Here is a 114139-nt window from a genome sequence, read left to right on the forward strand (position 1 = left end):
AGGTCGCGATGGTCCTGCGCCAGGGGCGGACCCACCGCGCGCCCCAGCTCGAGCCCCCGGAGGTGACCGGCCCGGCGCGCCGGGTCGAGGCCGTCGACGCCGCGGCCGGGGCCGCCGCCTCGGAGGTGCTGGCACTGCTCGACGAGCTCCTCGACACCTGGTCGCAGGCTCCCCCGCGCGTCCTGCGCACCGGTGGCCTCGCCGTCCGTGACCTCAAGTCCGCGGCGACGCGCCTCGACACGGGAGCGGAGCACACGGCATACCTCGTGGAGCTGGCGCTCGTCGCGGACCTCGTCGCCGACGACGGCGAGGTGGACCCGCACTGGGTGCCGACGGCGGAGTACGACGTGTGGCAGACCGAGCCCGGTGGCGAGCGGTGGGCTCGGCTCGCGCAGTCGTGGCTCACGACGACCCGCGCGCCACACCGCGTCGGGTCGCGCACGGACGCGTCCTCGGTCGTCAACGCCCTCGGGGCCGACGCCCAGTGGCCGCCGATCCGGGCGCTGCGCCGCGAGGTGCTCGAGCTCCTCGCCGCCGCGCCCTCCGGCGTCGCTCCCACGGCGCACGACCTCGCTGCGGCCGTCCGCTGGCGCCGTCCGCGACGCGTCCCCCGGACGCTGGAGGCGGTCGTCGAGGCCGTCCTGCGCGAGGCCGCGTGGCTCGGGGTCACCGGACACGGCGCCCTCAGCGTCGCCGGTCGCGCCCTGCTCGCCGCGGACGGGGACATCGCGCCGGTCGCCGAGTCGATCCACCCCCACCTGCCCGCGCCCGTCGAGGCCGTGCTGCTCCAGGCGGACCTCACCGCCATCGCGCCCGGACCGGTCACCGGGTCGCTCGCCGCCTTCCTGCGGCTCGTCGCCGACGTCGAGTCCCGCGGTGGCGCGACGGTCCACCGCTTCAGCGAGGACTCGATCCGGCGCTGCCTCGACACCGGGTGGACCGGCGACGACATCCTCGCCGGCCTCCGCGACGCCAGCCGCACACCGGTGCCGCAGCCCCTCGACTACCTCGTCCGCGACGTCGCCCGACGCCACGGGACCGTGCGCGTGCGTGGAGTGAGCGCGGTCATCCGCAGCGAGGACGAGGCCGGGCTCGACGTCATGCTCGCCCACCGCGGCCTCTCCTCGCTCCAGCTGCGCCGCATCGCCCCGACCGTCCTCACCTCCCCGGTGCGACCCGACGTCGTCCTCGAGGTGCTGCGCGAGGAGGGTTTCACCCCCGTCGCCGAGTCTGCCGCGGGCATGGTCACCGTGCCGACCCGGCCCGTGCGCCGCGTCGTCCGCCGCACAGCCGTCGACCCCGCCCTCGTCCAGGCCATGGACGAGGCGCAGGTGGCCTCGCTCGTCGCCGGCCTTCGTGCCGCCGAGTCCGAGGCTCGCGCCCGGGCCGCCGCAGCCCCCGCCGGTCGCACCGGCCCACCGATCCCGGCCAACGACCCGACAACCTCCGTGGCCGTCCTCCGCGAAGCCATCGCCGACGGTCGCCCGGTCTGGCTCGGCTACTCCGACGGCGTCGGGCGCACCCAGCGCATGCTCTTCTATCCCGAGCGCCTCGACGGCGGCCGCGTCACCGGCGTCAGCGAGGGCGTGACCCGCACCCTCTCCGTCCACCGCATCACCGGCGTCGTCGCCGACTGACCGGCGGTCTGGGACCGGTACGCGGCGCACCCTGGTGGGTCGCACCGGACCACTACCGATTCGCCGCAGTCCATCCGCACTCGCGCGCAGAGCGCGCTTCGCGCTCCCGCCAGGCCCAGCCAGCGGCGAATCGGCAGTGGCCCGGCGCTCCCGGTGCCGCGCAGCGCCCCCGGGCGGTGCCGGGTCAGTCCGCGGCGGGGGTGAGGGCGCGGACCACGGCGGAGGGCGAGGGACGCCCGAGCTGCCGCGCCATCCACGCGCTGGTCGCGAGCAGTGCCTCGAGATCGACACCGGTGCGCACGCCCGCGCCCTCCATCGCCCAGACGAGGTCCTCGGTGGCGAGGTTGCCGGTGGCGCTCTCGGCGTAGGGGCAGCCACCGAGCCCGCCGGCGGAGGAGTCGACGACGGTGACGCCGTGGCGCAGGGCGACGAGGGTGTTGCTCAGCGCCTGGCCGTAGGTGTCGTGGAAGTGCACGCCGATGCGGTCGACTCCGATTCCCCTGTCCTGCAACGCATCGAGCAGGCGCGCAACGTGGCCGGAGGTGGCGACGCCGATGGTGTCGCCGAGCGACAGCTGGTCGCAGCCGAGGTCCATGAGGCGCTGGGCGACGTCGACGACCTGCGGCACGGGCACGGGCCCCTCCCACGGGTCGCCGAAGCACATCGACACGTAGCCGCGCACCCAGAGTCCGGCCTCGTGCGAGCGGGCGACGACGGGCCGGAACATCTCGATGGACTCGTCGACGGTGCGGTTGAGGTTCTTGCGCGCGAAGGTCTCGGTGGCGCTGCCGAAGATCGCGACGGCGCCGACACCGGCATCGAGAGCGCGGTCGAGCCCGCGCTCGTTGGGGACGAGCACAGGGCGGCGAGGGCCGCGACCCTCGTCGCCGAGCATGTCGAGCACCTCCGTGGCGTCGGCGAGCTGGGGCACCCACTGCGGGTTGACGAAGGACGTCGTCTCGATGGTGCCGAGGCCGGCGGACGCGAGGCGGCGGACGAACTCGGCCTTGACCTCGGCCGGCACGACCGCCTTCTCGTTCTGCAGCCCGTCGCGAGCGCCGACCTCGTAGATCGTGATCTCCGCGGGGAGGGTCGGGTCCGGCTCGACCTGCGGGGTGCGCATGCTCATGCCTCATCCTGACACGCAGCGTGGGCGAGTCCTGCGGACCGTGGGAGCGGTGGCGGCCACGGCAGGTACGTTGTCGCCCATGAGCGAGAACGACAAGGACCCGCAGCAGGGGGAGTACTCGGATCCGACGGCCAGTCCCGACTGGACGGTGCCCTCGTCCTCGCCGGACACCGGGTCCCAGGACACCCCTTCGTCCGCACCCACCGAGCAGATCCCGCAGGGCTCCGACGCCGACAGGGGCACGTCGTCGAGCGAGCCCTTCGTGCCGCCGGTGCCGCCCGCACCTGCGACGCCGGGCCACGACGCGCCCTACACGCAGCCGGCCGGCGAGACCGACCCGTATGCCGGTGGCCAGCCCGCGAACCCCTATGCCGCCACGCCTCCCCCGCCGCCGCAGTCCCCCTACGGCTCCCCGCCGCCGTCGCCCTACGGCGCACCGCCACCGCCCCCCGCCTACGGGGCACCCCAGGCGCAGGACCCCTACGCCGGTCAGCAGCCGGCATACGACCCGTATGCCGCGAGCGGCGCCCAGGCGCAGCCGGGCGGCTACCCGCCCTACCAGCCGCCCGGGCAGTGGCAGGCCCCGCCGGTCGCCTACGGCGCTCCCCCGGCGCAGAACACGAGCGCCATCGTCCTGACGATTCTCTCGGGCATCGTCACGGTGAGCTGCTGCATCCCCGGCATCGTGCCGCTCATCCTCGGCATCATGGCCCTGACGAAGAACTCGACCGACCCCGAGGGCTCCCGCCGCCTCACGAAGTGGGGCTGGATCGCGTTCGCCATCGGCATCGCGCTCGCGGTCATCGGCGTCATCGTCTTCTTCGCGATCGGCGCCTCGGGTGGGTTCGACGGCGGGACCTACGACTCCGACTACTCCTACTGAGGCCCCTTGACTGACGGCGCACTCATCGTCCAGAGCGACAAGACGCTCCTCCTCGAGGTCGACCATCCTCGGTCGGCGGAGGCGCGGCGGGCGATCGCACCGTTCGCCGAGCTCGAGCGAGCGCCCGAGCACATCCACACCTACCGGATCACCCCGCTGGGTCTGTGGAACGCCCGGGCGGCCGGCCACGATGCCGAGCAGGTCGTCGACGCGCTGGTGACGCACAGCCGATACCCCGTGCCGCACGCGCTGCTCGTCGACGTCGCCGACACGATGGCACGCTACGGCCGGCTCACCCTCCTCAAGGACGACGACGGGCGGCTCGTCCTGCGCACCACCGACCGCGCCGTGCTCACGGAAGTGCTGCGGCACAGGCGGATCAAGCCGCTCATCGGCGAGCGCATCGACGACGACATCGTCGTCGTCCACCCGAGCGAGCGCGGTCACCTCAAGCAGGAGCTGCTCAAGGTCGGCTGGCCCGCGGAGGACGAGGCCGGCTACGTCGACGGCGAGGCGCACCCGATCGACCTCGACCGCACCGGCGGCTGGTCCATGCGGCCCTACCAGGAGCAGGCCGTGGACGGCTTCTGGGACGGCGGCTCCGGTGTCGTCGTGCTGCCGTGCGGCGCGGGCAAGACCCTCGTCGGCGCGGGTGCGATGGCCAAGGCCTCGGCGACGACGCTCATCCTCGTCACCAACACCGTGTCGGCGCGGCAGTGGAAGGACGAGCTCCTCCGCCGCACGAGCCTCACCGAGGACGAGATCGGCGAGTACTCGGGTGCGCGCAAGGAGATCCGCCCGGTCACGATCGCGACCTACCAGGTGCTCACGACGCGCCGGAAGGGCGCCTACACCCACCTCGACCTGCTCGACGCCCGCGACTGGGGCCTCATCGTCTACGACGAGGTCCACCTGCTGCCCGCACCGATCTTCCGGATGACCGCCGACCTCCAGGCCCGCCGGCGGCTCGGGCTCACCGCGACCCTCGTGCGCGAGGACGGCCTCGAGTCCGACGTCTTCTCGCTCATCGGCCCGAAGCGCTTCGACGCGCCGTGGAAGGACATCGAGGCGCAGGGCTACATCGCTCCCGCGGACTGCGTCGAGGTGCGGGTCACGCTCCCCGACGGACAACGGATGGCGTATGCCGTCGCGGAGCCGGACGACCGCTACCGCCTCGCCTCCTGCTCGGACGCCAAGCTGCCCGTCGTCGAGAGGCTCGTCGAACGTCACCGCGGCGAGCCGACCCTCGTCATCGGCCAGTACCTCGACCAGCTCGATGAGCTCGCGCACCGCCTCGGGGCCGACGTCATCACGGGCGAGACGTCGGTGGCCGAGCGCCAGCGGCTCTACGGCGCCTTCCGCGACGGCGACATCAGCCTGCTCGTCGTCTCCAAGGTCGCGAACTTCTCGATCGACCTGCCGGAGGCGAGCGTCGCCATCCAGGTGTCCGGGACGTTCGGCTCGCGCCAGGAGGAGGCTCAGCGGCTCGGTCGGGTGCTCCGGCCCAAGGGCGACGGCCGCACGGCGCACTTCTACACCGTCGTCGCCCGCGACACCGTCGACGCCGACTTCGCTGCGCACCGCCAGCGCTTCCTCGCCGAGCAGGGCTACGCCTACCGCATCATCGACGCCACCGACCTCTGACCAGAACGGCCCTACGCGCAGCCCGAGATCCGAACGGAACGGTCAGCCCACCGCGCGGGAGCGCACGACGTCCGGTGCGGCGCTGGCTGGGTCTGGCGGGAGACCGGAGCGCGCCCAGCGCGCGGAGGTCGGATGGATGGCGGCGCACCGGACGTCGTGCGCGACCAACACGCCGCCGAGAAGGTGAGCGGACGGCATACGAGGTGGAGCGCGCAGCGTGTGTGAGAGTGGCGCGCATGACGCAGCCGCCGCAGGGCACCCCGATCGAGCCCACCGCCTCCCCGACCCGTTTCCGGGTCCGCCAGAAGCTCACGATGATGGTCAACCGCTACGAGATCCACGGCGTGGGTCCCGACGGCAACGAGGTCGGCCTCTGGGCGTTCGCCGAGCAGAAGCGGCTCGCCTTCAAGGAGCAGGTGACGTTCTTCGCCGACGCGGGCAAGAGCCAGCCGGTCTTCGGGTTCAAGGCGCGCTCGCGGATGGACCTCGGCGCGACCTACGACGTCACCGACGCGTCGGGCGCGCCGATCGGCCAGTTCCGCAAGGACTTCGGCAAGTCGCTGCTCCGCTCGACGTGGCACCTCACCGACGGAGCCGGCCGCACCTCGCTGGGCCAGGAGCGCAACCACGGCATCGCCATCCTGCGCCGCGTCTGGGACCTCGTCCCGGTGATCGGTGACATCCCGGTCCCCTTCCTCTTCCACTTCGACTTCACGCTGCCCGACGGACAGGTCGTCCTCAGCAGCACGAAGAAGGCGGCGCTGCGCGACGTCTACGAGGTCGAGCTGCCGCCCGTCGACGGCCATGCGCTCGACTGGCGCGTCGGTGCGGCCATGGCCGTCGCCCTCGACGCCCTCCAGTCCCGCTGACCGAGGACCCCTCGACGGTTCGCGAACCGTCGGGTCGCTCGCGAACCCGTTCGGACGGGCTCACGAGCGACGATGCGGTTCGCGAACCGGATCGTGCAGCGCGGGCCAACACACGGCATACGTCCAGACAACTCCCAGACTCGGCCGCCAGACTGGGCCCGTGAGCGCGAACCCAGCAACCCCCGAGGCCACGCTCCTCGTCGTCGAGGACGAGCCCAACATCCGTGAGCTCCTCGCGACCTCCCTGAGGTTCGCGGGGTTCGAGGTCGTCACCGCGGCCACCGGCGCCGACGCCGTGCGGCTCGCCGACGACCGGCACCCCGACCTCTGCGTCCTCGACGTCATGCTGCCCGACATGGACGGCTTCGACGTGACGCGCAGGCTGCGCGAGTCCGGCCGGCACGTGCCGATCGTCTTCGTCACCGCGCGCGACTCGGTCGACGACAAGATCAAGGGCCTCACCGTCGGCGGCGACGACTACGTCACCAAGCCGTTCAGCCTCGAGGAGGTCGTCGCCCGCATCCGTGCGGTCCTGCGACGCACTCGCGGCGAGCTCGACGACGGCGCCTCGCTGCGCTTCGAGGACCTCGAGCTCGACGAGGACAGCCACGAGGTCCGCCGCGCCGGCAGGGTCATCGAGACGAGCCCGACCGAGTTCAAGCTGCTCCGCTACCTCATGCTCAACCCCAACCGCGTGCTGTCGAAGGCCCAGATCCTCGACCACGTGTGGGAGTACGACTTCCGCGGCGAGAGCGGCATCGTCGAGTCCTACATCTCCTACCTGCGCCGCAAGATCGACACCGAGGGCCTGCCGCCGCTCATCCACACCAAGCGCGGTGTCGGCTACGTCCTGCGCCTGCCGCCGCAGACCTGATGGCCTCGGCTCCGGCATCCCAGGCCGTCGTCCGGCGGCTCGAGGCAATGCCGCTGAGGGTGCGCCTCGTCGCGATCGTCCTCGTCGTCCTCGCTGCCGCGCTGCTCTTCTCGAACCTCGCCACCGCCTACCTCATCCAGCGCGACCTCCTTGGTCGCGTCGACACCGAGCTCCGCGGCGTCGCCAAACCCGTTGCGACACAGGCGCTCGAGGACCTTCGCCGAGGCAACAACGCCAAGCCGACGAACTACGCGTTCGTCCTCTTCCCCGTCGACGGCGACACGATGAGCGTCAACCCCACGACAGAGCAGCGCCACCCCGACGTCCCCCGGCTCGAGCTCGACGACCCGTTGGTGACGAAGGGCCGACCCTTCACCGTGGGGTCCGTCGACGGCGACCTGGAGTGGCGGTTCATCGCCGGCACCGTCAACAGGAGGGAGGGCACCTTCGCGGTCGGCGTCCCGCTCCGGTCGGTGAAGCAGACCGTGACGCGGCTCCTCGTCACCACCGGTGTCCTCAGCGCTGTCGTCCTCGCCGGCTCGGCCCTGCTCGGTTGGTATGCCGTGCGCCGCGCCTTCCGCCCGCTCACCCAGATCGAGGACACCGCCGCCGCGATCGCCGGCGGGGACCTCACCCGGCGGATCCCCGTGCGGGCGGCCGACGACGAGGTGACCTCGCTGTCCCGCAGCCTCAATGCGATGCTCGCGCAGATCGAGTCGTCCTTCGCCGTGCGCGAGGCGTCCGAGGACCGCATGCGCCAGTTCGTCGCCGACGCGAGCCACGAGCTGCGCACGCCGCTGGCCACGGTGCGCGGCTACGCCGAGCTGCACCGCCAGGGAGCGATCTCGAAGCCGGAGGACACCCGTGCCGCCATGGAGCGCATCGAGTCCGAGTCCGGTCGGATGAGCGGTCTCGTCGAGGATCTCCTCACCCTCGCCCGGCTCGACGAGGAGCCGACCGCGTCGATGGGCGAGGTCGACCTCACGGTCCTCGCGGCCGACGCGACGGCGGATGCCCGTGCCCGTGAACCCGCACGCCGCATCTCGCTCGCCGGCCTCGGCGGCCCCCTCGACGCGACCGTCGTCTGGGGGTCCGAGTCACGGCTCCGGCAGGTCGTCACCAACCTCGTCGCCAACGCGCTCCGCCACACGCCGCCCGGCACACCGGTCGAGCTCGCGGTGGGCGTGGACGGACCCGACGGGGTCCTCGAGGTGCGCGACCATGGTGACGGAATCCCTTCTGGCACAGCGCATCGCGTCTTCGAGCGGTTCTACCGTGCCGACCCCTCACGTGGCCGCACGACCGGTGGCGGCAACGGCCTCGGGCTCGCCATCGTGGCCGCCATCGTCAGTGCCCACCGGGGGCGGGTGGGGGTTCAGGAGACGCCGGGTGGAGGCGCGACGTTCGTCGTCCGGATTCCCACAGCGCCCTCACAGGGACGGCCCAGCGGCTCTTGAGGTCGACGCACTTGAGTGGGACGTGCCACACCGACGAAGGAGAGACGATGAGCGACCAGCAGCCCGGACCGACCGGACACCCGACCGGACCGACCCCCGAGGCTTCCCAGGGTCGAGAGGCCTCCGCCCCGACCCAGACGCTCCCGCAGCAGGCGACCCGCGAGCACGCGCCGGTCACCCCGCACGACCAGCGCCCGCAGGACCACGGCACGCCCTCGCACGACGCCTCCTCGTCGCAGCACTCTCAGCCCGCGCCGACCACGTGGTACGGCGCCCACGAGCCCGCCGGCCCGGTGTTCCCCCCACCGCCGGCCCCGGGAGCAGCGCCGCAGAGCCAACCCCCCACGCCGCAGCGACGGCGGCGGATGGGTGAGCTCGTCGCGGTGGCTGCGCTGACCGCCGCACTCGCGTCGGGCGGCACCTACGCCGCGACCCAGCTGGGGTCGCAGGATGCGCAGTCCCCCTCCACTGCGTCCTCCTCCTCCAGCCTGGGTCGCGGCACCCAGACCGCGCCGGTCTCGCAGAGCAACCCGCAGTCGCCGAACTGGACGGCCACCGCCTCGGCCGTGTCGCCGAGCGTCGTCGCGATCAAGACCGACAGCGGCGAGGGGTCCGGCGTCATCATCGACGACAACGCGCACGTCCTCACCAACAACCACGTCGTGGCCGGTGCCGAGGAGCTCACCGTGACGCTCGCCGACGGGCGCACGTTCAAGGGCAGGATCCAGGGGACCGACCCCTCGACCGACCTCGCGGTCGTGACGATCGAGGGCGCCCCCGACGACCTGCAGCCCATCGCGATCGGCGACTCCGACGCCCTCAAGGTCGGCGACCCCGTCATGGCCGTCGGCAACCCGCTCGGGCTCGCCGGCACGGTGACGACGGGCATCGTGAGCGCACTCAACCGCCCCGTGACCACCGAGGCCGCCGAGCAGCAGCCGCAGCAGCAGAACCCGTTCGGCCAGCAGCAACAGCAGCAGTCGAGCAGCGAACCGGTGGTCACCAACGCCATCCAGACCTCCGCCGCGATCAACCCGGGCAACAGCGGTGGCGCGCTCGTCAACGCCAACGGCCAGCTCGTCGGCATCAACTCGTCGATCGCCTCGCTCGGCTCGTCCGGCTCCTCGCAGGGCGGCAACATCGGCATCGGCTTCGCCATCCCGGTCAAGGAGGCAGCCAACATCGCCGAGCAGCTCATCGCCGACGGCACCGCCGAGCACGCCTACCTCGGCATCGGTCCGGCCGACGGCACCGCCTCCGACGGCAGTGCCACCCGCGCCGGCGCCCAGGTCCGCACCGTCCAGCCCGGCACCCCGGCGCAGAAGGCCGGGCTCGAGACGGGCGACGTCATCACCGAGGTCAACGGCGAGCGCGTCGACTCCGCCGAGTCGCTCGTCGCCCACATCCGCGAGTACTCCGTCGGCGACACGGTCAAGCTCACGGTTCTCCGCGACGGCAAGAGCCAGGAGATCTCGGCGACCCTCGTCGCCGCACCGACCAGCTGACGCACGCACCACCCACCCGGGTGCCCACGGTGAGTACCCCGACTCATGGAGTCGGGGTACTCGTCGTTCCAGACTCGACCCATGAACGATCAGCTGCAGGACGTGCGGCGCCTCGAGAACGAGTTCGCCGACGCGATGAACCGCATGTATGCCGTCGGCAACGGGCTCGCCCGCCTGCGCGCCTCCCTCGAGGTCCAGACGTCCGCCGCTCCCGAGACGTGGGTGTCGCCGCACGCCCAGCCCGTCCCGGCTCCCGGCCCCACCACGACGGCGCCGGCGCCGGCGCCAGAGACGGCAGCACCTCGTCCGGCGCCTGCCGCACCCACCGCTGCGCAGGCCGTCCCGGCCACGGTCTTTGCCCCGCAACCGTCCTGGTGGCAGCGCGAGGGTGCCGTGACGCGCGTCCTCGCCCTCGCCGGTGCCGTCGTCACCCTCATCGGTGTCGCCCTCCTCCTCGCCCTGGCGATGCAGCAGGGCTGGTTCGTCCCCGAGCTGCGCGTCGCCCTCGGGGTGGCGCTCGCCCTCGGGCTCGTCGGGGCCGCTCACGTCGTACGGGCCCGCGAGATCGCACGAGGACGCTCCAGCGCCGCTCCCGTCGCCATCGCCGCGACCGGGTATGCCGCCGGCTACCTCGACGTCGTCGCCGTCACCGCGGTCTACGGCTGGGTCCCCCGCACCGCCGGTCTCGCCATCGCCGCCGTCGTCGCCGTCTCCGGGCTCCTGCTCGCGCGCCGCTGGGACCGCCAGCTGCTCGCCGTCATCACTGTCCTCGGCGCCACCCTGCTCGCTCCTGTCGTCACCGACGGTGTGGGCGACGAGGTGTCGCTCTTCGTCGTCGTCCTGTCCGGCGCTGCCCTCCTCGCCCGCGGTGACCGTGGGTGGCCGGCGCTCGCCCTGGCCCGGACCGTCCCCGCGACCGGCCTCGTGCTCCTCGGCATGGTGGCGGAGGACACCGACTTCACCTCGCCCGGCCGCCTGCCGATCCTCGCCGCCGGCGCACTCGCCCTCTTCGCCGTCGTGGGTGCCGTCTCGGAGGCCCGCCATGACCGCACCGACCTCATCGGCTGCGCCACCGTCGCCGTGTCGGCCGTCACGCTGCTCGGGACCTTCGGTGTCCACGGCGAGACCTTGCGGACCACCGGGTTCGCGCTCGTCGCCCTGGCCTTCGCGGTCCTCCTCGCCGTGACGTCGCGGCGCCCCGTCGGCCCGGTCCCCACGGCGCTCGCGACCACCTTCGGCGCAGTCAGCGGTGTCGCCGCACTGCTCGCGGTGACGAGCGGCGCCCCCGACCGCTTCGTCGTCTCCGGCATCGTCGCGACCGCCCTCGGGTATGCCGCGGCGGCCGTCACGACCCGCTCCCGCGTCACGCTGTGGGTCGCCGCCGGAACCACCGCGGTCGCCTCGGTCGCCTACCTCGTCCACCCGGCGGCATACGTCGACGTCTGGAGCGCGGGCAACCACGACGCGGCCGTCGCACTGCTCGACAGCGTGCTGGCCGGAGGAGTCGCCGCGCTCGGCGCGTGGGGTGTCGACGTGGTCCGCGGCGTCCCCGCACGGGTCCGGCGGCTCACCCGGGTCGCCGCGCTCATCGCGGGGCTCGCCATCTCGGCCGTCGCCGTCGTCTCCGTCGGGCTGCTGCTCGGCGACGCGGTCGGCGCCACGACCGCGGGCTACCTCGCCGGGCACGCCCTCGCGACGGTGCTCTGGATGGTCACGTCGGCCTGGCTGCTGCTCCACGGGCTGCGGGCCGAGTCGCGGCGGGCGCTGTCGGTCCGCCTCGGGCTCGGGCTGGCGGCGGTGAGCGTCGCGAAGCTCTTCCTCTTCGACCTCGCGACCCTCGACGGGCTGTGGCGGGTCGTGGCGTTCATCGTCACGGGACTGCTCCTGCTGGCGAGCGGGACGGCATACGCGAAGGCACTGGAGCGCACGCGCGTCCCGGAGGCGACCGCCTGAGAGGCTTCCTGCATGCTGCGGGACGAGATGTGGGAGGAGGCCGCGCGAGTCGTCAGGGGTGACGTGCGCGGCCTCCTCTTCCTGCGTGACGACCTCGTGCGCAGGTGGGCCGAGCCACACCGGGGCTACCACGACCTGCGCCACCTCGACGAGGTCATGGCTGCGCTCGTCGTGCTGCGACCGGCGGCCATCGACACCGACACCGAGTGGGCGTCGGTGGTCCTCGCGGCGTGGTTCCACGACGCGGTCTACGACGTGGAGAGCCCGGGCGACAACGAACGGCTCAGCGCCGACCTCGCCCGAACCACCCTGTCGCGCAGCGGGATCCAGAGCGAGATCCTCGACGCGACCTGCGCGCTCGTCGAGGCGTCGGCCGCCCACGACGTCACGGAACGGCGTGGTCCGCAGGCGGCCTTCCACGACGCGGACCTCTGGATCCTCAGCGCCCCGCAGGACCGGTTCGACGGCTACTGCGCCGACGTGCGGCGGGAGTATTCCGCTGTGCCCGACGCCGACTACGTGACCGGCCGGACGGCGATCCTGCGACCGTTCGTCGAGCGGGCGTCGGTCTACCGGACCGACCACGCGCGGCTGCACTGGGAGGCGGCAGCGCGGCGGAACCTGCGCAGGGAGCTCGACCGGCTCGCCGACGTCGGCTGACCTCAGGAACGCAGGACGCGCGCCGGGCGCTGGAGCACTCGGTCGACGACGAGCCCGAGGGCGCCGGCGAGGGCGATCCCACCGATGGCCCCGAGCAGCGGGTTCTGCTCGACCCAGTGCCCGGCCAGGGCGCCGATACCGACGGACCAGGCCGCCCAGCTGACCGCAGCCATCGCCGACAGGAGGACGAATCGCCTCGGGGAGAACGTGCCCGCGCCGGCCGTGACGTTGACACCGACCCGGCCGACGGGGATGTAGCGCGCAACGACGATGGCGAGACCGCCGCGACGGTCGAGCTCGGCCTCGGCGCGAAGGAAGGTGTTGCGCACCCTCGGTCGTGGACTCGTGCGCAGGCGAGTCAGGCCGGAGCGACGGGCCACTGCGAACGTGAGGTTGTCACCGACGAAGGCACCCGCTGCTGCCACCGCACCGAGGGCGAGCAGGTGCGGCGACCCCGAGGCCGCGCCGAACGCCGCGAGGGTGATGACGACCGACTCGCTCGGCACCGGCGGCAGAAGCGCGTCGAAGGTCGCCAGGAGGAAGAGCGCCGGGAGGACCCACAGTGCCGCGGCGTTCTGCTCGATGAGGGTGTTGACGGCCTCCAACACGCGAATCTCCCCTTGGCACAGGCGTTCCGGGCCCGACGACGGTCGGCGAGCGCTCCTGCACCTCCATCGTGGACGGCAGCTGCGCGGCCGACCATGGGGTGCGCCACCCGCTGCACCCTGAGAGCGGCGAGGCGGGCTCAGGGGCGGAGCTGACGAGGGCCGCGGAGCGTCCCGCGGTGGCCGTGGGGTCAGTGGCCGTGGCCGACGAGACCGTCGGCGCCGGGGGCGACGAGCGGCCACCAGTGCCGCTCCCCCAGCTCGACCTCCTGCTGCGCGGTGGGCAGCCACCGGCCGCCGGTGAGACCACCGGCGGGGAGTGCGAAGAGCGCGAAGCAGGCGGTCGGGACGGGCCACGGGTAGCCGGCGTCGGGCTCGCGGACGACGTTGCGCACGTAGCCGATGAGCGGCGCCCGGTCCGACCCCAGCCCGAGCTCGTCACCCAGTGCGCGCAGGGCGTCGGACGGGCTCTCGCCGACGGCGACGTGGCGCATGGGCAGGTCGAGCCCGCGCCCGTCCGCCCGCGCGACGACGTGGATCCCCCGTGCGTCGCGCAGCACCGCGCGCACGACGACCGTGCGCGGCGGCGCGTCGTCCTGGCGCGAGGCGATGACGTCGGCGCGGCCACCCGGCGGCAGCCAAGGGGCGTCGGGAGTGCTGAGGACGACGCGCTCGTGCTTGCGCTTGGGGATGCGAAGTCCGCTGTGCTGCAGGCGCCTCAACAGCTCACGACCGTCGATCGGCACCGCCCCTGCCGTGACGACGTCGTCGTAGCGCTCCTGCGGCACGTCGTAGTGGTCGCCCTCGAACCCACGACGCGGGATGCCGGCGCGCTGCGCGAACTCGTGCAGCTCCTCGAACGACGTGTCGCTCACGAGGTGCGACCACAGCCGTCCGTGGGCCGGCCAGGCAGGCGGGTCGATGAGCAGCACCCCGCGATCGTATGCCGGGCCGCTCACGTGGGGCTGTGGACAACTCCGCGGCGGTCGCGGCCGATGTCCTTACCGTCGTCGGGAGAGGTCGCGCCACCGGGTGCGGCAGGAACAGAGGGGACCACCATGGCAACGCAGTTCCAGGTCGACACCGACCGCATTTCCGCGGCCTCGGGCGACATCAGCCGCATCTCGGGCGAGATCGAGGCCCAGGTCGGGCAGATGCTCGCCCGGCTCACGGCGCTCCAGGACGCGTGGAAGGGCGGCGCGGCGACGCAGTTCCACGGTGTCGTCACGCAGTGGCAGGGCACCCAGCGCCAGGTGCAGGCCTCGCTCGACTCGATCGGTCGGGTGCTCGCTGCCGCCGGTGCGCAGTACGCCGAGACCGAGGCGCAGAACATGCGGATGTTCACCTGACACTGCTGAGAGCCCCCGAGACACCGGTGGCGGGAGCGACACCCCTGAGGCCGCTCCCGCCATCGGCCGTCTCGTCCGCCGCACACCTCGACTTCTTGCCCGGTTGCGACATCTCGCTGGCGCTCGATGTCGCAACCGGGCAAGAAGTCGGGGTCACTCGGTCGTGACCGCCCGGAGGATGTCGAGCCGCGAGGCCCGCCACCCCGGCCACCACGCGGCGAGGATGCCGACGAGCCCGGCGAGGCCGACGAAGAAGGCGAGCTGAGGCCACGGCACGGCGAGGACGTCGATGCCGTCGTCGGCGAGCGAACGCTGCAACGCCATGCCGAACGCCACTCCGAGGCCGACACCGAGGGTCGCGCCGAGCAGGGCGATGACGATCGACTCGAGCCTCAACATGCGCTTGAGCTGGCGGCGGCTCAGCCCCACGGCACGCAGCAGCCCGATCTCACGGGTTCGCTCGATGACCGACAGCGCCAGGGTGTTGATGATGCCGAGGATCGCGATGATGACCGCCAGACCGAGCAGCGCATAGATGAGGTAGAGCATCTGGTTGATCTGGCTCCGCTGCTCCTCGGCGAACTCGCCCTGGTCCTTCACCGTGACGACGGGCAGGTCCGCGAGCGCCGTGTCGAGGTCCCGGCCCACCTGCGCCGCCGACGTGCCGGCCTCACGGGTGATGAAGACGTAGGCGTCGGTGCGCGGGCTCCCGAGCGACTCGAGCCCGGGCAGGCTGAGCAGGTAGTCCGAGGACAGCAGTGTCGACTCCTTGTGGATCGCCGACACGGTGAACGGCTTCGTGACACCGCCACGGGTGAGCTCGAGGGTGCGGCCGACCGTGATGCCCCGGGCCGTGGCCACCTCCTCCGACACCGACACCGACGTCGGCGTGAGCGCGTCGAGCCGCCCGGATGCCATGGGCGCGTCGCCGATGACGTCGACGTGCTGCGGGTCGATGCCTGTGGCCGAGCCACGCTCGCCGTCGACATCGACCGCGTCCCAGCGGAAGGCGGCGACCTCGGCAACGCCCCTGACCGACTCCAGCTCCCTGGTGACCTGGGCCGAGAACGGGATGCCCACCGCGCTCGACACGACGTAGTCGGCGACGAACTCCTTCTCGATGGCGGCGTCGATGCTCGCCTTCGCGCTCGCCCCGAAGACGGCCATCATCGACACGAGGGTCACGCCGATCATGAGCGCCGAGGCGGTGGCCCCGGTGCGGCGGGGGTTGCGCTGGGCGTTCTGCTGGGCCATGAGGCCGACGGCGCCGAAGGTCCGGCGATAGATCCAGCCGATGCCGGCGATGACCGGTCGCCCCACGAGCGGGCTGATGAGGGCCATGCCGAGGACGACGCCGAGGATGCCGCCGCCGACCCAGTAGGTCGGCTTCGGCACGTCCGCGAAGAGCCCTGTGCCGAGCAGCACCGCACCGACGACGGTGAGGGTGGTGCCGACGATGACCCGCCCCCGCATCCCGCTCTCGGCGAGGACGGCGTCGTCACGCATCGCCGCGACGGGCGGGACCTTGCCGGCCTTGCGCGCCGGCAGGTAGGCCGCGACGAGCGTGACGACGAGCCCGACGACGAGCGAGACGAGGACGGTGCGCGGCGAGATGATGAGCGACTGCCCGCTGAGGTCGAGCCCGAAGGTCCCGAAGAGCGTCCGGATGCCCATGGCGATGACGACGCCGAGCCCGAGGCCGACGAGCGAGCCGATGGCCCCGACGACGGTCGCCTCGAAGAGGACGGAGCGCGCCACCTGTCGTCGCGTCGAGCCGAGGGCACGGAAGAGGGCGAGCTCACGCGACCGCTGCGCGACGAGGATGCTGAAGGTGTTGATGATGAGGAACGACCCGACGACGAGTGCGACGCCGGCGAAGATGAGCAGGAAGGTCGTGATGAAGCCGAGCGCCTCCTGGATGTCGGACGCCGCGGCCTTGGCGGCCGAGTCGCCGGTGACGGCCTCGACCCCGGCGGGCAGCTTCGCGGCGACCGCGTCGCGCAGCTCCTCCTGCGAGGTGCCGGGCGCTGCGGTCACCCAGATGTCGTTGTAGGTGTCCTTGCCCTCCATGAAGAGGTCGCGCGCCTGGGCGGTGTCGAAGATCGACAGGCTCGCGCCGGCGGTCCCGCCCTCCATCACCGCGATGCCGACGAGCTTGGCCGAGATGCGCGGCTGGCTGCCCGAGCTGACGATGTTGACCTTCTCGCCGATGAGGTAGCCCGCCTTGTCGGCCGTCCGCTCGTCGAGCACGACCTCGCCGGTCGCCTTCGGCCAGCGTCCGGCGTCGAGAGACAGCGGCTGGAGGCCCTTGGCGGCGGGACCGTCGGTGTAGTTGGCGCCGATGCCGGGCGGGCCGAACCCACCGATGAGCTTGCCGTCCTTGCCGACGACGAACGTGCCGAAGTTCGTGATGTTGCCGTCGGCGCGGGCGGCGCCGGGCGTGGAGGCGAGGTCCTTGACGAGCGAGCCCGGCAGCGTCTCGGACGACGGCTGCGACTCGATGTCGACGTCACCCGCGACGGGCCGCACGACGACGTCGCCGACCGTGCTGTTCATGATCGAGTCGAAGCTGCGGCCGAGGGTGTCGGTGAAGACGAAGGAGCCGGCGACGAACGCGACTCCCAGGATGATCGCGAAGGCGCTCATGAACAGCCGCAGCTTGCGGGCCATGAGGCTCTTCCAGCTGGCGCGGAGCATCGGTCAGCCCTGCACCTTCGCGTCGAGGCTCTTCATCGTCTCGAGGATCCGCTCGGGGGTGGGCTCGCGCAGCTCGGTGACGATGCGACCGTCGGCGAGGAAGACGACGCGGTCGGTCCAGCTCGCGGCGCCGGGGTCGTGGGTCACCATGACGATGGTCTGGCCGAAGTCGTCGACCGAGCGGCGCAGGAAGCCGAGCACCTCGGCGCCCGAGGTCGAGTCGAGGTTGCCGGTCGGCTCGTCGGCGAAGATGATCTCGGGCCGGCTCACGAGGGCGCGGGCGCAGGCGACGCGCTGCTGCTGGCCGCCGGAGAGCTCGCCCGGCCGGTGACCCAGGCGGTCCCGGAGCCCGACCGTCGAGATGACGAGGTCGTACCACTCGCGGTCCGGCTTGCGACCGGCGATCGAGAGCGGCAGGAGGATGTTCTCCTCGGCGTTGAGCGTCGGGATGAGGTTGAAGGACTGGAAGACGAACCCGATGTGGTCGCGGCGGACACGGGTGAGGTCCTTCTCCTTGAGCGAGGTGAGCTCGATGTCGCCGAGGCGCACCGAGCCGCGCGTCACCGAGTCGAGCCCCGCCGCGCAGTGCATGAGGGTGGACTTGCCCGAGCCGGACGGGCCCATGATCGCGGTGAACTCACCGGCGACGATGTCGAGACTGACGCCCTTGAGGGCGGTGACGGCGGTGTCGCCGGAGCCGTAGGTCTTGACGAGGTCGGCGACGCGGGCGGCCACCTCGGGGGGCGCCATGGTGCCACGGCGGTCGGGGGCGAGGTCAGTGGTCATGCCGACAACGGTAGGAGGGCGGACGGCATACGGGCAGGGGGTTTCTCCCCGAGGGAACCCTGAGGAAACCCTGAACGCCCCACCCACGCCGAAGGGCGGCCTCCCCGTGGGGAGACCGCCCTCCTGCGGCGCGAACGGCCGAGGCCGCTCAGCGGGACGGGATCAGAAGCCCATGCCGCCCATGTCGTCGCCGCCACCCGGCATGGCCGGAGCGGCCTTCTCGGGCTTGTCGGCGATGACGGCCTCGGTCGTGAGGAAGAGCGCGGCGATCGACGCGGCGTTCTGGAGCGCGGAGCGCGTCACCTTGGCCGGGTCGATGATGCCGGCCTTGATGAGGTCGACGTACTCGCCGGTCGCGGCGTTGAGGCCGTGACCCGAGTCGAGGTTGGCGACCTTCTCCGCGACGACGCCACCCTCGAGACCACCGTTGATGGCGATCTGCTTGAGCGGGGCCTCGATCGCGACACGCACGATGTTGGCGCCGGTGGCCTCGTCACCCTCGAGCTGAAGCTTCTCGAAGGCAGCCTTGCCCGCCTGGAGCAGGGCCACGCCACCACCGGCGACGATCCCCTCCTCGACGGCAGCCTTGGCGTTGCGCACGGCGTCCTCGATGCGGTGCTTGCGCTCCTTGAGCTCGACCTCGGTGGCCGCGCCCGCCTTGATGACGGCGACGCCGCCGGCGAGCTTGGCGAGGCGCTCCTGGAGCTTCTCGCGGTCGTAGTCGGAGTCCGACTTCTCGATCTCGGCGCGGATCTGGTTGACGCGACCCTGGATCTGGTCGGCGTCGCCCGAGCCCTCGACGATGGTCGTCTCGTCCTTGGTGACGACGACCTTGCGGGCCTTGCCGAGCAGGTCGAGCTCCGCGGTGTCGAGCTTGAGGCCGACCTCCTCGGAGATGACCTGGCCACCGGTGAGGATGGCGATGTCGGCGAGCATGGCCTTGCGACGGTCACCGAAGCCCGGGGCCTTGACGGCGACGGACTTGAAGGTGCCGCGGATCTTGTTGACGACGAGCGTCGACAGGGCCTCGCCCTCGACGTCCTCGGCGATGATGAGGAGCGGCTTGCCGGACTGCATGACCTTCTCGAGGAGGGGCAGCAGGTCCTTGATCGAGCCGATCTTGGAGTTGACGACGAGCACGTAGGGGTCGTCGAGGACGGTCTCCATGCGCTCGGCGTCGGTGACGAAGTAGTGGCTGATGTAGCCCTTGTCGAAGCGCATGCCCTCGGTGAGCTCGAGCTCGAGGCCGAAGGTGTTGCTCTCCTCGACGGTGATGACGCCCTCCTTGCCGACCTTGTCCATGGCCTCGGCGATCATCTCGCCGATCTGGGGGTCAGCAGCGGAGATCGAGGCCGTGGCAGCGATCTGCTCCTTGGTCTCGACGTCCTTGGCGTTGGCGAGCAGCTCGTCGGAGACGGCCGCGACGGCCTTCTCGATGCCGCGCTTGAGCGCCATCGGGTTGGCGCCGGCGGCAACGTTGCGCAGGCCCTCCTTGACGAGTGCCTGGGCGAGGACGGTCGCCGTCGTCGTGCCGTCACCGGCGACGTCGTCGGTCTTCTTGGCGACCTCCTTGACCAGCTCGGCGCCGATCTTCTCGTAGGGGTCGTCGAGCTCGATCTCCTTGGCGATGGACACACCGTCGTTGGTGATCGTGGGGGCGCCCCACTTCTTCTCCAGCACGACGTTGCGGCCCTTCGGACCCAGGGTGACCTTGACGGCGTCGGCGAGGGTGTTCATGCCCCGCTCGAGACCGCGGCGAGCCTCTTCATCGAAAGCGATGATCTTGGCCATTCGGGTGGTTCCTCCCACGCGAATCGAAGGTGTCGGCCAGGTGGTGCCCGCGACGGACGAGCCGAACCCGCGTGCCTCATGTCATGCGCGCGTGCCGACCCTCACCGGTCTGGCCAGGATTGTCACTCTCATGCCGAGAGTGCTAACGCCATTATTGGCACTCTCACGTGGAGAGTGCAAACGACTGTCGTATGCCGTCCGCCCACCTTCGTCCGACCCGTCGCCCCCGCGCCCCTCCCGCAACGTCAGCGGGAACGGTCGCAAGAGCAACCCTTGTCGCTGACGTTGCGGACGGCTGCATTGCAACGTCAGCGGGAACGGTCGCCAGAGCAACCCTTGTCGCTGACGTTGCGACGGGGCGGGTCAAAGGGTCGGGGCGTGGCCCTCGAAGGTCGCGCGCATCGCACCGTCGGCCTCGCTCGACACCGGGTCGTCGAGGTCGGCGACGAAGACCGCGACGAGTGTGCGTGCCGGGTTCGACGCGGCCTCGGCGAGCGCCTGCCGCCACGCGGCGAGGTTGGGGTGGTCGAGCGACGTGCACGCCTCGGCCGGCTCGAGCGACTCGACGGCGGCCCGGAGCTGGGCGGTCGTGAGGTCGAGCGTCGCGGTCGACCCGTCGTGACGCAGGACGGTGGCGAGCACGACGGCGGGCAGGCCGTGCCGACCGCCGGGGACATTGACGTGGGCGAACTCCCACTCGACCGAGCTCGACGCGGGACTCAGCCCGACGGCATACGCGACCGGAGGGCGCCAGCCCTCGATCTGCGAGGCGAGGTGGTCCTTGATGGCCGCGAGACCCTCGGGCGTGCTCCAGTCGAGCTCGGCCACGGCTCAGCCCTGGGGCTGCAGCCCGAGGCGACGGGCGGAGCGGGCGCGCTGGCGGGTGGCGCGCTGGCGGCGCAGGCGCTTGACGAGCATCGGGTCGTGCTCGAGCGCGACGGGGCTGTCGATGAGCGCGTTGAGCACCTGGTAGTAGCGGGTCGGGCTCATGTCGAAGAGCTCCTTGATCGCCGACTCCTTGGACCCGGCGTACTTCCACCACTGCCGCTCGAAGTCGATGATCCGGCGGTCGCGCTCGCTCAGGCCCGGGGCATCGGGCGTGGCGGACTGCTCATCGTGCACGGCGTTCACGGTTCGACCCTTCATGGAGCGGCGGCTGCGACACCCACCCTAACGGTCGAATGACACGACTGTCATTAGGGTCGGCGTGTCCGCTGGACACCCTTGACAGTGGCCTACTCAGGCGTCCCAGCAGTCACATCCGTCCCGCCGAGCAGGTATGCCGTGAGCGCGTCGACGTCGTCGAACACCGCTTCCGGGAGGGTCGCCTCGAGGTCGGCTCGCTCCCCCGCACCCCACGTGACCGCAATGCCAGGCATCCCGGCGGCCCGGGCGGCGAGGATGTCGACGGTCGCGTCACCGACGTAGACCGCGGTGCTCGGGTCGACCCCGACGACGCGAGAGGCGGCGAGCAGCGGCTCGGCGTCGGGCTTGTGCCGGGTCGTGTCCTCGAGCGCCCCGACGACGTCGATGAGGTGGTCGATGCCGACTCCGGCGAGCGCGAGCCGGGCCGTCTCGCGCCGCTTGCTCGTGACGACGTGGACCTTCGCCCCCGCGGAGGTGAGCGCTTCCAGCATCTCGGGGACGCCGGCATACCGCTGGATGAGGCGCTCGGTGTTGGCGAGGTTCCACTCGCGGTAGGTCCGGTCGAGGTCGTGACCGCGCTCGGGGTCCTCCTCGAGCAGGGCCGCGAGGAGGGGGCGGCCGATCCAGGCGCGGGCGCGCGGCTCGTCGATCTCCTCGCCGCGCACCTCGCGGAAGGCGTGCTGGTAGCTCGCCACGATGAGCGGGATCGTGTTGGCGAGCGTGCCGTCGAGGTCGAAGAAGATGGTCTGCCAGCGGGGTGCGGTCACCCGGCCATCATTCCCGAGGGGGCGACGGCTCCTCCAACGGTGTCGCGTCGGCGACCGGCTCGACGCCGAGGCTGTCGAGCAGGTCGAGGACCCGGGCGCGGATCTCGTCGCGGATCGGGCGGACGGAGTCGACCCCCTTGCCGGCCGGGTCCTCGAGCGCCCAGTCCTCGTAGCGCTTGCCCGGGAAGAACGGGCAGGCGTCGCCGCACCCCATGGTGACGACGACGTCGGAGGCCTGCACGGCCTCCGACGTGAGGACCTTGGGCGAGGCGGCGGTGAGGTCGATGCCCACCTCCGCCATCGCCTCGACCGCGGCCGGGTTGACAGTGTCGGCGGGCGCACTGCCGGCGGAGCGAACCTCGACCCGGCCTCCGCCGAGAGCCTCGAGCCAGCCCGCGGCCATCTGCGATCGGCCGGCGTTGTGGACGCAGACGAAGAGCACGGAGGGTCGGTCGGTGGCGGCTTGGCCGGTCATGCGGGATCCTTCGGGAAGAGACGGCTTCTCAGGTGGAGCGAGACGTAGACGAGGGCGACGAGCACCGGCACCTCGATGAGCGGGCCGACGACGCCCGCGAGCGCCTGGCCCGAGGTGACGCCGAAGGTCGCGATGGCGACGGCGATCGCGAGCTCGAAGTTGTTGCCGGCGGCGGTGAAGGCGAGCGTCGTCGTGCGCTCGTAGCCCAGCCCGAGCGCGCGCCCGAGCAGGAGGCCGCCACCCCACATGAGGGCGAAGTAGGCGAGCAGCGGCAGCGCGATCCGCGCGACGTCGAGGGGCCGCGACGTGACCTGGTCTCCCTGGAGCGCGAAGAGCACGACGATCGTGAAGAGCAGCCCGTAGAGCGCCCACGGCCCGACGCGCGGCAGGAACGACGTCTCGTATGCCGTCCGCCCCCAGCGCTTCTCCCCCACCCGTCGCGAGAGGTAGCCCAGGACGAGCGGGACACCGAGGAAGACGAGGACGCTCGAGGCGATCTGCCACGTCGAGACGTCGAGCGAGTCCTGCTCGAGCCCGAGACGACCCGGCAGCCACGACAGGTAGAACCAGCCGAGTCCCGCGAAGGCGACGACCTGGAAGAGCGAGTTGAGGGCGACGAGCACCGCGGCCGCCTCGCGGTCGCCGCAGGCGAGGTCGTTCCAGATGATGACCATGGCGATGCAACGGGCGAGGCCGACGACGACGAGGCCGGTGCGGTACTCCGGGAGGTCGGGCAGGAGCAGCCACGCCAGGGCGAACATGAGCGCCGGGCCGACGACCCAGTTGAGGACGAGCGAGGCGGCGAGCATCCGCCGGTCGCCGGTGACCGAGTCGAGCCGGTCGTAGCGGACCTTGGCCAGCACCGGGTACATCATGACGAGAAGGCCGATCGCGATGGGCAGGCTCACCCCGTCGACCTCGACGGCGCCGAGGGCGTCGCCGAGACCCGGTACCGCCCTCCCCAGCCCGAGACCGACGGCCATGGCGATGCCGATCCAGACGGGGAGGAAGCGGTCGAGGGTCGAGAGCCGCGGGGAAGCGACGTCGGGCGCAGGGCGGGTGTCGGTCACGCTCATGCGCTCGCGGTGCAGCAGGCGGCGCCGTCGGGCTGGCGCCCGGAGACGTCGAGGACCTCGAGGCTCGCCGTCGCGGGGCGCGCACCTGCGGGGTTCTCGTCCTTGACGGTGTAGACCTCCCACGGCGCGCCGGCCGGGTCGTGGACCCAGACCTTGTCCTGCAGGGCGTAGCAGCAGGTCGTGTCGTTCTCGTCGAAGGCGGCGAGACCGGCCTGGGCGAACCGCTCGCGCGAGGCGGCCACGCCCTCGACGGATGGGACCTCGACGCCGAGGTGGTTGAGCGCACCGGCCGTGCCGGACCCGCGCACGTCGTCGGTGGTCTCGATGAGGACGAGCTTGAGCGGCGGCTCGGCGACGGCGAAGTTCGCGTAGCCCGGGCGGCGCTTGGCCGGCTCGACGCCGAACATCGCCGAGTAGAACGCGATCGACGCCTCGAGGTCGGTGACGTTGAGGGCGAGCTGGACGCGAGAGCTGGACGTGGTGGTCATCGGCGGGTCCCTTCGGATAGATTGACGGACGTCGATATGAAGAGCAAACCGCAAATATCGATGTTCGTCAATATCTATGGTGGCACCATGTCGCACAGCCGAGGGGAAGGGCCCGCATGACGACGACGACCGCGCCGAACGCGCCGAGCGCGAGCGCACCGAGCGCGACCACGACGACCGCGTGCTGCGGCATCACGACGCCGGGCGGGCTGACGCGGGAGCAGGCCGAGACCAACGCCACCCTCCTCAAGGCAGTCGCCGACCCGGTCCGCCTGCGGCTGCTCAGCATCATCCGTGACAGCGAGGGCGGCGAGGCGTGCGTCTGCGACCTCACTCCGGCGGTCGGGCTCGCCCAGCCGACGGTGAGCCACCATCTCAAGGTCCTCACCGAGGCCGGGCTCATCGAGCGCGAGAAGCGCGGCACCTGGGCGTGGTTCCGGGTCGTGCCGAGCCGGCTCGAGGACGTGCGCTCGATCTTCGCCTGAAGCACGACCGAGTGTCGGGACTCCGGGCCCTCCCCCGCTGGGATGAGCCCGGACTTCCGACTCTCGACGCGGTCGGCGACGGCGCCTCGCGGCTCGGTCAGGCGGCGTCGGCCCGCAGCGCTTCGTCGAGCTGTCCGACGGCCTGGGTCAGCCCCTCCTCCATGCCCATGTCGAGGACCTTCTGGAGATCGTCGGCCGAGCCGTAGACCGTCGTCGACGAGACCCGCGTCCCGCCGTCATGCTCGGTGAACTCGACGACGGTGTCACCGGCCGGCATCCCCTCGGCGGGGTTGCCCTCGGCGTCGGCGAAGCCGTCGACGTAGGCGAGCCGGCTCGTCGGCTCGACGGCCGTGACGTCCCAGTAGCCGCCGAACTTCTCACCCTCCGGCGAGGTCATGTAGTAGGTCATCCGGCCGCCCTCGCGCAGGTCGTGCGAGGTGACCGTGAGCGGGTAGCCGGGCGGGCCGAACCAGCGCTCGAGCTGGCGCGGGTCGGTCCAGAAGTCCCAGATGCGGTCGACGGGAGCCGCGAAGTCGCACGTGACGACGATCGAGCGCTCGTCGCTGTCGGTCGTGATGTCGGTGACGGGCATGGGTCCTACTCCTTCTCCTGGTGGGTGTGCTGACGTTCCTCCGGGTCCTGACGGCCTCTCTGGTCGTTGGTGGCGTCGTGGAGGCCGGCGAGGAGGTCGTCGATCCGCCCGATGCGACCGCGCCACACGGCCTCGAGCTCGGACAGCATCGAGGCGACCGAACGCAGCGCCTCGACCTCGCCGCTGGCGAGCGCCTCGCGTCCGCTGCGGCGCTTGCTGACGAGCCCTGCCCGCTCGAGCACGGCGACGTGCTTCTGCACCGCGGCGAAGCTCATGTCGTAGCCGCGGGCGAGAGCGGAGACCGAGTGCTCCCCGACGAGGACGCGACGGAGGATGTCGCGCCGGGTCCGGTCGGCGAGCGCGTGGAAGAGGGCGTCCGCCCGGTCCTCGTGCACCTCCTCGGTGGTCATGGCGACAACCTACAACCGTTAGGTTGTAGATTGTCAACCCCTCCACGTGGAGGACCTCCCGGCGTGGATACGGTGGGACGCGTGACCAGCCGCCCCCTCGCCGAGATCGTCCACCCGTCATGGGCTCGGGCCCTGGCGCCGGTCGAGGAGACGCTCACCGAGCTCGGGGCCTTCCTGCGCGAGGAGATTGCCGCCGGCCGCGGCTACCTGCCGGGCGGGGCCCACGTCCTGCGGGCGTTCGAGCAACCGCTCGACGACGTGCGCGTCCTCGTCGTCGGCCAGGACCCCTACCCGACTCCGGGGCACCCGATCGGGCTGAGCTTCGCGGTCGCCCCCGACGTCCGGCCCATCCCCCGAAGCCTCGTCAACATCTACACCGAGCTCCAGAGCGACCTCGGCGTCCCCCCACCCACGAGTGGCGACCTCACGCCGTGGGCCGAGCGGGGCGTCCTCCTCCTCAACCGGGTCCTCACCGTCCGGCCCGGCACACCGGCGAGCCACCGCGGCAAGGGCTGGGAGCAGGTCACCGACTGCGCCATCGACGCCCTCGTCACTCGCGGTGGACCGCTCGTCGCGATCCTGTGGGGCAGGGACGCGCGCTCGCTGCGGAGCCGGCTGGACGGCATACCGTGTGTGGAGAGCCCACACCCCTCTCCCCTGTCGGCGCGCAGCGGCTTCTTCGGGTCGCGCCCGTTCAGCAGGGTCAACCACCTCCTTGAGCAGCAGGGAGCCACACCGCTCGACTGGAGTCTGCCGTGATCCCCGCACCGTCCACACCCACCCGCGTCTGGAGCAGCTACGTCGCCATCGGCGACTCGTTCACCGAGGGGATGTCGGACCCCGACCCCGAGAAGGACGACTCCTGGATCGGGTGGGCCGACCGCCTCGCCGAGTCGCTCCACGACCTCGCCGAGCTCGAGCACCTGCCCTTCAGCTACGCCAACCTCGCCGTCCGCGGCCGGCTGCTCGACGACGTCGTCGGCTCCCAGCTCGACCGCGCGCTGCAGATGGCCCCCGACCTCGTCTCGATGGTCGGTGGTGGCAACGACCTGCTGCGCCCCGGTGTCGACACCAACGCACTCATGGAACGGCTCGAGGCGGCCGTGGTCCGGTTGCGGCAGAACGGTTCCGACGTCCTCCTCGCGACGCCGGTCGACCCGCAGGAGGCCGGGCTGCTCAAGCCGCTGCGCGGTCGTCACGCGGTCCACGCGGCCAACATCTTCACGATCGCCCAGCGCCACGGCTGCTACGTCCTCAACCTCTGGGGCATGCCGGCACTGCGCGACTGGCGCCTGTGGGCCGGCGACCGCATCCACCTCACGACCGAGGGGCACCGCCGGGTCGCGCTCGCCGCGCTCGCCGCCCTCGGTCACGCCACCGACGAGGAGGACTGGCGCACACCGCTGCCCGTCGGCGACGCGACGACCCGCCGCCAGGAGCTGCGCGCCCACGCCGCGTGGGCCCGCGAGCACCTTGCGCCATGGGTGCAGCGACGGATGAAGGGCCAGTCGAGCGGGGACCACCTCGACCCCAAGCGTCCCGAGCTGTCCCCGATGCGTCCCTTCGTCGACGGTCCCTGAGGCCCGTCCGGTGCCGCTCGCACTGGCGTTACAGTCGCGGGTATGCCGGTCACCCGCCTCATGCCCACCACCGACGGTGACGACCTCATCGCCCTCACCCGCGAGATCTGCGACAAGGAGCTGCGCCCGCGCGTCGACGACGCCGAGCGCGAGGCGGCGGAGGGCGAGTCCTTCCCGACCGAGGTCTTCCGGACTCTGGGGCGGGCGGGCCTGCTGTCGCTGCCGCACCCCGAGGAGCACGGCGGCGGCGGGCAGCCCTACGAGGTCTACCTCCAGGTCGTCGAGGAGATCGCCGCGGCGTGGATGAGCGTCGCCGTCGGCGTCTCGGTGCACTCGCTCACCGCCTACCCCGTGACGACGTTCGGCACGGCCGAGCAGCAGGCGGCGCTCCTGCCCGGGATGCTCTCCGGCGAGCAGCTCGGCGCCTACTGCCTCTCCGAGCCGCTCGCCGGGTCCGACGTCGGGTCGATGACGACGAAGGCGACGCGGACCGACAGCGGTGACGGGCCGGCATACGGGATCAAGGGACGCAAGGCGTGGATCAGCCACGCCGGTCATGCCGACTACTACACGACGTTCGCGCGCACCTCCGACGACGGCGGGCGCGGCATCTCGTGCTTCATCGTCCCGGCCGGCTCCGACGCGATGACGTTCGGCGCGCCCGAGAAGAAGATGGGCCTGCACTGCGACACCGTGCGGGAGGTGATCTTCGACGGTGTGCCCGTCGACGAGGCCCACCGCATCGGCGACGAGGGGCAGGGAATGGCCATCGCCCTGTCAGCGCTCGACGCAGGTCGTCTCGGCATCGCTTCTGCCGCAACGGGTCTCGCCCAGTCAGCGCTCGACGTCGCCGCGACCTACGCGAAGGAGCGCGAGCAGTTCGGGCGGCCGATCGCGTCGAACCAGGGCCTCGCGTTCCTCATCGCCGACATGGAGGCCGCGGTCTCGGGGGCTCGCTCGGCCTACCTTCACGCCGCGCGGCTCAAGGACGCAGGCCGGCCCTTCGCCAAGGAGGCGGCGGTCGCCAAGCTGCTCGCCACCGACGCCGCGATGAAGGTGACGACCGACGCGATCCAGGTGCTCGGCGGGGCCGGCTACACCGCCGACTTCCCCGTCGAGCGGATGTTCCGCGAGGCGAAGGTGACCCAGATCTTCGAGGGGACCAACCAGATCCAGCGGCTCGTCATCAGCCGCCACGTCCTGCGCTGAGGCCCCGACCGACCCCCGGCAACGTCAGACCGGGCCGTCTCATACACGGCCCGGTCACTTCTTTATAGGTCGCGCGAGTGCCCGGGCAGGTGACCGACACGCGTCTGCGGGATGACGCGTTGGCAACCTCTTCTCCCGGGCCGGGCGACGGCGCTAGCCTGAAACATTCGGTGTCCGGCCGAGGACACCATCGGGGAGTGTGGGGTGGTTGGGGTGAGTCCAAGGTCCACGCGTGGCTCGGACGCGGTCGCGCAGCTCAAGTCGGATCTCGGCAGCGACATCAAGGAACGCGGGCCGCAGGCGCAGGACGAGCTGACGGCCGAGGGTACCTACGAGCCCACCGCCGACGAGGCCAAGACGATGCTCGAGGCCGTCAGGAAGCGCGCGGACGGATGGCGCAACGGGATCGGCGCGACCTTCACCCTCATCCTGGCCAGCCTGGCGATCAAGCCCGGCGAAGGCTTCATGAAGTACACCGGCGACACCCGGACGGCCCTGATGGCCGTCCTCGGGCTGTCGATCGCCAGCGCTCTGGCGGGCCTCCTCCTGCTCGTGCGCGCCGCCAACGGGCCCTCGTGGCTCACCGAGCTCGTAGGTCCGGATGCAACCCCCGAGCGCTACCTGCACCGGGTGGCCGGAGCTCGACAGGACATGAGACGCGGCCAGCTCGCCTGGGGGCTCTCGCTCGTCCTGTTCTGCATCGCCGTCGGCGTCACGTGGTTCTCGGCCTCACCCACCTGAGCAGCAAGACGGCACCGCGGTGGCGGGATGGATGTCTCAGCCGGAAGAGCCCGCTGTGGCCGTCGTCGACTGTCGCCCTCCCACCGGACGCCGGGGTCAGTCGGGGTCGCGCGAGATCCCGGGCAGCAGGGTGTCCCCGGCGCGCAGCGCGTCCAGCGCGCCGGGGTGGTCGCCGATGAACTCGAGACCCTTGTGGCGGTAGCGCCATATCTGGAACGCGCCGAGGGACCACAGCAGGAACTGGACCGACATCGCGACCTTGAAGTCGTCGAGCTCGTAGGAGCCCGGCCCCTCCGGCACGCGGTGGTCGAGGATGAAGCCGATGAGCGCCATCGTCACGAGCGAGGCGAAGAAGCCACCGATGTTGATGACGCCGGACGCGCGGCCGAGCCGGTCGGAGGGGTGGAAGCTGCGGGCGAGGTCGAAGCCGACCATCGACCCGGGCCCGCCGCACCCGGTGACGCAGACGAGCAGGACGAGCAGGGGCAGCGGTGCCCGCCCCGGCCAGAGCAGGACGAGGGCCCACGTGCTCGCGATCGCCGCGACGATGGTGAGGACGATCTGCGAGCGCCGGTAGGGCAGCCGCCCGGTGAGGTGGCCGACGACCGGACCCGCCACCATCGACGCGAGGGTGAGCGTGATGAGCAGGCTGCCCGCCGTCGTCGGGCTGAGGCCCTGGCCCTCGACGAGGAACGGGTAGCCCCAGAGCATCGTGAAGACGGTCGCGCCGAACTGCCCGGTGAAGTGGATCCACATCCCGAGCCGGGTCCCGGGGTTGCCCCAGACCTCGCCGAGCGTGCGGGCCAGCGCGCGCACCTTGATCTTCTCGACGGCGACGCCCGCGTAGGGCGAGTCCTTGACGACGAGGAAGAGCGCGACCGAGAGCAGTGCACCCGCACCCGCCGCGATGCCGAACGACCGCTCCCACCCGTAGCGGTCGAGGGCCGCCGCGAGCGGGGTGGCGGCCGCGACCGCTCCGAGCTGGCCGACCATGCCGCTCAGCTGCGTGATGACCGGCGCCTGCTTGACCCGGAACCACAACGCGACGAGCCGGAGCATGCTCGTGAAGATCATCGCGTCTCCCATGCCGAGCAGCACGCGCGCCGCGAGCCCGACCCCGAAGCTGCCCGCGAAGGCGAACCACAGCTGCCCGATGGAGATGAGCGCCAGCCCGACGAGGAGGAGCCGGCGCGAGCCGAAGCGGTCGAGGAGCACACCCACGGGGATCTGCATGCCGGCATACACGACGAGCTGGACGACCGTGAAGGTCGCGAGCTGCGACGCCGTGATGTCGAACCGCTGTGCCGCAACGAGACCGGCGACACCGAGCGACGTGCGGTGGAAGACGGCGACGGTGTAGACCGAGAGCGCGACGACCCAGATGACCCAGGCCCGGCGACGCCCGATGTCGTGGATCTGCCGTCGCAGGGGTCGCGTCACCGCTCGATTCTATGGACGACCCTCGTATGCCGTCCGCGCCGTCCACGCCGCGGCTCGCCCCGGGTGGTCAGCCCACGGGGATGAGGACCCGCGTGCGCCACGTCGCCGGGTCGGGCGCAGTGGTCGGGTCGGTGAGGTACTCCTCCCACATGTCGCCCCCGCTGCTCAGGCCGTGCTCCCCCGCCCAGCGCAGGGCCTCGTCGTAGGTACGGCCGAGGGTCTCGTAGGGACCGACGTGCATGGCCTCGACGGCTCGGCAGGCCGGCAGTGCGCCCGCCCGGACGTCGTCCTCGGCCCGGACGAACGCGGACGTGGGGAACCCGGCCTCCACCTCGACCGTCGTGGTGGGTGCGCCGAGGTAGCGGGTGAAGGGCGGCCCGGTGACCTTCACGCCCTGGCGGGCAGTCGTGGCCATCACCGAAGAGAAGGCTTCGCCGACGAAGTCGGCGATCTCGGTCATCGGCACCACGTCCGCCACCACGGCGACCGCCTGTTGCTCGAGCTCCACGATCCTCGGCTCCGTCATGGCTCCACCGTGGCCCCGCCGCCCTCGCGACGTCAGGGACGTTCGTCCCGCCGAAGCGGGCCTGCACTCGGGGGCGCGGCAGTGACGACTCCCCACACCGGAGTCGGCAGGTAGAGTGCAGGACGCCGTCGGGGGCATCGCTCGCCGACGCGCGCTGGCGTGGCGCAATCGGTAGCGCACCTGTCTTGTAAACAGGTGGTTGAGAGTTCGAGTCTCTTCGCCAGCTCTGTGCTTGAGGCCCCGGATAGTGCCCCTGACCTGTGGTCTTGCCTCTATGAGTGGTGAGTCGAGGCGCGGACACGAGTGGGCACAGGGCAGGACTCCACTCTGGGATCGCACAGGGATAGCACAAAACGAGCGGGACTGCTGACGATTTGATTGACACTTCGGGTGTGGTGATTCAGGCCGCGTGTGTCGGCCAGTAGATGGTCTCAAACTCGACCGGGGTGGTCTTGCCGAGGGAGCGCTGCCGGCGTCGGCGGTGGTAGGTCCGTTCGATCCAGGTGACGATCGCCAGGCGCAGCTGGTCGCGGGTGTCCCAGCGGCGGCTGTTGAGGACGTTCTTCTGCAGGAGCGCGAAGAAGGACTCCATCGCGGCGTTGTCGGCGCTGGAGGCGACCCGGCCCATGGACCCGAGCAGGCCGTGGTGGTGCAACGCGGCGACGTAGGGCCGGGAGCGGAACTGGCTGCCGCGGTCGGCGTGGATCACGCAGCCGGTGACCGTGTGAGGTCCGCGGCGGGCGACGGCCATCTCGAGGGCGTTCACGGCCAGCGCGGCGGGCATCCGGTCCCCGATGGAGTAACCGACGATCCGCCGGGACCAGACGTCCTTGACCGCGCACAGGTACAGCTTCCCCTCGGCGGTGGGGTGCTCGGTGATGTCGGTCAGCCACAACCGGTTCGGGCCCTCGGCGGTGAAGTCGCGTTCGACGAGGTCGTCGTGCACCGGCGGGCCCGGCTTCTTCCACCGGCCCCGGCTACGGGCGTGCGCGGACACGATTCGGGCCTGCGAGCAGATCTTCCACACTCGCCGTTCCGACAGCTGATGGCCGGCGGCGGCGAGCTCGTCGGCGATGAACCGGTATCCGAAGCCCGGGTCGTCGGCGTGCACCTCGAACGCGGCATGCGTGGCGTACGCGTCGACCAGGTCCCGGTCACTGACCGGATCGGCCTGCCAGGCGTAGAACGCTTGCGGCGAGAACTTCAGCACCCGGCAGGTCACCACGACAGGGATCCCGTCGGCGGCAAGGTCACGGACCAGCGGGTACGTCATTTTGGGGACTGGCCCAGCCTCAGGTTCGCCTGCGACAGGTACGCCGCCGCACGGCGCAGGACCTCGTTCTCCTGCTCCAGCAGGCGAATCTTCTTCTTCGCCTCGCGCAGGTCTTCGGACTCGGCCTTGGTCACGCCGGGACGGTGACCGTCTTCGACATCGGCCTAGCGGAGCCAGTTCCGCAGACACGACTCGGAGATCCCGAAGTCCTTCGCGAGCTGGGCGATCGGAGCCTCGCGACGACGCGCGACTGCGACCACGTCATCACGGAACTCCTTGGGGTGGGCTGCTGGCATGTCGACATCCTTCCAGCGGCGACCGCATGTCCCCACAGTCCAGGTGTCAACCGAACCTTCAGCAGTCCCACCTGTACAAGCGGCCACGCTTCCTTAGACCGCTTGGAACGCTCTCTCAGACAAACCTCAGTGGGCCACGCTGAACGTGTCCTACAGTTCCGGCGTGGCAATCTTTCAGGAACTCACAGGCCAGGGTCGGGTGGTCGGCGGGCATCTGGCAACGGGCACAGTCGTGGCAGGCGGGGCAGGCCCGTTCTCCAAGAACAACGACCTCTCCATTCAGCACGCCTCCAATCCGTTCAAACGCCACAGGATCAACGCCGACACCATCACGGAGTGGGAAGAGATCCAGACGAAAGAGGGCCTCGCAGGGGCAGTGGGTCGAGCCGCGGCCGGTGCCGCCATTCCCGGTCGAATCGGCAAGGCGGTCGGGGCAGGCCTTGGCGCAGCAGTCAGTTCTGGACATACCGTGCGCGTCATCTGGGCTGATGGCAAGCAGTCGATCATCGAACTCCCCGAGAAGCAGTTCATGGTCATGTCCGTGATCCTGAAGGACCTCCAGATAGTTGCTGACCTTCCAGTCCAGGAAGTCCCTGAATCACAGCCCGGCGTGGGCGGAAAGTTTGCTGACCTCGCGGCATCGGTACTCGGGAGGTCCCGCGCACCCATCGCCACAGCAGACACTGCCACCGCGCCAGATCCCGCCGACCAGATCGCGAAGCTGGCGGCGCTCCATGCCCAAGGCATCCTCACGGACACGGAGTTCGCCGACAAGAAGGCCGAGCTCCTCAGGCGCCTCTAGCGGCGCAACGAGATCACTGGCGCCTGGCGAGATCTCCGAGATCCACGGTGTGAGCGTATGGATGAACCCAACGTTGCCCGGCTTGAACGGGCGGCCCCCTCGCCAAAGGCGGATGGACGGTCTGGGTGAAGCGGAGCGCGGTGAAAGACCCCCATCGCCTCTAATTCTGTGTCCGGTGATGTGGGTCTTCTTCTCGTCGCCACTGGGCGAAATGGACCAGTTTGGTCACCTTCGCCGTCACCAGGCTTTGCTGTAGATGCCGCATGGCGTACTCCAGATACGTCGCGGATATGTCTTGCCAGTATGGATCAGGTTTGCTGAGCGGGTAGCCGCGCATCTCGGCATCGATGGCGGCAAGTGCAGAGCTACCGAAGTAGTTTCCAATCGCCGCTCTAACGTCACGCTGGAGACTTGAGAGTTCTCGAGGGAGAGCCGCCGCGTGCTGCATGCATACCTCTTCGAATGCGTAGACGGCGAGAGACACCGCATTGGGCGTCGGAGGCGTGGCAGTGGACTCATGGACGAGTGCTCGGAGCTGTGCCATGGCTGGAAGAAGACGGTCAACAGCTTGGACGTGAGCGTCGGACGCACGCTTGGCCCGTCCCGAGCTCTTCGCCAGTGTCCATGCCCCGATCCAGGACAACGCCATCGTGAGCAGACCCCACGCCACCTCCGCCCAAGTCATGGAGCGATCATGTACCTGAGCTCGGACATTGACGCTCACCGGCACGCGGCCCCTTCCTACCTTCTCAGGCTCCGCGGAGAACCCGTTGGCCCGAAGCCGACAGAAGCTGCCAGCTCAGCTCGCGGTATTGGCGATCCACGCCCTCATGCGGCGTTGGCGCTGCTTGATGAGTGACAGCGTGGCTTCCATACAGGTCACATACTCGTCGACGGTCCGCGGTGTGCCTGTCCGGGCGAAGTCCTCGAGCGGCACATAGAACCGGACCTTTTCGTAGTCGGGGGTGACCAGGTCCTGGAAGTGGAAGAAGGTCACGAATTCGTCGAAGCCCTCGAACAACGCGAAGAAGTCCTCGTACGCGGCCAGAACATCCGCGAGAGGGCTGTCTTCCTGCCCCTGATAGTGGCGCCGAATGCACTCGAGGGTGAGGTCCATGCGATCGGCGATGGCTGAGCGGGTTCCTCTTGCCTGATTGATGGTTGGCCGGTCCTTCGGCCTCACTAGCCAGATCATGGTGCTTCCGACTGTGTACGGCGGATTCAAGTAGCGAGTCTTCTGCTCCGAGCTCAATGCCGCGATCGAGTCCACAAGCGCCTTCGGTCGCAACCAACCCGTGTAGGAATTGGTGATCGCATCACTGCCGAACCAATGCTGATCACCTGAGGCATCCGTGTAGATGAGGTATCCCTCGCGCCGGGTCGCGGGCGCCTCCAGAGCGAACACGTTCCCCGACCTCAAAGGCTTGGACCACAACAGCTGGTGATATCGGCGCAGCGTCGGGCTGTCACTGTCGGCATCGGGCCTTGTCGCTCGCGGTTGGTCCGTCTCGAAGTTGAACCCATCATCGAAATCAGGCTCGGCCGGAGGCATAGCGACATGCTCTCAGGGATCCTGCTGCTTCGGCAGGTTCTCGTTACCTGCGCCGTTAGCTTCGGTTCCGATGGCGGGTAACGCAGCTTCATCATGGCTCGAGGCCGATGAACCCGAACGTCAACGCACGACGGGCTGAAGTGCCGCAAGTTTTCACGTCCAAGTCGCGGCTCGCCAGCACATTATCCATTCTCGGACACCCGATTGGTCCGCCATCCGGTTGCTAGCCGGCACGTGGCGGAGTGGCGTCACTGGCCGCCTCGTGCTTCAGATGTGGCGCTCGCTGAATGGGACAACGGGATTCCCTGCGCCGGCCCGCATGGCTGGCTAGCGTGATGACATGCTCGAACCGACGGTGGCTGAGGCGGCATCTTGGGGGCTCGCGGCTGCACTGGCGAGACGTCATCCTGAACTTGTTGTGCGACGCGAGCACCCCGGAGGCGGTCAGTACGACGTGTTGGCTGTTCGCAGTCTTCAGGGCTGCGCGGTGATGTTGAACCGCACCGGAACGATCCAGGTGCACAAGCGCGATGACGGTCGCGAACCGGACTGGGAACCGTTGTCATGGGCGTCGGCGCTCGAGCTTGACCAGAAGGACCTGTGCCGCCAACTGGAGTCGGCCGCAGGGTTGCGGAGTGTGTCGGCAACGCCCCAGTCGACTCAACGTGTGCTGGTCTATAGAGTCCTGGCGGCCATAGCCGGGCTCCACATACTGCGCCCAAGGGTCGAGATCACGATGGGTGCCATCGACACGTCCGGTTCCTTCGGGGGCCCCGCCGAATGGCTTGTGCGGTTTCCCGAGATCGCCGCAATTGTGAAGCGCGACCAAAGGCGCGGTGAAGAACCACGGTTCGCCTATTGGCACGCAGGTGCCCGCGACTTCGAAGTCGCATTCGACGTGAACACGGGGGATGTGTGGTCCTTGGCGGGTCGCAGGTCGAATCTCTTGGTCGCGTATACGAAAGGTGGGCGACGCATGCCGGCCCTGGTGTCACAGGTTCTGTCCATGGGGACGGACACGCGATGAGGACGACCCGCCAAGCGGAATTGTGGCCTGAGGACGAACTGGAGGTTCAGCGACGATTACTCAGTTCAGCCGCGCTCATTCGCTTCGCCATCCAGTCTTCTGAGCTTCATCCTGAACACCGGGAGATGCGGAGGGTGGCTGGCGGTTGAGGGGGCCATGATCCAGGCAGGCAACTGGACGCCGCCGAAGTTCAGGCTCGGTGACACGGCGAAGGAGTCTCTTTTGAGGCGTACTCCAAGACGTGGCTGCGCGATAGACGGCTCAAGCCGCGGACCCGAGAGGGCTCTGCGGAGTGACCCGGTGCGGTCCGCTGGATCTCGTCGAGTGGCCCGCATAGAGCAGGCCGGCCAGCCAGAATCAGCCGTTATCAGGCCCTAGCGAGGTAATCAGGATGATCAAGGATCGATTCACGGCCCTACCGGAAAGCTGGACAGTCGCCGACGAGACAACGGTGAGCAAAAGCCTCGAAGCGGTTGGCGCCGCCCTAACTGCTCCCGCCGTAGTCGACAATCTGGTGGCCTACTACGCCCGAGACCGCAATTTCGCGGGAGCCACCTTCCTCGATCTGGACCCCGTCAGTCCGTGGGACCTGAATTCGTCGGACTTGCTAGCCCTGAACCTTCTGTCGGTCCAAGCGCCGCCGTACTCTGTTCGACGCCTGCTCGAGCCATCACCCGACCGCAACCTAGTGCTACGTCTCCTGTCCGAGGACTCGCTCCCCTTGGACGCCGACTTGGCGACGGCAGACCCCGCGACAATGACGGCAATGGCAGACCTGCACGAGGCGATCAAGGCCTGCCTCTCACCCGCCCACGTCAAGACGAAGAACTCTTGGGTGACCGCGTCAAAACTGTGTGCCAGGAAACGACCTGACCTGTTTCCAGTTCGGGACAGTGTGGTGTGTGGCTACTTAGGACTCGGCAACAACTACCAGGTCGACTGGCAGGTCTTCCGCAGGATCGTTCAGGAGACAAGCATCCGAACTGCGATCGACGAGCGCATCGACGCCGCAGCGGCCAAGGGCGCAGCAATCGGCCATCCCAACCGGCGGCTTCGACACCTCGACGCCATCCTCTGGATGCACGCCAGGACCTGACGACACCCGGGCCCAAGAACGGTGACGAGGCCAGACCCGTTGCATCACCCCGAGTGATGTCGCACCCGTCCTGACGGCCCGAAACGGTGGATATCGAGGGACGTCCGCCGATGATCCTGGTGAAGGCTGAAGACGACCGCCACCGCTCGCTGGTGTTCGCGGTTTTTCAGTCGTGCCCCCCCGGGCGCGGGCTCCCTTACGACACTTGTCCCGCCGACCGGCCGGGAGTCGAAGGTTTGTCCTGGCTTCTCCCGTCCGTTTGAACGGGCGATGCCGGTGGCTGTGGAGGTGCCGCAGCGACTCCTTGGCGTCCTTCGCCGCGGCGGCTGTTCCGTCCGGGTCTGGGTGGGTGGGTGGGTGACACGGGAGCGGGGTTGTGGCCGGTATGTGCCTGTGTCCGCACCATCCGCTCGTCCCGGAGGTACCCGCCATGACGACCCACCCGACCACCCCTACCCCCGCCCCGACCGCTCGATCCGACGCGGCACTCCCGGCCGCGCGGGGGCGCACGTTGCATCTGGTCGACATCGAAAATCTTGTCCTGGGCCGGCCTACCCCCGCGAACGTGCAGCGCGCTTGGGCCGCGTATCAGCGCATCGTGGGCGTCTCTGCTGGCGACCAGGTCCGGATCGCCTGCGCTGACGCGGCCGCGGCCGCGGTCGCGTTCTCCATCTCGACCGGGCGGCAACTCCTGCTTGCTGGCCACGGCCCCAACGCCGCTGACCTGGCCCTGATCGAGTCAGTCGACATCGACTACACCGCACGCCGGTGGGGCCATGTCGTCATCGCTTCCGCCGACCACATCTTCGCCCCCCTTGCCGGCGCGTTGACCCGCGCGGGCTGCACCGTGTCGGCCGCGCACCTCACCCCGTGCGCGGCCGCCCTGCGGTTGGCCACCCACACGCAGCACCAGCTGCGGTATTGCCTCACCCTCCACTGATCCATGTCCGGGACCGGCGGACAGCCCATCCGGCCGGTCTCGGTGACACACCGTGCTTCCCAGTTCAGGTACTCGCCATTGACCCACATCACCAGCGTCACCAGACCCAGGAGAACCTCATGTCTCGCACCACCACGACTTCACACCCTGCCACCGACGCGGCCCTGCTCCTTCGCCAACCCGACCGGCCCCTGCCGTACCCACTGCTCCTGCGCATCGCCGACGTCCTGGCGGGACGCCGCGATGGCCGCAGCGGCCTAGCCGGTGACTTGGTCGCGTACTGCCTGGCCGACGACGCGACGACCTGGCTGAGGCACAACCAGCACCGCCTCACCGAACGCGTCCACTCCGAGACCGTTCGTCACGACGCACTGGCCCTGAGCCTCCACCAAGAAGCCGCTGCCCTCCCGGGACAGATCAAGGACACCAAACGGGAACTACGAGCCGCCCACGCAGCCCTCGCCGAGCTGCCTCCCACCCCCAGCAATCCGACCGCGCGCCGCGCCACCGAAGCTCACACCGACGCGACCGTCGTTACGGCCCGCCGCGCCCGCGAACACCACGACACGGTCTTGGCCCCTGCCCGCGCCCGAGTCGCCAATGCAGAACACGCACTGTCCGAGCTCCGAACCCGACGCCGCGACATCATCGCGACCCTGACGGCCCTAGCCCAGGTTCACGCCCAACGCACCGGCCGCCTCACCGAGTTCCACGCCCGACGCGCACACGCATACGAGCGCGCATACCTTCGCCGCCTCGCCGGCACCCACAACGACCCCACAACCACGGCCACAGTCGCCTGACCCGCCCCGGCGAGGCGCAGCCTGCGTGCCCGACCACCGCCCACCCCGAGGAGAACCCACCTGGTGACACGGTCAGCCCAACGCACCCGGTATACGCCGGCACCACCACCCCACACCGACCTGCACCACGACTGGAGCCCGCCATGAACCGCAACACCACCCACTCCCCCACTACCGTCGCCACAACCCGCATCGCCTCGCTTCTGGCCGCAGTAGCCATGGCCATCTGGGGCGCGGGCTGCTCGGCCCCGGCCAACCCTGCCCGTGACTGCCTTACCCAGCCGCTGCCACCTGCTCCAGGCGCCCTAATCGTGCTCGTGGGTGTTCACGCGAACACCCCCGCCCCGGCCTTGCCGGCCCCCGCCGCGCCGATACTGCAGGCAACCCTTGCCGCCGGGAACCCGGTCAAGGTTGTCGCGGTCGACGGCACCCCCAGCACATTGCCGATCTCAGCGACAATGACCGTCGCACGAAGTACCTGCGACACCTTCGACACCGACCTCGCGGTCGCGACCAACGCCGTAATCGACACGATCACGGCTGCGACCGCCGACAGTGACGGGGACAACCTGTTCGCCGCCATGGACATGGCTGGGCGCACCATCGCCGCCGGCGGCTGGTCCAACGCCACGATCCTGGTCATCGACTCAGGCCTGGCCGAGCGCCCCAATTCCCCGATCAACTTCGCCCAGCCCGGGATGACAAGCCTCAACGACGACCAGATCACCGCCGCCGCCGACTTCGCCACGACAAACCAGCCTCTGGACCTCAAGGGCGTCACTGTTGCCTTCCATGGCCTGGCCGCGACCGCCGCGCCACAACCCTCACTCTCGCCTGCCGAAGCCCAGGTCATCGCCAAACTGTGGGTCGAGATCGCCAAGAACGCTGGTGCCGACTCCGTCACGGCAGTCCCCACGCCGCGCACCGGCCCCGGGCCCCAAACCCGGTACATCACCACTGTCATCCCGCCCGCGGACGTGTCCACATTCGAACCGCCGACCCCCGGGAACCCGACGAGGGCCAAGTTCGGCGAGGAGGACATCCACTTCGCCTTCGACTCCGCCACCATCACCGACCCAGGCGCCGCCACTGCCAAGCTGGCGCAGTTGACGGCGTGGCTCGCTGACGACCCCACCCACCGAGTCCAGCTGCGCGGACGCACCGATTCCTCGGGCACTCCCGGCCACAACGAGGATCTGGCCGGTCGTCGCGCGACGTCCGTCAAAGCGTTGATCCTGACCGCCGACCCGAGGATCAGCCCCAGCCAGATCAGCACGTTCGCTGACGGTGAATCCTTCAAAGGGGCCCTGCCCGACACCCGCCCCGACGGCTCGCTCGACCCAATCCCCGCAGCAATGAACCGCCACGTCCTAGCCATGGCCACCACCGATTGAAATGGCGGCGCCCTGACACCTTCGGGCGCCGCCAGCTGGGGCCACTCCCCCGAGGCCACTCGAACGGTTGACACAGCCGGGACGCTTCCGCCGGTTCTCACCGTGACACCAGACACACCACAACCCACCGCCCACACGTGGAAGGGACACCCCGCCAATGGCCACCCGCACCGCCTGGACCCAGCTGTACATGGACGTGCTCCACCACCGCCTTGGACTGAACGCCGTCGCCGAACCGGGCCACCTCCACGTCACCGACGGCAGCGACTGGCACTACCTCCTCGCCACAGACCCCGACACCACCCCCCACCACCTCCAGATCAGTTTCCCCGTCAGCTACGGCGGCTTCGACGTCCTGGACACCCAACCCCGTCTCATGGGCAGCATCGGAATCCGCCTCAACACCGCCACCGACCTGGTCAAAGTCGCCCCGACCAGCCCAACCGGCTGTCTCTACATCATTCACGCCCATCTCGCCGCCCCCGGAACCCTGCCCAGCCCCGATCTCCTCGCCGCGCTCCTGCCCTCCTGGTTCGCCCTTCTGGTCGACGCCCACCAGCAACTCCTCACCGAGATCGAGGCCGCGACCCTCTACAGCGCCTGATTGCCCATCGTTCGACACACACGGCATCGGTTCGCCGGTACCCCGATTGTCCGAACCAGCACCCCCCAACACGAAAGCAGACCTGTCATGGACCGCACCACCACCTCCTCCGACCCCGCGCGCGCGGCTGTTCTCCCGTCGTCGCCCTCGCCGGGCCGGTACGCACCACCGGCCACGCACGGCACCCCCGACCAGAGCCCCGCCCAGCACGCCCGGACCTCCGCGTTCTACTTCACCACGACCGTCGTCTTGGGGACGGTCGACGCCATCCTCATCAAGACCGTCTGGAACGTCGTCCTCAAAGACAACGAAATCATCTCCTGGACCATGGCGATCCTGACCGCGCTCGGCGCCTCCGCTCTGGCATGGACGGCGGGCCGATTCGCCGCTGTCGGGCTCACCGACCGACACCGCACCCACGTCGTCGGCGCCGCCTTGGCCGCCCTCACTTGGGCAGGCCTGGGAGCAGCCCTCTTCCTGCTCCGGTGGAACGCCGGCGCCCTCACCGGCACCACCATCCGGACAGAAGGGGCCAGCACCGCCGCCGCGGACAGCGCGACGGCAATCCACCACCTCTTGGCTCTGTGCCTCATCGCGCTGTACGCGCTTCCCGGCGTCCTGGCCACCCTCCACGGCTGGGAAGCCGGGAACCCCGTCGCCGCCCGTCAACGCCAAGCCCACACCACCCTGACCCGACTGACCGGCGAACTGCGCCACGCGGAGGCGCGCCTCCACGAACTCAGCGCCCTCACCACCCAACACCACAACAGCAAAGCCCGTGTCGACGACGAAGCCGGGCTCGCCCACGACCAAGCCGACGCCCTCGCCGCCGAGCTCAAGGCCTACACCCGCATCCGCATCGCCCACGCCCTCGCCGACCCCACCGGCGTCCCAGGGCCCCCCGCCACCACCGTCGGGAACAACCCGCACCACCTGAACCGAAGCGACGCACCCGACGACACCAACGACCCCGCCCCCGAACAGCACCAATCTCACGCCGCCTGACCCCACTGCCCAGCGCCACTCACGACACAGAACAAGCGTGCGCACCGGTACCCACCGTCACGTGCGCCCACCCTGGAAGGAAAGACCCCATGCGAAACCTGATCATCACCCTCACCACCCGCCTGCGCGCCCGCCGCGACCAACGCCGCTCGACCGACCACGAACCCGTTCTGCTCCACGGCACCGACACCACGGATCACCACGACCCGGCAGGCACCCCCAGCGCCGGATACCCCCACCACTACGTCCCCACCGGTCATCTCGGCACCACCGGCGAACCCCACCGCGACGAAGAACTCGCTTGGATCGACGCCGAAATCGCACACGCCCTCGAAAGCGGCATCCTCGACGAGGGCAACCACCACTACCTCGACGCTCTCATCGATCACCGGACCACCCAATGGCACGCCGCGATCGAAACAGTCGCCCACCGCCGTCGCCACGCCGCCGACGGTCTCATCGCCACCGCCACCTACTACCTTGCACTCGCCCGCCATGACCTGGCCACCACCCGCCTCGCCCACGCCACAGCGGCAGCCGCACACGCCCACCTCACCACCCAACTCGCCGGCACCCACCCCGCACCCATCAATCACGAACCCACCCCCATCCCTTCACCCCTCACCGCCACCCTGCACGCCGACCCACCCTGCGCGAAGTAGGCGCCGGCCCGCCGGCTCGGGACCTAGGGAAAACCACAAAACCCTGCGACACCCACCGCCCACCCGAAAAGATCACCCCATGACAACCCCCTGCGGCCTGGCCACCGTGTCGGCTTGTCGCGGCACAGCTGACGCAATGCTGCACACCCACCAACTGCCCCCTGAAGAGGAGCGGCACAGTTTCGGCTCACGCACGGTCCACCCCGCAGCACAGCGGCGCGGATTCGACCAACTCGACGCTGGGACCAGCAACTGGTGTCCGATCTGCCAATCCACCCTCATGCGCTGCTACCGGGCGGGTTGCTCGAACGCCGCCGCTGAAGCCATGAGTTACGCCTACCTCGCCGCCGTCTATGCCCTCAACATCACGCGAGGCAAGTACGGCCGGGCATGGAGCAGCGAAGAGGAAGACTGGGCGACCCACGTGGCCCACCGCAGAGCGAAGTCACGAGTGACAGGCAACTCCGGAGACCCCGACAGGTGGCCAACCCCGCCCAGCAGTTTGGTCAACTGGTTCGCCGGCTGGGTCCAACGGGACATCAAGACCGAGCTGGAGAGAAAGTTCGGCATCAACAGTGACGACGACCTTGACGACCCCAGCACGGGCGGCGATCACGACCCCGACCCCGTTACAAACCCCATCAGTGGCGAGGGCACCCCAAGCGGGGGACCGAATCCCTCGACCCTCCGTCCCAATAGATCGTACCCATCCAACAGATCCGCCTCAGGTTCACCGACCTACCTCGAAGATCAGAGCGGAGGCATCGACGTGCTCGGCCCTCCCACAGGTCGCCGTGGCCAACCAAGTTTGATGCCCGGCACTACTTCGCCCTTCCGGGGGCCGGAGCAGGCCGCCTTGATCAAGGAATACAACGAACTCCTCAGCGGAGAACTCACCGGACTGGTAGACGTCCTGCTGCGCGAACTCACCGGACTCGAACCACGAGGAGACAGCCCCACACCCCGAGAGCTCATGCTCACCTACATCGCCAACATCGTGGAGCAATGTCGGCGCGTCGACGGCAGCCCCTGGAAATCCGAACGCAGCATCGTCACCGATCGCCTCAAGGTGCTGAACCCCGAAAGTAAGGCCACGCAACGGGACATCAACCGCTTGCAAAGCCAAGTCCGTCGCACCCGCACCGAGGTCCTGACCCCCGCCTGCTCAGCGCTCATCGAAGATCGAAACAACACCCTCACCGATCGCCAACGATCCGCGCTCCAACACCTGCTCCACCACATCAACGGCGACCGCATCACCATCGCTACCACCCATGACGAAAAGAATGACACCGAAGTAGGCCCCCGATGAACCCGCTAGAGCCACTCCCCAGAGACGTCACCGCCTACGAAACGCTCCTCTACAGCTACATCACCAGCCACGACACCACGCTTCCCCACCCACTCACCTACCTCGACGAGGAACCCGCCTACTGGGCCGCCAGCAACGGACCCCGAACGCCTGAAGAAGCCACCCACATCCTCAATACCCCCCACCTGCTCACGTTGCTCACCGAACTCTGGTACGAAACGCCACCAAGCCTCGAAGCCATCGCCGTTTGCAGGGCCACCCCTCAAGGGAGCACGCTCCTCACCGCTACCGGGCATTCCCGAGCCCTAGACGCCCAACAAGAAGTCGGGGACACCCTGGTCGCAGACTCCATCCCTGGCCCTGACGATTTCCTAACTCTCCTACTTTCCAAGCGGTCAACCCACCACATCGCGGTGCCGCTCTCACATGCGGCGGCGAGTGACGACCTACCCCTCCTCGAACAGATCCGCGAGGGCGATATTGACCTCACGGCGCAGGTTCGCGGGCGCGCCGGCGACTTCACAGTCACCGTGACGGCTGACGGTCGGGGTGGCCGCTTCGGCATCCTCCAGGTTGGGAATCATTCCCGTGCGACCTTCGTCCTGCCGCTTGGCGACGGCGCCCGAGTCACACTCGCGCTGACTTCAATCAAGGGTGGCATCCGTCTCGCAGTACTCCCTGACCTCGCTTCGGTGCTCGCGGAGAAGGCTTTTGGGGAGATTATCGCCCACAGCGTTCGCGCCTCCGACGGCACCACACAGGAGGTGTGGCGAGATCTAGCAATGGCGGCGGGCGCAGGCAGCATTCTTTACACAGCAGTCGCAGACGGCCTCCGATGACCTCTGAGCGACGATCGACTAACAGAGAGTCCGAAGGGGTGGAGCACCTGCCAACCTCCCCGTTAGAGAGAAGACTCCTCGGGTCCGAAGTGGCGTGGCTGGGGTATGCGCGTGCAGGTCTCGCTGGAACCGGCAACTTCCTCACCGACGAAGTGAAGACGGCGCTCGCGCGCGACACCCACCGCAACCGGATCGGGCAGGACAGCATGCGCTGGCCATTGGTCGCGCGAGCAGTCGCGGGCGGGCTCGACCAAGTGATCGTGGATCTTCGTAGGGGGAGTGACGTAATCGGGTCAAGACATCTTCCCGATCTACTCGATCTGTTTGCGGCTCACGGTCTCGTCTCCGCGCAGAACGCCGAGCGAAATGAACCCAAGCAGGGGGCCCGCCATGGCGTTCAATTACCGCAGGCTGTGGAAGCCGGGGCTCGGTGGGCAGCAGACATGTCTCAACACCCGGCTGGCGCCTTCGGGGCCCTCCTACTCAGGGTCCTTGCCACCGAGGACAGTGCCGCTGGCCGTGGCCAACTCAGCGTGTCCATGCCCGTGCTCCTCTACCGCGAAGGCGGTCACGATGAGGCAGAGAACAGAGGTCTCGTTGGGACGCTATCCGTGTCCCTGTGGCCGGGCGGTCCACCGGGGCTCCATCCCGACCCTCGCGTCATGACTTTCTCGACGGTCGAAGCCGATGCACGGCAGGGCTTCGACCGAGCGTTCGCTGCTTCCGAGCACCCTGTTGCTGGCACGTGCCTAACCTGGTCGGTGCGAGACGAGGGCGGGGCTCCCCTGCGCGCAATCCGGGGGGATTCGCTCGCAGCTGCAGTTGGTCTCCTGCTCCGGGAGCTCACGACGCGGCAGGCGACGTTGGCCCACGTCGCTTGGCGGGTTCGTCCTCAGCGTCTGGACCGCTCGTGGTGCATCACTGCAGGTCTCGACGAAGACCGACTCACCACAGTCAAGCACTACGACAGCAAAATCAAGGCGGTGGCGCAGCTCACTAGGCCCCTGAAGGTCATTACGGCGGCGCCCGAGACCGGTCAGATGGGCGTTGCCCACGGCGTCGAGGTCCGCGTGCTCGACACGCTGGGTGCCGCTGTTTCTGCGACTCGAACCCTCAACCGGGGTTTCGTCGCAGCGCTTCTGGCGGTGGTGGTGGCCCTTGGCACTGTGGCCGGTGCGGGGGCGTGGGTCCGAGCCACGCAGCTCGCCGCGGCAAAACGTGACACCGCCACCACGCTTATGCAATACGCACGCTCCACCCTGAACACCGACCCGCGTATCGCAGCTTTGTCAGCTCTGGCTGCGGATGACTTCGACCCGTCCCTCCGCACTCAGGAGGTGATGGCGGAGGTTCTCGAAGCGAATCAGAGCATTGCAGGTGTCATCGACCTTGGCGATCCTGTAGTCCGGGACCTTCAGGTCATCGGTGACACCCTCCTCGTGCTCGACGTTCGTGGCCGGGTGACTGCTTGGGACCTCAGGACTCGGACCAGCTTGGGCACCCTCGTCAAGTCTGGTGCTGGGGCCATCGGTCCTTACGGCTACTCCGGGGCGGTCATCCTCGTGGAGAGGACCCTGCATCGCTATCTGACGGCGACCGGTTACCGACCCGTCGAGGTTGAGACCATTGAGACCGGTCTGACAAATAGCATTCTTATGGGTGGGATCTTCCAGTCGGGGGAAGGGGTTCTTGTCCTAAATGCCGCATTCGAGGGCGTCTACCACGACGGCTCTTTGGACGCCCCCATCAAATTCGACTTCGGAGACGACCCACGCCTCGAGCGAGACCCGGCTCGTAGGGGAATCTCGGTGCGAGCCGCGACCCCCGGCTTCGGCAACAATGATGTTTTCCTCGCGACAACAGCAAGGCAAATCCTTTCATTGGATGTGGTGCACGACTATGTCGGCGCCGGTGCACCGAAAGTTACTCTCGAAGTGATTATGACCGGCTCCCTAGTTCCCGCCGCGCCCACCGCATTAGCCACGGGGGCCGGCGAGACCCTGCTCATCGGCACAGATCGCGGAGTGCAATGGGTCGACGTAAAGGAAGGGAAACAGAAGGAATTTCCCTACGCTGGCTGGTCTCAGAGGGTTTTGGATATCGCCAACTCTGACAGTTCCAATCATGCAATCGCCTCCGTCGACGGCCTCTCTTACGTCACGGAGCCGACCGACGACCAACCGCGACCGGCCCCAACCCGCATGGCCTTCCCGGATTCTCCAATCACCGCCATCGCCACCCATGAATCGCCCGGAGGACCTCAGGTCTTTGTTGCTCAGGAAAACGGGACGATGACCATCGTCGACCCCACGGATTCGCGGTTCGGCCCACGCCCCATACCAGGGTTAGTCTTTGCCTCATTCACTCCTTCCGGGCACGTGCTGGGCGCTCCCCCATACAGCGCGAACGCTTCGAGCTCCCTGACCGCTCGCAATCCCCTCCCTCCTTCGCCTGAAAGCGGCGTGGTGGACCCCTACGCAATCACCTACTCTCTTCCCCAGCGGGGAGGCCATTACCCCTACGTGAATTACGGGGAAGCGACCCAGGATTGGGTTGTCGGATCAGGTCGTCGCGCAGATGGTCATGGCGCCTTCTGGGTGTGGCCCATCAGCGGATTCGGGGCACCTCGTGAGGTTAGTTTCGGATACGGTGAGTCGACCGCGGACGACGTGCCCGACATCGTCCAGAATGTCTATTTCGTCGCGGCTGGCAAGGAGATTGTCGCCCTGAATTCTGCGTTTGGTCGGCTGGGCTTCTGGGACGTGACGACCCTCGAGGAACTCGGCACAGTAGCCGTACCCCGCTACAACACCTTCAGCGAATCCGGCTCGGTAATTATGGTGACGTCTGCCGACGGCAAGACCGTTGCGGTCAAGACCGCACCAAAGACGATAATGGTGGTGGACGTTGCGACACACAAGGTGACGCATACCTTGAATCTCTCGGATGTATCTCTCACGAACCTCGCACTCAACCGTGATGGATCCGAGTTGGCTCTCATTGACAACTTCACAACCCTGCTCCGCGTCAAAACGAAGCCCGACAAGGGAGGGGCCACCGTGGTTCTTGATCGACGAGACCTCAAGTCGGTCGTCCGCGACCTGGCCTATGACCCCGCGGGCACCCACCTCGCCATCGCGGAGACGGTTGCCAGGAAAGTCCAATTGCTCGACGCCCGCACCCTGGAACCGGTCGGTCCGAAGTGGGCTGTGCCGGACGGTCAGCACCCCATGGGTCTCTCTTGGGCTCCGGACGGAAGATCACTTGTCGTGGCGACGATGGTCTATTCCGGGGAAGTGGCCAAGACAAATACCACCAGAGTCATCGATGCGGGGATGCTGACGTGGCGTAAGCAATTATGCTCCATAGCCTCCCGACCCTTCTCCGCAGAGGAGTGGAAAACCGCCTCAGCCTCTGGACTGGACCGCCCAGACTCATGCGCGAACGCCGGTGAGCCCAGGGGGGCAGGTTCGTCCGCCACAGCTGCCCAAAGCGGAAGCACCCGCCCGACCGATGACCGCTCGACACGGCCCGTCAATTCCGACGAGGCGGGTGGGGTGACGCGTGACGTGCTCATGGCCGGAGCACCGATACCGGAAATGTGTGGGCACCCGGCACAAGCGATGGTTCTAGGGCAGATGGCGAGCCCACCTCCGAACGGCGGCAACGTCTGGTTGCAGGATGTGACGAGAGGTGATCTCAACGGTGACGGTACTCCGGAGGCTATTGGAACAGTGGGGTGCTCGGCCGGCGGTGCCAGTTGGGCGCCTTGGATAATCGCGTGGACTCTCAACGACGCGGGAGACCCGCAGATTCTGGCGATGATCGAGTCAAGCGACAAAGAACTGATGCGCCTGTCCCCCGAAGGGGGGCTGCGGCCCAGTGTCACCGATGTCACTATTCAGGGGGGGCGGGTGAAAGTGAGCCTGAGAGCAGGGCTGCCCTCGGACTCGAACGCAAACCCGAGACTGCCCCTGGAGGCTATTCTAGACCTCGACACCGACTCGGGCGCCTTTACGGTTGACCAAGTGGACGCGCGATTCGACTTGGCGGCCACCACCACCCTCTTCGAGGAGCTTCGCTATCCGACCGGGCTGGAGGCCGCAGCCGATCCCCGCGTCACGAACGCCATTCGGGGCTTCTTGACCGACAACATCGGCGTGGAGGTCGGCACGTGTGAAGAATTCGCGGACCTTCCCAAAGACCTCCGTGCACGGGTCGGAACTGGTAAGGCGACAGGTGCGAGCCGCTACTGCACTCTCGTCACTTCGCCGCTTCGGAAGTCAAAACCCCTCCTCCTGAGAGTTGTCCCGAAGGTCGGCGCAGTCAATGAGGTAGTGGAGGCCTTCCCGTGATCCAGTCGCGTTTCCCCTGTGCCGCATCGAGAGAACGTCCCCCGACAGTTGGGAACAGGCCATGACGGCGAGCCAAGCATGGACGACAACTATTGGAGCGCTTCTGTGCGCGGTCCTTATAAGCTCGTGTGGTACCCGGTCGGATGCGACGCTTGGACAATCAGCCTCCCCGTCCCCCACGAAAGCCTCCGGTGCAACGAATACAGGGGTGGGAACCGGCGGTGAACCGGTCGACGGTGTCTCGAGCGGGGAGACTCCACCGGAGACTGGGCGGTGTAACGTCGAAACAGTCGCGCAGGACCTGGGTGATGAGAGTGCTGAACGTGGCGATGCGCGGCCAACTGTCGTGGCATGCGACGGAGCTTGGGCCATTTTTCAGACGGGCTATCTGCCACAGTCCTGGCTGATGGCCAAGTGGACCGGCAGCGCCTGGGAGGCAGCGTTCGGATTTCCCACAGCGAACTGCCGCGATGACTTTATCGGCATGGGAGGCAGCCCCAAAATTGCCGCCGTGCCGAATTGGAGCTGTTGAAGCGTCGGCACTTTCGTGCCGTCCACGTGCGGTTGCTCCAGCCGGGTTGGGTCCTCGACCCTCGCCGCCTGCGATCGCGTACGACTGCTGGCCCGAGGACTGTCCCTGCCTCGGCCCGACGACCGCGAAGCCACCCAGCCGACCGGGGACTCAGCTGATGGTGATGGCAGCGCGCACAACGGCATCCCTTAGACACACCGCGTCTACCTGACACATCGGCAGTTGAACCGCCGGTACCCCTCACTGAACGGACCGATTGGCTCGCTCACCCCAACCCCCAAGGACCCACCATGCACAGCACCGTCATCCACAACCTCTTCCGCCTGTGGCCGCACTTCGGGCCGCTGTCAGCCTACGTATGCCGCGGCTGTGGCACCGAGATCGTGAACAAGAACGCCTACCGCAAGTGTCCGGTCTGCGGTATCAAGTACGACTGAGTTCTCGCAATCAGCGGTGGAGTTCGTCGAAGTCAGGGATCTGATGGTTCCGTTGATGACCGCGCGGTCTCATTCGTAGTCTCATTCGCGCCGGTGGCTCTGGGTTCGCGACCTTCACCCGGCAGCCTCGTGTGCAGGGCCGATGTCGCCAGACCTGTCGCGAACGCCCTGTCGTGGTTCAGATCCCACCGCCACCACTCGCTGGGGTTCACGACCAATTGGTCGTGAACCCCAGCGCACATGAGCACGCACGTCCTCGCGAAGAACCGACGAGGCCAATAGACGGGACCGTCTCCGTCGCCCTGGCTCCTGAGAGTTTGCGGACTACCGCCGCGGCAGCACCCCGATGCATCCGCTAGGCGCCCAGACCATCGAAGAAGGCTTCGAGGTAGGCGGCAACCACTTCGTCGCTTGAGCGGCCCCCCAGCAGACCCGCTGACTCGACACAGAAGATCAGCCGCTCGCCGAACCCTCTGGCCAAGCCCTCGGCGCGGCCTTCGGTCACCTCGCGTTCGATCCAGGTCAGCGCCTGACGCGGATTGTGAGCTACGTACGCGCTCAGGATCGCGTTGATAGCAACGCCTCCTTCGTGGCGCCACGGAACTACGCGCGACAGGACGGCTACGACGGTCCGTCCCTGCCGCCCCATCTCCTCTGCGAGCAATGCACATGCAGACGCGTTAAGCACGCCGGCCGCCACGAGTCCCGGCGTCCCAAGCGACAGAACTTGGCTGGTGAACTCAGTTAGAGGCTCCCCATCCGGCTTGCCGCCGTCCGTACGGGTCAGTAGTTTCACGGCGCTGGGTCGCAGCTCGGCCAGCGTTAGGAGTGTCTCCGCGCTGTGTTCACCGCTCATCGCCATAACGCTGTCACGGTAGCGCTGCGCTACTAACCGATTGGCGACGTCGTCGTGGGTTAATTTCGGGCCGATGGAGGCGGCGGGCCTAGAGGGTCGGCGCAAACCACGGGGCGCCCGTCGGGATGCATGTCGCTCAGGATTCTCGCCAGGATGTCCGTTAACCATCGAAACATGGCCGCAAGGCGCTGGGTCTGATCGACGGTGATGATGCGCTGCGCCGTTCCTTCCTGCTTCTTTTCCGCCTTGTGTAGGAAGGCTCGCTCGCCGGACCACGCTGGCGTAGCCGTGGCGTGCACCATCCAGTTGCGCCACTCGATGGCTCCGTCCTCACCGCCTGCGGCGGCGCACATCTTGAGGATTCGTGCCTCAAGATGTGGCCATCGATAGGCGTTATTCTTGAAGAGTTTGATGAGGTCCGCCGGGGGAGTCTTCCTGCGTTTCGCCGGTGGCTCATGCATGAGGATGGCGAACGCTCCGCTAAGGGAGGCCTCCCATTCCGCGGCGCGGCTGATCATCTAACCCAGCGCGTAATAGTGCTCGTGCCATGCAGCCTCCTGAGGGCTGGTCGCGAACCTGCGCACGCCCATGTACCGAGCCTGATGCCACCACACCAGATTGAACTGTTCATCCCAGCCATCCGCAGCCCCGCGCAAATCAGTGGACTCTTGGCGCTGCCGCAGCAGCCGCTGGATCTCCTCGCGGCGCCCCTCGCGAGTAGCCCAGAACTCTTCCTCACACTCCGCGGTACAGAAAAGGTCCTGCGTCTCGCGCTCGGATCCCCGAGCGAACGCGTCGACGCCTTTCCAATAGACCGACCCGCCGCACCCCGGGCGCCTGCAGGGAGCTACTGGAGGCAGCGACCCGCGCCACTCCATCGAGCCTGCGCCTGTCGCCTCATATGGCACGGTGCTAACGCTACTTCGGACCGACAACACAACTGCCCAAATTGTAGGATCCGTCTGACTTCGTGGCACGCGGAACTCATACGAGTCTGACTCCGACCGGAGTAGTCCGCGGCTTGTATCGCGGCATCATGCCTTTGATTCGAAGGCCCGACTTTCGGCATGTGCGAGCGTTGTCAAACGTCAGGTGGCCTGCGACGCACTCGCGCGGTTGGGGCGCCTCCGGACGCAGGTCGGGGAACGTGGAGTCAGGCACAGCAGTGGACAGGGATGGTCATGGCTAATCGCATGTGTATCGCACGAGCCAGGGATCGCACCGAAAGGCCACCGACGTCTATGCAGATCACCGACGGTTTTATGGTTCAGCAGGCCGCAAGTCTTGTAAACAGGTGGTTAGGGGTTCAAGTCCCCTCGCCAGCTCTCACACGAATGCGCAGGTCGGGGTATGTTTCGGGCTCGAGAATTCGAATCAATCGAGGCGTTTGCAGGGCCGTTTCAAGGCCGGTACGTCGAAACGATCGACATGAGTCGGCGCGCCGACCGTCGGACCGGGTCGGCCCAAGGCATGATGCGACGCATTCAGCGCTGAAGGGGGAGTTCAAGCCGTGGCCACCAAAGATCGCCGAGTCGTGTTTGCGAGGATCAATCGCCGCCAACCCGAACAGGGCGCTCTTCAGGTTCGACCTTTTGCGGAGGACTTGGCACGACTCGCGGAAAGTCGCAAGATGACCCACGTCCAGCGGAAGACATCCACGCATCCACAGCGGCAGTGGTTCGCCGCCGACATGACGATCATCCCTTCCGGAGACTTCATGATGGGCACGCTGGGCTACGCAGAGCAGTTGACTCAGGTTGAGTTCGACCCCGACGCCTGGAGTTGGATCAAGGGCGCAACCCGATCCGACGACACCGGCTCGGAACAGACCGTGGTTCCCTTCGCCATTGACCTCCGCGAGAGCGAGCGCTGGGTGGCCTTTGCCCCTACCGGCCGTATGCAACCGAGACAGTTCGTCAGCGGGTTCCAGAGGGTCCTTAACGAAGCCGTTGTCGAGGCCGGACTCCTCCCCGTCGATTGGGAAGTGGACTTGGTGACATCGGAGGGCCGAATCGAGGCCTGGCTCCATGACCACCCGCGAGTGTTCTGGATGAGGCGCACCATCAAGTTCAGCAACCCCGGCAAAGACCTTAGTGACGACGAGGCCGAGATGCGCGCGCTCGCAGCAAACCGCAAGACTGAGGAGTTCGCCGCGCCTCGTGGGCAAACCTTGAACACAGAAGTCGATGACTTCCGCGAGAAAATCGAGGGCACCGGGCGCGGGAATCTTGACATCATCCTCAAGGCCCGAAGCCTCCGCGGGCAGTCCAAGCAGGTTTTCAACAGTCGGAACTCTGCCGACTACACCTACGTGGACGACTTCGGAACGAACCTTGAGCAAGGCATCGAAACTGTGTTGAGGGCACTGCGCGAGTACGTTGACAAGGTTCGTGGGCTGGGACAATCACGGCTTTCGGCCGCTGACGACGAGGGCCCCGACCACTAAGGTGGAGTGTCAGCCCTCGCACCTAGCGTGGAGAAGCAACGAGGGAAGGGCGACTGGCGATGGCATCAGTGACACGGCACCTATGGCGTGCCATCGACCTCAAGTTGAGCGAGATCCTGCAGTTCGACCTATGGGTGGGCGTTGCCGGTGGCGCGGGTGCCGTTGCGGCGGCGCTGGTGGCGCCTTCGGCACTCCTGAACACCCTCGGAGTCGCCTCGCAGGTCATGGGCATCGTTGTCGGGGCAGTCATCGCGGGTGTATCGATACAGGCGGCGTTCTTCGACCAGGCGTTCTTACGCAAGTTGCGCGCCATCAGTCGTGATCCGGTCTCCTACCTCGCCCCGTTCCTGTTCACGGCCGTGCTCGGTGTGGCCGCAATGATCGGCATGTTGGTTCTGTCGGCCCTGACCCCGACGACGATCCCAGCGGTCCTTGCCACCATCGGAGGCATCACGGGACTTCTCACCGTATGGGCCCTCGCCAGCATTCTTCCGTGCTTGGCGACCTTAGTTCAGTTCATCGGGCTGAAAGTAGCCGCTTTGGACGTACCCGATGACATCGACGTTCAGATCAAACCCAAGCGTGCGGCCGAGGGCTGAATGGCCACGGCCCACGAGCGGTACGCGCCATCAATTCCGCGCTATAAGGGCGGCCACGATAGTGGCACCGATGAGCGCTGCGGTGAAAACGACGAGGGCCCAGGTTGCTCGTGCTGTCGCAAGTGCTGCGCGCACTTGTAGGGCAGGGACGACGCTGGCAGCCAGCTGGCCCAACACACGCCACAGGTCCTCGCGCTCCTCTTGGATAGCCTCGATCAGCCGTCGTTGATCCTTGACCGCTTGCTGATCGTCAGCCAGCCACTTGCGCAAAACAGTCGTGCCCTGAGGCTGGGCGTTCTCCGAAGCCACCGCCTCCAGCGTGCCGAGTTTCCGTCGAGCCTCTGCTTCCTTTAGGTCTAGGTCTGCCAGTCGCCCGGACAGATCGACGATGTTTCGCACTCGCGCCCGATCTGTTACGCGCTTCCGCCCTTGCCACAGGTTCACGTGCCGCCATCTCTCACAATCGGGCGCGTAGGAGTTGCTCTCCTCTCGCGGTTCGGAAAGGCTAACGGCCTGAACCTCGCTTGTCTCCTAACCAAGTGGTCAGGGGTTCCAGTCCCCTTGCCAGCTCTCAGCCCGAGTGCGACCCGTCGCCCGCCGGGTCCGGGTCAGGGGTCTGGGTGGACTCGCGGCGTGTCTCCTCGGGGTGCTCGGTGCGCTCCTCCGACTCGGCGAGGATCGCCCTCGCCTGTGCGTCGGGGTCGTCGCTGCCGACCGCCTGCTCCTCCGGCAGGAGCTCGGCCCGGCTGCCCACCTTGTCGTCGTCGTCGCCCTCGGTCTCACGTCCCATCCCCCGACCGTACCCACCGAAGGGTGACTGACGCTCAGTCGTTGAGCAGGTCGTAATAGATGAGGTCGTCGCCCGACGCGACGTCGACCGCGAGAATGGTGGCCTGATGGCCACCGGCTCCGCCGGGCGGGACGAGCCTCGTCACCGTGGCGGTGGAGGTCCTCCTGGTCGTCGTCTCGACGGGTCCGTCGTGCTGGCGCGCCTGCTCTGCGTAGGCCGCCGCGACCTCCGCCACGTCCGCCTCCGACGAGACCCGCAGCAGCACGCCGAACCCGCCGGTCTGGGAGCCCCGGGAGTACTGGACGAGCAGCTCGCTGCCCGCGAGCAGGACGTAGCGGCCACAGTCCTTGCGGTCCGCCAGGGTCTCGGTCGCCAACGGCTCCCCCGTCCCGGGCCGGGGTCGAGCCCCAGGTGCCTCCGGGACGTCCCCGCCGGGCCACGAGGGGAGGTCTCCGGGCGGGGTCGTGCCCCCGTCCTCGCCGGTGAGGACGATCGTCCACCGCCCCGTCACGTCACCCTCGACCCGCTCGATCCTCGCCCCCACGAGGGAGGTCCGTCCGCTGCTGGAGGACCCGGCCACGTCGAGGGCGCAGGTGAGGCCGTCCTCGCGCGTGCAGCCGGGGACCGAGCTGGTGTCGAGGGACAGACCGAGGGTGTCGTCGAGGGTTCCGACCAAGCTCCGCCACGCGCGCAGCGGATCGTCGTCCACGAGCAGGACCGCCCGCCAGCCGGGAACCCCTTCCGCCGTCACGGTTGCGGCGGGCTGCCCGACGAGACGGCTGCCGACGGGCACCACGAGACCGTCGGGGAGGGAGGTGCCTGCCGGCGAGAGGGCATCGGCGGGCACGCCGGGCCGTTCCGGGGCCCTGACGACGCGCCACCAGACGGTGGCCGCCACGACGACGAGAAGGACAGCGAGCCCGGCGACCACCCGGCGGCGCATCGGCCCTCAGCCGTCGAGACCGACGTCGGACCGGCGCTGCTCGCGCGCTGTGTCGAGGTACTGCGTCACCGCGGCGCTGAGCCGCTTGAGCTCGGGGATGTAGCGGCGGAGCTCGTCAGCCACCGCGGGCGGGGTCTCGGGCCACATCGAGAGGTCCTCGAGCTCGAGGCGCAGCGCCGCGATGGGCGTGCGCAGCTCGTGGGAGGCGTTGACGGCGAGGTCTCGCTCGCGCTGGAGGAGCATGTCGAGCTGCGCCCCACCACGGCGCAGGGCGTCGCCGATCGCCTCGGCCTCGGGCACGGAGTAGTGCGGTACCTCGACGTCGAACCGACCGCGGCCGATCTCCTCGGCGACGGTCGCCAGCTCGGTGAACGGCCGCGACAGGCGCCGCGCAAGCCAGGCGCCCACGACGGCGGCCGCAACGAGGAGGCCGACGCCGAGCAGGACGAGGGGCAGGACGGCGTCGGAGATCCGGTCCTCGACGACGGCGCCCGACCGCCACACGGTGAGCCGACCGCCACCCGCGAGTGGGCGGGTGGCGGACAGGTCGCTGGGACCGGTGCTTCCGCTGTCGCCGGCCACCGTCGTCGCACCGCTGGGCGAGACGTACTCGACCGCCTCGTCCGGACCGATGAGCGGCTCGAGCGAACCCTCGGTCACGGCACCCGGGGCGGTGGAGTTCTGGCGTTCGGCGAGCAGCTGCGAGATGAGGTCGGCGGACCGCTCGACACTGCGCACCTCGCTGTCGCGGACGAGGTCACCGACGAAGTAGGCGCGTGGGATGCCGTAGAGCGCGATGACGGCGACCGTGAGGCCCACGAGGACGGCGACGAGACGCTCACGCATCCGGGACGTCCTCGAGGCGGAAGCCCACACCGCGCACCGTCGTGATGCGCGCGGGAGCGTCGACCTCCTCGAGCTTCTGGCGCAGGCGACCGATCGTCGCGTCGAGGGTCTTGGTCGACCCGAACCAGTTCTCGTCCCAGATGTCGTTGATGAGCTGCTCGCGGCTGATGACGGCGCCGCGTTTGGAGTCGAGCAGCGCCATGACGTCGAACTCCTTCGACGTCACCGGCAGCTCGGTGTCGGCGACCCAGACCCGGCGCGCGTCGACGTCGACCCGCACACCCGTCGTCGGCGCCGGGGCGGGAGTGGCCGGGGCAGCAGCCGGCCCGGCGTCGATGCCGTGGCGCCTGAAGAGGGCGCGGACCCGGGCCAGGAGGACCGAGAGGCCGAACGGCTTCGCGAGGTAGTCGTCGGCACCGACGTCGAGGCCGACGACGAGGTCGAGCTCGCCGTCGCGGGCGGTGAGGATGATGATGCCGCCCCGGTAGCCGTTGTCACGGACCTGCCGACAGACGTCGAGACCGTCCATGTCGGGCAGGCCGAGGTCGAGGAGGACGAGGTCCACGTCCTGCTCGCGGACCCTGTCGATCGCGGGCATCCCCTCGGCGACGCGCTCCACGGTGTAGCCCTCGCGCTCGAGGGTGCGCACGAGCGGGGCTGCGATCTTGTCGTCGTCCTCGACGACCAGCACGTGGGGCATGGTCACCGAGCATAGGTGCCGGACGAGGCGTCCCGCACGGATCTCGTGGGCGCGGCCAGCCGCAGCAGGACGAGCGTGGCAACGCTGAGGACGACGACGAGCAGCTCCCTCACCGTCACCCCTCCCGCGCCCGACCCCGGTGCGCCGAACACCATCCCGACGACGGCGAGGACGAGGCTGACCGCCGAGACGACGGCGGCCACCAGGCGGGCTTCGAAGCCGCCTCCCCTCACGAGGCCGACGACGGCGAGGACGACCGCCGCACAGCCGATCCCGGCGATGACCGCGATCGAGCTCGTCGCCGTGCGGGCCACGTCGACGAGGACGACCCCGAGGAGGCCGACCGCGACCGCGACGCGGAGGAGCGCGGCGGCCGGTCGAGCTCGCATCAGAGGTCCCGGTCGAGCGTGCCGGTCTCGGTGACCGGTGCCGTGGAACAGGTCCGGCCCGTGGCGTCGGTGACGGCTCCCGAGGGCGACCAGACCATGGCGCCGGCGACGGTGGTCGTCCGCAGGCTGGCGGTCTGCCCCGAGGCGACCGTGCCCAGGCGCAGGGTGACCGTCGTCCGCTGCACGCCGCCGACCGTCACGGTGCCCGCGGTCATCGTCGCGTTGAAGGTCACGGTCTTGTTCGTCTTGACGAACTCCTCCTTGAGGTTGACCGAGCCGAGGTTGACGGTCGAGCCGCTGCGCTGGACGTCGAGGGTGTCACCCCGGTTGCCGGTGCCGACGAGGTTGCCGTCGCGCACCCGGACGGTGACCGCCTGGGCCGCGCCGTTCCAGCCGCTCGTCACCGAGGCGAGGTTGATCTGGTCCGTCCACGTGAAGGTGAGCGAGTCACCGTTCTCGAGCCGGCCGGCATACGCACCGCCGTTCGTCGACTGGACGTCGGCTCCACGCAGCGGGGTGTTGTCGACCTTCGCACCCGTGATCGTCGCGGAGGTCGTCGTGCCGCCCGCGCCGTCGACGAGGACCGCGCGGAAGGAGTAGGTGCCGTCGGCGACCTTCGTCGTGTCCCAGGAGCAGGTGAAGGGCGAGCTCGTGTCGGTGCACACGTCGGTCCAGGACGACGAGCCACTCGGCGCGTACTGGATGCGGACCGAGGAGACGCCCGACGTCGACGTTGCGCTGGCGGTGAGGCTGACCGTGCCCGTGAGGAACGCGCCCGGGTCCTCCATCGAGACCGAGGAGACGGTGTTGTCGACCTGGCGGCTCGTGACCACGGCGGACGTCGTCGTGTTGCCGGCGTTGTCGGTCGCGACGGCCCGGAAGCCGTAGCTGCCGTCGGGGATCGTCGTCGTGTCGAAGCGGCACGACCAGGGGTCGACCGTCGCCGTGCAGAGGACCTTCCACGTCGAGCTGCCGGTGAGCGCGTACTGGAGGACGACCTGCGCGACACCCGAGTGGGCGTCGGTCGCCGTCGCGGCGAAGGTGCGCACGCCCTGCAGCGGGGTGCCGGGGTCGGTCATGGTGACGACAGGGGCGAGGTTGTCGACGGAGATGTCCGGCAGCACGGTCGAGATGAGCGTCGAGCCGCCCGAGGTCGCCACGGCGCGCAGGTCGTAGTCGGCGTTGGCGTAGGTCGTCGTGGCCCACGAGCAGGAGTAGGGCGCCGAGAGGCCGGAGCAGAGGGTCTTCCACTGGGTCGTGCCGGCCGGCGCGTACTCGATCCTGACGCTCCACGTGAGGGCGCCCGGGTTGTAGACCGTCGCCGACAGCGGCACGGTGGCGCGGACGAGGTCGCCCGGGTCGCCCAGCACGACCATCGTCGTGTTGGCGACGGTGACCCGGACCGGCTCCGACGTCGTCGCGTAGCCGGCGCGGTCGGTCGCGCGGGCACGGACGTCGTAGGGGCCGTCGGCGACGAGCTTGGTGTTCCACGAGCACGACCAGGGGGCGGCCGTGGCGGTGCAGACCGTGACCCACGAGCCACCGGCGGCGGGCTGCGCCTCGATGACGACGTCCTTGACGCCGCTCTCACCGTCGGTGGCGTTGGCCGTGAGGGTCACGGTGTCTTTGGCAGGGGTGGCGATGCTCGCCATCGCGACGGACGGCGGCGTCCAGTCGGACGCCGCCGTGATCGTCACCTGGCTCGAGCTCGCCGACGTGAATGTCGCCGAGGAGAAGCCGGGAGCCGCGAGACCGAGCACGACCGCGAGCGCCACCACGAGGAGCGAGGCTGCACGGCGGTCGAACACGGCTCCTCCTTCGGGTGCTTGGGCGGCTCGGACGGTTCGGGACGGGTGGGGAGCACGCGTGCTGCGTGCTGGGAACGACGTTACGGAGAGGCGCTCGACGGGGAGTCCACAGAACGTCCCCTGCGGTTCCCCGGTTTGCTACGCGGGGGACGCCCGGTGCGTGGTGGACGGCATACGGGTGGTTCCGCGACCGCTGGGCCGGAGAGGTGACGAGGTCACGACGAGGTCAGGTCGTCGCGACCGGGCGACCCCTCCGTCGCGCCGTCACGGACGACCCGATGTTCTTCACGAGCTCGACGAGGGCGAGCAGCGCGATGATGGCGGCCGGCACGCCGATGACGAGCATCCGGGTCTCCCGGTCGGCGAGGGCGATGAAGACGTAGCCGGCTCGCGGCACCGAGAACTGCACGACCGGCTGCTCGTCCGCGACGAGCGAGAAGGTCCACGGGTCGACGTTGTCGTTCGCGTCGCCCTGGGTGCGCAGCCGGGTCGCGCCCGTGGCGTCGGTGCCCATCTCGACGATGCGGTGGGTGACGAGGTTGGCGACCCCGCTGTCCGGCGGCGGCAGGTAGGTGATGACGTCACCGACCGCGAGGTCCTCGACCGCGACCGGCTTCTCGAAGGCGATCGACCCCTTCGAGATCGACCCGGTCATCGAGCCGCCCGTGATGACGTAGCGCTCGTAGCCGAAGAGGGACGGAAGCAGGTATGCCGTGCACGCGAGCGTGAGTGCCACCAGGGCCACATTCGTCAGGGTTCGCGCGAGACGCGACAGCGAGGAGGCGAGATGCTTCATGGGAGGGCTCCTGCTCGGTGCGGTCGGGATGGGCCGGCGCCGGCTCAGGGAGGCCGGCGCCAGGGACTGCGGGGAGGTGCGGGTGGAAAGGACGGTGACCGGGGGCGCCGGTGGTGGTGGCGCCCCCGTCACGGGGTCACTGTGCGAACGTCTCGCCCGCGAGCTGGACCGAGTTCCAGGTGTAGGTCGCGGTGGCGGTCTTGTTCTGGTCGTCGTTGGTGGTCTCCTGAGCCAGCGTGACCGTGAAGGAGTAGTCGACAGCAGCGCCGGCCCCGATCTGGCCGAGGTCGGTCTTGGTCCCGTCGACGAGGCCACCGAAGGTGCCGTCGAAGATCGTCTTCCCGTTGGTGACGTCCTTGATGGCGAGCTTGAGGTTGCTGCCGGTGAAGGCGTTCGTGGACGAGGTCTCCGTCAGGGAGAACGTCGCCGGGAGGGAGCCCGTGTTCGTGATCTTCACGGCGCCGGTGAGGGTGTCACCCGGCTTGAGGTTGGTGAGGTTGAAGATCTGCGCACCGTTCTTGGAGTTTGTGTGGAGCAGCGTGCCCGAGGTGACGGTGCTGATCGTGTTGCTCGTCTCGGAGCTGAAGGTCGCACCCGACCCGACGGCGAGGGCGCCGGCGGCGAGGAGGACGGTGAGGGGGACGAGGACCTTCTTGGCGGCGATGCTCATGGCGTTTCTGCTCCTGGCTTGTGGTGTTCCGGCTGACCGGAGGGGATACCAAGAACGTTAGGGAGCGCCCTTCCACGGCTTCTCCACACGAGTTACCCGCGAGTTCCCCAGTTCCGCCCCGATGCGGAACGCACCGACACGCTCAGCGTGCGGTCGACTCCGGCCGCGTGAGGTCCTCAGGACGCTCGGGCAGCTCGAACCACACGGTCGTCCCGACGTCCTGCGTGCTGTCGACGCCGACGCGCCCACCGTGTGCCTCGACGATCCGGCTCACCGTCGCCAGCCCCACGCCGTGCCCGTCGACCTCGTCCTCGGACTCCTCGCCGGCGAGCCGGACGTAGGGGCGGAAGACGTCCTCCCTGTGCTCGTCGGGGATGCCGATCCCCTCGTCGCGCACGAGCACACGCCACCAGCCGTCGTGCCGGATCGCGCTCACCTCGACGGTCGGGCTCGTCCCCGGCCGGGTGAACTTCAGGGCGTTGCCCACGAGGTTGAGCGCGACGGCATACAGGAGGTCCGGGTCCCCCGAGACGGACGGAAGGTCGCCGACGGTCACGTTCGCGCCAGAGCTGCCGACGACCGTGCGGAGGTCCGCGACGGCCTGGCCGAAGACGCGACCGAGCGGCACGGGGTCGAACGCGGCGGCGCCGTTGCCGCGTGCGTGGCTGAGGACGCTGCGGATGAGACGGTTCATCCGCAGGCCGGCGTCGCTGATCTCGCCGACCATCTCCGCGAGGTCGGGGTTGTCGGCGACCGCCGGCTCCATCGAGAGCATCTCGGCGTTGGCGCTGATGACCATGAGGGGGTTGCGCAGGTCGTGGCTCACCTGGCCGGCGAAGTGCACGAGCGCCTCGTTGGAGCGGCGCAGCTCGTCGCGGGTTCGGGTGAGCTCGTCGACGGAGTGCGCGACCTCGCGGTTGCGCAGGCGCAGCTCGATGACGTCCATGACGCGCTGGGCGAGGACGACGAGGGCCCGCTGCTGCTCCGGCGTGGACTCGCGCGGCTGCTCGTCGAAGACACAGAGCCGGCCGAGCGTGATGCCACCGGGGGTGACGAGGGGCGCGGACGCATAGAACCGGACCGACCCGATCTCACCGGTGACGAAGGGGTTGTCGGCGAAGCGGTCGTCGCGGCTCGCATCGGACACGACGACGGCGCCCGGATGGTCGACGACGGCCGCGCACATCGAGTCCTCGCGCGAGCAGATCGACGGCTCGAACCCGGCTGTCGCGACCTGGTGCTGCTCGTCGCTCGTGATGAGGTTGATGGCCGCGGTCTCGACGCCGAAGAAGTCAGCGGCGAGCTCGACGAGGGCCTGCAGGTCACGACCGGCGGGTTCACTGAGCACGCCGTAGCGCTGGATCTCGGAATCGCTCACGGACGTCATGGTCGCCCTCTGCACACCTCACTCCCTCCGGTTCCCGTTCATTTTTCCAGAAGGAGCGAGGCTCTGCTCGCCGGCCACCGGGCAGTAGCCTCGGACCCATGGCAGGCACCGAGTTCGACAAGGCCGTCAAGGCCGTGGACGCCCTCGACGAGGACCCCGGCAGCGACACCAAGCTGCGCCTCTACGCGCTCTACAAGCAGGCCACGGTCGGCGACGTCGACGGCAAGCGCCCCGGCTTCACCAACCCGGTGGGCCGGGCGAAGTACGACGCGTGGGCTGCGCTGGCCGGCACGTCGACCGAGCAGGCGGAGGCCGACTACGTCGCCGAAGCGGGCCGTCTCACCGGCGCCTGACTCGTTTCAGGGCTCACCGGCGCGGAGGCGCGCAGCGGCGGATGCTCCCTCGCTCAGCCGAAGAGGCGGTTGAGGTAGCGCTGGAGGGCGGCCGTCGTCTTCGGTCCCCACGAGCCGTCCTGCGTGGCACCGACCTTGGCCTGCAGCGCCTTCGTGGTCTTCGGACCGATGCTGCCGTCGGGGTAGGAGCCGACCTTGGTCTGCAGCTTCTTGATGTCGGAGCGCGACCACGAGGCGTCCACGCTCCCCCCGACCCACTTCTCGACACCCATGCGCGTCTTCGGGCCCTTCTGGCCGTCGACGGTCAGCGGGAAGATCGACCGGGTCGTGTCGCGCGAGACCGTGGTGGCCAGGCCGTTGGCCACCGTGAGCCCGGCCCTCGCCCCGCAGGTCGGCCAGGCACCGGGCCCCTGCACCTTGAGGACCTCCTGCGCGATGAGGATCTGCTGAGCCTTCGTCGCGAGGTTGGCGGTCGTCGCGTAGCGCTGTCCTCCGAACGCCTTCCACGTGGAGTAGGAGAACTGCAGCCCGCCGTAGTAGCCGTTGCCGGTGTTGATCGACCAGTTGCCCCCGCTCTCGCAGGCGGCGACGCGGTCCCACACGGTCGGCGTGGCGCCGGCTCCGGTCGCGAGGCCGACGACGGCCGCGGAGGCCGTGACGGCGAGAAGCGTGGTGCCGACGATCGCGCGCCGCACGGGTCGACGCCTGGTCGGCGTGGCGGGGAACTCGGGTGCGAAGAGCATGCGGGTGGTCCTTTGCGTCAGGGGACGGCAAAGGACATTACGTCACTTCTGTCACATAATTCAATCAAGTCACAGAACTACACAAATGTAACTCACGTACCACGCTGGTGCAACCGCACGCCTACGGCGTGTCCCGTATGCCGTCCGCCCTCGCCATGCGCCCACCTCCGTCCGCCACCTCCCCCACGGCGAGGGCGGACAGCGGCTCAGACGCGGGCGCGGCGGCGCGCCCGGCCGACGCGGCTGTCCCACCGCGAGGCGACGATCTCGCCGAGCGTCGTCCCCGTCGCGATGGCGAGGAGGACGCCGGCCGCCCCGAGCAGGGTGGCGACACCGGCCTGGAACGACAGCGTGCCGATGGACGAGGCGCTCTCCCCCACGAGCTCGTAGAGACCACGGAAGATCGTCAGACCCGGCAACAGCCCGAACGTCGCCGGGACGACGACGACCATCGCCGGCGCCCCGAGCCGTAGCGCGACGAGCCGGCCGACGAGGCCGAGGCTCACGGCGGCGATCCCGGTCGCAGTCACCGACCCCACCTCGGCCACGCGGGTCAGGGCGGCGAAGACGCCGGTGCCGGCGAGCGAGAGGAGCGCCGTGGGCAGGAGGAGCCCGCGCCGACTCTGCATCGTGATCGCACCGCACGAGCCGACGATGAGCGAGCCGAGGACGGCGGCCCACCACTCCGACTGCGAGGTCCGCAGGTCGAGCACCGACGGCGAGACGAAGGAGACGTCCAGGGCGTCGGTGAGCCGGATCGTCAGACCCAGCGCGACAGCGATGCCGATGATGAGGCCGGTGAGCGACACGATGACGGCGAGCAGACGGCCGGCGCCGGTCACGGCATACCCCGAGATGACGTCCTCGACCGCGGAGGCCATCGTCCGTCCGGGAAGGAGGGCGACGATGCCGCCGGCGACGATGAACGCGAAGTCCTTGCCCCCCACCGGTATCCACCCCATCGCACCTGCGGCGTAGGCGACCCAGGCGAGCAGGGTGGCGACGAAGGCCGAGACGGCGTTCGAGTAGAAGTCGGGCAGGCGCATCGGCCCCATCGCCCGCTCGACGGCGGAGACGCCGAGGACGACGAGCACGGTGAGGAAGCCGGTGAAGAGCGAGGCGCCGATCATCACAGCGACCGCGGCGGCGAGCATCGCCGTCGCGAGGGTCACCGACCAGTCGGGCCAGGTCCGCGGGGTGCGCTTGAGGTCACGCAGCTGCTCGGTGGCCTCGTGCATCTCGATGTGACCGTTGACGAAGGCGTCGATGAGCTCGTGGACCGCGACGAGCCGCGCGTAGTCGTGCCGGGTCGAGCGGACGACGCGCAGCGCGGTGACCGAGTGGACCGCGTCGATCCGCGCGTGCACGAGCAGGGACTGGAGGGTGATGTCGATCTCGACGTCGTTGAGCCCGGCGGCGGCGCACACCGCGGCGACGGAGCCCTCGACTTGGGGCGCACCGGCACCGCAGCGCAGCATGAGCTCGCCGAGCCGCACCGCGAGCTCGAGCGCCTCACGGACCCGGGCCTCCTCGGCGCCCTCGCTCGCGACACGGGCGTTGCGGTAGGGCGTGCGCCGCAGCAGGTCGACGAGCGGCATCGGCTCGGTCGGCGGGCCACCCTGGAGCCGCCACTGCCGACGTCGGCGGACCTCGTCGCTCACGGGAGCGTGAGCCGGTCGGCCCACGCCGTGCCCGTGGGCCACCACGACGGTTCACCGGTGACGACACCGGCCGCGGCCACCGCGGCCGCGGTGACGAGGAGGAGCAGCACGACGACCCGGCTGGCGCTCGGGCCCGGTGTGAGGCCGCGGACGATGCTGCGCGTCCCGCGCCGCACGCTCGCGCCACCCGGACCCCACCACGCCATGAGACCGGCGAGGAGACCGCCGACAGCAAGCGGCACGAGCGCGTTGGGCTCGGGCGAACCCGTCCCCTGGACCGCGACGACCACGAGCGCCGCGCAGAAGACGCCCGAGACGGCGATGAGGGCGGGCATCACCGCGCCGAAGAGCGAGGCCAGCAGCCCCACGAGGAGGTGCCACGGGCCGGCGAGCACGGCGACGGGCACGTCACTGCGCCGGACGCCTCGGTCGTGCCTGCGCATGATGAGCGAGGTCACCGAGCGGTCGGTCGTGCGCGCGAGCACGAGCCAGAGCAGCAGGCCGGCTGCGGCGACGACGGGTGCCGTCGCCGCCGCCGCGACGAGGACCGCGAGCAGGGCGCCGACGGTGCCGCTGCGGCTCGCACGGCCGATGCGCGGGTCGAGCCGTTGCTCGCCCGCCCACGGTGCGTTGCCGTCCTGCCCGTATGCCGTCCCGTCACCACCGGGGCCCGGTCCGAGCTGGTCGTGGCGCGGTCCGAAGACGAGGTCGGCGGGGTCCTGCCTCGCGGGCAGCAGGGTCTGCGCCGGCATCGGAGCCGGGCGGATCGGCGTCACGGGCGCGAGACCGGCGATCGGGGCCGCCGTGACGGCGCGGGACAACGGCATCACGGCCGTGCGTGGCACCGAGAAGGACTGGGTCGCGGCCGGCGGCGGCACCGGAGGGCGGACCTGGATGACGTCGGTGACGAGCCCGCCGTGGGCATAGCGCTCGAGTGCCGCGACGACATCGCGCTGGTCCGGCCGGTCCTGCGGGTCCGGCGAGAGCGCGGCATACAGGAGGGGCGAGATCCGCTCGTCGACTCCGCGGAGGTCGGGGTCGCCCGTCGTGACGCGGTTGAGGACGACGTCCATCGGTCCGCGCCCGAAGGGCGGGTGCCCCGACGCGGCATACGCGAGAGTGGCGGCCCAGCCCCACCAGTCGGTCGCGGGCGAGACCGGCTGGCCCTCGACGACCTCGGGCGAGAGGTAGCCGGGCGTGCCCATGACGAGGCCCGTCATCGTGAGGCGGATGTCGTCGGTGACGTGGGCGATGCCGAAGTCGATGACGACCGGGTCACCGTCGACCATGAGGACGTTGCCCGGCTTGAGGTCGCGGTGGACGACGTCGCTCTCATGGATGACGTCGAGCGCCTCGGCGAGGCCGCGCCCGAGGCGGTGCAGGTCGTCCGCGCCCATGGGACCGCTCGACCCGACGACCTCGTCGAGCGGCGGGCCCGGGACGTAGCGGGTGACGATGAACGGGCGCTCGCCGTCGATGTCGGCGTCGATGACCGGTGCCACACGGGGGCTGCGGATGCGGCTCAACGTGTCGACCTCGCGCGAGAGCCGGGCGCGCGCGGCGGGGTCGTGCGCGACGTGTGGGCGCAGCACCTTGATGGCGACGGCCTTGCCCTGGCGGTCGAGGGCGAGGTGGACCACACCCATCCCACCCTCGCCGAGGCGCTGGACGAGGCGATAGGAGCCCAGCAGCGAGTGCTCGGGCAGGGCGTCCCTCCCCTCCGGCTCGTCGAGGATCTCGGCGGTCATGACAGACACGGTATGCCGTCACCCTGAGCGGAACCTGTCCGAACCGCCGAGTGGGCATGGGGCGGGTGTGACCAGTGTGGCGAAGGGACCACGTCCCGGACGGCCCGTGAGCTACTGCTGGATGTAGGCGCTCAGCTGGTCGCGCTCGGCCTGGAGGTCGGTGATCCGGTGCTTGACGACATCACCGATGCTCACGATCGCCGCCAGCCGGCCGTCGACGACGACCGGCACGTGGCGGAAGCGGTTCTCGGTCATCGTGTGCTCGAGCGCGACGAGCTCGTCCTCGGGCGAACACGTCTGCACCTCGGCGGTCATGATCGCGCTCACCGGGCCCTCGAGGATGCCGGCGCCGTCCTTCTGGAGGTGGCGCACGACATCGCGCTCGCTGACGATCCCGGCGATCGTCGCGTCGTCGTCACTGACGACGACGGCGCCGATGCGGTGCTCGGCGAGCAGGTCGAGGAGGTCGGTGACACTGGCGTCGGAGCGCACCGTGACGACGGTGCCTCCCTTGCGCTTCACGACATCGGAGATCCTCATGTGCCGACGGTAGTGCTCCGCGCGGGAGCGCGCCAGACTTCCGCGAAGGCACCCCGCCGAGGCGTCCCGGTGCGCGGCCCGAGCGTGACAGGGCGGACGGCATACGGCATGCTGAACGCACCGCTGACACCGACGTCGGCGGGTTTTCCCTTTACAACGGATCGTCCGGCACGTTCCTGCCGGTGAAGGAAGGCAATGACGCCATGGCAACTGTGAAGTTCGACGAAGCGACCCGGATCTACCCGGGCAACGACAAGCCCTCGGTCGACCGGCTCAACATCGACATCCAGGACGGCGAGTTCCTCGTCCTCGTCGGCCCGTCCGGATGTGGCAAGTCCACGTCCCTGCGCATGCTGGCCGGCCTCGAGGAGGTCAACGGCGGCAAGATCTGGATCGGCGACCGCGACGTCACGAACCTGTCCCCCAAGGACCGCGACGTGGCCATGGTCTTCCAGAACTACGCGCTCTACCCGCACATGAGCGTCGCCGACAACATGGGCTTCGCGCTCAAGATCGCCGGCGTCGACAAGGGCGAGATCCGCAAGCGCGTCGAGGAGGCCGCCAAGATCCTCGACCTCACCCAGTACCTCGACCGCAAGCCGAAGGCCCTCTCCGGTGGCCAGCGCCAGCGCGTCGCCATGGGTCGCGCGATCGTCCGCTCGCCCCAGGTCTTCCTCATGGACGAGCCGCTGTCGAACCTCGACGCCAAGCTCCGCGTCCAGACGCGCACCCAGATCGCCTCGCTGCAGCGCCGCCTCGGCGTCACCACGGTCTACGTCACCCACGACCAGACCGAGGCCATGACGATGGGTGACCGCATCGCGGTCCTCAAGGACGGCATCCTCCAGCAGTGCGCGACGCCGCGCGAGATGTACGACTCCCCGGCCAACGTCTTCGTCGCCGGCTTCATCGGCTCGCCGGCGATGAACCTCGTCTCGGTGCCCGTCACCGACGGTGGCGTGAAGTTCGGCTCGCACACCCTCCCCGTCGAGCGTGACTCGCTCGCCGGCGGCGGCAGCAACGTCATCGTGGGCGTGCGCCCGGAGGACGTCGAGGTCGGCGGCGAGGGCGACGGTCTCGAGCTCACGGTCGACGTCGTCGAGGAGCTCGGCGCCGACGCCTACGTCTACGGCACGCCCACCGACAGCGCCATCAAGCTCGAGGGTGGCGACGACGCGCTCGTCAAGCCGTTCATCGCCCGCGTCGACGGTCGCCGCGTGCCGATGAAGGGCGAGAAGATCTGGGTCCAGCCCAACTCGAGCCACATGCACGTCTTCAACTCGGAGTCCGGCGCGCGCCTCAGCCACTGAGGTAGCCCACCCGTCGTCAGGGGTGCCAGGAGCCGGTATGCCGTGCTCCCGGCGCCCCTGACGCGTTCCGCCCCGCTCCACGCCCCGTCGTACCCAGCGTTCCCGCGTTCCTTTCCGGAGGTGGCCGATGGCCCTCGAGATCACGACTGCGCGACCGGACCCGGCCCTGCTCGACCTGCCGTGGTCGCTGCCGCTCGAGGAGTGGCCGGAGGACCAGCTCGCCGCCCTCCCCCGCGGCATCTCCCGCCACGTCGTGCGCTTCGTCAAGCTGTCCGGCCGCGTCCTCGCCGTCAAGGAGATCAAGGAGGACATCGCCCGGCGCGAGTACGCCATGCTCCGCAACCTGCGGCGCCTCGACCAGCCGTCGGTCGAGCCGTTCGGCATCGTCAGCGGGCGGGTCGCCGCCGACGGCACCCCGCTCGACGCCTGCCTGCTCACTCGGCACCTCAAGTTCTCCCTCCCCTACCGCGCGCTCTTCTCGCAGGGGCTGCGCCCCGGCACCGAGACCCGGCTCATCGACGCGCTCGCCGTGCTGCTCGTCCGGCTGCACCTCACCGGCTTCTGGTGGGGCGACGTGTCGCTGTCCAACACGCTCTTCCGCCGCGACGCCGGCAGCTTCGCCGCGTGGCTCGTCGATGCCGAGACCGGTGAGCTCTTCCCGAGTCTCACCAACGGCCAGCGCGCGCACGACCTCGACATCGCCCGCGTCAACATCGCGGGTGAGCTCATGGACCTTCAGGCCGGCGAGCTGCTCGACCCGACGATCGACCCGATCGACGTCTCCAACCGCATCGTCACGCGCTACGAGGAGCTGTGGCGCGAGCTCACCGCGACCGAGGAGTTCGACACCGGCGAGCGGTGGCGCGTCGAGGAGCGGATCCGCCGGCTCAACGCGGTCGGCTTCGACGTCGACGAGCTCGCGATCTCGACCGACATCGACGGCACCCGCATCAGCATCCAGCCCAAGGTCGTCGACGCCGGGCACCACTCGCGCCGGCTCCTGCGGCTCACCGGCCTCGACGTCGGCGAGGGCCAGGCCCGCCGCCTGCTCAACGACCTCGACAACTACCGCGCCGCCTCCGACCGGCAGAACGACGACGAGGAGCTCGTCGCGCACGAGTGGCTCACGCGGATCTACGAGCCGATCACCCGCCGCGTGCCGCGCGAGCTGTCGGGCAAGCTCGAGCCGGCCGAGCTCTTCCACGAGGTGCTCGAGCACCGGTGGTACATGGCCGAGCGCGAGCAGCAGGACGTCCCCATCGAGCGGGCCATCGAGGACTACGTGAGGTCGATCCTGCCGACCAAGCCCGACGAGGTCTCGGTCGTCGGCGTCGACACGGTCGAGATGCCGGTCATCGCCGCGGACTGAGTCCGCCCCCGGGCGCCGGTCACTAGGATCGGGGCGTCCATCGCCACGCCCACAGGGGGAACCACCCGCATGTCCGAGCCGCACGACCCGAACCGACCGCAGGAGCCGGCGGAGCGACCTGCCTCGTCGTCGAGCGGGGGCTACCAGCCTGAGCCGCCGTCGTGGTACCGCGAGCCCGGTGCACCGGGGCAGCAACCGCAGCAGCAGCCGTATGCCGGCGGCGCACCCTCGCAGCCCGCCTACCAGGCCGCGCCGGGCTACCAAGCGGCCCCGGGCCTCAATCCCTATGGCGGCGCCCAGCAGGCGTGGCCGGGGTCCAAGGCCTACGTCGAGCAGCACTTCGGCCCGGTCGCCGGCTTCGGCAGCCGAGCCGGTGCGCTCATCATCGACACGCTGCTCACCCTGCTCGGCCTCATCCCCTTCATCCTCGGAGCGGTCCTGCTCGTCACCGCGGCACCGGACGTGGACGCCGCCGGCTACTCGGTGCCGGGCACCGCGGACGGAGGGCTGGCAGCGACGGGCGGCATCCTCATGGGCCTCGGCGTGCTGCTCATGATCGGCATCCAGATCTGGAACCGGATCTTCAAGATGGGCCGCACCGGCCAGAGCGTCGGCAAGAAGATGCTCGGCCTCAAGCTCGTCAACGAGCAGAACGGCCAGCCGATCGGCGCGATGCAGTCGTTCCTGCGCGAGCTCGTCGGCGGCCTCATCAACCAGATCGTCTACCTCAGCTACCTCTGGATGCTGTGGGACGACAACAAGCAGACCCTCGCCGACAAGGTCGTCCACTCGACGGTCATCGAGGTCCCCAAGTCCTGACCCCGGGCTCCCGACTTATTGCGAAAAAGCGACACTTCTGGGCCGATTTCGGCCCCGAATGTGTCGCCTTTTCGCAATAAGTCGCGGTCGGGATCCGCGGGTCACTCCGGGGAGAGCCAGGTCCAGCCTGGGACGTTGCGCAGCACCCAGAACGCCATGATGACCCAGAAGAGGCCGTAGAGCAGCCACGCCGGGGCTGCGGTCATCCGTCGCTCACCGCGCCACTGGCGCCGGGTCCATCGCGCGAAGCCGAGGACCAAGACGACGAACGTCGCCACGGCGAGCGGGTTGCGGTGCAGGGCCTCGAGCACGTCGCCGTTGCTCAGCGCGTGGGTGGCGCGCAGGGTGCCACACCCCGGGCAGAAGGTGCCGGTGAGGAGGAGCCACGGGCACGTCGGGTAGTTGCCCGGCTGGTTGGGGTCGAGCAGGTGCGCGACGAGGACGAACCCCGTCGCGCCGGCGGCGGAGACCGCCGGCCACAGCAGACGACGCCCCCGCCCGACCGACGGGTCGGCGAGCAGGGGCGTCGAGGACTGCAGGGACGTCTGGATCACATGCCCGTGGTCGAGGTGTCCGAGCTCAGCACGCCGGCGAAGATCAGGACGACGTAGATGAGCGTCGCGATGATGCCGAGAACGAGGGCGATCGTCGCGAACTTCTTCGCCTTGGCCGCGGCCTCGACGGCGCCGGCCTGGTCGCCCGCGTTCCACTTGCCGTTGACCTGCGCGGCGAAGACGACGGCCGGGATGCCGAGCGGCCAGCAGCAGAGCAGGCCGAGGATCGCCAGGACGAGGTTGTTGCTCGGCGGCGGGCCCGCGGGAGCGCCACCGTAACCGCCGGAGGGCGGCGGCGGGGCGCCGTAGGAGCCGCCGTCGTAGCCGCCACCACTCGGCGGGGGCGGCGGGGTGGAGCCACCGTCGTTGCCGCTGCCGCCACCGGGCGGCGGGGGCGGCGGGGTGCTTCCGTAGTCAGACATTCTTGGTCCCTCTCGACTCATGAGCTGTGGGGAGGTTCCCCCTGTCGGAAACCCGACTGCCGCACATCGTGGCACAGGTCCCGGTCGGGAGGAGGGCGACGCACGGGCCGACCTCGCATCGTGACGGCATACGGAATCCGCTGGTCAGCGGCGGCGGCGGCGGGCGACCTCGTAGAGGGTGACGCCCGTGGCGATGCCGGCGTTGAGCGACTCGACCGCCGACGACATCGGCACCGAGACGATCTGGTCGCAGGTCTCGCGCACGAGCCGCGAGAGGCCCTTGCCCTCGGAGCCGACGACGACGACGAGCGGCTCGTCGGCGAGCTCGAGGTCGGGCAGCTCGACGTCACCGTCCATGTCGAGGCCGACGACGAAGAACCCGGCCTTGCGGTAGTCCTCGAGCGCCCGGGTGAGGTTGGTCGCCTGCGCGACGGGGATGCGCGCAGCGGCGCCGGCGGACGTCTTCCACGCCGACGCGGTCATGCCGACGGAGCGCCGCGACGGCACGATGACGCCGTGGCCGCCGAAGGCCGCGACCGAGCGCACGATGGCGCCGAGGTTGCGCGGGTCGGTGATGCCGTCGAGCGCGACGAGCAGCGGGATTCCCGGGATCTCAGGGTCGACGAGGTCGCTCGGGTGGGCGTACTCGTAGGGCGGCACCTGGAGGGCGAGGCCCTGGTGGACGGCCCCGTCGGTGAGCCGGTCCAGCTCACCGCGCGGCGTCTCGAGGATGGGGATGCTGCGCTCGGTGGCGATCTTGAGCGCCTCGCGCACGCGGTCGTCGCTGTCGATGCGCCCGGCGACATACATCGTCGTCACGGGCACGTCGGTGCGCAGCGCCTCGAGCACCGAGTTGCGACCGGCGACGACCTCGCTCGACGCCTTGGCCTTGCGGCCGACCGTCGGACGGCCGCCCGAGCGACGCTCGGAGGCCTTCGCCGACTTGTGGGCCTTGTGGTAGGGCCGCTCCTCGGCGCGCGGGGTCGGGCCCTTGCCCTCGAGTCCCTTGCGGCGCTGGCCGCCCGAGCCGACGGTGGGCGCCTTCTTGCCGCCCTTGCGGACCGCTCCTCGTCGCTGGCTGTTGCCGGCCATGGCTACTCCCCTCGTCCTCGGGTCAACGACCAGCGGGCGCCGGCCGGGGTGTCCTCGATGGTGATGCCGGCCGCGGTGAGCTCGTCGCGGATGGCGTCGGACGTCGCCCAGTCGCGTGCCGAGCGTGCCGCGGTGCGGGCGGCGAGCCGCTCGCGCACGAGCACGTCGAGGGCGGCGAGCGCGACCGTCGACGAGCTGTCGTCGCCCGACCACGACGGGTCGAGCGGGTTGACCCCGAGGACGTCGGTCATCGCGACGACGACGGCGGCAACCTCCCGGGCCTCGTCGTTCTCGCCCTCGTCGAGCGCGGTGTTGCCCCGGGTCACGGCCTCGTGGACGGCGGCCAGCGCCCCGGAGACGCCGAGGTCGTCGTCCATCGCCTCGACGAAGTCGTCGGGCAGCTTCTCGTCGCCGGTCGGCACCGCGGAGCCCGAGCCCAGCGCGCGCCGCAGGAAGCCCTCGATGCGGTCGACCGCCGCCTCTGCCTCGGCGAGCGAGCCCTCGTGGAACTCGATCGTCGACCGGTAGTGCGCGGCGGTGAGGTAGTAGCGGACCGCGAGCGGGCGCGCCTTCTTGGTGACCTCGTGGATGAGCAGGCTGTTGCCGAGCGACTTGCTCATCTTCTCGCCACTGATCGTCACCCAGGCGTTGTGCATCCACAGCGACGTGAACGGCAGGCCAGCCGCGCGCGACTGCGCCTGCTCGTTCTCGTGGTGCGGGAAGCGCAGGTCGACGCCGCCGCCGTGGATGTCGAACGCGTCGCCGAGGTACTTGCGCGCCATCGCCGAGCACTCGAGGTGCCAGCCGGGGCGACCACGACCCCACGGGGTCGGCCAGCTCGCGGACGCGGGCTCGTCGGCCTTGGTCCCCTTCCACAGCGCGAAGTCGCGCGGGTCGCGCTTGCCACGCGGGTCGGCGTCCTCGGCCGCGGCCATGTCGTCGATCTTCTGGTTCGTCACTTCCCCGTATGCCGGCCACGACCTCACGTCGAAGTAGACGTCACCCGAGCCGTCCTCGGCGGGATAGGCGTGGCCGCGCTCGACGAGGGTCTCCATGAGCTCGACCATCTCGGTGATGTGGCCCATGGCGCGCGGCTCGTAGGTCGGCGGCAGCACGCCGAGCAGGCGCAGCGCCTCCGAGGTCGCGAGCTCGTTGCGGTAGGACAGGGCGAACCAGTCCTCACCCGACTCGGCCGACTTGCGAAGGATCTTGTCGTCGAGGTCCGTGACATTGCGGACGAGGGTGACGTCGTAGCCGTGGCCGCGCACGAGCCACCGGCGCAGCACGTCGAACGCGACGGCGAAGCGGACGTGGCCGATGTGCGGGGGTGCCTGCGTCGTGAGCCCACAGATGTAGATCCCGACCCGGCCGGGCTGCAGCGGGGTGAAGTCGCGCAGGGCGCGCGACCGGGTGTCGAACAGTCTGAGAGTCACCCGGCCAAGGGTACCGGCGGGCGAGCGCCGCCCCGACCACACGGCATACGGGTCAGTGACCGCGGGCGACCCACTCGTCGAGGTGGGGCTTCTCGGCGCCGATCGTCGTCGCGTCACCGTGTCCGGTGAGGACGACGGTGCCCGCCGGGAGGGTGAGTAGACGGGTGCGGATCGACTCGATGATCGTGTCGAAGCTGCTGAACGAGCGCCCGGTCGCACCCGGACCGCCGTTGAAGAGGGTGTCGCCGGTGAAGACCGCGTGCAGGCCGGCTGCGTGGAAGGAGCATGCGCCCGGGGCGTGGCCCGGCGTGTGCAGCACGCGCAGGGAGACGTCGCCGACCTTGAACACCTGGCCGTCCTCGAGGAACGCGTCCGGCGGGGAGTCCTGGGTGAGCGCCCAGACCACGCGGCCCTCGGGGTGGAGGTGCACCAGGGCACCGGTCCGCTCGGCGAGGTCGGTCGCGACGTTGCAGTGGTCGTTGTGCGCGTGGGTGAGGAGGATCGCGCGGACCTTGCGCCCGGCGACGGCGGAGAGGATCGCGTCGGCGTCGTGGGCGGCGTCGACGACGAGGCACTCGCGCTCGTCACCGACGACCCAGACGTTGTTGTCGACCTCCCACGAGCCGCCGTCGAGCTCGAACGTGCCCGAGGTGACGACCCGGTCGACACGGACGCCGCCGTGCGAGGGAGCGATCTCCGCGAGGTTTGGGGAACCGGACATCAGAGCACCACCACCGATCGGAGTACCTCTCCGCGCTCCATCTTCTCGAACGCCGACTCGACCTCGTCGAGCGCGATCCGCTCGGAGACGAAGCCGTCGAGGTCGAACCGGCCCTGGCGATAGAGGTCGACGAGCATCGGGAAGTCGCGGCTGGGAAGGCAGTCGCCGTACCAGCTCGACTTCAGCGAGCCTCCGCGGCCGAAGATCTCGATCATCGGCAGGGTGACCTGCTGCTCGGGTGTCGGGACGCCGACGAGGACGACCGTCCCGGCGAGGTCGCGGGCGTAGAACGCCTGCTCGTAGGTCTCGGGGCGGCCCACCGCCTCGACGACGACGTCGGCACCGAACCCGCCGGTGAGCTCGCGGACCCGCTCGACGACGTCCTCGGACCGGCCGTTGACGGTGTGCGTCGCCCCGAAGCCGCGTGCGGTCTCGAGCTTCGCGTCGTCGACGTCGACCGCGATGATCGTCGTCGCACCGACCGTGCGGGCGCCGGCGATGGCTGCGTTGCCGACGCCGCCGCACCCGATCACGGCGACCGAGTCGCCGCGCTGGACGCCACCGGTGTTGACGGCGGCGCCGAACCCGGCCATGACGCCGCACCCGAGCAGGCCGACCGCGGCCGCGTCGGCCTCGGGGTCGACCTTGGTGCACTGGCCGGCGGCGACGAGCGTCTTCTCAATGAAGGCGCCGATGCCGAGCGCCGGTGACAGCTCCGTGCCGTCGGTGAGGGTCATGCGCTGCGTCGCGTTGTGGGTGTTGAAGCAGTACCACGGCTTGCCCTTGAGGCAGGCCCGGCACTGGCCGCACACGGCCCGCCAGTTGAGGATGACGAAGTCGCCCGGTGCCACCTCGGTGACGCCCTCGCCGACGGCCTCGACGACACCCGCGGCCTCGTGGCCGAGGAGGAAGGGGAACTCGTCGTTGATGCCGCCCTCGCGGTAGTGCAGGTCGGTGTGGCACACCCCGCACGACTGGACGGCGACGACCGCCTCGCCCGGTCCGGGGTCGGGGACGACGACGTCGACGACCTCGACCGGCGCACCCTTGGACAGGGCGACGACTCCCCTCACCGTCTGAGGCACTGGACCCTCCGTCGTGTCATTTTTCCGGTATGCCGGCCGCCCACCTCGGCGTGACCCACCCCGACGCTACCGCGAGCATGATCAGTGTGCCGACCTGGGTGTGACCAGCGCGGACGCCACTGCGGCGACACCCTCCCCCCGACCGGTGAGACCGAGCCCGTCGGTGGTCGTGCCGCTCACCGAGACGTGCGCCCCACAGGCGCTCGACAGAGCCTCCTGGGCCTCCGCCCGACGGGTCCCGACCTTGGGCCGGTTGCCGATGACCTGGACCGCGACGTTGCCGATCTCGAAGCCGGCCTCGCGCACGAGACGGGCCGCCTCGGCGAGCAGCGTCACGCCGGACGCGCCGGCGAGCTCGGGCCGGGAGGTGCCGAAGTGCTCGCCGAGGTCGCCGATGCCTGCGGCCGAGAAGAGCGCGTCGCACGCGGCGTGCGCGGCGACGTCCGCGTCGGAGTGGCCGTCGAGACCGCGCTCACCCGGCCAGTGCAGCCCGGCGACCCAGAGCTCGCGGTCGGACCCCTCTGGGGCGAGGGCGTGGACATCGACGCCGATACCGGTGCGGGGCAACGGGGCTGGGGCCGGCGTCGGCTCGGTCACGACCCCTCCTTCCAGTCGATCGGGCCGCGGTGGAGCAGGTGCGGCGCCGCCTGGGCGACCGGCTTGACGACGAGGGTGTCGATGTTGACGTGCTGGGGCAGCCCGACGGCGAAGGCGACGCAGGCGGCGACGTCGTCGGCGACGAGCGGGCGGTCGACGCCGTCGTAGACCTTGTCGGCCGCAGCCCGGTCGCCGTGGAGCCGGGTGAGCGAGAACTCCTCGGTGTGCACCATGCCGGGGCGGATGTCGACCACACGCACGTGCTCGCCGTTGAGCTCGAGGCGCAGCGTCTCGGAGACGACGGACTCGCCGTGCTTGGCGGCCACGTAGCCACCTCCACCGGCATAGACGCGCTCCCCCGCGATCGAGCTGACGTTGACGATCGTCGCGCGCGGCGAGCGGCGCAGCAGCGGCAGCGCGGCCTGGGTCACGCGGACCGTGCCGAGGACATTGGTGGCATACATGGCCTCCCACTCAGCGAGGTCACCGCTCTCGACGGGGCTGAGGCCGATGGCCCCGCCGGCGTTGTTGACGAGGACGTCGAGGCGGTCTAGCGAGCCGACGGTCGAGGCCACCGCGTCGGCGTCCGTGACGTCGAGCGGGAGGGCGGTCACCGCGTCGCCGAGCTCGTCGACGACGGCGTCGAGGCGGTCGCGTCGACGGCCGGCGACGACGACGGCATACCCGTCCTCGACGAGGCGGCGGGTGACGGCGGCACCGATGCCGGTGCCACCTCCGGTGACGAGGGCGACGGGTCTCTGGCTCACGGGCCGAGGATACGGTCGGCGCGCTCGAGGTCGGCCGCGGTGGTGACCTTGAAGGCGAGGTCGTCGCCGTCGATGACGAGGACGCGCCCGCCCACCCGCTCGACGAGGCCGGCGTCGTCGGTGGCGTCCGCGCCCGAGGCGTGGGCCGCGACGAGGACCGAGCGACGGAAGGCCTGGGGAGTCTGGACCGCCCGCAACGTCGACCGGTCCGGCGTGCCCACGACGGCCCCGGTGGCGTCGACCACCTTGATCGTGTCGGCCACGGGCAGTCCCGGGACGACGGCGTCGGCGCCCTCGCGCACCGCCTCGACGAGGCGGTCGAAGAGGCTCGCGGGGGCGAGGCAGCGGGCGGCGTCGTGGACGAGCACGACGTCGACGTCGTCGCGCAGCGCGGCGAGACCGGCCGCGACCGAGGCGGTGCGCTCGGCGCCGCCACCGACGACGGTGACGTCACCCGAGCGCGGGTGGGCGGACACGAGCGCGCCCGCCTCCACGAGGTGGGAGGCGGGCGCGACGACGACGACGTGTGCGGTGTCAGCGGCCCCGAGGGCCCGGGTGACGGCGTGCTCGAGCAGCGTGGACCCGGCGAGCCGGACGAACGCCTTGGGCTGGGCAGCACCGAGCCGCGTGCCCTGACCGGCGGCGACGATGACGACGCCGACGGAGCCGGTGGACCGGCTCAGGACGCGAGGACCTCGTCGAGGATGGACTCGGCCTTGTCCTCATCGGTCTTCTCGGCGAGCGCGAGCTCGGAGACGAGGATCTGGCGGGCCTTGGAGAGCATGCGCTTCTCGCCGGCGGAGAGGCCGCGGTCCTTGTCACGACGCCAGAGGTCACGCACGACCTCGGCGACCTTGATGACGTCACCGGAGGCGAGCTTCTCGAGGTTGGCCTTGAAGCGGCGCGACCAGTTGGTCGGCTCCTCGGCGAACGGGGCGCGGAGCACCTCGAACACCTTCTCGAGGCCGGCCTTGTCGACGACGTCACGCACGCCGACCAGGTCGCAGTTCTCTGCGGGGACCTCGATGACGAGATCTCCCTGGGCCACCTTGAGCTTGAGATAGAGCTTCTCGACACCCTTGATGGTGCGCTTGTTGATCTCTTCGATGCGCGCAGCCCCGTGGTGGGGGTACACGACCGTTTCGCCGACCTTGAAAACCATATGCTGTTTGCCCCTTTCGCGACCCATAGTTTAACACGCCGGGACCGACACGAGGAATCGGAGCGGACGGCATACGTGCAGGTCAGAGGCCTGAAATGCGTTGGGCTGCAGTGAAGTTGGGTCTTGACACAACGCCTTCGGCGTGCCTTCGCGAGCGCGCGCGGGAGCACTCCGGAAGCCCTTCGCGACCTCCTCGAGGGCCGAGCTGCCCGACCGTGCACGCCGGAGCGGCGAGCGCTCGCTACGCTGTGTCCCGTGACGACCGCCGCCCAGACGACTCCCCGCCACCGCCTCCGTGCCGTCCTCGGTGCCGCCGTGCTCGGCACGACGCTCCTCGGTGGGTGCGCCGTGTTCTCGCCGGTGCAGACCGACTACGCCTACCAGGCCGCCGACGGCGTCAACGCCACCTTCGGCGACCTCGGCGTGCGCAACCTCGCGGTCGTCGCCGACGCGAAGGACGCCCCCGGCGCGCTCATCGGCCAGCTCGTCAACACGAGCACCGAGGACATCGAGGTCTCCCTCTCGAGCGAGGGCAGCGAGCCCGTCGAGGTGACGGTGCCGCGCCATGGCACGGTCTCGCTCGGAGAGGACGGCGAGTCCGCCACGCTCTCGACGGTCCCGGCCGCCCCGGGCGAGGTCATCACCATCTCGGTCGCGACCTCCGGCACGGGGCAGAACGTCCTCTCCACACCCGTCCTTCCGCCGGTCGGCTACTACGAGGGCATCACGCCGGCACCCGCCCCCAGCTCGTCCGCGAGCCCCTCGGCGAGCGCGTCGACGAGCGGCTGACGCCGCCCCTTCCCGTATGCCGGGAGCCCACCGAGCGCGACCGCGCGCCGGTGGGCTCTCGTGTTGTCCCCGACGCTGCGCTCAGGCCTCGAACTTGTAGCCGAGCCCGCGCACGGTGACGATGTGCTTCGGCTGGGCCGGGTCGGGCTCGACCTTGGCGCGCAGCCGCTTGACGTGGACGTCGAGCGTCTTGGTGTCGCCGACGTAGTCGCTGCCCCAGACCCGGTCGATGAGCTGCATGCGGGTGAGGACGCGGCCGGTGTTGCGCAGCAGCATCTCGAGCAGCTCGAACTCCTTGAGCGGCAGCTGGGTCGTCGTGCCGCCGACGGTGACGACGTGGCGCTCGACGTCCATCCGGACCGGACCGGCCTCGAGGGTCGTCGGCAGCAGCTCCTCGGGCTCGCTGAGCCGGCGCAGCACGGCCTTGATGCGGGCGAGCAGCTCGCGCGAGGAGTAGGGCTTGGTGACGTAGTCGTCGGCGCCGAGCTCGAGGCCGACGACCTTGTCGATCTCGCTGTCCTTGGCCGTGAGCATGATGATCGGCACCGCGGACTTCTGGCGCAGCGACCGGCACACGTCGACCCCTGAGAGCCCGGGCAGCATGAGGTCGAGCAGGACGAGGTCGGCTCCCGCGCTGTCGAACTCGACGAGGGCGTCGTTGCCGTTCTCGGCGACACTCACCTCGTAGCCCTCTTTGCGCAGGAGGTAGGACAGGGGGTCCGAGAAGGACACTTCGTCCTCGACGACGAGGATGCGGGTCATCGGTGCTGATCTCCTTGTGCCGTGCCTGGTGCCGTGGGTGCCCTGCCTGCCGTGCGTGGTGTCGTGCCTGGTGCCGTGCCGACCGCGGGTCGGTCCGAGTCTGCCGTGGTGCGGACCGCCGCCGCGGGAAGTCGCATCGTGAACGTCGAGCCACGCCCCTCCTCGCTCCACACCGACACGTCGCCGCCGTGGGTGGCGCACACGTGCTTGACGATGGCGAGGCCGAGCCCGGTGCCACCCGTCGCGCGCGACCGTGCGGCGTCGACGCGGTAGAAGCGCTCGAAGATCCGACCCTGCTCGGAGGCGGGGATGCCCTGCCCCTGGTCGGAGACGGTGACCTCCACGGTGTCGCCGACGCGTCGGGCTGCGACCGCGACGCGGGTGCCCGGCTCGGAGTAGTTGACGGCGTTCGAGACGAGGTTGGCGATTGCCGTGGCGAGGAGCTCGGCGTCGCCGAAGACGCTGGCGCGCTCGTCGGCGACGGTCTCGAGGCTGATCTGGCGCGACTCCGCGGCGACCCGCACGCGGTCGACGGCCTCCGCGACGACGGCGGGGATCGAGACGAGCTCGGGCTCGTGCAGCGTGTCGGCGACCTGGAGGCGCGAGAGGTCGACGATCTCCTTGACGAGCCGGGTGAGCCGGGTGGACTCGACCTGGATGCGAGCGGCGAAGCGCGACACCGCCTCCGGGTCGTCGCGCGCGTCGAGGACGGCCTCGGCCAGCAGGGCGATGCCACCGACGGGCGTCTTGAGCTCGTGGGAGACGTTGGCGACGAAGTCGCGCCGGACCTCCTCGACCCGCCGGGCGTGGGTGTGGTCCTCGGCGAGGATGAGGACGTGGCTCGCTCCCAGCGGCGCGACCCGGGCCTTCATGAGGGCGTTGGTCGTCGTGCCGAACCCGCGCGAGAGCTCGAGGTCGACCTCGCGGATCTCGCCGTCGCGGCGCACCTGGCGGGCGAGCTGGCGCAGCTCGGCGTGGACGAGCTCGCCGTGGCGGACGAGCCCGTAGCTCACCGCGGAGGCCGAGCTGTTGACGACGGCGTCGGAGGCGTCGAGGACGATCGCGATCGAGCGGAGGACGGCGAGCACGTCGGTGACCCCGCTGGGCAGCGACGGCGGTGGCGTCGGCGGGATGGTCGTGAGCGTGCGTTCGCTGAACCGGCTCGCGGCGACGGCGACTGCCCCGATGACGAGACCCAGCGCGCCACCGACGATCCCGGCGAGCGTCGCATCCACGTGACCAGCGTAATCCGAGGTCGAGGCCGCTCCGGACCACCGACGGGCGCACCAGCGTGCGGTCACCTCAATGTTCACCTTCGTGGTGGCGCGTGTTCACCACCTCGTGCCACGCTGCCGACGTCGGGCGCCGCGCGGGCTGCGCGGACCGGCGGAACGCGGGCGCACCGGCGCCCACCACTGAGAGGGAGCAGATGCGCAAGGCATTCCACGAGGAGCTCGACCGGGTCACCGAGGCTCTGGTCGAGATGACGCGGCTCGCGAGCTCGGCGATGTCGCGGGCGACGACGGCGCTCCTCGACGCCGACGTCCAGCTGGCCGAGTCGGTCATCGGGGCCGACGTCGAGATCGACGCGCTGCGCGAGGAGCTCGACCTGCTGTCGTTCGACCTGCTCGCGCTCCAGCAGCCGGTCGCCACCGACCTGCGCATGGTCGTCACCTCGATGCGGATGAGCTCGGACATCGAGCGCATGGGCGACCTCGCCCGCCACGTCGCCAAGGTCGCACGACTGCGCTACCCCTCCTCGGCGGTGCCGCCCGAGCTGCGCTCGATCATCCTCGAGATGGGCCAGGTCGCCGAGCGCATCGTCACCAAGGCCGGCTCGGTCATCGCCGCGCGCGACGTCGAGGCCGCCCGCCAGATCGAGCGCGACGACGACGCCATGGACGACCTGCACCGGCAGCTCTTCGAGCGCCTCGCCTCCGACTCGTGGGACCACCCGGCCGAGACGACCGTCGACATCACGCTCGTCGGCCGCTACTACGAGCGGTTCGGCGACCACGCGGTCTCAGTGGCGCGGCGCGTGATCTTCCTCGTCACCGGCGAGCAGAGCGCCGAGAGCGAGTCGAGCCACGAGGACGTCGAGGACGACGAGGCCTTCCCGGAGACGACGACTCCCTGAGCGGACCCTCTCGCTGAGCGGACGGCATACCCCGTCCGCGTCCGTACCGTCCGGTCGGCGCGTCGCCCTCGTGACCCGCCGAGCGGACGTGGTCGTATGCCGACCTTAACCTTTCGCCCACCGGGTCGCGTTGAGACGGGTGACAGGGGTGGCTCGGCGCGAGGATGGGGACGTGGACCAAGACAGCGAGGCGGCCTTCGCCGAGTTCGTGACTCGGGAGTGGTCGCGGCTCGTGCGGGTGGGCTACCTGCTCACCGGTGACCTCGGTCGCGCCGAGGACCTCGTCCAGCAGGCCCTGGTCAAGGTCCACCGGCACTGGCCCAGGCTCCTGCGCGACGGGTCACCCTACGCCTACACACGCGCAGCCGTGGCCAACGAGTCGGCGTCGTGGTGGCGTCGGCGCCGTGTTTCCGAGCACCTGGGCGACGTCCCGGCACGCGCGGAGCGGGTCGCCGGGGACACGTTCGCCGCGGTCGACGACCGGGCCGAGCTCATGGCCGCCCTCGGCACACTGCCGCCGCGGATGCGTGCCGTCGTCGTGCTGCGCTTCTACGACGACCTCTCCGAGGCCGAGACGGCGAAGGCCCTCGGCATCTCGGTCGGCTCGGTCAAGAGCCAGACCTCGCGAGGGCTCGTCCGCCTGCGCGACGAGCTCGGGCGGCGGGCACCCGACCCCTCCCCGGCGCAGACGAAGGGAGCGTCCCATGGGTTTTGAGTCAGAGCTCCGCACGGCGCTGAGGACCGCCGCGTCCGGCGTCACCCCCGTCGACGACCGGCCCTACGACCGTGTCAGCGCTGCCGTGGGGCGGAGCCGTCGCCGACGCCGGGGCGGGCTCGCCGTCGCGGTCGCGGTCGCAGTGGCGGTCGGCGCACCCCTCGCACTCTCGCGCCTCGCCGACGACCCCCCCGACGCCCTGCCCGCCTCGAGGAGCTCGCTCCCGGGGGCGTCGGACGCGGCCTGGGACGACATCTCCACCTGGCCGCTGCGTGGCGGCCTCGCGCGCGACGCCGCCCTCGTCGCCGACGTCGCCGACCGCTTCCGGGGCCGTCCGATCCTGCTCGCCGACCTCGACGGTCGCCGGGTCTCCGTCGTCGTCACCGATGGTGAGATCATCGTGGCGACCGGGCCTCGCGGCGCCGACGCCGACGCCCTCGAGCGAGTCAACCCCGAGCAGCTCGGGATGGAGCACGGCGGCGCGATCGTCGTCCGGGGCGGGACGACCGGCCTCATTGCGACGACGCCGGACGTCAGGGCCGTCGACGTCTCGCGGCCACCGACGGTCGGCCTCGACGGCACGCTGACCCGACGGTGGGACCGGGTCCGTCTCGCAGACGGCCTCGCCACGACGCCCATGAGCGAGTTCACCCGCGTCCGGCTCGACTCGGGGTGGCCGGTGCAGACCTTCACCACGGGCGAGGGAGACCAGTCCGCGCCCCCCGCGGAAGAGGTCTGTGCCAAGCCCTGCTCGGACGCGCAGCTCGCCGCCCTCCAGACAGCGGCGCTCAACGCCCGGGCGGCGCGGCTCCTCGGCCTGCGCGAGGAACAGCTGACGACCCGGACCATCCACCTCGGCCGCGTGCCCGACGACCTCCAGCGCGGAGTGCTCGCGGGCGGGCTCTCCGGCTCTCACGTCATGCTGCACATCGCGCTGACGACCCTCCCCCAGGGCCAGAACCTGCGCACCGTGTGGGTCACGCGGGTGCACCCGACGCGTGAGTCGCCCCCTCTCGGCTCCGATCCGATCCAGCTGCTCCAGCCCTTCCCCGGCGACACGGCCTCGGTCGACCCGGTGCTCGAGTACGAACGGGTCGCCGAGGGCGGCCCCCGCTCGGTCTCGGCGTGGGTCGTGTCCCCGGCGGGCACGGCCGTGCAGGCGGTGTCGAGCGACCCGTCGAGATGGCCGGCGTCCCCCGTCGTACCCCTCGTCGGCGGCAGCGCCCGGGTCACCGTCGTCGCGTCGGCCGCCGACCTCGCGGAGCACTACCAGGTGCGGGTCGTCGGTCCGGGCGGTGCGCTGCTCGGGACCTTCCCGGCCTCGGAGGAGGAGCGGGGGCTGTACGAGTGAGGTGCGCGGACGGCATACGCCGTCGTGCGTATGCCGTCCGGCCCGGTCAGCGGCCCTGGTTGGCGACCGCCGCGGCGGCCTCCGCGGCTGCCCCGGGGTCGAGGTAGTCGCCGGGCTTGGTCGGCATGAAGTCGTCGCCGAGCTCGTAGACGAGCGGCTGCCCGGTGGGGATGTTGAGAGCGGCGATGTCCTCGTCGCTGATGCCGTCGAGGTGCTTGACGAGGCCGCGCAGGCTGTTGCCGTGGGCGACGACGAGGACGGTCTCGCCGGCGACGAGGTCGTCGCGCAGCGGGCCCTCCCAGTAGGGCATGAAGCGCTCGATGACGTCCTTGAGGCACTCGGTGCGCGGGACCTCGATGCCGGCGTAGCGCGGGTCGTCGGTCTGGTCGAACTCCGAGCCGACCTCGATCGCCGGTGGCGGGGTGTCGAACGACCGGCGCCAGAGCATGAACTGCTCGTCGCCGTACTTCTCGCGCGTCGCGGCCTTGTCGAGGCCCTGGAGCGCGCCGTAGTGGCGCTCGTTGAGCCGCCAGTCACGACGCACCGGGATCCAGTGGCGGTCGGCGGCGTCGAGCGCGAGGTTCGCGGTCGTGATGGCACGGCGCAGCACCGACGTGTGCACGACGGTGGGCAGGACACCGCGCTCCTTGAGGAGCTCGCCGCCGTGGACGGCCTCCTCGCGACCCTGGTCGTTGAGGTCGACGTCGACCCAGCCGGTGAAGAGATTCTTGGCGTTCCACTCGGAGTGGCCGTGACGCAGCAGGATGAGGGTGTGTGCCATGTGCGGCAGCCTATCGACGCCGCGCCGGGCCGCGGCCGCAGTGTCCGTCCGCCGGTGGGCAGCCTCCGCGAAAACCGATGGGCAGCACCGGCCCGCTCTGGGACGATCGGGCATGGGCAGAACCCTGGCAGGGGTCTGGGCTCACCCGGACGACGAGTGCTACGCGATGTTCGGTTCGGTCGTGAGGCACAGCACCGACCCGCGCTTCCGCCTCGTCGTGCTGCACGCGACCGACGGTGACGCGGGTGAGATCGCTCCCGGGGTGCCCGCCACCCGCGAGGGCCTCGGGGCGTGGCGACGGGCCGAGGACGTCGCCGCCTGGCGGGCGCTCGGCACCGAGCCGGAGCGGCACGTGTGGCTCGGGCACGGCGACGGTCGGCTCGTCGAGGTCGGGGCCGGGCTCGTCGACGAGGTCGCCGACTTCCTGCGGGCCGAGCGGCCGGACGTCGTCCTCACGTTCGGGCCGGACGGGGTCACGGGGCACCCGGACCACGTCTCGATCGGTGCCGCGACCGCAGCGGCGTTCCAGCGGGTGCGGACCGAGGTCGCTGCGGGCGGTGGCCGTGCGCGCGACGACGGGCTGCAGCGGCTGCTCTTCGGATGCATCCCCCGGCGGGCCTGGCTCATCGCCCAGCGCCACCGCGTCATGGCGGGCCTCGGTGCGTGGGACCCGTCGGAGGTCTACCACCTGCGCGGCGTGCCCGACGAGGACGTCGGTGTCGTCGTCCGTCACCGCGAAGGCCTCGAGAGGATGCTCGCCGCCCACAAGGAGCACGCGAGCCAGCGGCACGTCATGTTCGACCCTGGCGGCTCGGACGAGCGCTGGATGAAGGCACTCTCCCTCGAGACCTGGGTCGTCGCGTGGCCGCCGCGGGAGCCGGGCGCGCCCGTGCTCACCGACGTCTTCGAGGGCCTGGACTAGCGACCGGGCGACGAAGCCTCCGGGCCCTCCGGGTGGGGCTTGCGTCCGGCAGGATGACGGCCAGGGCACCAGAGTTGCGGACGCAAGGGGTCGGGGGCGGCCGGCATACGGGAGGGAAGGTCAGCCCTTGTCGAGGAGGTGACGGAACGCCTCGAGGTTGCGCAGCGACTCGCCGCGCGAGACCCGCCAGTCCCACTCCTTCTGCATCGAGGTGAGGAAGCCGATGACGAGGAGCTCGTTGAAGGGCGCGTCGGCGGCCTCGAGGACGACGCCCAGGACCTGGTCGAGCCGGTCGGCGTCGACGCCCGCGAGGGGGACGCGGCCGGTGACGTAGACGTCGCCGCTGCCGTCGATGGCGTAGGCCAGGCCCGGCAGCCGGAGGTTGCGCCGGAGGAGGCTGCGGTAGAACTCCTCGTGGTTCTCGTCGGGGTTGCGGATGACGAAGGCCGACACCGAGAGATCGGAGTCGCCGACGACGAGCGAGACGACCGTCCTGAGCTTCTTCTCGCCCGGCAGGGTGACGACGAACTCGCCGTCGCGCGCGCCGCGCTCCCATTCGATGCCGGTGTCGGTGAGGAAGTCCTCGACCGTGCCGGTCGCGTCGGTCACGCCGGTCACGGGATCACCGCGGTCGGTATGCCGGCGAGCGAGTCGGAGTCGTTGATCGAGGCACGCAGTGGTGCGGCGAGGGCCGCCTCGTAGACGGTGGCGAGCCGTTCGGCGGTCGCCTCCCACGAGAAGCCGGAGGCGTGCTCGACCGCGCGGGCGGAGAGCTCGGCCGCGCGGGCAGTGTCCTCGACGACGCCCTCGATGGCGTTGGCCCACTCGTGCGGGTCGTGGCCGTCGACGAGGACTCCCGCGTCGCCGACCGCCGTGGGCAGGCCGCCCACGTTGGTCGCCACGACGACGGCGCCGCACGCCTGCGCCTCGACGGCGACGAGCCCGAAGGACTCGTTGTGGGAGGGCACCGCGACGACGTCGGCGGCCCGCATCCACGCCGCGAGGGTCGCGCGGTCGGTCGGCGGCTCGAAGCGGACGAGGTCGCCGATGCCCTCGTCGTCGGCCAGCCGCTGGAGCGCCATCGGGGAGCGCACACCCGAGCCGCTCGCCCCGCCGAGGACACCGACGACGAGCCGGTTGCGCAGCGACGGGTCGCGCCGGACGAGGTTGCCCGCCGCCCGGATGAGGACGTCGGGTGCCTTGAGCGGCTGGATCCGGCCCACGAAGAGCAGGAGGACGGCGTCCTCGGGGACGCCGACGTCGCGTCGGGCCTCGCCACGGTCGCCCGGACGGAAGACGTCGAGGTCGACACCCGGGGAGACGACGTCGACACGCTCCGGGTCCGCGGCATAGAGGTCGATCAGCTCACGGGCCTCGTCGGTCGTGTTGGCGACGAGCCGGTCGGCGGCCTCGACGACCTGGGCCTCACCGATCTCGCGGCCCTTGGGCTCCTCGGGGTCACCCTCGGCCCGGTGGAGGTTCTTGACCCGGGCCATCGTGTGCATCGTGTGGACGAGAGGGACGTCCCAGCGGTCGGCGGCGAGCCAGCCGACCTGGCCCGAGAGCCAGTAGTGGGAGTGGACGAGGTCGTAGTGGCCCTCAGGGGCGTGCGCGGCGACGCGCATCATGCCGGCCGCGAAGGCGCAGAGCTGCCCGGGAAGGTCCTCCTTGTCGAGGCCTTCGTAGGGACCGGCGGAGATGTGGCGGACGACGACGCCGGGCTCGACCTCGACGATCGGGGCGTCCGACGCCGTCGTGCGGCGCGTGAAGACGTCGACGGCCACCCCGCGTCGCGCCAGCCGTTTCGCCGACTCGAGGACGTAGACGTTCATCCCGCCGGCGTCCCCCGTCCCCGGCTGCGCCAGCGGCGAGGTGTGCACCGACACCATCGCGACCCGGAAGCGGGGCCGGGTCTGCTCGCTCGTCATCCCGTCAGTCTGACACGCAGGAGTCACCCCCGACGCGGCACGCCACTGAGGGTGAGGGTCGCGCGGTTCGACCACGCGTGGACGTCGAGCCGTCCGTCGGGACGGAGGTCGACGCCACGTGCCCGTGTCGCCGGACCGATGCCGACGACGGCGCGGCGGGCGGACGTGAAGGCCCGCTGCTCCCCCGATCCCGGAACGAGCCACCAGCCCTTCTTGCGCAGCGTGCGGTCGGGCAGCGCGGGCGGGAGGCCCGCCGTCGCGGGCAGGGCGTCGAGGTGGACGACGACGGCGTCGGCGCCCTGGGCGTGGGCGGTGACGTGCACCCCGGCCGTCGTGAGGAGGAAGACGAGCCGCAGCGGCATGCTCCTCGGCTCGCCGTCCACCTCGCCGTAGACCTCGCCGATGTAGGCGGCCCGCCCGGGCTCGACGCGCAGCTCGTCGATGCGGACGTGGTCGAGGCTCGCCTCGACGTCCTCGACCGGGTGGCCGTCACGCTCCCCCAGCTCCCCGAGGACTGCGCTCACCGGCGAGCCCCGCGTGATGGTGTCGGCGAGGGTGCCGCTCGCGGCGGACACCCGGAAGCCGGACTGGTAGGCCGCCACCGTGTAGCCGCGCCCGAGCGTCGCGACACCGCGCGCCGACTCGTCGACGGTGAGGAGGCCGGGTGCGACGGGGACGAGCCCGATGTCGGTGCGCAGCACGACGGGGAGCCAGCCCCAGAGGCCGAGGGCCGCGGCCGCGGCGACGGAGACGACGAGCGCCACCATGCTCCGGCTCACGTCGCGGCCACCTCGGCCGCCTGCACCCCGTCTGCCCACGTCAGCAGCCTAGGGGCGCGCCCTGTGGGTCGTGACCGCTGCTCGTACGCTGGCTCCGTGGCGAGGACGAGACCGGTCGGTGTGGTCACCCGCGGCACGACCAACCCCAACCGGCTGCGTCGCTGCGACCGCTGGCTCGCCGGACCGGCGTCGTGGCGGCTGCGCCGGTCGGTGGATCCGCCGGTCGTCGTCGACCTCGGCTACGGAGCCTCCCCCGTCACCGCCGTGGAGCTTCACGAGCGGCTGCGCCGGGTCCGGCCCGACGTCGAGGTCGTCGGCATCGAGATCGAGCCCGACCGGGTGGCCGCGGGCCGGGCGTTGGCGCGACCGGGACTCTCCTTCAGGCGCGGTGGGTTCGAGGTCCCGCTCGACGGCCGGTCCGCGACGGTCGTGCGCGCCTTCAACGTCCTGCGCCAGTACGACGAGGCCGAGGTCGCCGACGCGTGGGCGACGGTGAGCAGCCGCCTCACCCCCGACGGCCTGCTCGTCGACGGCACGTGCGACGAGCTGGGGCGGCTCTCGACGTGGGTGGCGGTCGAGCCCGGTGGACCGGTGAGCCTCACTCTCTCGTGGCACCTGCGCGGCCTCGAGACGCCCTCGGTCATCGCCGAGCGCCTGCCCAAGGCGCTCATCCACCGCAACGTGCCCGGCGAGGGGGTCCACGTCTGGCTCGCCGACGTCGACCGGCACTGGGCGCGCAGCGCGAGCCACGCGGCATACGGGGTCCGTCAGCGGTTCCTCGCGACGGCGCAGGCGCTGCGCGACGCGGGCTGGCCGCTGCTCGACGGGCCCTCGCGGTGGCGGCTCGGCGAGCTCACCGTCGCGTGGGACGCCGTCGCGCCGGGGTCACGCCCCGCCGCTCACCAGGGGCCGTAGGGACCTTGGTGCGAGCCGGTCCCCCGGCCCTGCACGGTCTCGACGGCAGGGCGGACGTCGGCGAGGTAGACCCCCGCCGCGACGACGCCGAGGATGGCGAGGAGACCGAGGCCGCCCATCGAGACGAACCCCAGCAGCATGGCGACACCGGTGACCGCGAGCCAGAAGTTCTTCGTGCGCTTGCCGGCGGCGACGAAGGCGTCGGGCCGCGTCTTGAGCGCGTGGACGAAGGCGAACACCTCGAGGGCGAGGGCCGCGATGGTGAGCGCAAGAGTGACGTAGTACTGCGCCTCGCCGAGTCCGAACATGCGTGCAGCCTACGGCGAAGAGCTGTCGACCACGATGGTCACCGGGCCATCGGCGACGATCTCGATGTCCATGTGGGCTCCGAAGCGTCCGGTCTCGACGGTGAGCCCGCGATCGCGCAGCGCCGAGACCACCTGTGCGACGACGGGTTCGGCGACGTCGCCCGGAGCGGCGGCGTTCCACGAGGGGCGGCGGCCCTTGCGCGTGTCGGCGAGGAGGGTGAACTGGCTGACGACGAGCACGGGCGCCCCGGCATCGGTCACCGACCGCTCACCGTCGAGCAGGCGCAGGTCGGCGACCTTGCGGGCGATGAGCTCGACCTCGGCGGGACCGTCCTCGTGGCCGACGCCGACGAGCACGAAGAGCCCCGGCCCGGTGATCTCGCCGACGGTCTCGCCCTCAACGACGACGGCGGCCCGCCGGACCCGCTGGATGACCGCGCGCACTCAGATGCCCACGGCGACGACCGAGCCCACCGGCTCGCCGTGGCCGAGGATCGGCGCGTCCTCGAGGGCCCCGATCGCCCCGGACTCGATGCCGAGCCGGCGCATCACGGCCGCGAGGATGACCGTGCGGGCGCGCTGCCCACCATCGGCGACCTTGAGGGCGATGCCGCGACCGTCGGCCAGCCCGACGGCATACACCGCTTCGGCGCCGTCCTTCGCGATCGCGCCGGGGGTGCGCTGGATCAGGGTGGTGACGTCGCGCCGGGTGCCGCCGAGGAACTCGGGGTGGCTGCGGATCGCGTCGGCGACGCGCGCCTCGTCAGTGCCGGGGGCGGCACTCGCGATGCGGCCGAAGGCACGCGCGAGCCCCGCGAGCGAGACGGCCATGACGGGCGCGCCGCACCCGTCGACGGCGGTCGCCGCGACCCTTTCCCCCGTGAGCTCGGCGAGGGTGTCGTCGCACGCGCGCTGCAGCGGGTGGTCGCGGTCGAGGTATGCCGTGTGGTCCCAGCCGTTGGCGACGCACGTCGCGAGCATGCCCGAGTGCTTGCCCGAGCAGTTCTGGGCGAGCGACTCCTTGCCGTGGCCGGCGCGGATCCACTCGAGCCGCGCCTCGTCGTCGATCGGGTAGTCAGGGGTGTTCTGCAGGTCGCGCACCGTGAGGCCCGCGCCGTCGAGGATCTCGCGCACCGCGTCGAGGTGGAACGGCTCTCCCGAGTGGCTCGCGCAGACGAGGGCGAGGTGGTGCGGGGCGACGTCGAGCCCGTGGCGCACCATGGCCAGGGCCTGGACCGGCTTGTTGGACGAGCGCGGGAAGATCGGGTCGCTCGCGCTCCCGAGCTCGAGCTCGACCGAGCCGTCGGGGGCGGTCACGGCAACGCTTGCGCGGTGGGCGGACTCGACGACGCCGCCCCGGATCGCGTGCGCGAGGACCGGGGCGGCGTCGAGGGCGGCAGGGGTGGACTCGAGGTTCTGGGCGCTCACACCGCCCAGACTAGGTCCGCTCCCGAAGAGGTCAGTCGCCGACCTTCTCGGCGGCCTTCTCGGCAGCCTTGGTCGAGGTGGCGGCCGTCTTCTTGGCGGCGGTCGTCGTCGCCTTGGCGCGCGTCGTCGTCTTCTTGGCGGCCTTGGTCGCGGTCGTGCTCGTGCGCTTGGCGGCGGTGCGGGTGCGCTTGGCCGACGCCTTGATGTCGGTCGCGGCGACCTCAACGTCCTCACGCACGGTGTCGACGACGATCTCGGCGACGTGCGCGGCCTCCTGGCGGCCGGTGGTGAAGGTGGCCAGGGCCGAGGTGCGCACGTCGAGGACGGCCTTGCGGGCGGTGGTGACGGCGCCCTTGCCGAGCGAGAGGGTGACCTCGGCCTGCTCGACGAGGTCCTTCGTGGCCTTCTGGTTCTTGATGCGGGTGACGAGCTTCTCGCCGCGGACGGCGAGGTCCTCGTAGCCCTTGGTGACCTGGTCGAGGGTGGCGACACCCTGGTCGAGGGCCTTGGCCGGGAGGGCCTTGACGTCCTCGATGACGACGCCGGCGCGCTTGGTGAAGGCGGCGGGGGCGAGCTCGGCGCGAACCTTGTCGGCGCGGACGCGGGCGTCGGCGACGGCCTTGTCGGCGTTGACGCGGGCCTCACGGGCGCGCTCGACGGCGAGGTCGGTGACGCCGACGACGGCGAAGAGCGGGGTGGCGGGCTTGGTGTTCTTGGTGGTCGTGGTGGCCATGTGTTCCTCCTGGGAAGGGACGGGTGCTGCTTCGGGCGGGCGGGGCGTCAGGGCGTGGTCTCGGAGCCGACGAAGGACTCGTAGACGTCGAGCAGGGTCGCCTTCTGACGGGCGGTGAGGGCGGGGTCGGCGGCGATGGCGTCCCGCACGGTGGGGGTGGTGGCCTCGGCGCCGTGGTGCTCGTCGAGGATTCCGGCCTTGACGTAGAGCGTCTCGGCCGACACCTCCAGACCCTTGGCCAGTTGCTGGAGGATCTCGGCGCTCGGGCGCTTGAGTCCCCGCTCGATCTGGCTCAGGTAGGGGTTGGAGATGCCTGCGAGCTCGGAGAGCTGACGCAGCGACAGACGGTGCGACAGACGCTGCTCGCGCAGGTAGTCGCCCAGTCCGGCGAGGTCGTTCAGCGGGTTCCGGCTCATGCCCCCATTGTGCTTGCTTTAGTTAGCATTTTGCAAACCGTGGCTAGCGTGACGTCCGCCACGCACTTCTGGTGCGCATCCGGCATACGGACTGATGTATGCCGCGTACTTCAGTCCGGCATAATCTCGCGTTATGTCCGTGCGCGAGCTCCTCGTCTTCCCCAACCCGGTGAACGAGAAGGCTGCCCGGGTCGTCGCGTCCGGGGTCGTCGTCCTCGCCGGGCTCACGCTCGCCACCCAGTGGTGGTGGCTGGCCGTCGTCCTCGCAGCCGGTTTCGCGCTGCGGGTGGCCGGTGGGCCGAGGTTCAGCCCTCTCGGGAGGCTCGCCGTGCACGTCGTCGCGCCCCGGTTCGGGCGCCCCCGGTGGGTGCCCGGCCCGCCCAAGCGCTTCGCCCAGACCGTCGGCCTCCTGACGAGCTCGGCGGCGGCGGTGGCCGCCCTCACGTTCGGCGCGACGACCGTGGCGACGGTGCTGCTCGGCGTGCTCGTCGTCTTCGCGACGCTCGAGGCCGCGGTCGGGTTCTGTGCCGGGTGCTGGGCGTTCGGCCGGCTCATGCGGCTCGGTGTCATCCCCGAGGAGACCTGCGCCGCCTGCAACGACCTCACCCTGCGCCGACCGGAGAGCGAGCGCGCAGACGCCACCCAGCCCGCCTGACCGCAACCCCCTCGCGACTTATTGCGAAAGGGCGACACTTTCGGGGCCGAAACAGGGCCTCAAGTGTCGCCTTTTCGCAATAAGTCGGGGCGGGTGAGGTGCGCGCGACCCGCCGCGTGAGGGCCAGCGCGTGTCAGCGGCGCTTGATGCCGAGGAGCTCGCGGGCCTGCGTCGTCGTCATCGGCGGGCGCTGCATCGTCGTCGCGAGCTCGGCGGCCCGGGCCACGAGCTCGGAGTTGTGCTCCACCTGCTGGCCGCGGGCGAAGACGACGTTGTCCTCCATGCCCACCCGGAGGTGGCCGCCGGCCGAGAGTGCGGCCGCGAGGACGGGGAGGTGGGTGCGCCCGATGCCCGTCGCCGACCACGACGTCACCTCCTCGGGCAGCATCGCGACGCCGGCGAGCAGCGCCGCGGCCGTGCCGGGCATCGCACCGGGCACGCCGAGGACGAAGTCGACGTGCACCTTGCCGCCGAACGGGAGCCCGTGGGTGTCGAGCAGGCGCCGCAGCGCGTGGACGTGGCCCAGCTCGAAGAGCTCGAACTCGGGCACGACCTCGCGCTCCTGCGCCTGGACGTAGAGGTCGGACATGAACCCCCACGGGTTGAGGAAGACGTCGTCGCCGAAGTTCGTCGTGCCGCAGGTGAGGCTGCACGAGTCCGGCTCGGCGTCGAGCACCGTCAGCCGCTGCTCGAGCGGGTCGTGCACGGAGCCGCCGGTCGAGAGCTGGACGACGAGGTCGGTCTCGGAACGGATGGCCTCGACCGCCGCCCTGAGCCTGCCGCCGTCGAGGGTCGGCCGGTGCTCGCCGTCGCGGATGTGCAGGTGGATGAGGGCGGCGCCCGCGGCCTCGCAGGTCCGCGCCGTCTCGACGAGCTCGTCGAGAGTCGTCGGCAGCTGCGGCAGGTCGGCCTTCGCGTGCTCGGCGCCGGTGGGCGCGACGGTGATGAGGGTCGCGGACGATGCGGGAGCCATGCGCGCCAGTGTGTCAGGCGACCCGTGCGTCACCGCCACGGGACCGAAAGATCCTGCGGCGGTCAGGGGGCGACGATGACGGTTTGGGCGCCTGCGACGGTCCCGGCGACAAGATCGGCGTCCACGGGGGTGTTGCGCTTGACGACGGCGAGGGCGATCGGACCCTCCTCGTGGTGGCGTGCGACGGTCGTGAGCCGACCGACGACCCGGCCGTCGAGCGAGAGCTCGGCGCCTGCCTCGGGGAGGACGTGACCGGACCCGTCGAGGTGGAGGAACACGATCCGACGCGGTGGACGCCCGAGGTTGTGCACGCGAGCGATGGTCTCCTGGCCGCGGTAGCAGCCCTTGTGCAGGTGGACCGCCGTGCGCAGCCAGTCGACCTCGTGGGCGATCGTCCGGTGGTCGGTCTCGAGGCCGAGACGAGGACGCCACGCGGCCACGCGCAGCGCCTCGGCGGCCCACGTGCCGGCGAGCGGCCGGTCGCCGACGGCGGACTCGAGGTCCGCGCGCGCGACGATGAGCTCCCGCCAGCGACGCGCCTCACCCGGGTGCCCCTTCTCAGGCCCGTATGCCGCGGTGTCGCCGACGAGGGCCGGCCACGGGTCGACCCACGCGAGGGGCTCACCCTCGGCACTGGCGGCCGACAGCGGCTCGCCGAGGACGGCATACGAGGCAGTGACGTCGGCGACATCGACGCGGAGCATGAAGCGCATCGAGTCGAGCCAGGCAGCGAGCGCCGGGGCGGTGCCGGGTTCGACGGTGAGCCACGTCGTCTCGCCGTCGTCGACGACGTGGAGGGCGTGCTCGACGTGGCCCTTGGGCGAGAGGACGAGCGACTCGGCACCCACGCGCGGCGCGAGTCCGGTGAGGTGCTGCGAGGTGATCGAGTGCAGCCACGAGAGGCGGTCCGGTCCGGTGACCGTGACGACCCCGCGGTGGGACAGGTCGACGACAGCGAGGCCCTCCTCGAGGAGGCGCTGCTCGCGCCCGGGGTCGCCGTAGTGCGCGGCCACACCGGCGTCGAGCCCCTCACCCGCGACCGCGCCGGGGCGGGAGAGGAGCGGGGAGGACGGTGCAGCGGCCGGAGCCGTGGTGGTGTCGGTCATGTCTGCTTCCTGCAGTCGCGGCAGAGTCCGTGGATCGCCGCGTGCGTGACGTCGGCCTCGAACCCCAGAGAACGGTCGAGCCGCTCGACGAATTCCTCGGCGACGTCGACGGGCGCCTCGCCCACCGACCCGCACCCACGGCACACGACGTGGACGTGGGTCGCGTGGGAGGTGAGGTGGTAGCTCGGGACGCGGTGGTCGACGTGCGTGTGGCTCACGAGGCCGAGGTCCGAGAGGGCGTCGAGCGAGCGGTAGACGGTCGAGAGCGCCATCGGCGACCCGCCTCGCGCGGAGACGGCGTCGACGATCTGCTCGGGCGTGGCGTGGCCGAGGGACTCGACGGCGTCGAGCACCTGCTGGCGCTGCGGGGTGAGCCGCCGCCCGGCGGCCCGCAGACGCGTGCCCAGATCGCTCACCACACCAATGTATGCCGGTCGCCGGTGGCCGCCGAAGTGCCCACCTACACTGGGCCGGGTGCTGGAGGAGTTCGAGACCGACGAGAACCAGACCGCCCGTCGCGAGGGGAAGAGGCCGCGGTGGGGCCGGCGCCTGCTCCTCTTCGTCGCGTCGTTCCTCGCACTCTGCCTCGTCGCGGTGGGCGGCTTCGTCGTCTTCCTCGACCGCAAGGCGTCCAGCAACATCAGCCAGGAGGACCTGCTGCCGCCGGCCGCCGCAGCGCCCTCCGCGACGCTGCCCGACGGCTCGGTCGTCGAGCTGCCGAAGGATGCCGGGCAGAACTATCTGCTCATCGGGTCGGACGCCAGGCCCGGCGAGACCGCGAGCCGCTCCGACGTCATCGTGCTCGTCCACGTGCCCGAGGACAAGCAGTCGGTCCAGCTCATCCACTTCCCGCGAGACCTCTACGTCGCGATCCCGGGTCGTGGCAAGAACAAGATCAACGCGGCCTACGCCTTCGGTGGCGCACCCCTGCTCGTGAGCACCCTCCAGAATTTGCTCGGCGTGAGGATCGACCACGTCGCCAAGACCGACTTCGAGGGCTTCAAGCGGATGACGGACGCCGTGGGCGGGGTCCGGGTCTATGCCGAGGAGGCCAGCGACGAGGGCAGCTTCCAGGTGCGCGAGGGCTGGAACGACTTCAACGGCGAGCAGGCGCTCGCCTTCGTGCGCGAGCGCTACAGCCTCTCCGAGGGCGACATCTCGCGCGGCCGGCGCCAGCAGGCGTTCATCAAGGCGCTGATGATCAAGACGCTCACGCCCTCGGTCATCGCCAACCCGGTCACCCTCACGAGGTTCGTCGATGCCGCGACGAGCAACCTCGTCGTCGACAAGGGGCTCGACGTCGGCGTCATGCGCGGCGAGGCGATCGGGCTGCGCAACATCCGCGGCGACGACATCGTCTTCATCACCGCGCCCTTCACGGGCTTCGGCACCGCTCCGGACGGCGGCTCCATCGAGATCGTCGACGAGGCGAGCATGGCGGCCCTGGGCAAGGCGCTGCGCACCGACACGATGGACGAGTACGGCGACGTCACCGTCACCCCGTGACCCGATGGATCCCCGACTGATTGCCCAAACGCGACATCAGTCGCCGGGGATGAGGCTCACTCGACGCGCTTGAGCTCCGCCGAGAGGTGCGAGGTGAGCGGCTGGCCGACGGCCGCCATGTCCATGACCCAGAGCAGGTTCGACTGGACGTAGCCATACATCCGGTGGCCCGCGGTGTACTCCTTGGCGTGGGGGCTGCGCATCACCCCGTCGGTGCGGAGCTCGACCTTCGCGGGCTGGGCGTGACCGGCATACATCTCGACGATGCCGGTCGGGTGGGTGAGGAGCAGCTCGACGTTGGTGCCGTCGGGCGTCTCGGGCACGGGGCGCCAGAACCCGACCTCGGTCGCGAGCGGGCGGACCTTGTCACCGGCCTCGTCGAGGAGCCAGGTCTGGCTGCGCCACTCGAGGAACGGGCGGCCGTCGTGCCAGCAGTGCACCTCTTGGCCGAAGTTCGCCGATTCGATCGTCGGGTAGCCGACGACGCCTGCGCCGGCCCACTTGCCGACGAGCCAGGCGAGGGGGGCGAGCTCGGAGGGGAGGTTGGTGTCGAGGTGGAATGCCACGAGTGGGATCGTAGCCGCAGACCTCAGGAGGCCCCATGTCGCTGACCCCACCCGCCACCCCCGCCGAGATGCGGACCGGCACCCGGCCGCTCGTCGTCAAGATCACCTGCGGCGAGGAGGCCCTCGAGCGGCTCAACCAGGGCCTCACCGTCGCATCGACCGCGCTCGCCACGGGCGCCGACGTGAGCGTCTGGCTCACCGGCGACGCCACGTGGATCGCGGTGGCGGGTCGCGCCGAGCAGCTGACCCTCCCCCACGGTGCACCCCTGCACGAGCTGCGCGACTCCCTCCTCGAGGGCGGCACCGTCACCGTCTGCGGGCAGTGCGCGGCTCGTCGCGACCTCGGCCCCGACGACCTTCTCGAGGGAGCAGCCATCCGCGGGGCCGCGGCCTACGTCGAGGAGATCCTCCGCCCCGACGCCCAGGCGATCGTCTACTGACACAGGCGGCGTATGCCGTCCGCTTCTCTCGACTTCTTGCCCTTCCGGGACGGCGAGCGCCAGCGAGCCGTCCCAGCAGGGCAAGAAGTCGGAACCGAGGGCGTCAGCCGACGAGGATCATCGCGAGGACGTAGACCGGCACGCCGGTGACGAGCACGGAGGCAGCCGCTGCGGTGAGCTGGCCGCGCAGCCCACGGATCGGCGGCAGCACGCAGAGGACCCGTCGCATGACGTGGGCGAGCGTCGCTGAGACCGCGCCGAGGACGACACCGGCGACGACCCCGACCTCGTCGACGACCAGGCCACTGACCCCGCCGGCGAGGAAGCCGAGCAGCGCCGCGACGGCGATCATCCACGGCCGCACTCTGGCGATGCTCGCGCCGAGGTCGGTGAGCGCGGAGACAGCGAGCGCGACGGCGACGACGACGACGACCTCCGGCCCGCCGGAGGTGCGTCCGAGCGGGACCCACGCGGCGCCGATCGTCGCGATGGCGATGCCGGCCGCGCTGATCGCGACCGAGCGGGTGAGCCGTGGCCGGCCGTCCTTGCGGACGATCTGGTGGAGGAACATCGTGAGCACGGCTGCCGCGACGACGACCGGGACGTGCCGGAGGAAGGGGTCGTCGGGCGTGGCGGCCACGGTCGCCGGGGCGAGCACTCCTGCGACGCCGACGGCGAAGGACGACCCGAAGCGGCTGGGTGACCCGAGCAGCTCCGGCCACCCCCACGCGAGCGCGAGTCCCAGCCACGCGACCGCGGCAGCGCCGATGGCGTGGTCGGAGGTCGTGCCGATGGCGAGCAGCACGGCGAGGACGGCCGTCGCCAGGACGATGGGGATGCGTCGCTCGGTCGCCATCGGCGGGAGGATCGGGTTGCGGAGGTGCGCCTCGCGGGCCGCCCGGCGGGCGGCGCGGGACTCGCTCACCGGCTCGGACGCTTCCACGGTCGGCATCCTGCCATCACCCCCCGGCGAAGGGCGGGAGCACTTCGAGGACCTGCCCGTCGGCGACGACGGCCTCGCGCCCGACGGCGCGCCCCTCGAGGAGGACCGAGCAGACGGCGACGACGTCGCGCAGGTCGGGGTGCATGGCCACGGCGTCATCGAGGACGTCACCCACGGTGGGCCCGGTCTCGATGGTCTCCTCGGTCACGCCTGCCGCCGCCCGAGCACCCGCCCAGTAGCGCAGGGTCACCGGTCTCAGAGCCCGGCGAGCGCCGTCGATCGTGGTCATGTCCACCTATTCTGTGCTGGATGGCCCACCTCTTGCTGCTGACCAACGCCTTGGCGCCGAGCGCCGAGGTGCTGCCAGCCTTGGGCCTGCTCAGCCACCATGTTCGCATCCTCCCGGCGGAGGCGACGGCCCTCATCGACGCGCCGGCCGCGGACGCGGTGCTCGTCGACGCCCGTCGCGAGCTCGCCATGGCCCGTTCGCTGTGCCGCGTCATCCGCACGACCGGGCTGTCAGCACCGCTCTTCGCGGTCCTCACCGAGGGCGGTCTCGCCGGCCTCACCCCCGAGTGGGGCGTCGACGACGTGCTGCTCGACACCGCCGGGCCGGCCGAGGTCGAGGCCCGCCTGCGGCTCGCGATCGCCCGTGCCCTCGAGGGTGACGGCTCCCCCGACGACGACGTGCGGATCACCGCCGGCGTCCTCGTCATCGACGAGGCGACCTACTCCGTGCGGCTGCGCGGCAGCGTCCTCGACCTCACCTACAAGGAGTTCGAGCTCCTCAAGTACCTCGCGCAGCACCCGGGCCGGGTCTTCACCCGGGCCCAGCTGCTCCAGGAGGTCTGGGGCTACGACTACTTCGGCGGCACGCGCACCGTCGACGTCCACGTCCGGCGGCTGCGCGCGAAGCTCGGCTCCGACCACGAGTCCCTCATCGGCACGGTCCGCAACGTCGGCTACCGCTTCGTCCCCGAGGAGGCCGAGGACACCGAGGCCGCCGAGGTGCCGTCGTGAGCGACGTGCGCACCGAGACCTCGACCTCGCTCGAGCAGGGCGCCGTCGACGACGTCCTCGCGCTCGTCCGCCGGGCCACCGACGCCGACGGCGTCGAGGCGGTCTCCGAGGCCTTCCGCATCGCGCTCACCTCCGGACGTGGCGGGGTCTCGCACACCCTCGCGTATGCCGGCCCGTCACCGTCCGCGGACCTCCTCGGCTATGCCGCGCTCGACCCGTCCGGGTCGGCCGAGCTCGTCGTGGACCCCCCGGCTCGTCGTCGAGGTGTCGGCCGGGCACTGCTGCGATCGGTGCTCGACGCCGGGGCCACTGGCGTCTGGGCGCACGGGGACCTCCCGGCGGCGCGTGCCCTCGCGGCGTCCGAAGGTCTCGTCCCGACCCGCGAGCTGCACGTCATGGAACGACCGGTCCGAGAAGGCGACGACGTCGACCCTGAGCTCCCTGCGGGCTTCTCGGTCCGGCCCTTCGAGCCCGGCCGCGACGAGCAGGCGTGGCTCGAGGTCAACCGGCTCGCCTTCGCCTCGCACCCCGAGCAGGGCTCGATCACGCTCGAGGACCTCACCGAGCGCATGGGGCAGGACTGGTTCGATCCCGCAGGCTTCCTCCTCGTCGAGGACACCACCGCGACCTCGGACGGGGGCGCGCACCCGCTGGCCGCGTTCCACTGGACGAAGCGTGAGGTCCGCAGCGCTATGGGGCGGGCCCACGCGGCGAACAGCGACGAAGGAGCTGGACGCCGCGGGGAGGTGTATGTCGTCGGAGTGCACCCGGCATACCAAGGGCGTGGTCTGGCGGGACCGCTCACGGGACTCGGCACGGCATACCTCGCCCGCCAGGGCGTGACGACGATCGAGCTCTACGTCGACGGCGACAACACGCGGGCGCTCGCGACCTACCGGCGCGCCGGGTTCGAGGACGCGGCCGTCCACGTGGTCTACGGGCGACCGACCGCGCCGTAGAGTGGGCCGGTCCATCCGAGGGCTGACCGCGAGGAAGAGCACGTGACCGACACCCGTCCCGAGGGCGCCGAGGCCGACCCCGAGGGCGCCGGACCGCCGCCGCAGGTCGCCGCCAAGGTCGACAGCGTCGCGCGCAACAGCGCGGTCATGGCGATCGGCACGTTCGGCTCGCGCATCCTCGGCTTCATCCGTGGGGCCCTCCTCACGGTGGCGATCGGCGCCGGCGTCGCGGCCGACTCGTTCACGATCTCCAACACGCTGCCGACCCAGCTCTTCGTCCTCATCAACGGCGGGCTCATCTCCGCGCTGCTCATCCCCCAGCTCACCAAGGCGATGCTGCGCAAGGACGGCGGGCAGGACTTCAGCGACCGGCTCATCACGCTGTGCCTGCTCGTCCTCGGCGGCGCGACGCTCCTCTCGGTGGCGATGACCCCGTGGATCGTCGACTGGCTCACCAAGGAGAACGCGGGCGAGGCGTTCGTCGACCTCACGACGTTCATGGCTTACATCTGCATGCCGCAGCTCTTCTTCTACGGCCTGTATGCCGTCCTCGGCCAGGTCCTGCAGGCGCGAGGCAGCTTCCTCGCGTTCGCGTGGGCGCCGGCCTGGGCCAACATCGTCCAGATCGCCGGGCTCGGCTGGTTCATCTCGCAGTGGGGGCGCCAGCCCGACGTCGACCCGTGGACGACCGAGATGATCCTCGTCCTCGGCCTGAGCACGACCCTCGGCATCGTCATCCAGGGCCTCAGCCTCGCGTGGCCGCTGTGGCGCTCGGGCTTCCGCTACCGGCCGCGGTTCGGCTGGCGCGGCTACGGCTTCGGCGACATGTCGCGGATGACGGGCTGGACCGTCGCGGCGCTCGTCATCTCGCAGTTCTACGGGTTCGTGAGCACGAAGGTCATGTCGCCCGAGAGCGTCGGCGGACCGTCCGTCGCGGGCAACGCCGTGCAGGGCTACGCCTACAGCCTCTACATCCTCCCCCACTCGATCATCACGACCTCGATCGTCACGGCGCTCTTCCCCGCCATGTCGAGGGCGCACGAGACCGGTGACCTCGCCGAGCTGCGCCGCCGCGTCGTCAGCGGGCTCACGAGCCCGGCGGTGCTGCTCCTCCCTGCCGTCGCGGCGTTCATCGCGCTCGGGCGGCCGATGGCGAAGACGCTCTTCTGGGGCACCCGCTACGCCCCGAGCCGGGGCATCGACGAGCCGGGCAGCATCGCCCTCGTCCTCGCGATCATGGCGGTCGGGCTCATGCCGTTCGGGATCACCGCGCTCAAGCAGCGCTACTGCTTCGCCCGCGGCGACGGGTGGATGAACTTCTGGCTCGTCGCCCTCATGACGGCGGTCAACCTCGCCGGTGCGGCCGTCGCCTACTGGGTCTCGCCGCCGGAGTACGTCGTCGCGACGGTGGCCGCCGGTGCGTCCATCGCCAACATCGTCTCGGCCGCGGCGTTCCTCGTCGTCGCCAGGGGCCAGCTCGACGGGCTCGGGATGGGGCGGGTCCTCAACCTGTGGGCGCGACTCGCACTCGCGTCGGCCGTGGCCGGTGTCGCCGGGTGGGGCGCCTCGACGCTCGTCTTCGACCCGGCGAGCCCGCTGCTCGCCCACGTGCTCGCCCTCGCCGTCGGCGGTGCCGTCCTCGGCGTCGTCTTCCTCGCGCTGGCGAAGGCGCTGCGGATCCGCGAGGTCGACGACATGCTCGCGCCAATCCTGCGCCGCCTCCCCCTCCCCGGCCGCTGACCCCGCTCGCGTTCCGACTAATTGCGCAGGAGCGACACAAAACCCGTGGTTTCGGGCTGATTTGTGTCGCTCCTGCGCAATAAGTCGGGGTCTGTCAGCGGCGGGGGAGGTCGCTGTCGGCGGGCTCGCCGCCGGGGTGGTAGGCCGCCTCGGGGTCGTAGTACTGGTGGAACTTGCGGTCGTAGCTCACGCCCGCCGCGAGGATCTTGGCCCACCGCACGGGGTTCTTCTCGGCGCGGTAGTGCAGCGGGTTGCGCAGCCCTCCGGCCTTGATGACCCGCTTCGTGCGCGCCCACAGGTCGGGGTGACGCGCGATCGCCCACCTGATCGTCCGCACGGGCACGACGGAGTAGACCGTCTCGGTGTCGGCCTCGACGATCTCGAACTCCTCGGGGAGGTTGTCGTGGACGTACTCGTCGACGTACCACCGCACCGGGTTGAAGCCGGTCCCCGTGACGTAGTAGTTCGACCGGCCCAGCCGCGGGTTGAGCTCGAAGAACTTCGTCTTCCCGTCGCGCGGGTCGTACTTGAGGTCGAAGTTCGCGTAACCGACCCATTTCAGCTCGGCGAGCAGCCGCACCGCCTCGTCGACGATCTCGCGGTTCTGGCCGGTGAGGATCGCGGCCGGGACCCCGAGCAGCCCGGGCGAGTGCTCCTCGATGAGCGTGCGGCCGTAGGACGCGAACCGCACCCGCGAGTCCCGGTCGCAGTAACAGGTGAGGATCCGCATGCCCGTGTCGTCACCGGGGATCCGGTCCTGGACGATGAGCGTCTCGCGGTAGCCGGACGCCTGCACCCGCCGCACGAGGTCGCGCAGCTCGTCGGGCGAGGCGACCGTGTGCACCTTGGCCTGGCCCTCGAAGGTCACGGCGTTCCACGCCGCCGGAGCGGTCGGCTTGACGATGAGCGGGTAGCCCTCGCTGGGCAGCTCCGCCGCCGAGACGTCGTATGCCGTGTCGCCCAGGTCGATGAACGTCGTCGCCGGGGTCGTCACGCCCGCCGCCTGCGCCGCCTCCTCGAAGGTGTGCTTGCGGGTTGCCCGGGCGAGCGGACCGGCGCCGACGTAGGGCACCTTCCAGGAGGCGTCGAGCCGGTCGCGCATGAGGGCGATGACGTCGACGAGGGAGTCGGAGGTAGCGAGCAGGATCTTGGGCTGGTCGAGCTCGGCGAACGGCGAGCCCAGCAGCGCCTCGGCGAGCACGTCGGGGTCGTGGGCGTCCTTGCAGTCGACCACCTCGAGGATCGCCGAGTTCTCGACGACCCACGACGTGGCGCCGGTGACGACGAGGGAGCGGACGGCATACGCCTCGTGGAAGGCGCGCACGAGCGAGTAGCCACCCACGTGCGCGCCTACGATGACCGGCACGAAGGGCTGGTCGGCAATGGAGTCGAAAGCGCTGTCGGACAACGGAACCCGCCCCTCAGCGACGCTTGTAGACGCGGACGAGGAGGTCGACGAGCCGACCTGCGAGGGGACGGAGACTCTTGGTGAACTCACCGGCATACTCGCGTCGTTCCGGGTTCCACTGGCGCTTGAACTCCTCGAGGCCCTCGGAGGCGTCGATGCCGCCGAAGTCGAAGGTCGTCACGCCCTTGGCCGCCGCGTCCTGCATGATCCGCCAGACCATGAGGTAGTTGGGGCGCAGGTTGCGGTGCTCGTCGGACGACGCGGCGTAGAGGTAGGAGCCGCGGGTGCCGCACGTCGCGAAGATCGACCCGGCGAGGTACTGGCCGTCGGGGTGCTGCGCGTGCGCCGCCTCGAAGCCGGGGATCGACTCCTCCTTCTTGGCGATCGTCTCCTCGAGCTGGGCCACTTGGCGGTCGGCCTTCTCGGAGGGGTACTTCTCGCGCTTGGCCCGCGCCTTCTCGAGCTGGGCGCGGGTGTCCTCGACGGCCTTGCGGGCCTTGGCCGCCGCGGCGCCGTGGTCGAGCTTGACGAGGGAGACGACGATGTCGTCGGTCGGCGAAAGAACGTCGACGAGGGTCGTGAAGTAGTCCTTGCTGCGGATGCCGAAGCCGTCGCGCGCACCGGTGACCTTCATGAGCTCGTAGAAGGCGTCGATGCCGTCGCGTCCGGCGGACTCGTAGACGAGGCCGGACTTCTCGCCCTTGCGGATCGACTGGCGGGTGCCCTGCGAGAGCTCCTTCTCGAGCCGGTCAAGGTCGCTGATGTCGGTGACCATGCGCAATGCGGGCTGGGCGAGGGTCTTCGCGGCGTCCTCGCCGGGGTCGGTCCGGGTGAAGCCGCGCGACTCGAGAGCCGGGCGCACGTCGGGGTCGTCGATGCGGACGGCCGGGTCGATGCGGAGCAGGACGCCTCGGTTGGCCTTGGCGACCCGGCTCACCTCGCCGAGGAGCGCGTCGACGGACTCGCCGTCGGCCCAGTCGACGACGAACCCGCGCGGGCAGTAGGCGAGCGCCAGCGGGAGCACCGGGGTGCGGCGGAAGAGGATGAGCGCTGCGCCGGTGACCTCGTCACCGCCGTCAGGTCCCGCACCCTTGCGGCCGACGGCAACCGTGCGCCAGGTCCAGCCGGTGTGCTCCTTCTCCCGGCCCCATGGGGTCGTTTGCATGAGGTGCCCGTGGGGGTGGTCACGGACGAAGTCGTCGTGCTCGCGGTCGGTGAGGTCGAGGGCGGCGAGTGCCACGGAGCTCCTACGTCGGGGGCCGGTCAAGGATCGCTCGCGAGTCTATCGGCCGGGGTTAGGCTCGATCCGTGCGCAACGAACCAGTCGGCATCCTCGGCGGGATCGGGCCGATGGCCACCGTCTACTTCATGCGGCGCGTCCTCGACCTGACCGACGCCTCCCGCGACCAGGACCACGTCGACATGCTCGTGTGGAACCACGCGAGCATCCCGGACCGGACGGCATACCTCGTGGGCGACTCGCCCGACAGCCCGGGACCGGTGATGGCGCAGGACGCGAGGGAGCTCGAGCGCGCGGGCGCGAAGTTCATCGCCGTGCCGTGCAACACCGCCCAGGCCTTCCAGGACGAGGTCGCGGCCGCCGTGGACATCCCGGTCATCGACATCGTCCAGGAGACGATCGCCGCCGCCCGCGCCGCCGTGCCCGGGCTCTCGGCCGTCGGCATCCTCGCGACCGACGGCACGCTGCGCGCCGAGACCTACCACCGGGCGGCGCGTGCCGCCGGGCTCACGCCCGTCGCTCCGGACGACGTCGTCCAGAAGGACGTCATGTCGATGATCTACGACGGGGTGAAGGCCGGTATGCCGGTCGAGCGTGACCGCTTCGACGCGGCGGTCACGCACCTGCGCGACAAAGGCGCCGGCGCGGTCCTGCTGGCCTGCACCGAGCTCTCGATCCTGCGCACCGACCTCGCGGTCGACGACCACGACGTTGTCGACTCGCTCGACGCGCTCGCCGCGCGCACCGTGACGATGGCCGGCGGACGCCTGCGCTGAGCGGAGACCGCCCTGTGGCGCACGTCTCCCGTTGTTCACCCGATGCTGACACGATGAACCCATGACGACGTCGACCACGCCCGGAACCCGCGACGTCGAGCGTGCGGACGCCGCTGACGGGCCGACCGAGACGGACACGACGACGGACAGCAGCTTCGTCACCGAGGTCTCGATCGCGAGCGCCTCGGCAACGGAGGCCCGGGCCGCCCAGCCGCGCGCGTCGAACGGACGGTTCGTGCGCCCGTCGGCTGCGGCACACGCCGACGAGTCCGAGGGCCTGCCCGCCGACCGCTTCCTCGACCGCGAGATCTCGTGGCTCCAGTTCAACGAGCGGGTCCTCCAGCTCGCCGCCGACGAGAACGTGCCGCTCCTCGAGCGGGCCCGCTTCCTCGCGATCTTCACCTCGAACCTCGACGAGTTCTTCATGGTGCGGGTCGCCGGCCTGAAGCGGCGCATCGCGACCGGTCTCGCGGTCCGCTCGGCGTCGGGTCTCGAGCCGCGCGAGGTCCTCGAGCAGATCTCCGTGGTGAGCCACGAGCTGCTCGCCATGCAGGCGCGCGTCTACGACGACCTCGTCCAGCCCGCCCTCGAGGCGGAGGGCATCGAGGTCGTCCGATGGGACGAGCTCTCCGAGGAGGAGCAGGCCAGCCTCGGCGAGCTCTTCACCGAGCGGGTGTTCCCGGTGCTCACGCCGCTGGCCGTCGACCCGGCCCACCCGTTCCCCTACATCTCCGGCCTGTCGCTCAACCTCGCCGTGCTCCTCATCAACCCCAAGACGGGCAAGGAGCACTTCGCCCGGGTCAAGGTGCCGCCACTGCTCCCGCGCCTGCTCCGCGTGGGCGAGGGCGACGCGTCGACCGACGTCTACGACGTGCGGTTCGTCCCCCTCGAGGACGTCATGGCGGCCCACCTCGACCAGCTCTTCCCGGGGATGGAGGTGCACGAGCACTACACCTTCCGCGTGACGCGCAACGAGGACCTCGAGGTCGAGGAGGACGACGCCGAGAACCTCCTCACCGCGCTCGAGAAGGAGCTGACCCGGCGCCGGTTCGGCCCGCCCGTCCGGCTCGAGGTCGACCACGAGATGGACGACCACGTCATGGACCTGCTCGTGCGGGAGCTCGGGGTCACGAACCAGGAGGTCTACCGGCTGCCGGCGCCGCTCGACCTGCGCGGGCTCAACATCATCGCCGACCTCGAGCGGTCCGAGCTGCACTACCCGGCGTTCGTGGCCCGCACCAACAGCGACCTCGCGCCGACCGAGAGCGCCAAGGCCCGCGACCTCTTCGCGAGCATCCGCAAGCAGGACGTCCTGCTCCAGCACCCCTACGACTCGTTCTCGACGTCGGTGCAGGCCTTCATCGAGCAGGCGGCGGCCGACCCCAACGTCCTCGCCATCAAGCAGACCCTCTACCGCACGAGCGGCGACTCCCCCATCATCGACGCCCTCATCGACGCGGCCGACAGCGGCAAGCAGGTCCTCGCGGTCGTCGAGATCAAGGCGCGCTTCGACGAGCAGAACAACATCTCGTGGGCCCGCAAGCTCGAGCGCGCGGGCGTCCACGTCGTCTACGGCATCGTCGGGCTCAAGACCCACTCCAAGCTCAGCCTCGTCGTCCGCCAGGAGGAGGACGGGCTGCGCCGCTACTGCCACATCGGCACCGGCAACTACAACCCCAAGACGGCGCGCATCTACGAGGACTTCGGCCTCCTCACCGTCGACCCCCAGGTCGGCGACGACCTCACTCGTCTCTTCAACCAGCTCTCCGGCGTCGCGCCGCGAAGCAAGTTCAAGCGGCTCCTCGTCGCCCCGAGATCGGTCCGCAGCGGGCTCGTCGAGCGCATCGAGGGCCAGGTGGCAGCCGAGCGCGACAAGCCCGGCAGCGGCTACATCGGCATCAAGGTCAACTCGATCGTCGACGAGCAGGTCATCGACGCGCTCTACCGGGCCTCGATGGCCGGCGTGAAGGTCGACGTCTGGGTGCGCGGCATCTGCGCCCTGCGCCCCGGCGTCGAGGGCCTGTCCGAGAACGTCACCGTGCACTCGGTCCTCGGCCGCTTCCTCGAGCACTCGCGGGTCTTCCTCTTCGGGACCGGCGACGACCTCGAGGCGTGGATCGGCAGCGCCGACATGATGCACCGCAACCTCGACCGCCGGGTCGAGTGCCTCGTCCGCCTCGCCGACCCGCGCCACCTCGACGACCTCCGCTCCCTCATTGCCCAGGGCATGAGCGGCAAGTTCTCGCACTGGTCGCTCGGGGCCGACGGCCGCTGGAGCCGCCGCCACCTCGACGCCGACGGCGAGCCGCTGCCCGACATCCAGGCGGCGCTCATCGAGATGCACGCCAAGCGCCGACGCAAGGCGCGGCGCCGCTGAGCCCGTCGGAGCGGCCCGAGAGGCCCGAGGTCATCCCCGCGGCGGGCACGCTGCCGTGGCGGGTGCGCAAGGGCGTGCTCCAGGTGGCGCTCGTCCACCGTCCCCGCTACGACGACTGGTCGTGGGCCAAGGGCAAGCTCGACCCCGGTGAGGACTGGGCCGCGGCCGCGGTGCGCGAGACCTTCGAGGAGACCGGACTCGCGGTGCGCCTCGGGCCCCCGCTGCCCGAGGCCCGCTACCTCGTCCTCACCAAAGCCGGGACCCGCGGCGAGAAGGTCGTCCACTACTGGTCGGCCACCGTGACCGGCGGCCACGGCCGCCTCGAGAACGAGATCGACGCCGTCGACTGGCTCGACGTCGCCGAGGCCAACGTCCGCCTCGACTACGCCCACGACCGCGAGCAGCTGCGGGCGCTCGTGCGAGCCCACGGCGACGGCGCCCTCGACACCTGGCCCCTCGTCGTCGTCCGCCACGCCAAGTCCGTCGCCCGCTCGGACTGGGACGGTGACGACCGCGAGCGCCCCCTCGACGCGCGGGGCACGCAAAGGGCACGCGACCTCGTGCCGGTGCTCACGGCATACGGGATCACCCGCGTGCTCACGTCGCCTTCGCTGCGGTGTCTCGACACGATCGCCCCGTATGCCGTGTCCCTGGGGATCGAGCCGCGCACCCGTCGTGGGCTGTCGGAGGAGGGGCACGAGGCTGAGCCCGGGCGGGCGGTCGAGCACGTCGAGCGGCTGCTCGAGCGCGGGGAGCCGGCCGCCGTGTGCACCCACGGTCCGGTCATGGCGGCCGTGCTCGGCGTGCTCGCCGAGCGGCTCCACCTCGAGGGCGGGGACGCGGTGGCGATGCTCGAGCGGTTCGTCGAGGCGCGTGACGACGACCTCGCCAAGGGTGAGGCGCTCGTGTGCCACGTCGCCGGGGTGGGCGCGGACGCCCGGGTCGTCGCCGTGGAGCGCCACCTGCCCTGAGGCGGCACCCGTCGTGGCGGCGCGGCCGCTGCGGCGCGCTTCGCTTGAACAACGCGACAGCCAATGGCCGAGCACCGTTCACGCCTCGTTCACCCTGCACGGGCGAACCGGACACCAGCTCTGCCTACCTTCGCACTGTCGGTACACCACGTCCCGACCCAGACTCCCTGCTCCACGTGAGAGGTATGACAGTGAAGATTTCGCGTCTCGGTGCGATGGCCTCCCTGGCCCTCGTCGGCTCCATCGCCCTGACCGGCTGCGGTTCTGACAACACCGGCGGCGACTCCGCCGCCGCGGACTCGACCGCCAGCGGCTCGGCCGGCGCCGAGTGCTTCGACGGCACGCTCAGCGCGGAGGGCTCCTCCGCCCAGAAGAACGCCTTCGAGGAGGTCGCCGCAGGCTTCAAGTCCGAGTGCTCCGGCGCCCAGGTGAACTACAACCCGTCGGGCTCCGGCGCCGGCATCAAGCAGTTCATCGCCGGCCAGGTCGACTTCGCGGGCTCCGACTCGGCGCTCAAGACCGTGGAGAAGGACGGCAAGATCGAGGCCAAGGAGGCCGAGGCCGCCTGCGGTTCGCCCGCGTGGAACATCCCGATGGTCACCGGCCCCATCGCCGTCGCCTACAACGTCAAGGGCGTCGACAAGCTCAACCTCACCCCGGCCGTCGCCGGCGACATCTTCATGGGCAAGATCACCACCTGGAACGACCCGAAGATCGCCGCGGCCAACTCCGGCGTCCAGCTGCCTGCCACCGCCATCAAGGTCTTCTTCCGCTCCGACGAGTCGGGAACGACCGAGAACTTCACGAAGTACCTCAAGGCCGCGGCCCCCGCGAACTGGCCGGGCGAGCCCGCCAAGACGTGGGACGGCAAGGGCGAGGGCAAGGCCAAGTCGGCCGGTGTCGCTGAGGGCGTGAAGTCCACCGACGGTGGCATCACCTACGTCGAGTGGAGCTACGCCAAGGACAACGACCTCGGCGTCGCCGCGATCGACAACGGCGCCGGCCCGGTCGAGCTCACCAGCGAGTCGGTCGGCAAGGCCGTCGCCACCGCAGAGCAGACCGGCACGGGCAACGACCTCGCGCTCAAGCTCGACTACGCCACGAAGGAGGCCGGGGCCTACCCGATCAACCTCGTGACCTACGAGATCGTCTGCTCGAAGGGCAAGGACGCCGAGAAGCAGAAGAACATCAAGGCGTTCCTGAAGTACTTCGCCTCGGAGGAGGCGCAGAAGACCATCGAGGAGATCGGCTACGCGCCGCTCCCCGCCGAGGTCCAGACCAAGGTCGCGACCGCGATCGACGCGATCTCCTGACCGACTCCCAGCGGACGCGTCGGCCCCCTCGGGTCGACTGAGGGGGCGTGGCCGACGGCCTCGCCCCCTCACCCCTGCTCCCACCCCTGGAAGGAACCGACCTCGTGTCATCGATCACCGGGCACAGCGCGATCGACGAGCTGCCCAGCGGCGACGGCCGCCCGCCCCTCGAGGCCGACCGGGCCGGGACCGGACGCCTCGGCGACCGGATCTTCGGCGGGCTGGCCACCGGCTCGGGCATCCTCGTCCTCGCCCTCGTGACCCTCGTCGGGCTCTTCCTCGTCATCCAGGCAGTCCCCTCGCTGCTCAACAACGAGGCGAACTTCCTCACCTCTCGCGAGTGGGTTCCGAGTGGCGCCCAGCCCCGCTTCGGCATCGTCGACCTGCTCTGGGCGACGATCGTCACGTCGATCATCGCGATGTTCATCGCCGTGCCGCTCGGCGTGGCGGTGGCGCTCTTCATCACCCAGTACGCACCGGGCTGGCTCAACAAGCCGGCGGCCACCCTCGTCGACCTGCTCGCCGCGGTGCCCTCGATCGTCTACGGGTTCTGGGGCCTCCAGGTCGCCGGACAGTACTTCGAGCCGGTCGCCACGGTCATCGACCGGGTGCTCGGCTGGCTGCCGTTCTTCGAGTACACCGGCACGCCGAGCGCCAAGAGCACCCTGGCCTTCGCCGGCGTCATCCTCGCCATCATGATCCTGCCGATCGTCACGGCGATCTCGCGCGAGGTCTTCAGCCAGGTGCCGACCGCCCACAAGGAGGGCGCCCTCGCCCTCGGCGCGACGAAGTGGGAGATGATCCGCACCGCCGTCATCCCCTTCGGCAAGCCCGGCATCATCTCGGCGGCCATGCTCGGCCTCGGTCGCGCCCTCGGCGAGACGCTGGCCGTCACCCTGCTGCTGTCCGCGCTCAACACGTCGAGTGCCTTCTCGTTCTCGATCTTCGGTGGCGGGGAGACCTTCGCGTCGCGCATCGCCAACGACGCGGGCGAGTTCGACTCGGCGCAGAAGACGGGCGCCTACATCGCGGCGGGCCTCGTCCTCTTCCTCCTCACGTTCATCGTCAACGCGGCGGCCCGGGTCGTCATCGAGCGCCGGAAGGCCTTCACCGAATGAGCACCCTGAGCACCGTCGACGAGTCGGCGCCGCCCACCACCCCCGCGACCCCGGTGGGTGACGACTTCGGCGGCCGGTCCGGTGGCCGGGCGTTCCGCGACCAGCTGGCCCGCGTCGTCATGTGGACCGCCTTCGTCGTCGCCCTCATCCCCCTCGTGTGGATCCTCGGCGCCACGATCGTCAAGGGTGGCCAGATCATCGCCAGCGTCGACTGGTGGTCGCTCTCCCAGTCCGGCATCACCGCCCGGCGAGAGGGCGGCGGCGCCGTCCACGCGATCCAGGGCACGCTCATCCAGGCTGCCGTCACCGCGCTCATCTCCGTGCCGATCGGCGTCCTCACGGCGGTCTACCTCGTCGAGTACGGGCGCGGCCGGCTCGCGAAGGTCGTGTCCTTCATGGTCGACATCCTCACCGGCATCCCGTCGATCGTCGCCGGCCTCTTCATCTACGCCCTGTGGGTGACGACGCTGGGTTTCCAGCGCATCGGCTTCGCCGTGTGCCTCGCCCTGACGATGCTCATGATCCCCACGGTGGTCCGCTCGACCGAGGAGATGCTCAAGCTCGTCCCCAACGAGCTGCGCGAGGCGTCCTACGCGCTCGGCGTGCCCAAGTGGAAGACGATCATGAAGATCGTCATCCCGACGTCGTTCTCGGGCATCGTCACCGGCGTCCTGCTCGGCCTCGCCCGCGTCATGGGTGAGACGGCGCCGCTCATCATCCTCGGCCCCTACACCGCCGTCATCGCGACGAACCTCTTCGACGGCCTCATGCCGACGCTGCCGACGATGATCTACCAGAACTACAGCGAAAACCTCCAGCCGGCGATCGACCGCACCTGGGGCGCCGCCCTCACCCTCATCCTCATCATCTTCGTGCTGAACATCGCGGGCCGTTTCATCGGCCGGTTCAGCAAGGTGAAGAGCTGACGCCAGGCCGCGCACACGGCATACCCCCTGCACTTCGCACCCCAAGAGAGAAACGACAGCACCCATGGCAAAGCGCATCGACGTCAAGGACCTCGACATCTACTACGGCGACTTCAAGGCCGTCGAGGGCGTGTCCCTCACCGTCGAGCCCCGCTCCGTGACGGCCTTCATCGGCCCGTCCGGCTGCGGCAAGTCGACCGTCCTCCGCACGCTCAACCGCATGCACGAGGTCATCCCCGGCGGCCGCGTCGAGGGCAAGGTCGCGCTCGACGACCAGGACCTCTACGCCTCCTCGATGGACCCGGTGGCGGTGCGTCGCACCGTCGGCATGGTCTTCCAGCGGCCGAACCCGTTCCCGACGATGTCGATCCGCGACAACGTCGCCGCCGGCCTCAGACTCAACGGCGTCAAGAACAAGAAGCAGCTCGACGAGGTCGTCGAGCGCTCGCTCAAGGGTGCGAACCTGTGGAACGAGGTCAAGGACCGCCTCGACAAGCCCGGCGCCGGGCTCTCCGGTGGTCAGCAGCAGCGGCTCTGCATCGCGCGCGCCATCGCGGTCGAGCCGCAGGTGCTGCTCATGGACGAGCCGTGCTCGGCGCTCGACCCGATCTCGACGCTCGCCATCGAGGACCTCATCAACGACCTCAAGAGCCAGTACACGATCGTCATCGTCACCCACAACATGCAGCAGGCGGCGCGGGTGTCGGACCAGACGGCGTTCTTCAACCTCAAGGCGACGGGACAGCCGGGCCGGCTCGTCGAGGTCGACGACACGCAGCGCATCTTCAGCAACCCGTCCGAGAAGGCCACCGAGGACTACATCTCCGGCCGCTTCGGCTGACCCCCTCCCCTTCCCCCTCCTTTCCGCGACTGATTGCGCAGGAGCGACACCAGACCGCCGATTTCGGCCCTGTTCTTGTCGCTCCTGCGCAATCAGTTGGTGCGGGTGCGGCGGCGCGCCGTTTGTCCACACGGCCTCGTCGCGCCCCTCGTTGTCCACAGGGCGCCGTCCACGCGCGGCGCATCGTGCCTTGGGCGCTGAGCCTTGAGGGCATGCAGGACTTCAGCGGCCTCCCCCAGCCCTTCGGGCGCGCCGAGGCGGCCGGCGCCGGCTTCACCGTCCGCGGGGTGGAGAGGGCTGCGGTCTCCGGTCACCTCACGCGCCTCGCCCCAAGCCTGTATGCCGTCCGCTCGGCCTGGGAGGAGCTCGCACCGTGGGTGCGGCACGCTCAACTGGCCCGGGCGGCGGTGCGACTCACACCGGATGCGATGGTGAGCCACCTCAGTCTGGCGGTCCTCATGGGACTGCCACACCCGGCATACACGGTCTCGAAGGTCTCCATGACGTTGCTCGACGACCGCAGGACCAGTCGAGCCGACGAGTGGCGCCAGTTCCATCGCGGGCGGACGCCACCCGGTCATGTGGTCGTGGCGAGCCGTCGTGCACACCTCACGCCGACGCGAACGGTCGTCGACTGCGCCCGCGACCTTCACCCACGAGACGCCCTCGCCATCATGGACGCTGCGATGCGCCGAGGGCTGACCTCGCTTCCTCAGCTGCGCGACATGCGCCGCCACCAGCGCCAGTTGCCGGGGATTTCCGGCGTCGACACGCTGCTCCGAATCTGCGATCCGCTGCGCGAGAACTGGCTGGAGTCAGCCTCGGCCTGGGCAGTCCATGCCTCCGGGCTTCCTGCCGGAGTGCCTCAGGTGACCGTCCTCGATGCGGCGGGGAGGTTCGTTGCACGGGTGGACGCGTTGTGGCCGGAGCTGGGCGTCGTCGGCGAGGCGGACGGCCGGGGCAAGTACGAGATCGGGGCGGAACCCGG

117 protein-coding genes, 1 tRNA gene and 1 pseudogene (1 of these 119 cut by a window edge) are annotated in these 114139 nt (G+C 70.2%); 55 read left to right on the plus strand and 64 right to left on the minus strand.

Annotated elements, in window-relative coordinates; translation table 11 throughout:
* A partial coding sequence (locus N798_RS00005; protein ID WP_035945223.1) for a helicase-associated domain-containing protein occupies positions 1–1637 on the plus strand: 1637 nt, incomplete at its 5' end.
* A 184-nt stretch (positions 1638–1821) separates the two neighbouring features.
* Here the strand turns inward: N798_RS00005 and N798_RS00010 are convergent.
* Entirely contained in the window at positions 1822–2760 is a 939-nt protein-coding gene (locus N798_RS00010) for a hydroxymethylglutaryl-CoA lyase (protein ID WP_035945671.1), read from the minus strand.
* Positions 2761–2845: 85 nt separating this feature from the next.
* Between N798_RS00010 and N798_RS17095 the strand changes: the two genes are divergently transcribed.
* From N798_RS17095 to N798_RS00050, 8 genes are all read left to right on the plus strand, one after another.
* Entirely contained in the window at positions 2846–3649 is an 804-nt protein-coding gene (locus tag N798_RS17095) for a DUF4190 domain-containing protein (RefSeq protein WP_052116750.1), read from the plus strand.
* A gap of 6 nt (positions 3650–3655) precedes the next feature.
* Positions 3656–5293 (plus strand): DNA repair helicase XPB, encoded by a 1638-nt coding sequence (locus N798_RS00020; protein ID WP_035945225.1) that lies wholly within the window; start codon positions 3656–3658, stop codon positions 5291–5293.
* 236 nt (positions 5294–5529) lie between these two features.
* Positions 5530–6162, plus strand: a complete 633-nt coding sequence (locus tag N798_RS00025) for an LURP-one-related/scramblase family protein (protein ID WP_052116751.1) — start codon at positions 5530–5532, stop codon at positions 6160–6162.
* A 160-nt stretch (positions 6163–6322) separates the two neighbouring features.
* Positions 6323–7036: a response regulator transcription factor gene (locus tag N798_RS00030; protein ID WP_035945227.1), complete on the plus strand. Its 714-nt coding sequence runs from the start codon at positions 6323–6325 to the stop codon at positions 7034–7036.
* Complete coding sequence (locus N798_RS00035) at positions 7036–8493, plus strand: sensor histidine kinase (RefSeq protein ID WP_035945229.1); 1458 nt, start codon at positions 7036–7038, stop codon at positions 8491–8493. The genes N798_RS00030 and N798_RS00035 overlap by 1 nt, the downstream gene beginning before the upstream one ends.
* A 47-nt stretch (positions 8494–8540) precedes the next feature.
* Positions 8541–9998 (plus strand): S1C family serine protease, encoded by a 1458-nt coding sequence (locus N798_RS00040; RefSeq protein WP_035945232.1) that lies wholly within the window; start codon positions 8541–8543, stop codon positions 9996–9998.
* A gap of 81 nt (positions 9999–10079) precedes the next feature.
* Entirely contained in the window at positions 10080–11951 is a 1872-nt protein-coding gene (locus N798_RS00045; protein WP_035945234.1) for a DUF2339 domain-containing protein, read from the plus strand.
* Between the two features lie 12 nt (positions 11952–11963).
* Positions 11964–12611, plus strand: coding sequence for an HD domain-containing protein (locus tag N798_RS00050; RefSeq protein ID WP_035945235.1), 648 nt, complete (start codon positions 11964–11966; stop codon positions 12609–12611).
* A gap of 2 nt (positions 12612–12613) precedes the next feature.
* Here the strand turns inward: N798_RS00050 and N798_RS17640 are convergent, their stop codons facing one another.
* Together N798_RS17640 and N798_RS18275 are read right to left on the minus strand one after the other, a co-directional pair.
* Positions 12614–13219: a DedA family protein gene (locus tag N798_RS17640; protein WP_188450422.1), complete on the minus strand. Its 606-nt coding sequence runs from the start codon at positions 13217–13219 to the stop codon at positions 12614–12616.
* Between the two features lie 188 nt (positions 13220–13407).
* Positions 13408–14148, minus strand: coding sequence for a DUF4031 domain-containing protein (locus tag N798_RS18275; RefSeq protein WP_229708543.1), 741 nt, complete (start codon positions 14146–14148; stop codon positions 13408–13410).
* Positions 14149–14274: 126 nt separating this feature from the next.
* Between N798_RS18275 and N798_RS00065 the strand changes: the two genes are divergently transcribed.
* On the plus strand, positions 14275–14565 hold the full coding sequence (locus tag N798_RS00065; protein ID WP_035945236.1) for a WXG100 family type VII secretion target: 291 nt from the start codon (positions 14275–14277) through the stop codon (positions 14563–14565).
* 153 nt (positions 14566–14718) lie between these two features.
* Here N798_RS00065 and N798_RS00070 read toward each other — a convergent pair whose 3' ends face one another.
* From N798_RS00070 to N798_RS00110, 9 genes are all read right to left on the minus strand, one after another.
* Positions 14719–17262 (minus strand): ABC transporter permease, encoded by a 2544-nt coding sequence (locus tag N798_RS00070; protein WP_035945237.1) that lies wholly within the window; start codon positions 17260–17262, stop codon positions 14719–14721.
* 3 nt (positions 17263–17265) lie between these two features.
* The gene (locus N798_RS00075; RefSeq protein ID WP_035945238.1) at positions 17266–18048 is read right to left on the minus strand and encodes an ABC transporter ATP-binding protein; all 783 of its coding nucleotides are present in this window, start codon (positions 18046–18048) and stop codon (positions 17266–17268) included.
* A gap of 162 nt (positions 18049–18210) precedes the next feature.
* Positions 18211–19839 (minus strand): chaperonin GroEL, encoded by a 1629-nt coding sequence (gene groL / locus N798_RS00080; RefSeq protein WP_035945239.1) that lies wholly within the window; start codon positions 19837–19839, stop codon positions 18211–18213.
* Between the two features lie 363 nt (positions 19840–20202).
* On the minus strand, positions 20203–20667 hold the full coding sequence (locus tag N798_RS00085) for a hypothetical protein (protein ID WP_035945240.1): 465 nt from the start codon (positions 20665–20667) through the stop codon (positions 20203–20205).
* Positions 20668–20670: 3 nt separating this feature from the next.
* A complete protein-coding gene (locus N798_RS00090) occupies positions 20671–20970 on the minus strand; it encodes a DUF3263 domain-containing protein (RefSeq protein WP_232222664.1) in 300 nt (99 codons plus the stop codon).
* 104 nt (positions 20971–21074) lie between these two features.
* Entirely contained in the window at positions 21075–21752 is a 678-nt protein-coding gene (locus N798_RS00095) for an HAD family hydrolase (RefSeq protein WP_035945242.1), read from the minus strand.
* 7 nt (positions 21753–21759) lie between these two features.
* Positions 21760–22227 carry an arsenate reductase ArsC gene (locus tag N798_RS00100; protein ID WP_035945244.1) on the minus strand — a complete coding sequence of 156 codons (468 nt, stop codon included), beginning with the start codon at positions 22225–22227 and terminating at the stop codon, positions 21760–21762.
* Entirely contained in the window at positions 22224–23303 is a 1080-nt protein-coding gene (arsB, locus tag N798_RS00105) for an ACR3 family arsenite efflux transporter (RefSeq protein WP_035945245.1), read from the minus strand. The genes N798_RS00100 and arsB overlap by 4 nt, the downstream gene beginning before the upstream one ends.
* Positions 23300–23791, minus strand: a complete 492-nt coding sequence (locus N798_RS00110) for an ArsI/CadI family heavy metal resistance metalloenzyme (protein ID WP_035945247.1) — start codon at positions 23789–23791, stop codon at positions 23300–23302. Before N798_RS00110 ends, arsB begins: the two co-directional genes overlap by 4 nt.
* 116 nt (positions 23792–23907) lie before the next feature.
* Between N798_RS00110 and N798_RS00115 the strand changes: the two genes are divergently transcribed.
* Entirely contained in the window at positions 23908–24276 is a 369-nt protein-coding gene (locus N798_RS00115; RefSeq protein ID WP_035945248.1) for an ArsR/SmtB family transcription factor, read from the plus strand.
* 97 nt (positions 24277–24373) lie between these two features.
* Here N798_RS00115 and N798_RS00120 read toward each other — a convergent pair whose 3' ends face one another.
* Entirely contained in the window at positions 24374–24868 is a 495-nt protein-coding gene (locus N798_RS00120; RefSeq protein ID WP_035945250.1) for an SRPBCC family protein, read from the minus strand.
* Between the two features lie 5 nt (positions 24869–24873).
* Complete coding sequence (locus tag N798_RS00125) at positions 24874–25278, minus strand: ArsR/SmtB family transcription factor (RefSeq protein WP_084099895.1); 405 nt, start codon at positions 25276–25278, stop codon at positions 24874–24876.
* Positions 25279–25359: 81 nt separating this feature from the next.
* Here N798_RS00125 and N798_RS00130 point away from each other — a divergent pair, with 81 nt between their 5' ends.
* From N798_RS00130 to N798_RS00145, 4 genes are all read left to right on the plus strand, one after another.
* Positions 25360–26037, plus strand: coding sequence for a uracil-DNA glycosylase (locus N798_RS00130; protein WP_035945251.1), 678 nt, complete (start codon positions 25360–25362; stop codon positions 26035–26037).
* Positions 26037–26858, plus strand: a complete 822-nt coding sequence (locus N798_RS00135; RefSeq protein WP_156971572.1) for an SGNH/GDSL hydrolase family protein — start codon at positions 26037–26039, stop codon at positions 26856–26858. Before N798_RS00130 ends, N798_RS00135 begins: the two co-directional genes overlap by 1 nt.
* 42 nt (positions 26859–26900) lie before the next feature.
* Positions 26901–28067 (plus strand): acyl-CoA dehydrogenase family protein, encoded by a 1167-nt coding sequence (locus tag N798_RS00140; RefSeq protein WP_035945254.1) that lies wholly within the window; start codon positions 26901–26903, stop codon positions 28065–28067.
* Positions 28068–28280: 213 nt separating this feature from the next.
* Entirely contained in the window at positions 28281–28808 is a 528-nt protein-coding gene (locus N798_RS00145) for a hypothetical protein (RefSeq protein ID WP_035945255.1), read from the plus strand.
* Positions 28809–28904: 96 nt separating this feature from the next.
* Here the strand turns inward: N798_RS00145 and N798_RS00150 are convergent, their stop codons facing one another.
* Positions 28905–30248 carry an MFS transporter gene (locus N798_RS00150; RefSeq protein ID WP_084099897.1) on the minus strand — a complete coding sequence of 448 codons (1344 nt, stop codon included), beginning with the start codon at positions 30246–30248 and terminating at the stop codon, positions 28905–28907.
* A 67-nt stretch (positions 30249–30315) separates the two neighbouring features.
* A complete protein-coding gene (locus N798_RS00155; RefSeq protein ID WP_035945257.1) occupies positions 30316–30774 on the minus strand; it encodes a GyrI-like domain-containing protein in 459 nt (152 codons plus the stop codon).
* A 153-nt stretch (positions 30775–30927) separates the two neighbouring features.
* Here N798_RS00155 and N798_RS00160 point away from each other — a divergent pair.
* Positions 30928–31000, plus strand: a tRNA-Thr gene (locus tag N798_RS00160).
* Between the two features lie 174 nt (positions 31001–31174).
* Here N798_RS00160 and N798_RS00165 read toward each other — a convergent pair.
* A pseudogene (locus N798_RS00165) lies at positions 31175–32343 on the minus strand (IS3 family transposase).
* A gap of 163 nt (positions 32344–32506) precedes the next feature.
* Here N798_RS00165 and N798_RS18280 point away from each other — a divergent pair.
* On the plus strand, positions 32507–33145 hold the full coding sequence (locus N798_RS18280; RefSeq protein ID WP_198030686.1) for an SHOCT domain-containing protein: 639 nt from the start codon (positions 32507–32509) through the stop codon (positions 33143–33145).
* Positions 33146–33305: 160 nt separating this feature from the next.
* Here N798_RS18280 and N798_RS17960 read toward each other — a convergent pair whose 3' ends face one another.
* Together N798_RS17960 and N798_RS00180 are read right to left on the minus strand one after the other, a co-directional pair.
* Positions 33306–33830 (minus strand): hypothetical protein, encoded by a 525-nt coding sequence (locus N798_RS17960; RefSeq protein WP_156971542.1) that lies wholly within the window; start codon positions 33828–33830, stop codon positions 33306–33308.
* A gap of 114 nt (positions 33831–33944) precedes the next feature.
* Positions 33945–34697, minus strand: a complete 753-nt coding sequence (locus N798_RS00180; RefSeq protein WP_052116752.1) for a DUF6994 family protein — start codon at positions 34695–34697, stop codon at positions 33945–33947.
* 340 nt (positions 34698–35037) lie between these two features.
* On the opposite strand from N798_RS00180, the gene N798_RS00185 reads away from it, so the two are divergent.
* The 12 genes from N798_RS00185 (at position 35038) to N798_RS17975 (ending at position 49703) form a co-directional block, all read left to right on the plus strand.
* Positions 35038–35724, plus strand: coding sequence for a TY-Chap2 family putative peptide chaperone (locus N798_RS00185; RefSeq protein WP_198030687.1), 687 nt, complete (start codon positions 35038–35040; stop codon positions 35722–35724).
* A 391-nt stretch (positions 35725–36115) separates the two neighbouring features.
* Entirely contained in the window at positions 36116–36820 is a 705-nt protein-coding gene (locus N798_RS00190) for a DUF6308 family protein (protein WP_156971543.1), read from the plus strand.
* A gap of 430 nt (positions 36821–37250) precedes the next feature.
* Complete coding sequence (locus N798_RS00195; RefSeq protein WP_052116753.1) at positions 37251–37760, plus strand: PIN domain-containing protein; 510 nt, start codon at positions 37251–37253, stop codon at positions 37758–37760.
* Positions 37761–37879: 119 nt separating this feature from the next.
* Entirely contained in the window at positions 37880–38563 is a 684-nt protein-coding gene (locus N798_RS00200; protein ID WP_035945269.1) for a hypothetical protein, read from the plus strand.
* Between the two features lie 143 nt (positions 38564–38706).
* Positions 38707–39957, plus strand: a complete 1251-nt coding sequence (locus tag N798_RS17100; RefSeq protein ID WP_156971544.1) for an OmpA family protein — start codon at positions 38707–38709, stop codon at positions 39955–39957.
* A 157-nt stretch (positions 39958–40114) separates the two neighbouring features.
* The gene (locus N798_RS00210) at positions 40115–40561 is read left to right on the plus strand and encodes a hypothetical protein (protein WP_035945271.1); all 447 of its coding nucleotides are present in this window, start codon (positions 40115–40117) and stop codon (positions 40559–40561) included.
* A gap of 87 nt (positions 40562–40648) precedes the next feature.
* Positions 40649–41566 (plus strand): hypothetical protein, encoded by a 918-nt coding sequence (locus N798_RS00215; RefSeq protein ID WP_035945273.1) that lies wholly within the window; start codon positions 40649–40651, stop codon positions 41564–41566.
* An 89-nt stretch (positions 41567–41655) separates the two neighbouring features.
* Positions 41656–42228, plus strand: coding sequence for a hypothetical protein (locus N798_RS00220; protein ID WP_035945276.1), 573 nt, complete (start codon positions 41656–41658; stop codon positions 42226–42228).
* 136 nt (positions 42229–42364) lie between these two features.
* The gene (locus N798_RS17965) at positions 42365–43540 is read left to right on the plus strand and encodes a hypothetical protein (RefSeq protein ID WP_156971545.1); all 1176 of its coding nucleotides are present in this window, start codon (positions 42365–42367) and stop codon (positions 43538–43540) included.
* Positions 43537–44379 (plus strand): hypothetical protein, encoded by an 843-nt coding sequence (locus N798_RS00235; protein ID WP_035945279.1) that lies wholly within the window; start codon positions 43537–43539, stop codon positions 44377–44379. The genes N798_RS17965 and N798_RS00235 overlap by 4 nt, the downstream gene beginning before the upstream one ends.
* A 662-nt stretch (positions 44380–45041) precedes the next feature.
* Complete coding sequence (locus N798_RS17970; RefSeq protein ID WP_156971546.1) at positions 45042–48734, plus strand: WD40 repeat domain-containing protein; 3693 nt, start codon at positions 45042–45044, stop codon at positions 48732–48734.
* A gap of 822 nt (positions 48735–49556) precedes the next feature.
* On the plus strand, positions 49557–49703 hold the full coding sequence (locus N798_RS17975; protein WP_156971547.1) for a hypothetical protein: 147 nt from the start codon (positions 49557–49559) through the stop codon (positions 49701–49703).
* Positions 49704–50058: 355 nt separating this feature from the next.
* Here N798_RS17975 and N798_RS00250 read toward each other — a convergent pair whose 3' ends face one another.
* The gene (locus N798_RS00250; RefSeq protein ID WP_156971548.1) at positions 50059–50559 is read right to left on the minus strand and encodes a hypothetical protein; all 501 of its coding nucleotides are present in this window, start codon (positions 50557–50559) and stop codon (positions 50059–50061) included.
* A 59-nt stretch (positions 50560–50618) separates the two neighbouring features.
* Positions 50619–51077 (minus strand): hypothetical protein, encoded by a 459-nt coding sequence (locus N798_RS00255; protein WP_035945283.1) that lies wholly within the window; start codon positions 51075–51077, stop codon positions 50619–50621.
* Positions 51078–52189: 1112 nt separating this feature from the next.
* On the opposite strand from N798_RS00255, the gene N798_RS00265 reads away from it, so the two are divergent.
* Positions 52190–53005, plus strand: coding sequence for a hypothetical protein (locus tag N798_RS00265; protein ID WP_035945286.1), 816 nt, complete (start codon positions 52190–52192; stop codon positions 53003–53005).
* A gap of 104 nt (positions 53006–53109) precedes the next feature.
* Complete coding sequence (locus tag N798_RS00270; protein ID WP_156971549.1) at positions 53110–53604, plus strand: hypothetical protein; 495 nt, start codon at positions 53110–53112, stop codon at positions 53602–53604.
* Between the two features lie 30 nt (positions 53605–53634).
* Here the strand turns inward: N798_RS00270 and N798_RS17980 are convergent, their stop codons facing one another.
* The 10 genes from N798_RS17980 to N798_RS00315 form a co-directional block, all read right to left on the minus strand.
* Entirely contained in the window at positions 53635–54048 is a 414-nt protein-coding gene (locus tag N798_RS17980) for a hypothetical protein (RefSeq protein WP_156971550.1), read from the minus strand.
* A gap of 127 nt (positions 54049–54175) precedes the next feature.
* On the minus strand, positions 54176–54394 hold the full coding sequence (locus N798_RS00275) for a hypothetical protein (protein WP_035945289.1): 219 nt from the start codon (positions 54392–54394) through the stop codon (positions 54176–54178).
* 34 nt (positions 54395–54428) lie between these two features.
* Positions 54429–55337, minus strand: coding sequence for a hypothetical protein (locus N798_RS00280; protein WP_156971551.1), 909 nt, complete (start codon positions 55335–55337; stop codon positions 54429–54431).
* A gap of 6 nt (positions 55338–55343) precedes the next feature.
* Positions 55344–56183 carry a histidine kinase dimerization/phospho-acceptor domain-containing protein gene (locus N798_RS00285; protein ID WP_035945293.1) on the minus strand — a complete coding sequence of 280 codons (840 nt, stop codon included), beginning with the start codon at positions 56181–56183 and terminating at the stop codon, positions 55344–55346.
* The gene (locus N798_RS00290; RefSeq protein WP_035945697.1) at positions 56176–56883 is read right to left on the minus strand and encodes a response regulator transcription factor; all 708 of its coding nucleotides are present in this window, start codon (positions 56881–56883) and stop codon (positions 56176–56178) included. Before N798_RS00290 ends, N798_RS00285 begins: the two co-directional genes overlap by 8 nt.
* 2 nt (positions 56884–56885) lie before the next feature.
* The gene (locus N798_RS00295; RefSeq protein ID WP_035945294.1) at positions 56886–57272 is read right to left on the minus strand and encodes a hypothetical protein; all 387 of its coding nucleotides are present in this window, start codon (positions 57270–57272) and stop codon (positions 56886–56888) included.
* Positions 57272–59080: an Ig-like domain-containing protein gene (locus N798_RS00300; RefSeq protein ID WP_035945297.1), complete on the minus strand. Its 1809-nt coding sequence runs from the start codon at positions 59078–59080 to the stop codon at positions 57272–57274. Before N798_RS00300 ends, N798_RS00295 begins: the two co-directional genes overlap by 1 nt.
* A gap of 226 nt (positions 59081–59306) precedes the next feature.
* Positions 59307–59876 (minus strand): signal peptidase I, encoded by a 570-nt coding sequence (locus tag N798_RS00305; RefSeq protein ID WP_084099901.1) that lies wholly within the window; start codon positions 59874–59876, stop codon positions 59307–59309.
* Positions 59877–60012: 136 nt separating this feature from the next.
* A complete protein-coding gene (locus N798_RS00310; protein WP_035945299.1) occupies positions 60013–60546 on the minus strand; it encodes a TasA family protein in 534 nt (177 codons plus the stop codon).
* 142 nt (positions 60547–60688) lie between these two features.
* Positions 60689–61924 (minus strand): sensor histidine kinase, encoded by a 1236-nt coding sequence (locus N798_RS00315; protein WP_188450421.1) that lies wholly within the window; start codon positions 61922–61924, stop codon positions 60689–60691.
* Between the two features lie 107 nt (positions 61925–62031).
* On the opposite strand from N798_RS00315, the gene N798_RS00320 reads away from it, so the two are divergent.
* Complete coding sequence (locus N798_RS00320) at positions 62032–62286, plus strand: acyl-CoA-binding protein (RefSeq protein WP_035945302.1); 255 nt, start codon at positions 62032–62034, stop codon at positions 62284–62286.
* Positions 62287–62339: 53 nt separating this feature from the next.
* Here N798_RS00320 and N798_RS00325 read toward each other — a convergent pair whose 3' ends face one another.
* From N798_RS00325 to N798_RS00340, 4 genes are all read right to left on the minus strand, one after another.
* Complete coding sequence (locus N798_RS00325) at positions 62340–63029, minus strand: transglycosylase family protein (protein WP_035945304.1); 690 nt, start codon at positions 63027–63029, stop codon at positions 62340–62342.
* Positions 63030–63235: 206 nt separating this feature from the next.
* Positions 63236–64690, minus strand: coding sequence for a threonine/serine exporter family protein (locus N798_RS00330; protein WP_156971552.1), 1455 nt, complete (start codon positions 64688–64690; stop codon positions 63236–63238).
* Complete coding sequence (locus N798_RS00335; RefSeq protein WP_052116758.1) at positions 64687–66438, minus strand: serine/threonine-protein kinase; 1752 nt, start codon at positions 66436–66438, stop codon at positions 64687–64689. The genes N798_RS00330 and N798_RS00335 overlap by 4 nt, the downstream gene beginning before the upstream one ends.
* A gap of 111 nt (positions 66439–66549) precedes the next feature.
* A complete protein-coding gene (locus N798_RS00340) occupies positions 66550–66978 on the minus strand; it encodes a CBS domain-containing protein (RefSeq protein WP_035945305.1) in 429 nt (142 codons plus the stop codon).
* A 203-nt stretch (positions 66979–67181) separates the two neighbouring features.
* On the opposite strand from N798_RS00340, the gene N798_RS00345 reads away from it, so the two are divergent.
* The 3 genes from N798_RS00345 to N798_RS17105 all read left to right on the plus strand — a co-directional run bounded on the left by N798_RS00345 (position 67182) and on the right by N798_RS17105 (position 70476).
* On the plus strand, positions 67182–68288 hold the full coding sequence (locus N798_RS00345; RefSeq protein ID WP_035945307.1) for an ABC transporter ATP-binding protein: 1107 nt from the start codon (positions 67182–67184) through the stop codon (positions 68286–68288).
* A gap of 127 nt (positions 68289–68415) precedes the next feature.
* Positions 68416–69657, plus strand: coding sequence for a DUF4032 domain-containing protein (locus tag N798_RS00350; protein WP_035945310.1), 1242 nt, complete (start codon positions 68416–68418; stop codon positions 69655–69657).
* Positions 69658–69726: 69 nt separating this feature from the next.
* Positions 69727–70476 (plus strand): RDD family protein, encoded by a 750-nt coding sequence (locus tag N798_RS17105; RefSeq protein ID WP_052116759.1) that lies wholly within the window; start codon positions 69727–69729, stop codon positions 70474–70476.
* Between the two features lie 101 nt (positions 70477–70577).
* Here N798_RS17105 and N798_RS00360 read toward each other — a convergent pair whose 3' ends face one another.
* The 10 genes from N798_RS00360 to N798_RS00405 form a co-directional block, all read right to left on the minus strand.
* A complete protein-coding gene (locus N798_RS00360) occupies positions 70578–71030 on the minus strand; it encodes a DUF2752 domain-containing protein (protein ID WP_052116760.1) in 453 nt (150 codons plus the stop codon).
* Entirely contained in the window at positions 71027–71452 is a 426-nt protein-coding gene (locus N798_RS00365) for a CD225/dispanin family protein (RefSeq protein WP_035945313.1), read from the minus strand. The genes N798_RS00360 and N798_RS00365 overlap by 4 nt, the downstream gene beginning before the upstream one ends.
* Positions 71453–71596: 144 nt before the next feature.
* On the minus strand, positions 71597–72544 hold the full coding sequence (gene rlmB / locus N798_RS00370; protein ID WP_035945315.1) for a 23S rRNA (guanosine(2251)-2'-O)-methyltransferase RlmB: 948 nt from the start codon (positions 72542–72544) through the stop codon (positions 71597–71599).
* Between the two features lie 2 nt (positions 72545–72546).
* Entirely contained in the window at positions 72547–73977 is a 1431-nt protein-coding gene (cysS, locus tag N798_RS00375; RefSeq protein WP_035945317.1) for a cysteine--tRNA ligase, read from the minus strand.
* Positions 73978–74029: 52 nt separating this feature from the next.
* Positions 74030–74698 (minus strand): MBL fold metallo-hydrolase, encoded by a 669-nt coding sequence (locus N798_RS00380; protein WP_052116761.1) that lies wholly within the window; start codon positions 74696–74698, stop codon positions 74030–74032.
* Positions 74698–75783, minus strand: coding sequence for an S-(hydroxymethyl)mycothiol dehydrogenase (locus N798_RS00385; RefSeq protein WP_035945319.1), 1086 nt, complete (start codon positions 75781–75783; stop codon positions 74698–74700). Before N798_RS00385 ends, N798_RS00380 begins: the two co-directional genes overlap by 1 nt.
* Positions 75784–75864: 81 nt before the next feature.
* Positions 75865–76380 (minus strand): 2-C-methyl-D-erythritol 2,4-cyclodiphosphate synthase, encoded by a 516-nt coding sequence (ispF, locus tag N798_RS00390; RefSeq protein ID WP_035945322.1) that lies wholly within the window; start codon positions 76378–76380, stop codon positions 75865–75867.
* Complete coding sequence (locus N798_RS00395; protein ID WP_035945324.1) at positions 76377–77147, minus strand: SDR family oxidoreductase; 771 nt, start codon at positions 77145–77147, stop codon at positions 76377–76379. Before N798_RS00395 ends, ispF begins: the two co-directional genes overlap by 4 nt.
* On the minus strand, positions 77144–77830 hold the full coding sequence (gene ispD / locus N798_RS00400) for a 2-C-methyl-D-erythritol 4-phosphate cytidylyltransferase (RefSeq protein WP_035945325.1): 687 nt from the start codon (positions 77828–77830) through the stop codon (positions 77144–77146). Before ispD ends, N798_RS00395 begins: the two co-directional genes overlap by 4 nt.
* The gene (locus N798_RS00405; protein ID WP_035945327.1) at positions 77827–78309 is read right to left on the minus strand and encodes a CarD family transcriptional regulator; all 483 of its coding nucleotides are present in this window, start codon (positions 78307–78309) and stop codon (positions 77827–77829) included. The genes ispD and N798_RS00405 overlap by 4 nt, the downstream gene beginning before the upstream one ends.
* A 255-nt stretch (positions 78310–78564) precedes the next feature.
* Here N798_RS00405 and N798_RS00410 point away from each other — a divergent pair, with 255 nt between their 5' ends.
* Positions 78565–79098 carry a hypothetical protein gene (locus N798_RS00410; protein WP_035945328.1) on the plus strand — a complete coding sequence of 178 codons (534 nt, stop codon included), beginning with the start codon at positions 78565–78567 and terminating at the stop codon, positions 79096–79098.
* An 81-nt stretch (positions 79099–79179) separates the two neighbouring features.
* Here N798_RS00410 and N798_RS00415 read toward each other — a convergent pair whose 3' ends face one another.
* Entirely contained in the window at positions 79180–79860 is a 681-nt protein-coding gene (locus N798_RS00415; protein WP_035945329.1) for a response regulator transcription factor, read from the minus strand.
* The gene (locus N798_RS00420) at positions 79857–81095 is read right to left on the minus strand and encodes a sensor histidine kinase (protein WP_052116762.1); all 1239 of its coding nucleotides are present in this window, start codon (positions 81093–81095) and stop codon (positions 79857–79859) included. Before N798_RS00420 ends, N798_RS00415 begins: the two co-directional genes overlap by 4 nt.
* 194 nt (positions 81096–81289) lie before the next feature.
* On the opposite strand from N798_RS00420, the gene phoU reads away from it, so the two are divergent.
* The 3 genes from phoU to N798_RS00435 all read left to right on the plus strand — a co-directional run bounded on the left by phoU (position 81290) and on the right by N798_RS00435 (position 84063).
* Positions 81290–81997 carry a phosphate signaling complex protein PhoU gene (phoU, locus tag N798_RS00425; protein ID WP_035945716.1) on the plus strand — a complete coding sequence of 236 codons (708 nt, stop codon included), beginning with the start codon at positions 81290–81292 and terminating at the stop codon, positions 81995–81997.
* 172 nt (positions 81998–82169) lie between these two features.
* The gene (locus N798_RS00430) at positions 82170–82712 is read left to right on the plus strand and encodes a SigE family RNA polymerase sigma factor (protein WP_035945330.1); all 543 of its coding nucleotides are present in this window, start codon (positions 82170–82172) and stop codon (positions 82710–82712) included.
* Entirely contained in the window at positions 82702–84063 is a 1362-nt protein-coding gene (locus N798_RS00435; RefSeq protein WP_035945331.1) for a hypothetical protein, read from the plus strand. The genes N798_RS00430 and N798_RS00435 overlap by 11 nt, the downstream gene beginning before the upstream one ends.
* A 46-nt stretch (positions 84064–84109) precedes the next feature.
* Here N798_RS00435 and N798_RS00440 read toward each other — a convergent pair whose 3' ends face one another.
* Positions 84110–84844: a phosphoglyceromutase gene (locus tag N798_RS00440; RefSeq protein WP_035945333.1), complete on the minus strand. Its 735-nt coding sequence runs from the start codon at positions 84842–84844 to the stop codon at positions 84110–84112.
* Between the two features lie 112 nt (positions 84845–84956).
* Between N798_RS00440 and N798_RS00445 the strand changes: the two genes are divergently transcribed.
* Complete coding sequence (locus N798_RS00445) at positions 84957–85766, plus strand: PIG-L deacetylase family protein (RefSeq protein ID WP_035945336.1); 810 nt, start codon at positions 84957–84959, stop codon at positions 85764–85766.
* Between the two features lie 120 nt (positions 85767–85886).
* On the opposite strand, the gene N798_RS00450 is transcribed toward N798_RS00445, so the two are convergent.
* Genes N798_RS00450 through N798_RS00460 form a run of 3 tightly spaced genes read right to left on the minus strand, consistent with a single transcriptional unit; the run spans position 85887 to position 88473 of the window.
* On the minus strand, positions 85887–86375 hold the full coding sequence (locus N798_RS00450; RefSeq protein WP_035945718.1) for a type III secretion system chaperone family protein: 489 nt from the start codon (positions 86373–86375) through the stop codon (positions 85887–85889).
* A gap of 5 nt (positions 86376–86380) precedes the next feature.
* A complete protein-coding gene (gene mshA, locus N798_RS00455; RefSeq protein ID WP_035945337.1) occupies positions 86381–87694 on the minus strand; it encodes a D-inositol-3-phosphate glycosyltransferase in 1314 nt (437 codons plus the stop codon).
* Between the two features lie 23 nt (positions 87695–87717).
* On the minus strand, positions 87718–88473 hold the full coding sequence (locus N798_RS00460; RefSeq protein WP_156971553.1) for a hypothetical protein: 756 nt from the start codon (positions 88471–88473) through the stop codon (positions 87718–87720).
* Between the two features lie 96 nt (positions 88474–88569).
* On the opposite strand from N798_RS00460, the gene N798_RS00465 reads away from it, so the two are divergent.
* The gene (locus tag N798_RS00465) at positions 88570–89388 is read left to right on the plus strand and encodes a class I SAM-dependent methyltransferase (protein ID WP_188450420.1); all 819 of its coding nucleotides are present in this window, start codon (positions 88570–88572) and stop codon (positions 89386–89388) included.
* Here the strand turns inward: N798_RS00465 and N798_RS00470 are convergent.
* From N798_RS00470 to N798_RS00490, 5 genes are read right to left on the minus strand one after another with little or no spacing between them, the layout of a single operon-like run.
* The gene (locus N798_RS00470) at positions 89373–89696 is read right to left on the minus strand and encodes a DUF2516 family protein (protein WP_035945341.1); all 324 of its coding nucleotides are present in this window, start codon (positions 89694–89696) and stop codon (positions 89373–89375) included. The two genes, N798_RS00465 and N798_RS00470, sit on opposite strands and share 16 nt — an antisense overlap.
* Before the next feature lie 9 nt (positions 89697–89705).
* Positions 89706–90140, minus strand: a complete 435-nt coding sequence (gene dtd, locus N798_RS00475; protein ID WP_035945344.1) for a D-aminoacyl-tRNA deacylase — start codon at positions 90138–90140, stop codon at positions 89706–89708.
* On the minus strand, positions 90141–91124 hold the full coding sequence (locus N798_RS00480; RefSeq protein ID WP_035945345.1) for an asparaginase: 984 nt from the start codon (positions 91122–91124) through the stop codon (positions 90141–90143).
* 31 nt (positions 91125–91155) lie between these two features.
* Entirely contained in the window at positions 91156–91857 is a 702-nt protein-coding gene (locus N798_RS00485) for a hypothetical protein (protein WP_035945347.1), read from the minus strand.
* A 47-nt stretch (positions 91858–91904) separates the two neighbouring features.
* Positions 91905–92273, minus strand: coding sequence for a helix-turn-helix domain-containing protein (locus N798_RS00490; protein ID WP_035945350.1), 369 nt, complete (start codon positions 92271–92273; stop codon positions 91905–91907).
* A gap of 133 nt (positions 92274–92406) precedes the next feature.
* On the opposite strand from N798_RS00490, the gene N798_RS00495 reads away from it, so the two are divergent.
* The gene (locus tag N798_RS00495; RefSeq protein ID WP_035945353.1) at positions 92407–92928 is read left to right on the plus strand and encodes a DUF4395 domain-containing protein; all 522 of its coding nucleotides are present in this window, start codon (positions 92407–92409) and stop codon (positions 92926–92928) included.
* Positions 92929–93061: 133 nt separating this feature from the next.
* On the opposite strand, the gene N798_RS00500 is transcribed toward N798_RS00495, so the two are convergent.
* The 3 genes from N798_RS00500 to N798_RS00510 form a co-directional block, all read right to left on the minus strand.
* Positions 93062–93901, minus strand: coding sequence for a beta-keto acid cleavage family enzyme (locus N798_RS00500; protein WP_035945356.1), 840 nt, complete (start codon positions 93899–93901; stop codon positions 93062–93064).
* A 62-nt stretch (positions 93902–93963) separates the two neighbouring features.
* The gene (gene ygfZ / locus N798_RS00505; RefSeq protein WP_035945359.1) at positions 93964–95007 is read right to left on the minus strand and encodes a CAF17-like 4Fe-4S cluster assembly/insertion protein YgfZ; all 1044 of its coding nucleotides are present in this window, start codon (positions 95005–95007) and stop codon (positions 93964–93966) included.
* Entirely contained in the window at positions 95004–95423 is a 420-nt protein-coding gene (locus N798_RS00510) for a Fur family transcriptional regulator (RefSeq protein WP_084099981.1), read from the minus strand. Before N798_RS00510 ends, ygfZ begins: the two co-directional genes overlap by 4 nt.
* Positions 95424–95481: 58 nt before the next feature.
* On the opposite strand from N798_RS00510, the gene N798_RS00515 reads away from it, so the two are divergent.
* Complete coding sequence (locus N798_RS00515) at positions 95482–96513, plus strand: LCP family protein (RefSeq protein ID WP_035945360.1); 1032 nt, start codon at positions 95482–95484, stop codon at positions 96511–96513.
* A gap of 56 nt (positions 96514–96569) precedes the next feature.
* Here the strand turns inward: N798_RS00515 and N798_RS00520 are convergent, their stop codons facing one another.
* Complete coding sequence (locus N798_RS00520; protein ID WP_035945361.1) at positions 96570–97079, minus strand: heme-binding beta-barrel domain-containing protein; 510 nt, start codon at positions 97077–97079, stop codon at positions 96570–96572.
* 35 nt (positions 97080–97114) lie between these two features.
* Here N798_RS00520 and N798_RS00525 point away from each other — a divergent pair, with 35 nt between their 5' ends.
* Positions 97115–97519, plus strand: coding sequence for a DsrE family protein (locus N798_RS00525; RefSeq protein ID WP_229708541.1), 405 nt, complete (start codon positions 97115–97117; stop codon positions 97517–97519).
* Between the two features lie 103 nt (positions 97520–97622).
* Here N798_RS00525 and N798_RS00530 read toward each other — a convergent pair whose 3' ends face one another.
* Together N798_RS00530 and N798_RS00535 are read right to left on the minus strand one after the other, a co-directional pair.
* The gene (locus tag N798_RS00530) at positions 97623–98462 is read right to left on the minus strand and encodes a hypothetical protein (protein WP_156971554.1); all 840 of its coding nucleotides are present in this window, start codon (positions 98460–98462) and stop codon (positions 97623–97625) included.
* Between the two features lie 16 nt (positions 98463–98478).
* On the minus strand, positions 98479–98751 hold the full coding sequence (locus N798_RS00535) for a MoaD/ThiS family protein (RefSeq protein WP_052116813.1): 273 nt from the start codon (positions 98749–98751) through the stop codon (positions 98479–98481).
* A 20-nt stretch (positions 98752–98771) separates the two neighbouring features.
* Between N798_RS00535 and N798_RS00540 the strand changes: the two genes are divergently transcribed.
* Genes N798_RS00540 through murJ form a run of 3 tightly spaced genes read left to right on the plus strand, consistent with a single transcriptional unit; the run spans position 98772 to position 102181 of the window.
* Positions 98772–99482 carry a response regulator transcription factor gene (locus tag N798_RS00540; RefSeq protein ID WP_035945364.1) on the plus strand — a complete coding sequence of 237 codons (711 nt, stop codon included), beginning with the start codon at positions 98772–98774 and terminating at the stop codon, positions 99480–99482.
* Complete coding sequence (gene mshD, locus N798_RS00545; protein ID WP_052116766.1) at positions 99479–100441, plus strand: mycothiol synthase; 963 nt, start codon at positions 99479–99481, stop codon at positions 100439–100441. The genes N798_RS00540 and mshD overlap by 4 nt, the downstream gene beginning before the upstream one ends.
* Positions 100442–100483: 42 nt before the next feature.
* On the plus strand, positions 100484–102181 hold the full coding sequence (gene murJ, locus N798_RS00550; protein ID WP_052116767.1) for a murein biosynthesis integral membrane protein MurJ: 1698 nt from the start codon (positions 100484–100486) through the stop codon (positions 102179–102181).
* A 94-nt stretch (positions 102182–102275) separates the two neighbouring features.
* On the opposite strand, the gene N798_RS00555 is transcribed toward murJ, so the two are convergent.
* On the minus strand, positions 102276–103547 hold the full coding sequence (locus N798_RS00555) for a carboxylate--amine ligase (protein WP_229708534.1): 1272 nt from the start codon (positions 103545–103547) through the stop codon (positions 102276–102278).
* A 55-nt stretch (positions 103548–103602) separates the two neighbouring features.
* Positions 103603–104829 carry a lipid II:glycine glycyltransferase FemX gene (locus N798_RS00560; RefSeq protein WP_035945366.1) on the minus strand — a complete coding sequence of 409 codons (1227 nt, stop codon included), beginning with the start codon at positions 104827–104829 and terminating at the stop codon, positions 103603–103605.
* Between the two features lie 68 nt (positions 104830–104897).
* On the opposite strand from N798_RS00560, the gene cuyB reads away from it, so the two are divergent.
* The 8 genes from cuyB to N798_RS00600 form a co-directional block, all read left to right on the plus strand.
* Positions 104898–105605 (plus strand): cysteate racemase, encoded by a 708-nt coding sequence (gene cuyB / locus N798_RS00565; protein ID WP_035945368.1) that lies wholly within the window; start codon positions 104898–104900, stop codon positions 105603–105605.
* A 61-nt stretch (positions 105606–105666) separates the two neighbouring features.
* On the plus strand, positions 105667–107982 hold the full coding sequence (locus tag N798_RS00570; RefSeq protein WP_035945370.1) for an RNA degradosome polyphosphate kinase: 2316 nt from the start codon (positions 105667–105669) through the stop codon (positions 107980–107982).
* A 62-nt stretch (positions 107983–108044) separates the two neighbouring features.
* Positions 108045–108953: an NUDIX hydrolase gene (locus N798_RS00575; RefSeq protein WP_052116769.1), complete on the plus strand. Its 909-nt coding sequence runs from the start codon at positions 108045–108047 to the stop codon at positions 108951–108953.
* A 191-nt stretch (positions 108954–109144) separates the two neighbouring features.
* Entirely contained in the window at positions 109145–110266 is a 1122-nt protein-coding gene (gene pstS, locus N798_RS00580; protein WP_035945372.1) for a phosphate ABC transporter substrate-binding protein PstS, read from the plus strand.
* Between the two features lie 104 nt (positions 110267–110370).
* Positions 110371–111384: a phosphate ABC transporter permease subunit PstC gene (pstC, locus tag N798_RS00585; RefSeq protein ID WP_035945726.1), complete on the plus strand. Its 1014-nt coding sequence runs from the start codon at positions 110371–110373 to the stop codon at positions 111382–111384.
* The gene (gene pstA / locus N798_RS00590) at positions 111381–112310 is read left to right on the plus strand and encodes a phosphate ABC transporter permease PstA (protein ID WP_035945374.1); all 930 of its coding nucleotides are present in this window, start codon (positions 111381–111383) and stop codon (positions 112308–112310) included. Before pstC ends, pstA begins: the two co-directional genes overlap by 4 nt.
* 64 nt (positions 112311–112374) lie before the next feature.
* Positions 112375–113151 carry a phosphate ABC transporter ATP-binding protein PstB gene (gene pstB / locus N798_RS00595; RefSeq protein WP_035945377.1) on the plus strand — a complete coding sequence of 259 codons (777 nt, stop codon included), beginning with the start codon at positions 112375–112377 and terminating at the stop codon, positions 113149–113151.
* A 500-nt stretch (positions 113152–113651) separates the two neighbouring features.
* On the plus strand, positions 113652–114139 hold the 5' portion of the coding sequence (locus tag N798_RS00600) for a hypothetical protein (protein ID WP_156971556.1). Its footprint extends 265 nt past the window's final position; the window shows 488 of its 753 coding nt (coding positions 1–488); its start codon is at positions 113652–113654; its stop codon lies beyond the right edge, outside the window.

Source organism: Knoellia flava TL1, from assembly GCF_000768675.1.
Lineage (GTDB): Bacteria > Actinomycetota > Actinomycetes > Actinomycetales > Dermatophilaceae > Knoellia > Knoellia flava.

Excerpts from the sequence above, each read along its gene's own strand:
- N798_RS00535 (WP_052116813.1), bottom strand. The coding sequence starts at position 98,751 with ATGACCACGATCGACGGCGCTCGCCGGGCTCTGAGACCGGTGACCCTG.
- N798_RS00310 (WP_035945299.1), bottom strand. The coding sequence starts at position 60,546 with ATGAGCATCGCCGCCAAGAAGGTCCTCGTCCCCCTCACCGTCCTCCTC.
- N798_RS00195 (WP_052116753.1), top strand. The coding sequence starts at position 37,251 with ATGACGACCCACCCGACCACCCCTACCCCCGCCCCGACCGCTCGATCC.
- N798_RS00190 (WP_156971543.1), top strand. The coding sequence starts at position 36,116 with ATGATCAAGGATCGATTCACGGCCCTACCGGAAAGCTGGACAGTCGCC.
- N798_RS00415 (WP_035945329.1), bottom strand. The coding sequence starts at position 79,860 with ATGACCCGCATCCTCGTCGTCGAGGACGAAGTGTCCTTCTCGGACCCC.
- N798_RS00435 (WP_035945331.1), top strand. The coding sequence starts at position 82,702 with ATGGGTTTTGAGTCAGAGCTCCGCACGGCGCTGAGGACCGCCGCGTCC.
- N798_RS00280 (WP_156971551.1), bottom strand. The coding sequence starts at position 55,337 with ATGCGCCGCCGGGTGGTCGCCGGGCTCGCTGTCCTTCTCGTCGTCGTG.
- N798_RS17105 (WP_052116759.1), top strand. The coding sequence starts at position 69,727 with ATGTCCGAGCCGCACGACCCGAACCGACCGCAGGAGCCGGCGGAGCGA.
- N798_RS00125 (WP_084099895.1), bottom strand. The coding sequence starts at position 25,278 with ATGACCACCGAGGAGGTGCACGAGGACCGGGCGGACGCCCTCTTCCAC.
- N798_RS00035 (WP_035945229.1), top strand. The coding sequence starts at position 7,036 with ATGGCCTCGGCTCCGGCATCCCAGGCCGTCGTCCGGCGGCTCGAGGCA.
- pstA (WP_035945374.1), top strand. The coding sequence starts at position 111,381 with ATGAGCACCCTGAGCACCGTCGACGAGTCGGCGCCGCCCACCACCCCC.
- N798_RS00570 (WP_035945370.1), top strand. The coding sequence starts at position 105,667 with ATGACGACGTCGACCACGCCCGGAACCCGCGACGTCGAGCGTGCGGAC.
- N798_RS00350 (WP_035945310.1), top strand. The coding sequence starts at position 68,416 with ATGGCCCTCGAGATCACGACTGCGCGACCGGACCCGGCCCTGCTCGAC.
- N798_RS00100 (WP_035945244.1), bottom strand. The coding sequence starts at position 22,227 with ATGACCGGCCAAGCCGCCACCGACCGACCCTCCGTGCTCTTCGTCTGC.
- N798_RS00185 (WP_198030687.1), top strand. The coding sequence starts at position 35,038 with ATGCTCGAACCGACGGTGGCTGAGGCGGCATCTTGGGGGCTCGCGGCT.
- N798_RS00275 (WP_035945289.1), bottom strand. The coding sequence starts at position 54,394 with ATGGGACGTGAGACCGAGGGCGACGACGACGACAAGGTGGGCAGCCGG.
- N798_RS00485 (WP_035945347.1), bottom strand. The coding sequence starts at position 91,857 with ATGGCCACCACGACCACCAAGAACACCAAGCCCGCCACCCCGCTCTTC.
- N798_RS00180 (WP_052116752.1), bottom strand. The coding sequence starts at position 34,697 with ATGCCTCCGGCCGAGCCTGATTTCGATGATGGGTTCAACTTCGAGACG.
- N798_RS00285 (WP_035945293.1), bottom strand. The coding sequence starts at position 56,183 with ATGCGTGAGCGTCTCGTCGCCGTCCTCGTGGGCCTCACGGTCGCCGTC.
- N798_RS00525 (WP_229708541.1), top strand. The coding sequence starts at position 97,115 with ATGTCGCTGACCCCACCCGCCACCCCCGCCGAGATGCGGACCGGCACC.
- N798_RS00540 (WP_035945364.1), top strand. The coding sequence starts at position 98,772 with ATGGCCCACCTCTTGCTGCTGACCAACGCCTTGGCGCCGAGCGCCGAG.
- N798_RS00010 (WP_035945671.1), bottom strand. The coding sequence starts at position 2,760 with ATGCGCACCCCGCAGGTCGAGCCGGACCCGACCCTCCCCGCGGAGATC.
- N798_RS00500 (WP_035945356.1), bottom strand. The coding sequence starts at position 93,901 with ATGGCTCCCGCATCGTCCGCGACCCTCATCACCGTCGCGCCCACCGGC.
- N798_RS00070 (WP_035945237.1), bottom strand. The coding sequence starts at position 17,262 with ATGCTCCGCGCCAGCTGGAAGAGCCTCATGGCCCGCAAGCTGCGGCTG.
- N798_RS00305 (WP_084099901.1), bottom strand. The coding sequence starts at position 59,876 with ATGAAGCATCTCGCCTCCTCGCTGTCGCGTCTCGCGCGAACCCTGACG.
- N798_RS00445 (WP_035945336.1), top strand. The coding sequence starts at position 84,957 with ATGGGCAGAACCCTGGCAGGGGTCTGGGCTCACCCGGACGACGAGTGC.
- N798_RS00490 (WP_035945350.1), bottom strand. The coding sequence starts at position 92,273 with ATGAGCCGGAACCCGCTGAACGACCTCGCCGGACTGGGCGACTACCTG.
- pstB (WP_035945377.1), top strand. The coding sequence starts at position 112,375 with ATGGCAAAGCGCATCGACGTCAAGGACCTCGACATCTACTACGGCGAC.
- N798_RS00050 (WP_035945235.1), top strand. The coding sequence starts at position 11,964 with ATGCTGCGGGACGAGATGTGGGAGGAGGCCGCGCGAGTCGTCAGGGGT.
- N798_RS00405 (WP_035945327.1), bottom strand. The coding sequence starts at position 78,309 with ATGGTTTTCAAGGTCGGCGAAACGGTCGTGTACCCCCACCACGGGGCT.
- N798_RS00495 (WP_035945353.1), top strand. The coding sequence starts at position 92,407 with ATGTCCGTGCGCGAGCTCCTCGTCTTCCCCAACCCGGTGAACGAGAAG.
- N798_RS00250 (WP_156971548.1), bottom strand. The coding sequence starts at position 50,559 with ATGAGCGGTGAACACAGCGCGGAGACACTCCTAACGCTGGCCGAGCTG.
- N798_RS17970 (WP_156971546.1), top strand. The coding sequence starts at position 45,042 with ATGACTTTCTCGACGGTCGAAGCCGATGCACGGCAGGGCTTCGACCGA.
- N798_RS00075 (WP_035945238.1), bottom strand. The coding sequence starts at position 18,048 with ATGACCACTGACCTCGCCCCCGACCGCCGTGGCACCATGGCGCCCCCC.
- N798_RS00325 (WP_035945304.1), bottom strand. The coding sequence starts at position 63,029 with ATGCTCTTCGCACCCGAGTTCCCCGCCACGCCGACCAGGCGTCGACCC.
- arsB (WP_035945245.1), bottom strand. The coding sequence starts at position 23,303 with ATGAGCGTGACCGACACCCGCCCTGCGCCCGACGTCGCTTCCCCGCGG.
- N798_RS00365 (WP_035945313.1), bottom strand. The coding sequence starts at position 71,452 with ATGTCTGACTACGGAAGCACCCCGCCGCCCCCGCCGCCCGGTGGCGGC.
- ygfZ (WP_035945359.1), bottom strand. The coding sequence starts at position 95,007 with ATGACCGACACCACCACGGCTCCGGCCGCTGCACCGTCCTCCCCGCTC.
- N798_RS00155 (WP_035945257.1), bottom strand. The coding sequence starts at position 30,774 with ATGACGGAGCCGAGGATCGTGGAGCTCGAGCAACAGGCGGTCGCCGTG.
- N798_RS00215 (WP_035945273.1), top strand. The coding sequence starts at position 40,649 with ATGGACCGCACCACCACCTCCTCCGACCCCGCGCGCGCGGCTGTTCTC.
- N798_RS00115 (WP_035945248.1), top strand. The coding sequence starts at position 23,908 with ATGACGACGACGACCGCGCCGAACGCGCCGAGCGCGAGCGCACCGAGC.
- N798_RS00220 (WP_035945276.1), top strand. The coding sequence starts at position 41,656 with ATGCGAAACCTGATCATCACCCTCACCACCCGCCTGCGCGCCCGCCGC.
- N798_RS00200 (WP_035945269.1), top strand. The coding sequence starts at position 37,880 with ATGTCTCGCACCACCACGACTTCACACCCTGCCACCGACGCGGCCCTG.
- N798_RS00045 (WP_035945234.1), top strand. The coding sequence starts at position 10,080 with ATGAACGATCAGCTGCAGGACGTGCGGCGCCTCGAGAACGAGTTCGCC.
- N798_RS00440 (WP_035945333.1), bottom strand. The coding sequence starts at position 84,844 with ATGGCACACACCCTCATCCTGCTGCGTCACGGCCACTCCGAGTGGAAC.
- N798_RS00210 (WP_035945271.1), top strand. The coding sequence starts at position 40,115 with ATGGCCACCCGCACCGCCTGGACCCAGCTGTACATGGACGTGCTCCAC.
- N798_RS00235 (WP_035945279.1), top strand. The coding sequence starts at position 43,537 with ATGAACCCGCTAGAGCCACTCCCCAGAGACGTCACCGCCTACGAAACG.
- N798_RS00110 (WP_035945247.1), bottom strand. The coding sequence starts at position 23,791 with ATGACCACCACGTCCAGCTCTCGCGTCCAGCTCGCCCTCAACGTCACC.
- N798_RS00345 (WP_035945307.1), top strand. The coding sequence starts at position 67,182 with ATGGCAACTGTGAAGTTCGACGAAGCGACCCGGATCTACCCGGGCAAC.
- N798_RS17965 (WP_156971545.1), top strand. The coding sequence starts at position 42,365 with ATGCTGCACACCCACCAACTGCCCCCTGAAGAGGAGCGGCACAGTTTC.
- phoU (WP_035945716.1), top strand. The coding sequence starts at position 81,290 with ATGCGCAAGGCATTCCACGAGGAGCTCGACCGGGTCACCGAGGCTCTG.
- N798_RS00290 (WP_035945697.1), bottom strand. The coding sequence starts at position 56,883 with ATGCCCCACGTGCTGGTCGTCGAGGACGACGACAAGATCGCAGCCCCG.
- N798_RS00470 (WP_035945341.1), bottom strand. The coding sequence starts at position 89,696 with ATGTTCGGACTCGGCGAGGCGCAGTACTACGTCACTCTTGCGCTCACC.
- N798_RS17095 (WP_052116750.1), top strand. The coding sequence starts at position 2,846 with ATGAGCGAGAACGACAAGGACCCGCAGCAGGGGGAGTACTCGGATCCG.
- N798_RS00265 (WP_035945286.1), top strand. The coding sequence starts at position 52,190 with ATGACCCACGTCCAGCGGAAGACATCCACGCATCCACAGCGGCAGTGG.
- N798_RS00025 (WP_052116751.1), top strand. The coding sequence starts at position 5,530 with ATGACGCAGCCGCCGCAGGGCACCCCGATCGAGCCCACCGCCTCCCCG.
- N798_RS00065 (WP_035945236.1), top strand. The coding sequence starts at position 14,275 with ATGGCAACGCAGTTCCAGGTCGACACCGACCGCATTTCCGCGGCCTCG.
- N798_RS00335 (WP_052116758.1), bottom strand. The coding sequence starts at position 66,438 with ATGACCGCCGAGATCCTCGACGAGCCGGAGGGGAGGGACGCCCTGCCC.
- N798_RS00040 (WP_035945232.1), top strand. The coding sequence starts at position 8,541 with ATGAGCGACCAGCAGCCCGGACCGACCGGACACCCGACCGGACCGACC.
- N798_RS00255 (WP_035945283.1), bottom strand. The coding sequence starts at position 51,077 with ATGATCAGCCGCGCCGCGGAATGGGAGGCCTCCCTTAGCGGAGCGTTC.
- N798_RS00380 (WP_052116761.1), bottom strand. The coding sequence starts at position 74,698 with ATGTCCGGTTCCCCAAACCTCGCGGAGATCGCTCCCTCGCACGGCGGC.
- N798_RS00320 (WP_035945302.1), top strand. The coding sequence starts at position 62,032 with ATGGCAGGCACCGAGTTCGACAAGGCCGTCAAGGCCGTGGACGCCCTC.
- N798_RS00140 (WP_035945254.1), top strand. The coding sequence starts at position 26,901 with ATGCCGGTCACCCGCCTCATGCCCACCACCGACGGTGACGACCTCATC.
- N798_RS17975 (WP_156971547.1), top strand. The coding sequence starts at position 49,557 with ATGCACAGCACCGTCATCCACAACCTCTTCCGCCTGTGGCCGCACTTC.
- groL (WP_035945239.1), bottom strand. The coding sequence starts at position 19,839 with ATGGCCAAGATCATCGCTTTCGATGAAGAGGCTCGCCGCGGTCTCGAG.
- N798_RS00295 (WP_035945294.1), bottom strand. The coding sequence starts at position 57,272 with ATGCGAGCTCGACCGGCCGCCGCGCTCCTCCGCGTCGCGGTCGCGGTC.
- rlmB (WP_035945315.1), bottom strand. The coding sequence starts at position 72,544 with ATGGCCGGCAACAGCCAGCGACGAGGAGCGGTCCGCAAGGGCGGCAAG.
- N798_RS00340 (WP_035945305.1), bottom strand. The coding sequence starts at position 66,978 with ATGAGGATCTCCGATGTCGTGAAGCGCAAGGGAGGCACCGTCGTCACG.
- N798_RS00120 (WP_035945250.1), bottom strand. The coding sequence starts at position 24,868 with ATGCCCGTCACCGACATCACGACCGACAGCGACGAGCGCTCGATCGTC.
- mshA (WP_035945337.1), bottom strand. The coding sequence starts at position 87,694 with ATGACGAGCGAGCAGACCCGGCCCCGCTTCCGGGTCGCGATGGTGTCG.
- N798_RS17100 (WP_156971544.1), top strand. The coding sequence starts at position 38,707 with ATGAACCGCAACACCACCCACTCCCCCACTACCGTCGCCACAACCCGC.
- N798_RS17960 (WP_156971542.1), bottom strand. The coding sequence starts at position 33,830 with ATGACTTGGGCGGAGGTGGCGTGGGGTCTGCTCACGATGGCGTTGTCC.